The sequence below is a fragment of the Brevibacterium sp. NPDC056726 genome (assembly GCF_042790515.1).
Classification (GTDB): domain Bacteria; phylum Actinomycetota; class Actinomycetes; order Actinomycetales; family Brevibacteriaceae; genus Brevibacterium; species Brevibacterium sanguinis.
Genome location: NZ_JBHTYZ010000005.1, coordinates 1 through 113,311 on the forward strand (window position 1 = coordinate 1; position 113,311 = coordinate 113,311).

At 69.1% G+C, this 113,311-nt stretch carries 103 protein-coding genes, 1 tRNA gene and 1 pseudogene; 39 read left to right on the plus strand and 66 right to left on the minus strand.

From position 1 onward, the window contains the following. Positions 1-133 precede the first annotated feature (133 nt). From ACFQ91_RS11260 to ACFQ91_RS11280, 5 genes are all read left to right on the plus strand, one after another. Positions 134-1,468, plus strand: a complete 1,335-nt coding sequence (locus ACFQ91_RS11260) for an OFA family MFS transporter (RefSeq protein WP_376872981.1) — start codon at positions 134-136, stop codon at positions 1,466-1,468. A 25-nt stretch (positions 1,469-1,493) separates the two neighbouring features. Beyond that, on the plus strand, positions 1,494-1,664 hold the full coding sequence (locus tag ACFQ91_RS11265) for a hypothetical protein (protein ID WP_198500212.1): 171 nt from the start codon (positions 1,494-1,496) through the stop codon (positions 1,662-1,664). A gap of 163 nt (positions 1,665-1,827) precedes the next feature. Continuing rightward, positions 1,828-2,253, plus strand: coding sequence for a MarR family winged helix-turn-helix transcriptional regulator (locus ACFQ91_RS11270; protein WP_211978417.1), 426 nt, complete (start codon positions 1,828-1,830; stop codon positions 2,251-2,253). Positions 2,254-2,327: 74 nt separating this feature from the next. Beyond that, complete coding sequence (locus tag ACFQ91_RS11275) at positions 2,328-2,936, plus strand: DUF998 domain-containing protein (RefSeq protein WP_211978418.1); 609 nt, start codon at positions 2,328-2,330, stop codon at positions 2,934-2,936. Between the two features lie 42 nt (positions 2,937-2,978). Then, positions 2,979-3,719, plus strand: coding sequence for a TVP38/TMEM64 family protein (locus ACFQ91_RS11280; RefSeq protein ID WP_249120953.1), 741 nt, complete (start codon positions 2,979-2,981; stop codon positions 3,717-3,719). 4 nt (positions 3,720-3,723) lie between these two features. On the opposite strand, the gene ACFQ91_RS11285 is transcribed toward ACFQ91_RS11280, so the two are convergent. The 9 genes from ACFQ91_RS11285 to paaA all read right to left on the minus strand — a co-directional run bounded on the left by ACFQ91_RS11285 (position 3,724) and on the right by paaA (position 11,477). Next, a complete protein-coding gene (locus tag ACFQ91_RS11285) occupies positions 3,724-4,500 on the minus strand; it encodes an enoyl-CoA hydratase/isomerase family protein (protein ID WP_211978419.1) in 777 nt (258 codons plus the stop codon). A gap of 16 nt (positions 4,501-4,516) precedes the next feature. Next, entirely contained in the window at positions 4,517-5,371 is an 855-nt protein-coding gene (locus ACFQ91_RS11290; RefSeq protein ID WP_282959881.1) for a 3-hydroxyacyl-CoA dehydrogenase family protein, read from the minus strand. 50 nt (positions 5,372-5,421) lie between these two features. Then, the gene (locus tag ACFQ91_RS11295) at positions 5,422-6,153 is read right to left on the minus strand and encodes an enoyl-CoA hydratase/isomerase family protein (protein WP_249121093.1); all 732 of its coding nucleotides are present in this window, start codon (positions 6,151-6,153) and stop codon (positions 5,422-5,424) included. A gap of 125 nt (positions 6,154-6,278) precedes the next feature. After that, the gene (locus ACFQ91_RS11300) at positions 6,279-7,445 is read right to left on the minus strand and encodes a thiolase family protein (protein WP_211978422.1); all 1,167 of its coding nucleotides are present in this window, start codon (positions 7,443-7,445) and stop codon (positions 6,279-6,281) included. A gap of 86 nt (positions 7,446-7,531) precedes the next feature. After that, on the minus strand, positions 7,532-8,641 hold the full coding sequence (paaE, locus tag ACFQ91_RS11305) for a 1,2-phenylacetyl-CoA epoxidase subunit PaaE (protein ID WP_211978423.1): 1,110 nt from the start codon (positions 8,639-8,641) through the stop codon (positions 7,532-7,534). Position 8,642: 1 nt separating this feature from the next. After that, positions 8,643-9,167 carry a 1,2-phenylacetyl-CoA epoxidase subunit PaaD gene (gene paaD, locus ACFQ91_RS11310; RefSeq protein WP_198500204.1) on the minus strand — a complete coding sequence of 175 codons (525 nt, stop codon included), beginning with the start codon at positions 9,165-9,167 and terminating at the stop codon, positions 8,643-8,645. Positions 9,168-9,172: 5 nt separating this feature from the next. Further along, positions 9,173-10,150 carry a 1,2-phenylacetyl-CoA epoxidase subunit PaaC gene (gene paaC, locus ACFQ91_RS11315; RefSeq protein WP_198500203.1) on the minus strand — a complete coding sequence of 326 codons (978 nt, stop codon included), beginning with the start codon at positions 10,148-10,150 and terminating at the stop codon, positions 9,173-9,175. 11 nt (positions 10,151-10,161) lie between these two features. Next, positions 10,162-10,479, minus strand: coding sequence for a 1,2-phenylacetyl-CoA epoxidase subunit PaaB (gene paaB, locus ACFQ91_RS11320; RefSeq protein WP_211978424.1), 318 nt, complete (start codon positions 10,477-10,479; stop codon positions 10,162-10,164). Then, positions 10,476-11,477, minus strand: coding sequence for a 1,2-phenylacetyl-CoA epoxidase subunit PaaA (gene paaA / locus ACFQ91_RS11325; protein ID WP_344250127.1), 1,002 nt, complete (start codon positions 11,475-11,477; stop codon positions 10,476-10,478). Before paaA ends, paaB begins: the two co-directional genes overlap by 4 nt. Positions 11,478-11,848: 371 nt before the next feature. Here paaA and ACFQ91_RS11330 point away from each other — a divergent pair, with 371 nt between their 5' ends. The 5 genes from ACFQ91_RS11330 (at position 11,849) to ACFQ91_RS11350 (ending at position 18,000) form a co-directional block, all read left to right on the plus strand. Next, the gene (locus ACFQ91_RS11330; protein WP_211978426.1) at positions 11,849-13,537 is read left to right on the plus strand and encodes a stealth family protein; all 1,689 of its coding nucleotides are present in this window, start codon (positions 11,849-11,851) and stop codon (positions 13,535-13,537) included. Between the two features lie 180 nt (positions 13,538-13,717). Then, positions 13,718-14,254 (plus strand): hydroxyphenylacetyl-CoA thioesterase PaaI, encoded by a 537-nt coding sequence (gene paaI, locus ACFQ91_RS11335; RefSeq protein ID WP_376870108.1) that lies wholly within the window; start codon positions 13,718-13,720, stop codon positions 14,252-14,254. Between the two features lie 106 nt (positions 14,255-14,360). Then, positions 14,361-15,656 (plus strand): phenylacetate--CoA ligase PaaK, encoded by a 1,296-nt coding sequence (paaK, locus tag ACFQ91_RS11340; RefSeq protein ID WP_211978427.1) that lies wholly within the window; start codon positions 14,361-14,363, stop codon positions 15,654-15,656. A gap of 57 nt (positions 15,657-15,713) precedes the next feature. Continuing rightward, on the plus strand, positions 15,714-16,487 hold the full coding sequence (locus ACFQ91_RS11345; protein WP_211978428.1) for a TetR/AcrR family transcriptional regulator: 774 nt from the start codon (positions 15,714-15,716) through the stop codon (positions 16,485-16,487). Positions 16,488-16,641: 154 nt separating this feature from the next. After that, positions 16,642-18,000 (plus strand): MFS transporter, encoded by a 1,359-nt coding sequence (locus ACFQ91_RS11350; protein WP_249120955.1) that lies wholly within the window; start codon positions 16,642-16,644, stop codon positions 17,998-18,000. Positions 18,001-18,016: 16 nt separating this feature from the next. Here the strand turns inward: ACFQ91_RS11350 and paaZ are convergent, their stop codons facing one another. Beyond that, the gene (paaZ, locus tag ACFQ91_RS11355; RefSeq protein WP_211978430.1) at positions 18,017-20,050 is read right to left on the minus strand and encodes a phenylacetic acid degradation bifunctional protein PaaZ; all 2,034 of its coding nucleotides are present in this window, start codon (positions 20,048-20,050) and stop codon (positions 18,017-18,019) included. A gap of 337 nt (positions 20,051-20,387) precedes the next feature. Between paaZ and ACFQ91_RS11360 the strand changes: the two genes are divergently transcribed. Next, positions 20,388-21,728, plus strand: a complete 1,341-nt coding sequence (locus tag ACFQ91_RS11360) for an MFS transporter (RefSeq protein ID WP_211978431.1) — start codon at positions 20,388-20,390, stop codon at positions 21,726-21,728. Positions 21,729-21,886: 158 nt separating this feature from the next. Beyond that, entirely contained in the window at positions 21,887-22,906 is a 1,020-nt protein-coding gene (locus tag ACFQ91_RS11365) for a serine/threonine dehydratase (protein WP_211978432.1), read from the plus strand. Here the strand turns inward: ACFQ91_RS11365 and ACFQ91_RS11370 are convergent. The 9 genes from ACFQ91_RS11370 to ACFQ91_RS11410 form a co-directional block, all read right to left on the minus strand. Further along, the gene (locus ACFQ91_RS11370) at positions 22,899-23,300 is read right to left on the minus strand and encodes an NUDIX domain-containing protein (RefSeq protein WP_211978433.1); all 402 of its coding nucleotides are present in this window, start codon (positions 23,298-23,300) and stop codon (positions 22,899-22,901) included. The genes ACFQ91_RS11365 and ACFQ91_RS11370 overlap by 8 nt on opposite strands. A gap of 16 nt (positions 23,301-23,316) precedes the next feature. Then, positions 23,317-23,499, minus strand: coding sequence for a hypothetical protein (locus ACFQ91_RS11375; protein ID WP_211978434.1), 183 nt, complete (start codon positions 23,497-23,499; stop codon positions 23,317-23,319). An 88-nt stretch (positions 23,500-23,587) separates the two neighbouring features. After that, positions 23,588-23,752, minus strand: coding sequence for a hypothetical protein (locus tag ACFQ91_RS11380; RefSeq protein ID WP_171006963.1), 165 nt, complete (start codon positions 23,750-23,752; stop codon positions 23,588-23,590). A gap of 143 nt (positions 23,753-23,895) precedes the next feature. Then, positions 23,896-24,690, minus strand: coding sequence for an ABC transporter ATP-binding protein (locus tag ACFQ91_RS11385; RefSeq protein WP_249120956.1), 795 nt, complete (start codon positions 24,688-24,690; stop codon positions 23,896-23,898). 138 nt (positions 24,691-24,828) lie between these two features. Continuing rightward, on the minus strand, positions 24,829-25,461 hold the full coding sequence (locus ACFQ91_RS11390; RefSeq protein WP_198500187.1) for a response regulator transcription factor: 633 nt from the start codon (positions 25,459-25,461) through the stop codon (positions 24,829-24,831). Further along, positions 25,454-26,695, minus strand: a complete 1,242-nt coding sequence (locus ACFQ91_RS11395) for a sensor histidine kinase (protein ID WP_376870107.1) — start codon at positions 26,693-26,695, stop codon at positions 25,454-25,456. Before ACFQ91_RS11395 ends, ACFQ91_RS11390 begins: the two co-directional genes overlap by 8 nt. A 10-nt stretch (positions 26,696-26,705) precedes the next feature. Next, on the minus strand, positions 26,706-27,578 hold the full coding sequence (locus tag ACFQ91_RS11400; RefSeq protein ID WP_198500185.1) for an ABC transporter permease: 873 nt from the start codon (positions 27,576-27,578) through the stop codon (positions 26,706-26,708). Continuing rightward, a complete protein-coding gene (locus ACFQ91_RS11405; protein ID WP_344250113.1) occupies positions 27,575-28,543 on the minus strand; it encodes an ABC transporter ATP-binding protein in 969 nt (322 codons plus the stop codon). The genes ACFQ91_RS11400 and ACFQ91_RS11405 overlap by 4 nt, the downstream gene beginning before the upstream one ends. Positions 28,544-28,698: 155 nt before the next feature. Then, a complete protein-coding gene (locus ACFQ91_RS11410; protein ID WP_198500183.1) occupies positions 28,699-29,280 on the minus strand; it encodes a dihydrofolate reductase family protein in 582 nt (193 codons plus the stop codon). A gap of 179 nt (positions 29,281-29,459) precedes the next feature. Between ACFQ91_RS11410 and ACFQ91_RS11415 the strand changes: the two genes are divergently transcribed. Beyond that, positions 29,460-30,383, plus strand: a complete 924-nt coding sequence (locus ACFQ91_RS11415) for an IclR family transcriptional regulator (RefSeq protein ID WP_198500182.1) — start codon at positions 29,460-29,462, stop codon at positions 30,381-30,383. A 61-nt stretch (positions 30,384-30,444) separates the two neighbouring features. Here the strand turns inward: ACFQ91_RS11415 and ACFQ91_RS11420 are convergent, their stop codons facing one another. The 7 genes from ACFQ91_RS11420 to glyA all read right to left on the minus strand — a co-directional run bounded on the left by ACFQ91_RS11420 (position 30,445) and on the right by glyA (position 38,286). Next, a complete protein-coding gene (locus ACFQ91_RS11420; protein WP_198500181.1) occupies positions 30,445-30,699 on the minus strand; it encodes a glutaredoxin domain-containing protein in 255 nt (84 codons plus the stop codon). Between the two features lie 122 nt (positions 30,700-30,821). Continuing rightward, positions 30,822-31,667 carry a formyltetrahydrofolate deformylase gene (purU, locus tag ACFQ91_RS11425; RefSeq protein WP_198500180.1) on the minus strand — a complete coding sequence of 282 codons (846 nt, stop codon included), beginning with the start codon at positions 31,665-31,667 and terminating at the stop codon, positions 30,822-30,824. Positions 31,668-31,669: 2 nt separating this feature from the next. After that, positions 31,670-32,344 (minus strand): sarcosine oxidase subunit gamma, encoded by a 675-nt coding sequence (locus ACFQ91_RS11430; RefSeq protein ID WP_198500179.1) that lies wholly within the window; start codon positions 32,342-32,344, stop codon positions 31,670-31,672. Beyond that, positions 32,337-35,321, minus strand: a complete 2,985-nt coding sequence (locus ACFQ91_RS11435) for a 2Fe-2S iron-sulfur cluster-binding protein (RefSeq protein WP_344250109.1) — start codon at positions 35,319-35,321, stop codon at positions 32,337-32,339. The genes ACFQ91_RS11430 and ACFQ91_RS11435 overlap by 8 nt, the downstream gene beginning before the upstream one ends. Beyond that, entirely contained in the window at positions 35,318-35,614 is a 297-nt protein-coding gene (locus tag ACFQ91_RS11440; RefSeq protein ID WP_198500177.1) for a sarcosine oxidase subunit delta, read from the minus strand. The genes ACFQ91_RS11435 and ACFQ91_RS11440 overlap by 4 nt, the downstream gene beginning before the upstream one ends. Positions 35,615-35,629: 15 nt before the next feature. Continuing rightward, positions 35,630-36,847 (minus strand): sarcosine oxidase subunit beta family protein, encoded by a 1,218-nt coding sequence (locus tag ACFQ91_RS11445; protein WP_198500176.1) that lies wholly within the window; start codon positions 36,845-36,847, stop codon positions 35,630-35,632. After that, complete coding sequence (glyA, locus tag ACFQ91_RS11450; RefSeq protein ID WP_269780031.1) at positions 36,847-38,286, minus strand: serine hydroxymethyltransferase; 1,440 nt, start codon at positions 38,284-38,286, stop codon at positions 36,847-36,849. The genes ACFQ91_RS11445 and glyA overlap by 1 nt, the downstream gene beginning before the upstream one ends. A gap of 180 nt (positions 38,287-38,466) precedes the next feature. On the opposite strand from glyA, the gene ACFQ91_RS11455 reads away from it, so the two are divergent. Then, on the plus strand, positions 38,467-39,129 hold the full coding sequence (locus ACFQ91_RS11455) for a GntR family transcriptional regulator (protein ID WP_198500175.1): 663 nt from the start codon (positions 38,467-38,469) through the stop codon (positions 39,127-39,129). Between the two features lie 6 nt (positions 39,130-39,135). On the opposite strand, the gene ACFQ91_RS11460 is transcribed toward ACFQ91_RS11455, so the two are convergent. After that, positions 39,136-39,714, minus strand: a complete 579-nt coding sequence (locus ACFQ91_RS11460) for a TetR family transcriptional regulator (RefSeq protein WP_198500174.1) — start codon at positions 39,712-39,714, stop codon at positions 39,136-39,138. An 84-nt stretch (positions 39,715-39,798) separates the two neighbouring features. Here ACFQ91_RS11460 and ACFQ91_RS11465 point away from each other — a divergent pair, with 84 nt between their 5' ends. After that, complete coding sequence (locus ACFQ91_RS11465) at positions 39,799-40,764, plus strand: alpha/beta hydrolase (protein WP_198500173.1); 966 nt, start codon at positions 39,799-39,801, stop codon at positions 40,762-40,764. 196 nt (positions 40,765-40,960) lie between these two features. Here ACFQ91_RS11465 and ACFQ91_RS11470 read toward each other — a convergent pair whose 3' ends face one another. Genes ACFQ91_RS11470 through ACFQ91_RS11480 form a run of 3 tightly spaced genes read right to left on the minus strand, consistent with a single transcriptional unit; the run spans position 40,961 to position 45,520 of the window. Beyond that, a complete protein-coding gene (locus ACFQ91_RS11470) occupies positions 40,961-43,744 on the minus strand; it encodes a cytochrome b/b6 domain-containing protein (protein WP_198500172.1) in 2,784 nt (927 codons plus the stop codon). A 1-nt stretch (position 43,745) separates the two neighbouring features. Beyond that, positions 43,746-44,732, minus strand: a complete 987-nt coding sequence (locus ACFQ91_RS11475; protein WP_344259048.1) for an electron transfer flavoprotein subunit alpha/FixB family protein — start codon at positions 44,730-44,732, stop codon at positions 43,746-43,748. An 11-nt stretch (positions 44,733-44,743) separates the two neighbouring features. Continuing rightward, positions 44,744-45,520, minus strand: coding sequence for an electron transfer flavoprotein subunit beta/FixA family protein (locus ACFQ91_RS11480; protein WP_198500170.1), 777 nt, complete (start codon positions 45,518-45,520; stop codon positions 44,744-44,746). Between the two features lie 496 nt (positions 45,521-46,016). Between ACFQ91_RS11480 and ACFQ91_RS11485 the strand changes: the two genes are divergently transcribed. Beyond that, positions 46,017-46,484 (plus strand): Lrp/AsnC family transcriptional regulator, encoded by a 468-nt coding sequence (locus ACFQ91_RS11485; RefSeq protein ID WP_198500169.1) that lies wholly within the window; start codon positions 46,017-46,019, stop codon positions 46,482-46,484. Between the two features lie 41 nt (positions 46,485-46,525). On the opposite strand, the gene ACFQ91_RS11490 is transcribed toward ACFQ91_RS11485, so the two are convergent. Then, the gene (locus ACFQ91_RS11490) at positions 46,526-47,512 is read right to left on the minus strand and encodes an ABC transporter substrate-binding protein (protein ID WP_198500168.1); all 987 of its coding nucleotides are present in this window, start codon (positions 47,510-47,512) and stop codon (positions 46,526-46,528) included. Positions 47,513-48,149: 637 nt separating this feature from the next. Here ACFQ91_RS11490 and pdhA point away from each other — a divergent pair. From pdhA to ACFQ91_RS11505, 3 genes are read left to right on the plus strand one after another with little or no spacing between them, the layout of a single operon-like run. Further along, positions 48,150-49,253 carry a pyruvate dehydrogenase (acetyl-transferring) E1 component subunit alpha gene (gene pdhA, locus ACFQ91_RS11495; protein WP_198500167.1) on the plus strand — a complete coding sequence of 368 codons (1,104 nt, stop codon included), beginning with the start codon at positions 48,150-48,152 and terminating at the stop codon, positions 49,251-49,253. Beyond that, positions 49,250-50,356: an alpha-ketoacid dehydrogenase subunit beta gene (locus ACFQ91_RS11500; protein ID WP_198500166.1), complete on the plus strand. Its 1,107-nt coding sequence runs from the start codon at positions 49,250-49,252 to the stop codon at positions 50,354-50,356. Before pdhA ends, ACFQ91_RS11500 begins: the two co-directional genes overlap by 4 nt. Then, the gene (locus ACFQ91_RS11505) at positions 50,356-51,843 is read left to right on the plus strand and encodes a dihydrolipoamide acetyltransferase family protein (RefSeq protein ID WP_198500165.1); all 1,488 of its coding nucleotides are present in this window, start codon (positions 50,356-50,358) and stop codon (positions 51,841-51,843) included. Before ACFQ91_RS11500 ends, ACFQ91_RS11505 begins: the two co-directional genes overlap by 1 nt. A 112-nt stretch (positions 51,844-51,955) precedes the next feature. Here the strand turns inward: ACFQ91_RS11505 and ACFQ91_RS11510 are convergent, their stop codons facing one another. From ACFQ91_RS11510 to ACFQ91_RS11530, 5 genes are read right to left on the minus strand one after another with little or no spacing between them, the layout of a single operon-like run. Beyond that, positions 51,956-54,025 (minus strand): heavy metal translocating P-type ATPase, encoded by a 2,070-nt coding sequence (locus ACFQ91_RS11510; RefSeq protein ID WP_198500164.1) that lies wholly within the window; start codon positions 54,023-54,025, stop codon positions 51,956-51,958. Between the two features lie 51 nt (positions 54,026-54,076). Further along, positions 54,077-55,282 carry an acyl-CoA dehydrogenase family protein gene (locus tag ACFQ91_RS11515; RefSeq protein ID WP_198500163.1) on the minus strand — a complete coding sequence of 402 codons (1,206 nt, stop codon included), beginning with the start codon at positions 55,280-55,282 and terminating at the stop codon, positions 54,077-54,079. Between the two features lie 39 nt (positions 55,283-55,321). Further along, a complete protein-coding gene (locus tag ACFQ91_RS11520) occupies positions 55,322-56,593 on the minus strand; it encodes a beta-ketoacyl synthase (protein WP_198500162.1) in 1,272 nt (423 codons plus the stop codon). A gap of 10 nt (positions 56,594-56,603) precedes the next feature. After that, on the minus strand, positions 56,604-58,196 hold the full coding sequence (locus ACFQ91_RS11525; protein ID WP_198500161.1) for a class I adenylate-forming enzyme family protein: 1,593 nt from the start codon (positions 58,194-58,196) through the stop codon (positions 56,604-56,606). Positions 58,197-58,204: 8 nt separating this feature from the next. Further along, on the minus strand, positions 58,205-58,732 hold the full coding sequence (locus tag ACFQ91_RS11530; protein ID WP_198500160.1) for a hypothetical protein: 528 nt from the start codon (positions 58,730-58,732) through the stop codon (positions 58,205-58,207). A gap of 187 nt (positions 58,733-58,919) precedes the next feature. Here ACFQ91_RS11530 and ACFQ91_RS11535 point away from each other — a divergent pair, with 187 nt between their 5' ends. Next, positions 58,920-59,564, plus strand: a complete 645-nt coding sequence (locus ACFQ91_RS11535; RefSeq protein ID WP_198500159.1) for a DUF402 domain-containing protein — start codon at positions 58,920-58,922, stop codon at positions 59,562-59,564. Here the strand turns inward: ACFQ91_RS11535 and ACFQ91_RS11540 are convergent. Continuing rightward, complete coding sequence (locus ACFQ91_RS11540) at positions 59,534-60,799, minus strand: MFS transporter (protein WP_198500158.1); 1,266 nt, start codon at positions 60,797-60,799, stop codon at positions 59,534-59,536. The two genes, ACFQ91_RS11535 and ACFQ91_RS11540, sit on opposite strands and share 31 nt — an antisense overlap. Before the next feature lie 64 nt (positions 60,800-60,863). On the opposite strand from ACFQ91_RS11540, the gene ACFQ91_RS11545 reads away from it, so the two are divergent. After that, positions 60,864-61,619 (plus strand): helix-turn-helix transcriptional regulator, encoded by a 756-nt coding sequence (locus ACFQ91_RS11545; RefSeq protein WP_198500157.1) that lies wholly within the window; start codon positions 60,864-60,866, stop codon positions 61,617-61,619. Positions 61,620-61,749: 130 nt separating this feature from the next. Here ACFQ91_RS11545 and ACFQ91_RS11550 read toward each other — a convergent pair whose 3' ends face one another. Further along, entirely contained in the window at positions 61,750-63,144 is a 1,395-nt protein-coding gene (locus ACFQ91_RS11550; protein WP_198500156.1) for an NAD-dependent succinate-semialdehyde dehydrogenase, read from the minus strand. 449 nt (positions 63,145-63,593) lie between these two features. Between ACFQ91_RS11550 and ACFQ91_RS11555 the strand changes: the two genes are divergently transcribed. The 3 genes from ACFQ91_RS11555 (at position 63,594) to ACFQ91_RS11565 (ending at position 65,502) form a co-directional block, all read left to right on the plus strand. Further along, on the plus strand, positions 63,594-64,208 hold the full coding sequence (locus ACFQ91_RS11555) for a DUF6230 family protein (protein ID WP_198500155.1): 615 nt from the start codon (positions 63,594-63,596) through the stop codon (positions 64,206-64,208). Further along, a complete protein-coding gene (locus tag ACFQ91_RS11560; RefSeq protein WP_198500154.1) occupies positions 64,208-64,693 on the plus strand; it encodes a DUF6114 domain-containing protein in 486 nt (161 codons plus the stop codon). Before ACFQ91_RS11555 ends, ACFQ91_RS11560 begins: the two co-directional genes overlap by 1 nt. Before the next feature lie 422 nt (positions 64,694-65,115). Continuing rightward, the gene (locus ACFQ91_RS11565; protein WP_198500153.1) at positions 65,116-65,502 is read left to right on the plus strand and encodes a hypothetical protein; all 387 of its coding nucleotides are present in this window, start codon (positions 65,116-65,118) and stop codon (positions 65,500-65,502) included. A gap of 44 nt (positions 65,503-65,546) precedes the next feature. Here the strand turns inward: ACFQ91_RS11565 and ACFQ91_RS11570 are convergent, their stop codons facing one another. The 7 genes from ACFQ91_RS11570 to eat form a co-directional block, all read right to left on the minus strand. Further along, a complete protein-coding gene (locus ACFQ91_RS11570) occupies positions 65,547-65,936 on the minus strand; it encodes a glyoxalase (RefSeq protein WP_198500152.1) in 390 nt (129 codons plus the stop codon). Between the two features lie 2 nt (positions 65,937-65,938). Then, the gene (locus ACFQ91_RS11575) at positions 65,939-66,745 is read right to left on the minus strand and encodes a type 1 glutamine amidotransferase (RefSeq protein WP_198500151.1); all 807 of its coding nucleotides are present in this window, start codon (positions 66,743-66,745) and stop codon (positions 65,939-65,941) included. A 3-nt stretch (positions 66,746-66,748) separates the two neighbouring features. After that, positions 66,749-67,525 (minus strand): 3-oxoacyl-ACP reductase, encoded by a 777-nt coding sequence (locus ACFQ91_RS11580; protein ID WP_198500150.1) that lies wholly within the window; start codon positions 67,523-67,525, stop codon positions 66,749-66,751. Between the two features lie 75 nt (positions 67,526-67,600). Next, positions 67,601-68,968, minus strand: a complete 1,368-nt coding sequence (locus ACFQ91_RS11585; RefSeq protein WP_198500149.1) for an aldehyde dehydrogenase — start codon at positions 68,966-68,968, stop codon at positions 67,601-67,603. Positions 68,969-68,997: 29 nt separating this feature from the next. Beyond that, positions 68,998-69,795 carry a gamma-glutamyl-gamma-aminobutyrate hydrolase family protein gene (locus ACFQ91_RS11590; RefSeq protein ID WP_198500148.1) on the minus strand — a complete coding sequence of 266 codons (798 nt, stop codon included), beginning with the start codon at positions 69,793-69,795 and terminating at the stop codon, positions 68,998-69,000. After that, on the minus strand, positions 69,776-71,221 hold the full coding sequence (locus tag ACFQ91_RS11595; RefSeq protein WP_232623793.1) for a glutamine synthetase family protein: 1,446 nt from the start codon (positions 71,219-71,221) through the stop codon (positions 69,776-69,778). The genes ACFQ91_RS11590 and ACFQ91_RS11595 overlap by 20 nt, the downstream gene beginning before the upstream one ends. A 125-nt stretch (positions 71,222-71,346) precedes the next feature. Beyond that, on the minus strand, positions 71,347-72,783 hold the full coding sequence (gene eat, locus ACFQ91_RS11600) for an ethanolamine permease (protein WP_198500147.1): 1,437 nt from the start codon (positions 72,781-72,783) through the stop codon (positions 71,347-71,349). Between the two features lie 113 nt (positions 72,784-72,896). Here eat and ACFQ91_RS11605 point away from each other — a divergent pair, with 113 nt between their 5' ends. Next, positions 72,897-73,724 (plus strand): FadR/GntR family transcriptional regulator, encoded by an 828-nt coding sequence (locus tag ACFQ91_RS11605; RefSeq protein ID WP_232623792.1) that lies wholly within the window; start codon positions 72,897-72,899, stop codon positions 73,722-73,724. Positions 73,725-73,781: 57 nt separating this feature from the next. Here ACFQ91_RS11605 and ACFQ91_RS11610 read toward each other — a convergent pair whose 3' ends face one another. Further along, on the minus strand, positions 73,782-75,212 hold the full coding sequence (locus ACFQ91_RS11610; RefSeq protein ID WP_198500848.1) for an 8-oxoguanine deaminase: 1,431 nt from the start codon (positions 75,210-75,212) through the stop codon (positions 73,782-73,784). 489 nt (positions 75,213-75,701) lie between these two features. On the opposite strand from ACFQ91_RS11610, the gene ACFQ91_RS11615 reads away from it, so the two are divergent. Beyond that, positions 75,702-77,297 (plus strand): nucleobase:cation symporter-2 family protein, encoded by a 1,596-nt coding sequence (locus tag ACFQ91_RS11615; protein WP_198500146.1) that lies wholly within the window; start codon positions 75,702-75,704, stop codon positions 77,295-77,297. Positions 77,298-77,398: 101 nt separating this feature from the next. Here the strand turns inward: ACFQ91_RS11615 and ACFQ91_RS11620 are convergent, their stop codons facing one another. The 7 genes from ACFQ91_RS11620 to ACFQ91_RS11650 form a co-directional block, all read right to left on the minus strand. After that, positions 77,399-79,822, minus strand: coding sequence for an HNH endonuclease signature motif containing protein (locus tag ACFQ91_RS11620; protein WP_232623791.1), 2,424 nt, complete (start codon positions 79,820-79,822; stop codon positions 77,399-77,401). 648 nt (positions 79,823-80,470) lie between these two features. After that, positions 80,471-81,154 carry an HAD family phosphatase gene (locus ACFQ91_RS11625; RefSeq protein WP_198500145.1) on the minus strand — a complete coding sequence of 228 codons (684 nt, stop codon included), beginning with the start codon at positions 81,152-81,154 and terminating at the stop codon, positions 80,471-80,473. 215 nt (positions 81,155-81,369) lie between these two features. After that, positions 81,370-82,134: a M50 family metallopeptidase gene (locus ACFQ91_RS11630; RefSeq protein WP_198500144.1), complete on the minus strand. Its 765-nt coding sequence runs from the start codon at positions 82,132-82,134 to the stop codon at positions 81,370-81,372. Positions 82,135-82,256: 122 nt separating this feature from the next. Continuing rightward, complete coding sequence (locus tag ACFQ91_RS11635; protein WP_198500143.1) at positions 82,257-83,390, minus strand: ABC transporter ATP-binding protein; 1,134 nt, start codon at positions 83,388-83,390, stop codon at positions 82,257-82,259. A gap of 45 nt (positions 83,391-83,435) precedes the next feature. Further along, positions 83,436-84,773, minus strand: a complete 1,338-nt coding sequence (locus ACFQ91_RS11640; protein ID WP_198500142.1) for an ABC transporter substrate-binding protein — start codon at positions 84,771-84,773, stop codon at positions 83,436-83,438. 66 nt (positions 84,774-84,839) lie between these two features. After that, on the minus strand, positions 84,840-85,835 hold the full coding sequence (locus ACFQ91_RS11645; protein ID WP_198500141.1) for a carbohydrate ABC transporter permease: 996 nt from the start codon (positions 85,833-85,835) through the stop codon (positions 84,840-84,842). Beyond that, the gene (locus tag ACFQ91_RS11650; protein ID WP_198500140.1) at positions 85,832-86,746 is read right to left on the minus strand and encodes a carbohydrate ABC transporter permease; all 915 of its coding nucleotides are present in this window, start codon (positions 86,744-86,746) and stop codon (positions 85,832-85,834) included. Before ACFQ91_RS11650 ends, ACFQ91_RS11645 begins: the two co-directional genes overlap by 4 nt. A gap of 407 nt (positions 86,747-87,153) precedes the next feature. Between ACFQ91_RS11650 and ACFQ91_RS11655 the strand changes: the two genes are divergently transcribed. Both ACFQ91_RS11655 and ACFQ91_RS11660 read left to right on the plus strand, forming a co-directional pair. Further along, entirely contained in the window at positions 87,154-87,999 is an 846-nt protein-coding gene (locus ACFQ91_RS11655) for a PhzF family phenazine biosynthesis protein (protein ID WP_198500139.1), read from the plus strand. Between the two features lie 10 nt (positions 88,000-88,009). Beyond that, positions 88,010-88,942 carry a methyltransferase gene (locus ACFQ91_RS11660; RefSeq protein WP_198500138.1) on the plus strand — a complete coding sequence of 311 codons (933 nt, stop codon included), beginning with the start codon at positions 88,010-88,012 and terminating at the stop codon, positions 88,940-88,942. Between the two features lie 54 nt (positions 88,943-88,996). Here the strand turns inward: ACFQ91_RS11660 and ACFQ91_RS11665 are convergent, their stop codons facing one another. Beyond that, positions 88,997-89,368, minus strand: a complete 372-nt coding sequence (locus ACFQ91_RS11665; RefSeq protein WP_198500137.1) for a VOC family protein — start codon at positions 89,366-89,368, stop codon at positions 88,997-88,999. 107 nt (positions 89,369-89,475) lie between these two features. Between ACFQ91_RS11665 and ACFQ91_RS11670 the strand changes: the two genes are divergently transcribed. Beyond that, a complete protein-coding gene (locus tag ACFQ91_RS11670) occupies positions 89,476-89,952 on the plus strand; it encodes a MarR family winged helix-turn-helix transcriptional regulator (protein WP_198500136.1) in 477 nt (158 codons plus the stop codon). Here the strand turns inward: ACFQ91_RS11670 and ACFQ91_RS11675 are convergent. Continuing rightward, entirely contained in the window at positions 89,937-90,431 is a 495-nt protein-coding gene (locus ACFQ91_RS11675; protein ID WP_232623790.1) for a VanZ family protein, read from the minus strand. The genes ACFQ91_RS11670 and ACFQ91_RS11675 overlap by 16 nt on opposite strands. A gap of 91 nt (positions 90,432-90,522) precedes the next feature. Continuing rightward, the gene (locus ACFQ91_RS11680; protein ID WP_232623789.1) at positions 90,523-91,080 is read right to left on the minus strand and encodes a TetR/AcrR family transcriptional regulator; all 558 of its coding nucleotides are present in this window, start codon (positions 91,078-91,080) and stop codon (positions 90,523-90,525) included. A gap of 85 nt (positions 91,081-91,165) precedes the next feature. Here ACFQ91_RS11680 and ACFQ91_RS11685 point away from each other — a divergent pair, with 85 nt between their 5' ends. Then, positions 91,166-91,618, plus strand: coding sequence for an anthrone oxygenase family protein (locus tag ACFQ91_RS11685; RefSeq protein WP_198500135.1), 453 nt, complete (start codon positions 91,166-91,168; stop codon positions 91,616-91,618). A 27-nt stretch (positions 91,619-91,645) separates the two neighbouring features. Here ACFQ91_RS11685 and ACFQ91_RS11690 read toward each other — a convergent pair whose 3' ends face one another. The 5 genes and pseudogenes from ACFQ91_RS11690 to ACFQ91_RS11710 form a co-directional block, all read right to left on the minus strand. Then, the gene (locus tag ACFQ91_RS11690; protein WP_198500134.1) at positions 91,646-92,731 is read right to left on the minus strand and encodes an NAD(P)-dependent alcohol dehydrogenase; all 1,086 of its coding nucleotides are present in this window, start codon (positions 92,729-92,731) and stop codon (positions 91,646-91,648) included. 102 nt (positions 92,732-92,833) lie between these two features. Continuing rightward, positions 92,834-94,638: pseudogene (locus ACFQ91_RS11695) on the minus strand (bifunctional 3'-5' exonuclease/DNA polymerase). Positions 94,639-94,698: 60 nt separating this feature from the next. Next, complete coding sequence (locus ACFQ91_RS11700) at positions 94,699-95,928, minus strand: hypothetical protein (protein ID WP_198500133.1); 1,230 nt, start codon at positions 95,926-95,928, stop codon at positions 94,699-94,701. Between the two features lie 105 nt (positions 95,929-96,033). Then, positions 96,034-96,558: a DUF1772 domain-containing protein gene (locus ACFQ91_RS11705; protein ID WP_198500132.1), complete on the minus strand. Its 525-nt coding sequence runs from the start codon at positions 96,556-96,558 to the stop codon at positions 96,034-96,036. Further along, positions 96,555-97,451 (minus strand): NmrA family NAD(P)-binding protein, encoded by an 897-nt coding sequence (locus tag ACFQ91_RS11710; RefSeq protein ID WP_198500131.1) that lies wholly within the window; start codon positions 97,449-97,451, stop codon positions 96,555-96,557. The genes ACFQ91_RS11705 and ACFQ91_RS11710 overlap by 4 nt, the downstream gene beginning before the upstream one ends. A 200-nt stretch (positions 97,452-97,651) precedes the next feature. Between ACFQ91_RS11710 and ACFQ91_RS11715 the strand changes: the two genes are divergently transcribed. After that, on the plus strand, positions 97,652-98,734 hold the full coding sequence (locus tag ACFQ91_RS11715) for an AraC family transcriptional regulator (protein ID WP_232623788.1): 1,083 nt from the start codon (positions 97,652-97,654) through the stop codon (positions 98,732-98,734). A gap of 193 nt (positions 98,735-98,927) precedes the next feature. Here ACFQ91_RS11715 and ACFQ91_RS11720 read toward each other — a convergent pair. Continuing rightward, positions 98,928-99,014, minus strand: a tRNA-Leu gene (locus ACFQ91_RS11720). 491 nt (positions 99,015-99,505) lie between these two features. On the opposite strand from ACFQ91_RS11720, the gene ACFQ91_RS11725 reads away from it, so the two are divergent. From ACFQ91_RS11725 to pknB, 7 genes are all read left to right on the plus strand, one after another. Beyond that, on the plus strand, positions 99,506-100,360 hold the full coding sequence (locus ACFQ91_RS11725; RefSeq protein WP_344250010.1) for a DUF3662 and FHA domain-containing protein: 855 nt from the start codon (positions 99,506-99,508) through the stop codon (positions 100,358-100,360). Next, the gene (locus ACFQ91_RS11730; protein WP_344250008.1) at positions 100,357-100,902 is read left to right on the plus strand and encodes an FHA domain-containing protein; all 546 of its coding nucleotides are present in this window, start codon (positions 100,357-100,359) and stop codon (positions 100,900-100,902) included. The genes ACFQ91_RS11725 and ACFQ91_RS11730 overlap by 4 nt, the downstream gene beginning before the upstream one ends. Further along, complete coding sequence (locus ACFQ91_RS11735) at positions 100,899-102,353, plus strand: PP2C family serine/threonine-protein phosphatase (protein ID WP_344250006.1); 1,455 nt, start codon at positions 100,899-100,901, stop codon at positions 102,351-102,353. The genes ACFQ91_RS11730 and ACFQ91_RS11735 overlap by 4 nt, the downstream gene beginning before the upstream one ends. After that, a complete protein-coding gene (locus tag ACFQ91_RS11740; RefSeq protein ID WP_344250004.1) occupies positions 102,353-103,966 on the plus strand; it encodes an FtsW/RodA/SpoVE family cell cycle protein in 1,614 nt (537 codons plus the stop codon). The genes ACFQ91_RS11735 and ACFQ91_RS11740 overlap by 1 nt, the downstream gene beginning before the upstream one ends. After that, on the plus strand, positions 103,963-105,432 hold the full coding sequence (locus ACFQ91_RS11745) for a penicillin-binding transpeptidase domain-containing protein (RefSeq protein ID WP_344250002.1): 1,470 nt from the start codon (positions 103,963-103,965) through the stop codon (positions 105,430-105,432). The genes ACFQ91_RS11740 and ACFQ91_RS11745 overlap by 4 nt, the downstream gene beginning before the upstream one ends. Beyond that, positions 105,429-107,240: a protein kinase gene (locus ACFQ91_RS11750; RefSeq protein WP_344259029.1), complete on the plus strand. Its 1,812-nt coding sequence runs from the start codon at positions 105,429-105,431 to the stop codon at positions 107,238-107,240. Before ACFQ91_RS11745 ends, ACFQ91_RS11750 begins: the two co-directional genes overlap by 4 nt. Positions 107,241-107,340: 100 nt before the next feature. Beyond that, positions 107,341-109,260 (plus strand): Stk1 family PASTA domain-containing Ser/Thr kinase, encoded by a 1,920-nt coding sequence (pknB, locus tag ACFQ91_RS11755; RefSeq protein WP_344259027.1) that lies wholly within the window; start codon positions 107,341-107,343, stop codon positions 109,258-109,260. A 58-nt stretch (positions 109,261-109,318) separates the two neighbouring features. On the opposite strand, the gene ACFQ91_RS11760 is transcribed toward pknB, so the two are convergent. The 4 genes from ACFQ91_RS11760 to ACFQ91_RS11775 form a co-directional block, all read right to left on the minus strand. Further along, on the minus strand, positions 109,319-109,831 hold the full coding sequence (locus tag ACFQ91_RS11760; RefSeq protein ID WP_344249996.1) for a GyrI-like domain-containing protein: 513 nt from the start codon (positions 109,829-109,831) through the stop codon (positions 109,319-109,321). A 64-nt stretch (positions 109,832-109,895) separates the two neighbouring features. Next, entirely contained in the window at positions 109,896-110,546 is a 651-nt protein-coding gene (locus ACFQ91_RS11765) for a gamma-glutamyl-gamma-aminobutyrate hydrolase family protein (protein WP_344259025.1), read from the minus strand. Next, positions 110,543-110,713, minus strand: coding sequence for a hypothetical protein (locus ACFQ91_RS11770; RefSeq protein WP_198500121.1), 171 nt, complete (start codon positions 110,711-110,713; stop codon positions 110,543-110,545). The genes ACFQ91_RS11765 and ACFQ91_RS11770 overlap by 4 nt, the downstream gene beginning before the upstream one ends. A 1-nt stretch (position 110,714) precedes the next feature. Next, a complete protein-coding gene (locus ACFQ91_RS11775) occupies positions 110,715-112,082 on the minus strand; it encodes a class E sortase (protein WP_376870103.1) in 1,368 nt (455 codons plus the stop codon). Between the two features lie 297 nt (positions 112,083-112,379). Here ACFQ91_RS11775 and ACFQ91_RS11780 point away from each other — a divergent pair, with 297 nt between their 5' ends. Further along, on the plus strand, positions 112,380-113,126 hold the full coding sequence (locus ACFQ91_RS11780) for a cell division protein CrgA (RefSeq protein ID WP_344259021.1): 747 nt from the start codon (positions 112,380-112,382) through the stop codon (positions 113,124-113,126). Positions 113,127-113,311 lie beyond the last annotated feature (185 nt).

A 113,311-nucleotide genomic window follows, 5' to 3' on the forward strand; every position in this document is an offset into this window, starting at 1 on the left:
GAATGCTAAGCGATCAGAGCTAAGCAATCAGGTGATTGTCCTTGGTGTGGCTGGGATCCGGGACGATCACGGACACACTTTTTGGCCTATAACCCTGGCTTCCGTACTCTCCCGCTCGGCGATCATCGCGCCGATGGACTTCAACCGCTGGCTGATGCCGCCGGCAGCACTGGCGATCCACCTGTGCATCGGCCAGGTCTACGCATTCAGCGTCTTCAAGATCCCGTTCATGTCGCGCTTCGACGCCGGTGAGATCTCGATCGGCTGGATCTTCTCGATCGCGATCCTCATGCTCGGCATCTCCTCGGCGATCTTCGGCACCTGGGTCGAGAAGGCCGGGCCCCGCGCCTCGATGGTCGCGGCCGGCTCCTGCTGGGTCGGCGGCTTCCTCATCGCCACCCTCGGCATCATGACCGGCCAGCTGTGGCTCGTCTACTTCGGCTACGGCTTCGTCGGCGGCATCGGACTGGGCATCGGCTACATCTCGCCGGTCTCGACGCTGATGAAGTGGTTCCCGGACCGCCCGGGCCTCGCCACGGGCCTGGCGATCATGGGCTTCGGCGGCGGTGCGCTCATCGCCAGCCCGATGTCGAACGCGCTCATGGCCTTCTACGGCGGCGGCTCCGAGCCGCAGAACCTCGTCGCCGGCCTCGCACCGACGTTCCTCACCCTCGCCGTCGTCTACGCCGTCGTCATCGCCGCCGGCGCCTACGTCATCCGCGTGCCGCACCCGGACTGGAAGCCCGAGGGATTCGACCCCTCGACGATCAAGGCGAAGCCCCTGCAGACGACGGGCAACGTCTCGGCGAAGAACGCGATCCGCACCCCGCAGTTCTGGCTGCTGTGGATCGTCCTCTTCCTCAACGTCACCGCCGGCATCGGCATCCTCGAGAACGCCGCCCCGATGATCCAGGCCTACTTCGGCATCACCGCGGCTGCGGCCGCCGGCTTCGTCGGCCTGCTCTCGATCGGCAACATGGCCGGTCGCTTCGTGTGGTCGACGACCTCGGACTACCTGGGCCGGAAGAACAACTACATGATCTACCTCGGCGGCGGTGCGCTCCTCTACCTCGTCGTCGCACTCTTCGGCGGCGGGTCGATCGTCCTCTTCGTCGTCGCCACCCTGCTCATCATCTCCTTCTACGGCGGCGGCTTCGCGACGATCCCCGCCTACCTCCGCGACCTCTTCGGCGTCTACCAGGTCGGTGCGATCCACGGTCGCCTGCTCACCGCCTGGTCGGCCGCCGGTGTGGCCGGACCGCTCATCGTCAACTCGGTCGTCGAGGCCGGTGACAAGGCCGGCAGGACCGGACCCGAGCTCTACACGCCGGGCATGTTCATCATGGTCGGGGCCCTGGCGATCGGCTTCGTCGCGAACCTCCTCGTCCGCCCGGTCAACGACAAGTACCTCGAACCGGAGTCGAGCGGCGCGAACCCGTCGACGGCAACCGCCCCGAAGAACGACTGACCGACTCAAGGAAGGAGACAGACTCATGAGCGCATCAGAATCGTGGTCATCGGTTCCCGCTGAGGGCTCCCCGCAGTCGCCCACCGGCGGCGCGTACAAGGTCATCGGCACCGGCCTCACCGTCGTCGTCGTCGGCGGCCTCGCCTGGGGGCTGACCCTCACCGTCATCAGGGCGGTCGCGATCTTCACCGGCTGACGCCGGGCCCGCACCGAACCGCACAGCACCGAACCACACAGCCCCACCTCACAGGCGGCCCCGCCCCGGATCCGGCATCCGCGGCGGGGCCGCTGTCGCATTCCGTGAGCCCATCGAGTGGACCCCCTTGCGAGCCATTAACTTAAGTGCTTAACTTAGTGCCATGGACCTCGCCTTCGAACTCCACGATCTCGTCCGCACCCTCGACCGGTCGGCCGAGCGGATCCTCGCGCCCGAGGGCCTCACCTACAACCAGTACGTCGCCCTCGTCATCCTCGGTCAGCATCCCGGCATCACCGGACGGACCCTGGCGACGGCGCTCGGCGTCACCGAGGCGGCCGGATCGGGCATCGTCAAGGCCCTCCTTCGCGCCGGCTTCGTCGACAACCAGGCAGCCAAGGGCTCGGGCAATCGACGCGAACTCCACCTCACCGAGGCGGGAGCGGCCAAGGCCGACCATTGCGGTCGCCTGCTCGGGACCTCCCTCGACGACAACGCCCGCGCGATCGGCCTCGATCCGCAGGACCTCGCGCGCACGATCCGCGACCTCCATGACGAGGTCCGCACCATCCGCCACCCCGACGGCTGACCGGCCGCGCCTCCCGCCGGCTGACCAGCTGCGCCTCCCGCACCCCGCCCCCACACCGATCCTCAGGAGCACCCATGGCACTGACCCTTGCCCTTCTCGCGCTCGTCTTCGGCCTCGCCCGCCTCGGCGTCTTCATCGCCCTGCACCTCGTGCCGAGCGACTACACGATCGTCGGCCATGCCGTCAGCGACTACGCGGTCGGTCCGACCAGGCGGCTGAGCAGCGTGATGACGTGGCTGACCGCGATCTTCTGGGCACTGCTCGCCGCCGCGGTGGCCACCGGCGTCCCCGACTGGCCGGACGCCACGGGCATCGTCGTCGCCCTCATCGTCCTCGCCGTGATCTTCGCCGTCCTCCCGTTCGCCCCGACGACCCTCGAGGGTGAGGCGCCGACGCTCATCGGCCGCCTCCACTACGTACTGGCGATCGCATGGTTCGCCATCAGCTACGCGTGCATGGGCAACTTCTCGCGCTTCTTCACCGCCGCCGGACCCGCGTGGCTCGGCACCGCACTCACCGTCATCGGCTGGATCGCGGCGCTCTCCCTGGCTATCAGCGTCCTCGTCCTCATCGTCACGGTCCTGCGGCCGAAGGTCTTCGGCATCTCCGAGCGGATCTTCATCCTCTCCGTCAGCGTCTTCTACTCCCTCGTCGCCGTCGGCCTCGCACTCCTGGCCGTGTGAGCCGAGGCGGGACCGCCCGGGACCGAGGCGTACACTCGACCCGTGCCGCTGACGAATCCCGGACCCGCCAGGCGCGGTCGCCCGCGCCTTCCCTGGGGCTCGATCCTGCGCAATCTCGCTCTCGCGCTCGTCATCCTCGCCGGGCTGTGGCTCGTCCTCAACGTCCACCTTCCCGGACCCGGTGACCTCCGGGAGGACATCGCCGAGGCGGGGGTCTGGGGCGCCGGCTTCTTCGTCCTGCTCTACACCGTCGTCGCGGCGACCCCGATCCCGGTGACGATCGTCGCCGTCGCCGGCGGCCTCGCGTTCGGCCTGCCGCTGGGCACGCTGCTGTCGATGATCGGCGTCGTCCTCGGCGGGTGGGCCGGATACTGGATCGCCCGGGTGCTCGGGCGGCAGACGGCTGCCAAGATGCTCGGCTCCCACGCCGAGGCGGTCGAATCCCAGCTCCACGGCGGTGGCCTCTACGCCGTCGCCACACTCCGGCTCATGCCGGGCTTCCCGTACTGGCCGGTCAACTACGGCAGCGGGGCGTTCGGGATCGACAATCGCACGTTCGTCATCGCCACCGTCATCTCATCCCTGCCCGGCCAGCTCTCCCTCGTCGCGATCGGGGCGTTCATCGGCGACCCGACGATCCCCAACGGCATCGCCGTGGGCGTGGCGTGGCTCCTCGTCGGGGGCCTGACGATCGTGTCCTTCCGGCGCTGGCGCGGCACCCGGCACCCCGACCCCGCGCCACCGCCCGAGGGACCGGACCCGGGCAGCGCCTCGCCGCAGTGACGGCTCAGCCGAAGTTCGGGGTGCGACGCTCCTGGAAGGCGCGGAATCCCTCGACGTAGTCCGGTGTCTGCCGGGCCGCTTCCTGCAGCTTCGCCTCGGCCTCGAGCACCTCGGCGATGCGCGGGCGGTCGTCGACGAGCTTCTGCACGAAGCTCTTCTCCATCGCATACGCCTCGGCGGGTCCGGCGACGATGCGCTGAAGCTTCTCAGCGACGAAGTCACTGAGCTCGGCCGCGGGCACCGCACGGGAGACGATCCCCGTGGCGGCCGCCTCGGCGCCGGTCATGAAGTCACCGGTGACGATGAGATCCATGGTCCGGTGGTAGCCGACGCGGTCGAGGAACACGTGGTGGGCGCCGGAGTCGAGCATCGCGCCGATCGCGGCGAACGGCGAGCCGAACTTCGCATCATCGGCAGCGTAGATGATGTCGGCGGCCGCGGCGATGCCGAAGCCGAGCCCGAGCGCGGCCCCCTGGACCTGCGCCACGACGGGGATCGGCAGGCGGCGGATCGCGCGGAACACCGGGGTGAACGACTCCTCGAGGAACGCATACGCATCGTCGGTGGCGACGTCGACGGCGGAGATGTCGCGTCCGGAGGAGAAGACCTTCCCCTCCCCGCGCAGCAGCAGGGCGCGCATGCCCGGCGTCGCCTCGGCGACCTTGCCGACGGCTGCGGCCAGCTCACCGAGGTTGTCGGCGCTCAGCGCATTGCGGGAGTCGGGTCCGTCGAGGACGATCTCGGCGAGCGGTCCGCGGACATTGAGTCTGATCTCGGTCATCGGCTGTTCCTCCAGGTCACCATTCGTAGAAGCCCTTGCCGGTCTTGCGTCCGAGCTCCCCGGCCGCGACCTTGTCGCGCAGCAGCTGGGGCGGGGCGAAGCGGGGTCCGAGTTCGCGTTCGAGGTGCTCGGCGATGCCGAGGCGCACGTCGAGGCCGACGATGTCCGTCGTCTTCAGCGGGCCCGCCGGATGCCGGTAGCCCAGCGTCATCGCGGTGTCGATGTCGGCGGCGCTCGCGACACCCTCCTCGACCATGCGGATCGCCTCGAGGGCGAGTGCCACGCCGAGGCGGGAGGAGGCGAACCCGGGCGAGTCGGTCACCGTGATCGGGGTCTTCCCGAGGGCCGCGACCCAGTTCGTCGCCGCGGCGACGAGTTCGGGTGAGGTCTGGGAGCCGACGACGATCTCGACGAGGTCGGACACGGGCACGGGATTGAAGAAGTGGAGGCCGATGAGCGCCTGCGGGCGCGGCAGGGCGGAGGCGAGCTCGTCGATCGACAGAGCGCTCGTGTTCGTGCCGATGCTCGCCGCCGGGGCGTACCTCGCGATCGCGGCGAGGATCGTGCGCTTGAGCTCGGCGTCCTCGGGCACGGCCTCGACGACGAGGAGCGCCTCGTCGAGGAGGGTCGGGTCGCGGACGACGTCGACCCGGCCGGGCACGGCGATGCCCTTGGCCTCGGACTTCGCGATCGAGGCGTCGACGCGCTCACGGGCCGCGGCCGCGGTGTCCTCGGTGCTCTCGATGACGATGACGCGGGCCCCGGCGGTGGCGAAGGCGTGAGCGATGCCCGCCCCCATCCGTCCTCCGCCGTAGACGCCGACAGTGTCGGGCACCTGGGCGCGGTCATTCGCCGAGGCGGTCGCCGGCACGGTCCCAGCGACTGCGGTTCCGGGTCCGGCGGGGGTCGTCGTCTCGTCGCTCACTCGTCTGCAGCCTCTCTCTTCGCCTGCTTCTTCGCGTCGCGGCGGGCGAGGAACGCATCCATCCGCGCGTACTTCTCGTCGGTTTCGAACAGCACCGCCTGGGCGATGTTGTCGATGAGGGGGTGGGCCTCACGGGGGGCGTGGAACGCCGACTTCGTCAGCCGCACGGCCAGGGGCGCGAAGCTCGCGATCCGCTCGGCGAGCGCCTCCCCGGCGACCTCGAGCTCATCGGGGTCGACGACGTCGTTGAGGAGACCGATGGCCCTGGCCTCATCGGCGTTGAGGGTGCGTCCGGCGAGGAGGATCTCCTTGGCCCGCGGCTCCCCGACGAGCTCCCGCAGGCGCCAGGCGGCACCGGCGGCGGCGAGGATGCCGAGGCCGGGTTCGGGGTTGCCGATCTTCGTGCTCGGGGTGCCGATGCGGAAGTCGGCGGCGAACGCGAGTTCGGCCCCGCCGCCGAGGGCGTAGCCGTCGACGAGCGCGATGACGGGCATCGGCAGGTCGAGGATGCGGCTGAAGATCTTCGAGTTGATCCCGGCCAGGGCGTCGTCGCGGCGGCGTTCGCGCAGCTGTCCGATGTCGGCCCCGGCGGCGAACGTCCCGCCGGTGCCGGTGAGGATCGCGACCTGCGGGTGTGCTTCGAGCTCGGCGCACACCTCGTGGAGGGCCTCGACCATCGTCAGGTCGATGGCGTTCTTCACCTCGGGGCGGTTGAGCCGGACGATCATCCGGTTCTCCCCGCGCTCGATGAGCAGCGGAGAGTCCCCGCCCGCGGCGGACTCTGCGCCCGTGTGCGCCGCGGACCCTTCGCCAGGGTGCGCCGTGGACCCTGCGCCCGCGCCGGTCGTCTCGCTCATGCGCGTTCCAGGAGGACGGCCGAGCCCTGCCCGACGCCCACGCACATCGTCGCGAGTCCGCGCTTCTCCTCGCCCTGCTCGAGGCGGTTGAGGAGGGTGAGGGTGATGCGGGTGCCCGAGGCGCCGAGCGGGTGGCCGAGCGCGATCGCCCCGCCGAACTCGTTGACGATCTCCGGGTTGAGGTGGAGGTCGCGGATGCAGGCGAGCGACTGGGAGGCGAAGGCCTCGTTGAGCTCGACGGCGTCGAGGTCGTCGACGCTCCAGCCGACGCGCGCAAGCGCCTTCTCCGAGGCGGGCACGGGACCGATGCCCATGATCTCCGGCGGCACTCCGGCGCTGGCGCCGGCGACGACGCGGGCGCGCGGGTCGAGGCCGTGCTTCTCCGCGTAGCGGTCGGAGACGAGGATCGTCACGGCCGCACCGTCGTTGAGCGACGACGAGTTGCCGGCGGTGATGACGCTGTCGGGGCCGTGCAGGGTGCGCAGCTTCGCGAGCTTCTCCGGGGTCGTGTCGGCGCGCGGGCCCTCATCGGCGGTGACGTCGCCTACGGGCATGATCTCCGGGTCGAACTTCCCCGCAGCCTGTGCCGCGAGCGCCTTCTGGTGGGAGGCGTAGGCGAAGGCGTCGAGCTCTTCGCGGGTGAGGTTCCAGCGCTGTGCGACGCGTTCGGCCGTCTCCGGCATCGACAGCGTCGTGTCCGCGTCGAACTGCGGGTTGGGGAAGCGCCAGCCGATCGACGTGTCGAAGGTCTTGCCGGGCTTCGCCCAGGCCCGCGAGGGCTTCTCGGTCACCCACGGGGCGCGGGTCATCGATTCGACACCGCCGGCCACGACGACGTCGGCATCGCCGGCGGCGATCATCGCCCGCCCCTGGATGATCGAGGTCAGGCCCGAGGCGCAGAGGCGGTTGACGGTGAAGCCGGGCACGGAGACGGGCAGTCCGGCGAGCAGCACGGCCATGCGGGCGACGTTGCGGTTGTCCTCACCGGCCTGGTTCGCGGCCCCCATGATCACCTCGTCGATGTCCGCCGGGTCGATCCCGGTGCGGTCGACGACGGCCTTGAGCGTCGTGGCGAGGAGATCGTCGGGCCGCTGATCAGCGAGCACTCCGCCGTAGCGGCCGATGGGGGTGCGCAGTCCGTCAAGGATGAAAGCCTCAGGCATGGTGCTCCTTATTCTCGGGTCAGACGTGATGATCGTAGCGCGGTGCCCGTCCGGACGTCCGGACGGGTCACTCTGCGGAATCGGGCTCAGGAGTCGAAGTCGATGGTGACGTCGTCGCTGACGGGGAACGTCTGGCAGGTGAGCACGAAGTTCGCGGCCACCTCGGCGTCCTCGAGGGCGTAGTTGCGGACCATGTCGACCTCACCGGCGCACACCTTGGCCCGGCAGGTTCCGCACACGCCGCCCTTGCATGCGAACGGCAGGTCCGACCGCGATTCCTGTGCGGAGTCGAGGATCGTCTTGCCCTGCGACATCGCCGAGGTGGTCCGTCGTCCGTCGAGGATGACCGTGACCTCGGAGGTCGCCCCCTCGAGGACCTTGTCGGCGTGGACGACCTCGGGTGGGGGCTCGTCGACGTAGAAGAGCTCGAAGTGGACCTTCTCCTTCGGCACCCCGAGTTCATCGAGGACAGCACGGGAGTCGCTGAGCATGCCGAAGGGCCCGCACAGCCACACGTGGTCGACGTCGTCGATGGGCACGAGCATGGTCAGCAGCTGCCGCAGCTTGTCGGCGTCGAGGCGGCCGGAGAAGAGGTCGACCTCGCGGGGTTCGCGGGAGAGGACGTGGACGAGGTCGAGCTGCTGGTTGCGCGCGTCCTTGAGGTCGGCGAGCTCCTCGGCGAACATCACGGTGTTCGTCGACCGGTTGCCGTAGAGCAGGGTCACCGACGCCTCGGGGTTCGCCAGCACGGTCGTGGCGATCGAGAGCATCGGGGTGATCCCGGAGCCGGCGGCGATGCACAGGTGCTTCCCGCCGAGGCTGGGATCGGCCTGGAAGCTGCCGCTGGGCGGTTGGACGTCGATCGTCTCACCGGGGCGGACGTCGCGCACGAGCCACCGGGAGAAGAGTCCGTCGGGGATCTCGCGCACGCCGATGCGCGGGGCGGTGCCCGCCGGGGCGCAGATCGAGTACGTGCGGCGGTGTTCGACGCCGTCGATGATCCGGCGCAGGGTGAGCGACTGGCCGGCGGCGAAGTCGAAGAGATCGGCGAGGTCGGCGGGCACGTCGAAGGTCACGGCCGCGGAGTCCTCGGTGAGGTGGTCGACGGAGGCGACCGTGAGCGGATGGAAGCCCGTGCGGTCACCGGACTGAGAGGCGGCGGAGGTCGGCGCGTTCGCACCGAGCGTGTCGGTCATCTCAGATCTCCTTGACGTGTTCGAAGGGTTCGAGGCAGGTGCGGCACTGGTACATCGCCTTGCACGCGGTGGGCCCGAACTCCGAGGTCAGTGCCACATCGTCGGATCCGCACAGGGTGCAGACGATGGCGCGGCGGGTCGGCATGAGGGTGAGGGCGACCGGACCCTGGCGACGGGGAGCCTGCCCGGGCGGGGAGATCCCGGCACCGGCGAGGGCGGCCCGTCCCTCCTCGGTGATCCAGTCGCTCGACCATGCAGGGGTGAGCGAGACGCGGATCTCCGCATCGGGGAAGCCGGCGTCCTGGAGTTCGCGCTGGAGGTCATCGCGCATCGTCGCCATCGCCGGGCAGCCCGAGTAGGTCGGGGTGATCGTCGCGACGACGTGATCGTCCTCGACGGTGACGTCCCGGAGCACGCCGAGGTCGACGAGCGTGAGCATCGGCATCTCCGGGTCGGTGACGCGAGCGGCGGCGGCACGGGCGCGGTCGACCGCCTCGGCGCCGTCGGTGAGCGGGGTCAGGGGCATCGCGGTCACCACTGCCCCTCCGGGTGGGCGCGAGCGACGACCTGCATCTCGGCGAGCATGCGCGAGAGCGCCTCGGTGTGGAGGCCGTCGCGGCCCTTCTTGCCGCGCACGCCGGCGAGCGCCCCGCGGTCGGGACGGTCGATGCCGGCGGCGGCGAAGACCTGGTCGAGGATGACCCCGGCCTCGTCCTCGACCGCGGCGGGGTCGACGCCGATGCCGGCCGCGGCGACGGCCGCTTCGGTCGGGTGCGTCTCGAAGAGCTCGGCCCACAGCGGCCAGAGGCCGGAGAGGGCGGCCAGCAGCCGGGTCCGGGACTCCTCGGTGCCGCGGGCCAGGGTGAGGACCCAGCGGGCGGAGAAGTCGCGGTGGTAGGACATCTCCTTGACGCCCTTGGCCGCGATCGCCGCGAGCACGGAGTCGCGGCTGTCCGTCAGGCGCTCGAAGATCGCCAGGCGCCAGGTCGAGTAGATGAGGATCTTCGCGACCGCCTCGGCGAAGTCACCGTTGGGCACCTCCGCGAGCCGGACGTTGCGGAAGGCCATGTCGTCGCGGAAGTAGGCGAGTCGGTCCTCGTCGGGCACCGGCGAGGAGGCCGGGAGCGCGGGCACGAGGCTCGGGTCGGCAGCGGCGGCGCGGGCGAGGAGGAGACGGGCCTGACCGAGGAGGTCGAGGGAGATGTTCGCGAGCGCGATGTCCTCCTCGAGGTCGGGGGCGTTCGAGCACCACTCGGAGATGCGCTGGGAGAAGACGAGGGCGTCGTCGCCGAGCATGAGGCAGTACGCGGCGAGCGCGGCCGGGTCGACGCCCTCGGGCACGGTCGTGTCGACGCCGGCCAGCGGGTCCTCGAAGTCGGTGCCGAAGGCCCAGTGGGCGTCGTTGACGAGCAGGCCGGAGTAAGCGCTCTCGTGCGAGTCGTGGTCGACGGTGGTGCCGGCCTCGTCGTGTTCGACGTGGACCTTGGGGGCGTTGGGTTCGTTCGTCATCTGCTCGTCACTCACATGTGCGGGACATCGTCGGGGATGTCGTAGAAGGTCGGGTGACGGTAGACCTTGTCGCCGCTGGGGGCGAACATCGGGTCCTTCTCGTCGGGGCTCGACGCGGTGATGTCGGCCGAGCGCACGACCCAGATGCTCACGCCTTCGTTGCGGCGGGTGTAGACGTCGCGGGCATGGCGGAGCGCGAGCTGGTCGTCGGGGGCGTGGAGGGAGCCGACGTGGACGTGGTTGAGGCCGCGCTTGCCGCGGACGAAGACCTCGTAGAGGGGCCATTCTCCGCGGGCGCTGGGGGTGTTCGCCGAGGTGGTGTCGGTCATTTCGCGGTCTCCTCGGTCATCGTGCCGGCGGCGGGGGTCTCAGTGCCGGACGGGGCTGAGGCGGCGGTCGCCTCGGCGGACTGCTCAGCGAAGGCGAGCGCGGCGTCGCGGACCCACTTGCCCTCGTCCCACGCGCGCTTGCGGTGGGCGATGCGCTGGTCGTTGCAGGGACCGTTGCCCTTGACGACGGACCAGAACTCGTCCCAGTCCGGCGTCGAGAAGTCGTAGTGGCCGCGCTCCTCGTTCCACTTGAGGTTCTCGTCGGGGAACGTCACGCCGAGGGCCTCGGCCTGCGGGATCGACATGTCGACGAACTTCTGGCGCAGCTCGTCGTTCGTGTGGGTCTTGATGCCCCACTCCATCGACTGCGCGGTGTTCGGGGAGTCGTCGTCGGGAGGTCCGAACATCATCAGCGCCGGCCACCAGAAGCGGTTGACAGATTCCTGGACCATCTCCCGCTGCTCGTCGGTGCCGCGCATCATCGTCATGAGCAGCTCGTAGCCCTGGCGCTGGTGGAAGGACTCCTCCTTGCACACGCGGATCATCGCGCGACCGTAGGGGCCGAAGGAGGTCCGGCACAGGGGCACCTGGTTGCAGATCGCGGCGCCGTCGACGAGCCAGCCGATCGTGCCGACATCGGTGTACGACAGGGTCGGGTAGTTGAAGATCGACGAGTACTTCTGCTTGCCGGCGATGAGCTTCTCGGTGAGCTCGTTGCGGCTGGCGCCGAGGGTCTCGGCGGCGGAGTAGAGGTAGAGGCCGTGGCCGGCTTCGTCCTGGACCTTGGCCAGCAGGATCGCCTTGCGGCGCAGCGAGGGGGCGCGGGTGATCCAGTTGCCCTCGGGCTGCATGCCGATGATCTCCGAGTGCGCGTGCTGCGCGACCTGCCGGATGAGCGTCTTGCGGTAGGCCTCGGGCATCCAGTCGCGCGGTTCGATGCGATCCTTGGCTTCGATCGTGTCGGCGAACTGCGCCTCGAGCTGTGCTTCAGTTGTCATGACCACTCCATCGGACCATTTACTGACCATTTGTTCTGTAAAGTTCTCCACCAGTGTGGCATACCCCACGCCCGCACGCAATAGGGCACCCTGCGCCCAGGATGCCCGCCGAGGTGGATCCCGCTCGATTCCGTGCCGAATATCGAGCGGGATCCACCTCGGGGAGCATGGGCAGCCGCCAGCAGTCGGCAAGTATTGCTGCTTTCCGGCCCTTCCTGTCGGACTACAGCTCTGACTCCGACTATTCCTGTGATCCACTACATCTGATTTGCCCGTGTCAATCCGCGGTGCAAAGATGACTTCGCATTAAATTGAAAGTGACGTGACAATGACCTGCGGAGGTACTGCCAGTGAACAGTCGTCGTAAAGCGATGAGAATCCTCGCTCGGCGGACTCGCAGGAAGGCGATCGATCTCCTCAGCAATGACCAGAAGCTGTGGTTGTCGGAGGTCCGTCACGGCGAGAAGGACTGGCAGCAGCGGATCCGCACCACGCTCCGGCCGAGTCTGGCGCATCAACCACAGGTCGTCGCCACCGAAGTCCACAACAGCGTCGCCGCTCAGCAGCGCAACCTCGATGCCGTGCGATCGGCCTTCAGAGCGGCCGGCGTCGACTTCGTCGAGCTTCCGCGGCGCGCGCGGGATCGCGCGCGGTTGGTCATTCCGCAGTCACAGACCCGGCACGCACTCGAGGCGCTCACCTCGCTGCGGGCATCGGAGGGCTGGACGCAGTACCGCCGATACTATTCGTGGGCGTCGGCGAGTCCGCGCAAACAGCGCCGCGACCCCTTCGCCGTGGCGACGATGATTCTCCACCGCCGCGTCGTCGCGCCGAACGGACGCGTGCTGAGCACCGGATTCGAAGGCGTCATCGTCGAAGCATGGACCGACCTCGGGCCCCGACGCCGACGCGTGGACGGGTCGACGCACATTCCGGGGACCCTGCACCGAGTGGCGAAGCAGCCGCGCACCCTCGTCGAATACTTCACTCCCGAGGTCTGGGCTGCGTCCCTGGCCAACGACAACCACACGATCCTGCCGGATGCCCCCGATCTCTACGGCGTTCCGGACCCCGTCGATCTCGTCTACACCTGGGTCGACGGCTCCGACCCCGAATGGCGAGCGAAGAAGCTGCGCGCCCAAGGCGACCTCAGCGAGGGACAGATCAACGAGACGGCGGTCTCGGAATCGCGCTTCGCCGATCGGCAGGAGCTTCTCTACTCACTGCGGTCGGTCGAGGCCTACGCGAGCTGGGTCAACCACATCTATCTCATCACCGACGCCCAGGTCCCTGACTGGCTCGACACCGATCACCCCAAGATCACGGTCATCGACCACAAGGACATCTTCTCCGACCAGGGCAACCTCCCGGTCTTCAATTCGCACGCGATCGAATCGCAGATGCACCACATTCCGGGGCTGAGCGAGAAGTACATCTACATGAATGACGACCTGTTCTTCATGCGCCCCACCAGCCCAGAGCTCTTCTTCACCGGCAACGGACTGTCCCGCTTCTTCCCGTCGACGGCCCCACTCGACCTCTCCGAGGCGAGCGCACGGGACATGCCGGTGCTGTCGGCGGCCAAACACGGGCGTGACTTCATGCTCAACGAGCACGGTCGGCGGGTCGGCAACAAGTTCAAGCACACACCCCACCCGCAGCTGAAGTCGGTGATGTCCGACTTCGAAGCCGAGTATCAACAGCTGTTCGACCATGTCGCCCAGTCGAAGTTCCGGCATCCCGATGACTACTCGATCTCCTCGGCGCTCTATCACTTCCACGCCTACGCACGGGGCAAGGCGATCGATTCGCCCATTCGCTACGCTTACATGGACATCTCGCGGCCCGACGCCGAGCTCTACATGCGTCGACTGCTGCGGCGGAGAAACCTCGATGTCCTCTGCCTCAATGACACGGATTCCACCCCTGAGGCCCAGGAGCACCTCGATGAGATCATGCACTGGTTCCTCTCGGAGAAGTTCCCGCTGCCGAGCTCATTCGAGAAGCAGAGTTCTCAGGCATCGGGGTCTCAGCAGCAGAGCTCCGTCGCGAACCAGTGACAGCGTCGTCCGTCAGCGATACTCGGGGTGCAGCCACCTCCTCGCTGACTTGACAGAGACGCCGATCACAACGATATTTATTGACCAGATGGTCGTTTATTCTCATGCCGCCGTGCGGCACCTCTGAGACGGCGACCCTGCCCGCGCCTCGCAGCGCAGCGACTCGAGGAGGAGCCCGACATGGCACATGCCGACATCGACGCGACGAACACCGCCCGCACCAACACGGCCGCTCCCCCGGCTCCGGCTGCCTCGGCGAGCACAGCCGGCTCACCCGAGCGCACCGCGCCCGGCATCGGCAATGAAGCGCACACGGGAGCGGCGGCGATGTACGCCAACGATCGCGCCTCCCAGCACCTCGGGATCACTCTCGACGATCACGGACCCGGATGGGCGCAGTGCTCGATGACGGTCACCGACATCATGACCAACGGGCACGAGATCACCCATGGCGGCTACATCTTCCTCTTCGCCGACACGACGTTCGCGATGGCCTGCAACTACCCCGGATCGGTCACCGTCGCCTCGGGCGGAGACATCACCTTCCTCAAGCCCACCCGCGTCGGCGACGAACTCGTCGCCCACGGCCGCGAGGTCGTCCGGCAGGGCCGCTCCGGCATCTACGACGTCGAGGTCAAGCGCGGCGACGAGACGATCGCCGTCTACCGCGGCCGCTCCCGCACCCTTCCTGCCCCGAAGCCCGACGCCGCCCCCTGACCCTCACCCCGCGGACCGCGCTCACCCGGTGCCGCCCGCGACGCGCCGCCACCTCGGCGCTCCAGGACATCCACACGCCATTCGACACACCCGCCAGGAGACCACGATGACCGCCACCGCCAGCGACGCCGGTGAGACGATGAGCCTCGATGAGCTGCGCGCTCATCAGCTGGCCACCCTCACGACCACGGTGTCCACCGTCTACGAGAAGGTCCCCTTCTACCGGAAGGCCTTCGACGAGCTCGGCATCACTCCCGCGGACATCACCAGTCTCGACGACATCGCGAAGCTGCCGTTCACGAGCAAGCAGGACCTGCGGGAGAACTACCCGTTCGGGCTCTTCGCCGTCCCCCGCGACAACGTCGCCCGCATCCACGCCTCCTCGGGCACCACCGGACTGCCGACCGTCGTCGGATACACGCAGAACGACCTCGACGTGTGGAGCGACCTCATCCGCCGCTCGATCATCGGCGCCGGCGGACGCCCCGGCCAGATGCTCCACAACGCGTACGGATACGGACTCTTCACCGGCGGACTCGGCGTCCACGGGGCCGAACGCCACGGCTTCACCGTCGTCCCCATCTCCGGCGGACAGACCGAGCGCCAGGTCCAGCTCATCCAGGACTTCCAGCCCGACATCATCACCGCCACCCCGACCTACCTGCTCACGATCCTCGACGAATTCCACCGGCAGGGCATCGACCCGACCTCGACGAGCCTCAAGGTCGCGATCTGCGGCGCCGAACCGTGGACGGACGAGATGCGCCGCGAGATCGAGAAGTCCTTCGACATCGACGCCGTCGACATCTACGGCCTCTCCGAGGTCATGGGCCCCGGCGTCGCCTGCGAATCCGCGGTGACCAAGGACGGCCCGACGATCTGGGAGGACCACTTCTACCCCGAGATCGTCGACCCCTTCACCGGCGAGGTGCTGCCCGACGGCGAGGAGGGCGAACTCGTCTTCACCTCCCTGACGAAGGAGGCGCTGCCGATCATCCGCTACCGCACGCACGATCTCGCGAGCCTGCTGCCGGGCACCGCCCACCCGAACTTCCGCCGCATCTCCCGCATCACCGGCCGCTCCGACGACCTCATCATCATCCGCGGCGTCAACGTCTACCCCGCCAACGTCGAGTCCGTGCTCTTCGAGTTCGAGCACCTCAGCCCGCACTTCCAGCTCGTCCTCACCCGCCCGGGCCGGATGGACGAGGTGACCGTCGAGGTCGAGTGCCGCGAGGGCGTCGACGCGACCCAACGTGAGGGGCTCGGCAGCCGCGTGGCGCGGCGGATCAAGGAGCGCCTCGGCGTCTCCTCGACCGTCGACGTCAAGGATCCCGGGTCACTGCCGCGCTCGGTCGGCAAGCTCAAGCGCATCATCGACCGCCGCGAGAACATCCGCTGAGGCGGATGTGACCCGTGTCGCGGCAGCGGCCTCGCCTCGCTGATTAGACTGGTGCGCATGTCCAAGAGCCCGTCACCTGCACAGACTCAGCCGACCTCGGCTGAGGAGGCCGTCGTGCCTCCGGCTGCCCGCAGGGGTCCTGTCGATGAGGCCGCCGGCGGGGCTGGTGCCGGTGGGAGTGCCGCTGGCGGGGCTGGTGCCGGTGGCATCGTCGCCGAGGCGGCCACACAGTCGCGTCCGCGCCGTGGCCGTCCCGGCTACGACCGGGAGACGCTCATCAACAAGGCCACCGAGGTGTTCGTCCTCCGCGGCTACGACGGGACGTCGATGGACACCGTGGCCCGCGAGCTCGGGATCACGAAGTCGGCGATCTACCACCATGTGAAGTCGAAGGAGGAGCTGCTGCGGCTGGCGATCAACCGCGGCATCAGCGCCCTCGACTCGGCGGTCGAGACCGAGAGCCGGCGCACCGACACCGACGCCCTCGAGCGCTTGCGGCTCGCCGTCCACGCCAGCGTCCTCATTCTCATCGAATACCACCACTCCGTCACCCTCCTCCTGCGGGTGCGCGGCAACTCCGAGGTCGAACGCGAAGCCCTCGAACAGCGGCGCGGCATCGACGACAAGATCCGGGCGCTGGTCGCCGAGGCGATCGCCGAGGGCGGCATCCGCGCGGACTTCCCGCCCGGCCTCGTCACCCGCCTGCTCTTCGGCATGGTCAACTCGATCACCGAGTGGTACCGCCCCGGCTACCCCGTGGACCCCGAGACCATCGCCGAGGCAGTGACGGCGATGGCGTTCACCGGCCTGGAGGCCCCGCCCCCGAAGTGAGGCAGCCGCGAATCCGCCGTCTTCAGGTCGCAGAGTGTCGATGGCGGGCAGAAAAATCGACACTCTGCGACCTGAAGTCCGGGGTGCGAGTCGCACCACGTCACGCGCCACGACAGAACTCAAACAGCCTTGCCTCAGGGCGTACTCTGACAGGGTGACTTCTCGCATCCTGTGGATCGCCGTGCTCGCCTCGTTCGTGGCGTTCCTCGACGGCACGATCGTCAACGTCGCCCTGCCCGCGATCGACCGTGAACTCGGCGGCGGGCTCGTCACCCAGCAGTGGGTCGTCGACGGCTACTTCATCACGCTCGGGGCCATCATGCTCGTCGCCGGCTCCATCAGCGACGCCTACGGGCGCAGCCGGGTGATGGTCATCGGCCTCATCGGGTTCGGCATCGCCTCGGTGATCATCACGCTCGCCCCCGACCCGCTCATCCTCATCATCGCACGGATGCTCCAGGGTGCCGCCGGGGCCTTCCTCGTGCCGAGCTCGCTCGCACTCATCAGCGCCCACTTCTCCGGTGCTGCCCGCGCGAAGGCCATCGGCACGTGGACCGCGCTGACCACCGGCGCGATGATCGTCGGCCCGCTCATCGGCGGTGTCCTCGTCGACTTCGCGAGCTGGCGGTTCGCGTTCCTCATCAACGTCGTCCCGATCGCCATCACGCTGTGGCTGCTGCGCAAGGTGCCCGATCCGCCCCACCGCCCGGACGCCCGCATCGACATCCTCGGGGCGATCCTCTCCATCCTCGGACTCGGCGGCCTCGTCTTCGGCCTCATCGAACAGCCCCGGCTGGGGTGGGGCAATCCGCTCATTCCGATCACCCTCCTCGGCGGGGCCGCCCTCTTCCTTTTGTTCCTGCTGCGCCAACGGCGGGTGACCGATCCGATCCTGCCGCTCGATCTCTTCCGAGCCAGGAACTTCTGGGTCGGCAACATCACGACGACGCTCATGTACGGAGCCCTGTCGCTCAACGGCTTCGTCGTCGCCATCTACCTCCAGGAGGAGGCCGGGCTGACGGCCACGGCCGCCGGTCTCGCGAGCCTGCCGACGACGATCATGATGATCCTCTTCAGCTCCACGAGCGGCCGCCTGGCCGGACGCTTCGGTCCGCGCCTGTTCATGGCGCTCGGTCCGATCCTCATGGGCGTCGGGTCGCTCATGCTGCTCCTCGTCCGCGAGGACTTCAACTACTGGTGGCAGGTGCTGCCGGCGATGATCGTCTTCGGCCTCGGACTCGCCGCCACCGTCTCCCCGCTGACCTCGACAGTCCTCGGGGCGATCCCGGAGGAGCGCAGCGGCATCGCCAGTGCCGTGAACAATGCGATCTCGCGCGTGGCCGGCCTCATCACCATCGCCATCGTCGGCGTCATCGTCGGCGGGGCCATCGATCTCACCGGCTTCCACCGCGCGGCCGTCTTCGTGGCGGTCCTCCTCATCGCCGGCGGGCTCGTGTCCCTGGCCGGCATCCGCAATCCCGAGGTCCCCGCCGAGGACGAAGCGCGGGCCTGAGCACCCGCGCCTGCCCTCACTCCTTCGCGACGAGGGTGAGGACGTCGTAGTTCGCGACGGGCTCGTTGTCCTGGTTGACGACCTCGGCGTCCCAGCGGACCTCACCGTATTCGTCGGTCTCGCGCGGGGTGATGCGCTTGGCCGTGAGCGTCACCTTGAGCTTGTCACCTGGGGAGACGGGGGTGACGAAGCGCAGGCCCTCGAGTCCGTAGTTCGCGAGCACCGGGCCGGGATCCGGCTGGACGAAGAGGCCGGCGGCGAAGGAGACGATGAGGTAGCCGTGGGCGACGCGACCCGGGAAGAACGGGTTGGCCGCTGCGGCCTCCTCGTCGGTGTGCGCGTAGAAGGTGTCCCCGGTGAACTCCGCGAAGTGCGCGATGTCCTCGAGCGTGACCTCCCGCCACTCCGATTCGAGGGCGTCGCCGATGCGCAGGTCCGCCAGCGACTTCGTGAACGGATGGTCGCCGAGGCGGCGCTCCGCTCCCGTCACCCACTCCCCGCCGATCGCGGTGAGCATGTCCGGGGAGGCCTGGACGGCGGTGCGCTGCATGAAGTGCGTGACGCCGCGCAGACCGCCCATCTCCTCGCCGCCGCCGGCGCGGCCGGGCCCGCCGTGGACGAGGGTGGGCAGCGGGGACCCGTGTCCCGTCGACTCCTCGGCGTCATCGCGGTCGAGGACGAGGATGCGACCATGCCACGGCGCGACGGCGCGCACGAACTCCGCGGCGAACGCGGGATCGTGGGTGACGACCGAACCGACGAGGGACCCGCGCCCGCGCGCGGCGAGGTCGACCGCCTCGGCGAGGGTCGAGTACGTGATGAGCGTCGTCACCGGACCGAAGGCCTCGATGTCGTGGACGGCGTCGACCCAGGAGTCGTCGGCCTGGAGGACGGTCGGGGCGATGAACGATCCGCCGAGCTCGGCGGCGAGGGCATCGGAGGCCTCGCGGCCGCCGGTGAGGAGGTGGGCGCCGCCGGCGACGATCTCATCGACGGCGTCGAGGACGTCACCGCGCTGCTTGTCGGAGATGACGGGGCCGAGCTTCGTCGACCTCTCCCGCGGATCGCCCGCGGTGACGGTGGCGAGCTTCGCCGTCAGGGCCTCCCCGACCGCCTCGGCGTGCTCGGCGGGAACGAAGGTGCGGCGGATCGCGGTGCACTTCTGCCCGGCCTTGACGGTCATCTCGGCGACGACGCCGTCGACGAAGAGATCGAACTCCGGGGTGCCGGGAGCGGCATCGGGACCGAGCAGGGAGAAGTTGAGCGAGTCCGCCTCGGCGAAGAAGCGGGTGCCGCGCTCGGTGACGCAGTTCAGCGACGCGAGGCGACGGGCGGTGCCGGCCGAGCCGGTGAACGCGATCGTGTCCTGTTCGGCGAGCTCGTCGAAGAGCGGGGAGATGTCGCCGGTGACGAGCTGAACCGCCCCTTCGGGCAGGAGTCCGGAGGCGATGATGTCGGCGACGACGGCGCGGGTGAGGTGCGCGGAATCGGTCGCGGGTTTGACGACGACGGGGACACCTGCGACGAACATCGGGGCGAACTTCTCGAGCATGCCCCACACGGGGAAGTTGAACGCGTTGATCTGCAGCGCCAGGCCCTGACGGGAGGTGAGGATGTGGCGGCCGACGAAGGTGCCGTTCTTCGACAGGCGCTCGACATCGCCGTCGAGGAGGACCGTCGTGTTCGGCATCTGACGGCGTGCGACGCCCGAGTAGGTGAAGAGCGTGCCGATGCCGCCCTCGATGTCGACGAACGCGTCGCGCTTCGTCGTGCCCGTGGTGAACGAGATCTCGTGGTAGTCCTTCGCGCGCTCCATGAGGTATGCGCCGAGCTGCTTGAGGATGACGCCGCGCTGGTGGAACGTCAGCTTCTGCAGGGCGGGGAGGCCGACGAGGCGCGCATGGTCGGCGACGGCGGTGAAGTCGATGCCGTCGGAGGACACGCGGTGGAGCAGCTGCCCGTTCGTCGCATCGCGGACATCGCGCGCCCCGGCGTCGTCGGCCGGGGTGTGCCAGGTGCCGGCGGCAAAGGAGCTCAGGGTCTCGGTCATGGGGTCTCCCGCATTCTCGACGCTCGGGGCCGCTCGTGCCCCGTCGCCGCTGTCGACTGTTCAGCGCCCGGATCCGCACCCGAACGCGGCCCGGACGTGATGGTTTCCGAACCTGGCCCGGAATGTGTGTCCGAGCTCACCGATCAGTCCATATACTAACCAATCGGTCGGTAATTGTCATCGGGGTTAACGCGGGTGGTGCGGGTCACCTCGGTGGACTATGATCATCCGTATTAACTGACCAAACAGTCACCAAAGGTCGCCTCCTCGCCGCTCACCGGAGACCGGCAGGGACCCTGCGACCTGCGGGCCCCGGATTTCAACGGAGAGATCACCCATGTCCACCACGACACCATCGGCGACGCCGATCACCCGCGAGGAGCGCAAAGTCCTCGCCGGCACCCTCGTCGGCACCACCATCGAGTGGTACGACTTCTTCATCTACGCGCAGGCCGCGGGCCTCATCCTCTCGGTGCAGTACTTCGGTCCGCTCGCCGCCGACAATCCGGCGCTCGGCCAGATCATGGCGTGGGCGTCCCTGGGGATCTCGTTCCTCTTCCGCCCGCTCGGCGCGATCATCGCCGGCCACCTCGGTGACCGGATCGGACGCAAGCGGATGCTCGTCCTCACACTCATCCTCATGGGCGCGGCGACCTCGCTCATCGGTCTGCTGCCGACGTACGCGGCGATCGGCGTCGCCGCCCCCATCCTGCTCACCCTCCTGCGGATCCTCCAGGGATTCTCCGCCGGCGGCGAATGGGGCGGGGCGGCGCTGCTCTCCGTCGAGCACGCCCCCGATGCCAAGCGCGGCATCTTCGGGGCCTACCCGCAGATCGGCGTGCCCGTGGGCATGATCCTCGCGACCGGCGTCATCTGGATCCTCACCACGGTCCTCACGCCCGAGCAGTTCGCGAGCTTCGGCTGGCGGATCCCGTTCCTCTTCTCCGTCGTCCTCGTCCTCGTCGGCTACTACATCCGCAAACAGGTCGAGGAGAGCCCCGTCTTCGCCGAACTCGCCGAGCGCCGCGCCGAATCCTCGGCCCCGCTGGGCACCCTGTTCAGGAAGAACACGAAGGAGGTCGTGCTCTCGGCGATCATCTTCATCGGCAACAACGCCGTGGGCTACATGATCATCGCGTTCTTCGCCGCCTACGCCTCACGCCCCATCGCCGAGGGCGGCACCGTCGGCCTCGACCGCGCGCCGGTGCTGCTGGCGACGACGCTCGCGAGCTTCGGCTGGCTGATCTTCACGATGTGGGGCGGGGCGCTGTCGGACCGGCTCGGGCGCGTGCGCACCTTCCAGATCGGCTACATCCTCCTCATCCTCTGGCTCATCCCGACGTTCCTCATGATCGACGCTGCGAACATCTGGATGTACGGCATCGGCATCTTCGTCCTCACCGTCGGCATGGGTCTGAGCTACGGCCCGATGTCGGCGATGTACGCGGAGATGTTCCCGCCCCAGGTGAGGTACTCGGGCGTGTCGATCGGCTACGCGCTCGGCGCGATCCTCGGCGGCGCGTTCGCCCCGACCATCGCAGAGACCCTGCTCGCGCGGACCGGCAACTCCCTGTCGATCGCGATCTACCTCACCATCGTCTGCGTCATCTCGCTCATCGGCGTCAGCCTCGTCAAGGAGACGAAGGGCACCCCGCTGCGCGTGCCCAAGCACCACTGACGCGGGATCGTCCACAGCGGGATCCTCGCCCACAGCGTGATCTGCGCCGAGGCGGCCGACCGTAGCCGTGCCACCTCAGCACCCGGCCCGATCCGCGATTCGATCCCGTGCGTCTAGGGTGGAGAGACACGTCAGTGACGATCACCGAGGAGGCGCCCATGACCGAGCCCACCCGCACCCGGCTCGACTATCCCGACATCGAAGCGGCCGCCGAGCGGATCACCGGTCGCGTGCGCGCGGTGTCCGTGGCCGCCGCGCAGCACGGCCGTCGCCCCGAGGCCGAGACCGACACCGGGGCGACGTGGGTGGCGCTGCCGACCGCCGACCCCGCGGCCGCCGGGCTCTACTTCGCGCTCGAGTTCATGCAGTACACGGGGACCTTCAAGGCCCGCGGTGCGCAGAACTTCATCCGTGCCCACCTCGACGATGGCTCGTTCCCCGCCGCCGGGGTGACGATCGCCTCCGGTGGGAACGCCGGCCTCGCGTGCGCGTGGGCCGCCCGGGAGGCCGGGGTGCGGGCGACCGTCTTCGTGCCCGAGACCGCCCCGGCCGTCAAGGTCGACCGGCTGCGGTCCTACGGCGCCGATGTCCGGCTCGTCGGATCGGAGTACGCCGAGGCGGCCGCGGCCTGCGCGGAGTTCGCTGAGTCGTCGGGAGCGCTGGCGTCCCATGCGTACGACGATCCGCTCATCGCCGCGGGCGCCGGCACGGTGTTCACGGAGATCCTCGCCCAGGTGCCCGATCTCGACACCGTCGTCGTCTCGGTCGGCGGGGGCGGACTCTTCGCCGGGGTCGCGACGGCGGCGACGTTCCACGGGGTGCGCACGGTTGCGGTCGAACCGCAGGGGTCGCGCGCCTTCAATGCCGCGCTCGAGGCCGGTGCTCCCGTCGACGTCACCGTCGATTCCGTCGCCGCCGATTCCCTCGGCGCACGGTGCGCGACGCCGCTCGCACTCGCGGCGGCGCAGACCGACCTCGTCACCTCGGTGCTCGTCAGCGATCCGGACATCATCGCGGCCCGCCGTCATCTGTGGGCCGAGCACCGACTCGTCGTCGAGCACGCGGCGGCGACCGCGCTCGCCGGGGTCCACAGCTCGGGCGGGTACACGCCGGAACCCGGCGAGAAGGTCGCGGTCGTCCTCTGCGGAGCGAACACCGGCCTCGGCGATCTCACCTAGGGTCGAAGACCCGCGCCCGACGCAGATAACCGGCGAGGTCATCGGTGAGGTCGAGGGCGTCGAGTTCGGCGTTGGTGAACCAGCGGGCGTCGGCGGCGTCGTCACCGGCCTGAAGAACGCCGCCGATGACGGTGGCCGCGAAGTCGTGGACGTCGTATTCGCGGCCGTCTGCCGCGGGGATCGTCAGCGACCAGAGCTCGCGGTCGACGCGCACGTCGAGACCGGTCTCTTCGCGCGCTTCCCGGGCGGCCGCCTCGGCGAAGGTCTCCCCGGCCTCGCACTTGCCGCCGGGCACCGACCATTTTCCGCGGCCGGGATCCCGGCCGCGCTGGACGAGCAGCACACGAGCATGCTCGTCGACGATGACGACGCTGGCCGCGCGAATGGTCTCCACGGGTGCCGGGGTGCGGCTACTGCCGGTCCTTCGCGCGGAATGCGCCCTTGAGGAAGGCGTAGACGACGGTCGCGACCGCGACGACGATGAGGGCTTTGACGAGGAACCAGGCGATCGAGAACACGGCATTGACGAGCCACCAGGCAATGATGATCGCGAGAACCGCGCCGACGACGCTCCAGACTGTGCTCATCTTCATGAGTCCAGCCTAGGTCGCCGCGGCAGCCGGCCGCAATGCGCTGCGGGGTGACCCGCCCCGAGGTGACCCACCCCGGGGCGGACGTCAGTCACTCCTCTGCCGGCAGCCCCTCCTTGCGGCGCTCATCCTGCGAACCCGAGTCGTCGACGTCGCCGTCCGTCTCGGCGAAGACCTCGTCGCGCAGATCCTGGCGGTGCTGCTCCTGCTCGAAGCGCTCTTCGCGGAGTTCGTCGTTGTTCTTGTGGTGTCCCATGGCGTCCTCACTTCCCTTGCGTGTCGGGCTGAGCATGCCCGTGCCCACAGTCTGCCCGTCCGCGGCCGGCTTGGCCAGACCCCTTGTCGGATCGCCGCGGGTCGTGCCGAGAGGTGAGCCGCGTCGTCAGGCAGGGAGCGTCGTCACACTCGCGCCCGCACCGTTCGCGCCGACCAGCGTCCGTCGGCGTGCCCGACCGCGATCGGGTGCTCGAACGCCGTCGAGACCGCCTCGGTGGTGAGCACCGCGTCGATCGGTCCAGCGGCCGTGAGCCTGCCGCGGGAGATGAGCACGGCGTGCGAGGTCGTCTCGGGGATCTCCTCAAGATGATGGGTGACGAGCAGCGTGGTGAGCTCCGGCGAGGTCACCGACAGGGCATCGATCGTCTCGAGCAGCTGCTCGCGGGCGGCGACATCGAGTCCGGTGGTCGGCTCGTCGAAGAGGAGGAGCTCGGGGTCGGCGATGAGCGCCCGGGCGACGAGAGCGCGACCCCGCTCCCCCTGGGACAGCACCTGCCACCCGGCGTCGGCACGGGAGGTCAGCCCCACCTCGGCGAGCATCGCAGCGGCGCGCGCGAGGTCGGAGGCGGTCGGCTCCCAGCGCAGAGGTCGCTCGATCGTCCCGGTCAGACCGGTGAGGACGACGTCGCGGACGGGCAGGTTCGACCGCAGCGGATGGCGCGGATTGACGTGGCCGATGTGCCGGCGCAGGGCCGCGAGCTCGACCCGGCCCATCCGCTGCCCGAGGACGTCGACGGTCCCCGAGGTCGGGAACACCTGGGCGCCGGCGAACGAGAGGATCGTCGACTTCCCTGCCCCGTTCGGCCCGAGCAGCACCCAGTGCTCGCCGCGCTCGATCCGCAGGTCGATGCCGTGGAGGATCTTCGTCGCCCCGCGCCGGAACGTCACTGCGCGCAGATCGAGGACTGCTTCGGCCACGGCGCCGCCTTTCATCGTCCGGTCACGGTCGGTTCGAGTCTAGGACCGACGATCGCCGAGGCGGTCGACCGTTTCCGCGATCGTGTTCCGCATCGTGGATGGAAGGCTCGGCGGGCGGCACCGACCCCGCCCGCGACCTTACGGTCCGGGGAGGTACCCAGCCCGCATCGCCTCGAGCACCGCGCGCGTCCGATCCTGCGTGCCGAGCTTCGCGAACGCGCGCACGAGATGGGTCTTCACCGTCGCCTCGGTGATGTGGAGGCGCCTGCCGATCTCGGCATTGCTCAATCCCTCGCCGACCCCGCCGAGGACCTCGATCTCCCGCGGTGACAGCGCCGGCCCGGACGGCGCGCGCAGATGGTTCATCAGGGTCGTCGCCATCCGCGGCGCGAGCACCGTCTCCCCGCGCGCGGCAGCCCGCACCGCACGCACGATCTGGTCGGCACCGCTGTCCTTGAGGAGATAGCCGACCGCACCGGCCTCGACCGCGCGGACGATGTCGGCGTCCTCGTCGTACGTGGTGAGGACGACGACCTTCGTCGCCGGATGCGCCGAGGTGATCGCCGCGGTCGCCGCGGCCCCGTCGAGGCGGGGCATCCGCAGATCCATGAGCACGACGTCGGGGCTCAGGCGCGCCACCGCGGCGAGGCATTCCTGCCCGTCACCCGCCTCGGCGACGACGTCGATGCCGTCCTTCGCGGCCAGCAGCGCGACGAGGCCGCTGCGCACGACCGGATGATCGTCGGCGAGGATCACTCGCACATCAGGCATGTCCGTCCTCACTTCCGGTGCGCGCGACCGTGATGTCGAGGCGGGTGCCCTGCCCGGGCCGGGAGGCGATGGCGAGGTCCGCGCCGATCTCGGCGGCGCGCTGCCGCATCGAGGGCAGTCCGAAGTGGCCGTGTCCGTCGGTCGCGCCCCGGTCGGCGGCGGGATCGAAGCCGATGCCGTCGTCGCTGACGCTCAGGCGCGCTGTGTCCTCATCAGCGGTGAAGGTCACCGTCACCGAGGCGGCCTCGGCGTGCTTGAGGACGTTCGCCAGTGCCTCCTGGAGGCCGCGGAGGACCATGATCTTCTCATTGACGTCGAGTCCGGTCGCGGACTGGTCGATGACGGCCCGCACCTCCATCCGGCCGGGGCTCACCGTCTGCGCTCGGGCACATGTGCGCTCGAGCGCCCCGAGGAACGCGGAGTCGTCCCACCGCTGCTGGCCGGACTGGACGAGCGCTCGGGCCTCGCCGAGGTTGTCGTGGGCGACCCGACGGATCGCGCGCAGGGTTGCCTCCGCCTCGGCGGGCCGGCGCACCTGGTCGAGTCCGGCTTCGGAGAGGAGGACGATCGAGGTGAAGCCCTGCGCGAGGGTGTCGTGGATGTCGCGGGCGACCCTCTCCCGCTCCGCCGCCGCCCCGGCGAGGTGATGGGCGCGGGCGAGCTCGTCCTGGGTGCGCCGCAGCGTCCGCAGCAGCTCGGCACGGTCCTCGCTCTGCCTGATGATCCGATCGATCCACAGCCCCATGGCGAAGCTCGCCGCGCACGGGACCACCACTTGGAGGAAGACATCGATGGGATCGAGACCTCCGGTGCGGATGCCGATCCCCGCGGTGAGTCCCGCGGCGAGGACGATGAAGGCGATGACCACTTCGCGCAGTCCGCCGGAGAACATCCAGATGTGGCCGAGGGCGAAGAAGTACATGAAGGCGCCGTAGGGAGTCAGCATCGTGGCGACGACGAAGCAGACGATGACGATGAGGACATAGGCGCGCCCGCGGTTCGGCGGCGGCCAGTCGGGAATGACGAGCACCGAGTAGGCGACGACGATGACGGCCAAGGGGGCGAGCGCCAGCAGCGCCTCAGGCCAGGGGATGACGACGGCGTAGAAGACCGCGGTGCCCGCGAAGCAGAGATAGAACGCCAGGTGCCACCAGCGCGCAGAGGTCTCGACGACCGAGGCACCGCCCACGGCGTGCAGGTCGGCCCGCGCCGGGAGATCCTCTGCGCTGTCCATACCACTGAGCTTATGAGCCATTCTGCTTCCATTTGAAGGTTTTCATCGCGAGGATCAGTCCGAGCACGAACCACGCGGCGATGATGCCGACGCCCAGCCACGGGTCGGCGGTCTTCATCTCCGGGGCGTCGAACGCCCACTCGGGCAGGAACGCGTATTGGAGTCCCACGGCCGTCCATCGCAGCGGGAAGACCGCGGAGATGCCGAGCAGCCAGTCCGGCAGGAGGCTCGGCAGCATGTAGACGCCGGAGATGAATGAGAGCACCATCGTCGGGACGACGGCGAGGGTGGCACCGGCCTGCTCGGTTCTTGCGACCGAGGCGAGAGCGATCCCGAGCACGGCCCCGGCCGCCGTCGACAGCAGCATGACGCCGACGATGACGGCCCAGCGCAGCGGGTCCGTCGGCAGTGACGCATCGAAGACGAGCGTGGCGACGAGCAGGAGGAGGATGCTCTGGATGATGACGAGGATGAGGGTCATGCCGATCTTGCCGAGGAAGTAGCTGACCTCCGGCAGCGGGGTGGCCGAGAGCCGGCGGATGGTGCCGTTGAAGCGGTCGACGGCGACGTAGCCCGTGAGGTTCTGGAAGCCGCTGAGCGCGGCGCCGACGGCGAGGAGTCCGGGCAGGTAGGTCTGGGCCACGGACAGAGTCTGTCCGTCGGGGCCGGGCAGCGGCGGCATATCGTCGAAGATCGCGCCGAAGAGGAGCATGAGCAGGGCGGGGAAGAAGAGGACGAGGAAGAGGGAGAGATAGTCCTGAGCGAGGACGGCGATCTCGATCTTCGTCCGCTGCCAGCCGAGCGCGAACACCGGCGGACGCCACTGGGGACTGATCGTGGTCGCGGACGGTCGGTCGACCTCGGCGGTGTGCTGTCCGTTCATCGTCGGCTCCTTGCCTCGGTGGTCTCGGGTGATCGTTTGGGAAATGCCGCCGAGGCGGTGCCGGCAGTGCCGCTCGCAGGGCTGTCGACAGCGTCAGCAGCACCGTCGTCGGCGCCGCCGATGAGCTCGACGTAGACGTCTTCGAGGCTCGGCCGCACCACCCGCAGACCGGGGATCTCCGCCGTGTTCGGCGAGGTCAGCGACGCGACGAGAGCCGTCGGGGTCGCTGTGCGCTCGACGCGGTCGACGCCGGTCTCGTCGACCCAGTGCACGCGGGGCACTCGGGCGAGCGGTCCGCCGATGTCGTCAGGGGCACCCTCATCGATGAGCACTCCGTGGTTGATGATGCCGATGCGGTCGGCGAGCGCCTCCGCCTCGTCGAGGTAGTGCGTCGTGAGCACGATCGTCGTGCCGTCGCCGTGGAGTCTGCGGATGAGGTCCCAGAACTGCCGTCTCGAGACCGGATCGAATCCGGTCGTCGGCTCGTCGAGGAAGAGGATCTCCGGGCGACCGACGAGCCCCAGAGCGACGTCGAGGCGGCGGCGCTGCCCACCGGAGAGGCGGGTGACCTTGTCGTTCGCCTTCTCGGTCAGGCCGACGGCGGCGATGAGCTCGTCGACATCGGCCGGGTGCGGGTAGATGTGCGCGAGCTGGCCCATGGTCTGGGCCACGGTGAAGTGGGAGCCGTCGGTGGCCTCCTGGAGGACGACGCCGATGCGGGATCGGAACGCGGCGGGCGCGTCGTAGGGGACGAATCCGAGGACGGAGATCTCCCCGGAGGTCGGCTTCAGGGCCCCGTCGAGCATGTCGACCGTCGTCGACTTCCCTGCCCCATTGGGTCCGAGGAGGCAGTAGCACTCGCCGACGCCGATCGTGAGGTCGATCCCGTCGACGGCGTTGAACGGGTCCTGCTTGGGTCTCCGGTAGGTCCGGACGAGGTCTCGGGCGGTGATTGCGTGAGCCATGGTTCCATCCTCGGCGCACCGGGATCCGTCCGAAACGCCCGAGCAGTGGACGACCGCTGTCCCCCGATCGGTGGACACAAGCGTTCAGGACCGCGCCGAGGCGGCTCGCCCTCCCGCTGTCAGTGCAGGTGAACCAGCCAGTGCAGGTGAGACGCTCAGTGCAGGTGGGGCCGGTAGATGAGCTCCTGGGTGCGTCCGTCGAGGGTGCGGCAGTAGAGGAGTTCGAGGTCGAAGTCCTCGGCGCCGTCGAAGATCGGTTCGGTTCCGGTGCGGCCGGTCAGGGCGGGGAAGATCGTCACCTGCAGGCGGTCGACGAGGCCGGCGTCCATGAGTGCGCGGTTCATCGCGAGACTGCCGTGGGAGCGCAGCGGCACATCGGAGCTCTCCTTGAGCCGGGTGACGACCTCGACGGCATCGCCGCGCACCAATGTCGCGTCGGGCCAGTCGAGCGGTTCGCTCAGCGTGTTCGAGATGACCGTGGTCGGGAGGTTGCGCATCTCGGTCACCCACGGGTCGAAGACCTCGGAGTCCTCGCCGGCCGCGGCGATCATCGCGGCGAACGCCCGGTACGTGTTCGCCCCGAGGACGAGCCGCTGGTCACCGGAGTACTCGCCGAGGCGCTCCTCGAGGAGTTCGGGACCCTGCTTGCCCCAGTAGCCGCCCCAGTCGGATTCCTCGGAGACGGTGGCGCGCGAGTTGAGGCTGCTGAACACGTCGAACGTGTAGGTGGCGGTCATGGCGGTCCTCCCAATGCAGCGGTGCATGTGGTTGTCGAGTGGTTCGAGACTAGCCCCCGATCCGCCTCGGCGATAGGGGTGCGGGGCAGGACGGCGAGCAGTGTCCGCTCTGCCGTCGCCGAGGTTCCACATCATGGATCTTCCGTGGTGGGGCCGCCTCGGCGCGCGATAATCGGATCATGGTCACTGGCGTGGATCCCGAGGACATCGGTCGGATGAAGATGCGGGGGAAGATCCTGCGCCGGTCCGCCTCGTTCAACGTCGCCCACGCCGTCGACGACCTCGAGCCGGGCACCGGGGCGCAGAGCATCCAGCGGGCGCTGTCGCTCCTGGGGCTCGTCGGTCTGCTGGCCAGCGACGGGAAGAACGGGGCGAGCCTGTCGGAGATCGCCTCGATCAGCGGCCGGCCGAAGGCGAGCGTCCACCGGATGCTCCAGGCGCTCATCGCGATGGGCTATGTCGAGCGCCTCGATGAGGGCGGGTACCGCCTCGGCGTGCAGTCGCAGATCCTCGGGCAGCTCGCGCAGAAGTCCGTCGACCCCCTCGTCATCGAGTCCGAATCGAGTCTGCTCCGGCTCGCCGAGATCACCCAGGACACCGCGTTCCTCACCCTGCGCACCGGCAGCTATTCGATCTGCGCGCGGCGCGAGGAGGGCTTCGGGGAGATCTTCAACAACGCCCTCGCCGTCGGCGACCGGCATCCGCTGGGCATCGGAGCCGGCAGTCTCGCGATCATGGCGGAGCTTCCCGGCGCCGAGGTGGACGCCCTGTTCGCGGCGAACGAGCAGATCCTCGCGCAGCGGTATCCGAAGGTCCGCATCGACCAGCTCCGCGACATCATCGACCAGGCCCGCATCGACGGCTTCGTCCACAACCCCGGACTGTTCGCGCAGGGGTCGTGGGCCGTGGGAGTCGCGCTCAAGGTCCGCGGGGAGCGCCCGCGCGCTGCTCTGTCGATCGCCTCGATCGCCGATCGCGTCACCGGTCAGCGGGTCGAGCACCTCGTCGCCCTGCTCCGTCGGGAGGCGAAGATCATCGCCGAGGCGCTCGCCGCCGACGCGGAGCCGGGGAGCTCGTCCTCGTCTGCCGAGACGGACAGTTAGCGCCGAGACGGACAGTCAGAAGTGTCGGTCTCGGCGCTGAGTGGCGGTCTCAGTGCGGACTTCAGAGCAGGGCGAGGTCCTTGAGCTTGGTCTCGACCTCGGGGTTGGTCGGCTCGACCTGGTGGGAACCGTCCGGGTAGACGACGACCGGGATGTTCGTCCGGCCCGAGATCGCCTTCGCATCGTCGGCCCGCTCCGGTTCGGCGACGAGATCGATGTAGTCGAAGTCGATGCCGAGTTCGGTCAGCTGCTTCTTCGTGCGCCGGCAGTCGCCGCACCATTCCGCTCCGTACATCGTGATGGTGTTCTCAGCCATGCTCAACCTTTCGTGTGAGGCGCTCCCGCCGGAGTCGACCGGCGCATTCATGCGAACCGCAGCCGCGGCCAGACTATTCCGCCCGCCGGGCTTGAGCGCCGCAGTCGCCTGCGACCCCGCCCCTACCGGAGGACGACGGTGCGCTTCCCGTTGAGGAACACCCGGCCCTCGCAGTGCCAGCGCACCGCGTTCGACAGTGCCTTGCATTCGGTGTCGCGGCCGGCGGCGACGAGATCCTGCGGACCGAAGGCGTGGTCGACCTCGGTGACGGCCTGGGCGATGATCGGCCCCTCATCCAGCTCGCTGTTGACGAAGTGGGCGGTCGCGCCCACGGTCTTCACTCCCCGCTCGTACGCCTGGTGGTAGGGCTTCGCCCCCTTGAACGAGGGGAGGAACGAGTGGTGGATGTTGATCGCCCGCCCCGTGAGCTCACGGGCCAGATCGTCGGAGAGGACCTGCATGTACCGGGCGAGGACGACGAGGTCGATCTCGAACCGGTCGACGAGGTCGAGCAGCTTGGCCTCGGCCTCCGGTTTCGTCTCCGCGGTCACCGGGATCCGGAAGAACGGCACGTGATGCCATTCGACGAGCTCCCGATGGTCAGGATGGTTCGACACGACCGCGGCGATCTCGACGGGCAGCTCCCCGATCCGGGCGCGGAAGAGGAGATCGTTGAGGCAGTGCTCGAACTTCGAGACCATGATGAGGACTCGGCGCTTCTCCCCCTTCGGCCAGAGGTTCCACGAGGCATCGAGGTCCCCGGCGACCGCCTCGATCTCACTGCGCAGGTCCTCGAGCGCCTCAGTCTCGAGCTCGAACTCGACGCGGAGGAAGAACCGCCTGCTCAGCGCGTCGTCGAACTGCTTGAGCTCCCTGATGTCACCGCCGTGTTCGAGCAGCGCCCCGGTGAGTGAGTGGACGATTCCCCGACGCTCATCGCATTCGAGGGAGAGGACGTATTCCGGCATGCTCAGCCCTTCCGATCGTGGTTCGCGGCCCCGGTGACCCCAGCGGCCCCAGACGCTCCGGAAGCCCCGGAGCCCCCGGTGAACTCGGCCATCCCGTCGAGCAGCCACCGCACCATGAAGTCGGCGAAGCTCGAGCGCGGCAGCACGCGGAACTCCTCCTCCCCCGACCGGTGGAGGAGGACGGGCACCGGCCCGAGCTGCGTGACGATCGCCGTCCCGACAGGAAACGCCCGCGGGTGGAGGTCGGCGCGGCAGCTCTTCTCGAGCACGGTCCGGGCCCGTGGCCCCGTGAGCTCGAGGATCGTCCGGTTCGCCGAGAGCTCGACGACCTGCCCGGGCAGTCCCTCGAGCGCGGCCTCGGCGGCGTCGGTCTCCCCCGGGCGCTGCGTGGCCGCGACGTCGACGGTGAGGAATTCGTCGGGGCTCAGCCACAGCGTGTGCCGCCCGGCCGCCTCCCCGGTCACCTCCCCGACGGCCTCAGGCAGAGTGATCCCCAGCGCGGATCCGATCGCCCGCGCCGAGGCGGTCCCCGGCACTGCGCGCACGCCGATCTGGACGGCGAAAGGACGTTCCCGCAGCCCCACCTCGGCGGTGCTCGCCTCAGCCATCGCCTCGGCGAGGTGGGCGGCCGGGGACACCCGCAGGTCATCGAGGACGGTGTCGGTGGTCTCAGCCATCGCGCCGGTCTCCTTCCGGATCGTAGAACACAGGTGAGGTGATCTCGACGTCGATGACCGTGTCACCGAGCGGTGACCGGACGATCTCGCCGAGGCGGTTGCGACCGTTCTCCACGAGCGCGAGCCCGAACGGCCTGTCCAGGGTCGGGGACAGATATGACGAGGTGACGTGCCCGATCATCGGCACCGGGCCGTCCTCAGGGGTGATCGGGGTGTCCGCGGCGACGAGCTGCGCGCCCTCGATCAGCCGGGTCTCTCCGTCGACGGGGAGCACCCCGACGAGGTGCTTGCGGTCCTCCCGCGCGGTGTCGACGCGGGTGTACGAGCGTTTGCCGATGAAGTCCTTGACCTTCGAGACGATCCACTCCATCCCCGCATCGGCCGGGGTGACGGTCCCGTCGGTGTCCTGCCCGACGATGATGAACCCCTTCTCCGCGCGCAGCACGTGCATCGTCTCCGTGCCGTACGGGGTGATGTCGAACTCGGCTCCCGCCTCGGCGACCATCTCCCACACGGCCAGCCCGTAGAAGGCTTCGACGTTGATCTCGAACGCGAGCTCACCGGAGAACGAGATCCGGCAGATCCGCGCCGGGATCCCGTTCGCCAGCGTCGTGTGCCGGAACTCCATGAAGCCGAACGCCTCATTGGACACGTCGAGGTCGGGGGCGACCTGGGCGATGACCTCCCGCGACTTCGGTCCGGCGACGGCGACGGTCGCCCATTCCTCCGTCACCGAGGTGAAGACGACGTCGAGCTCGGGCCATTCCGTCTGGTGCCATTCCTCAAGCCAGTCGAGGACCTTCGCCGCCCCGCCGGTCGTCGTCGTCATGTAGTACCGGTCCTCGGCCACGCGCAGGGTCACCCCGTCGTCGAAGATCATCCCGTCCGGGGTGCACATGAGCCCATAGCGGGCCTTGCCGACCCCGAGCTTGGCGAACCCGTTCGTGTAGATCCGCCCGAGGAACCTCCCGGCATCGGTGCCGCGGATCTCGATCTTGCCGAGCGTCGACGCGTCCTGGAACCCGACGGACTCCCGCACCGCCCGGCATTCGCGCAGCACCGCGGCGTCCATGTCCTCCCCCGGCTGCGGGTAATACCACGGCCGCTTCCACTGCCCGACGTCCTCGAACTCCGCCCCGTGGGCGACATGCCACGGATGGATCGACGTGACCCGAGCGGGATCGAAGAGCTCCCCCTTGCGCCGCCCGGCCAGCGCCGCGAACGCGACCGGGGTGAAGGGGGCGCGGAACGTCGTGTGGCCGACCTCGCCGAGGTTGTCCTCCCCGAGCACCGAGGCGATCGTTCCGATCGTGTTGACCGCCGAGGTCTTGCCCTGGTCGTTGGCCGTCGAGATCGACGTGTACCGCTTGATGTGCTCGACCGAGCGCATGCCGGCGTTCATCGCCCGGAGGATGTCGGCGACGCTCTGGTCGCGCTGGAAATCGACGAAGTGCGTGGTCAGCGCGCCGGGATCGTCCTCGGCCGAGGTGACCGCCCACAGGGGTCGATGAGGTGCGGGGGCCGTGTCGGGCGTGTCGGGGCGCGGGATGGTCAGCTCGGCGTCGAAGCCGGTGGCCGCCGCGGCGGCGTGGCCTGCCTCCGCGCCCTGCCGCAGCGCCGAGGCGAGCGCATAGTCCCCGGTCATCGCCCCGACCGTGGCCTGGTCGCGGACGGGGGCGGTGGGCACGAAGGCGGCGATGTCGGCGTCCCAGGCGATAGGGCCGCGCCGCTGACCGTGGAGGTGGATGACCGGCGAGTGGCCGCCGGAGACGGCGAGGAGGTCGACGGCGATGTCCTCGCCGCCGGGTGCGGCGACCGCGTCGTCATCGAGCGCGGAGACGGTGATCCCCGAGATCCGTCCGGCCGGGCCCTCTCCTGCCGTGCCGGTGACCGCGGCGCCGAGGATGAGGCGCACACCGGTGTCGGCGGCGACCTGGGAGGCCCGCGCCGAGGCGGTGGCGCGGGAGTCGATGACGGCGACGACCTCGACTCCGACGGCGGTGAGGTCACCGACGAGGTCGTAGGCGGAGTCGTTCGTCGTCGCGATCGCCACCCGCTGCCCGGCGACGACGCCGTAGCGACCCAGGTAGGTCCGCACGGCGGAGGCGAGCATGATGCCGGGACGGTCGTTGTCGGCGAAGACGATGGGACGTTCGTGCGCTCCGGTGGCGAGGACGACCTGACCGGCACGGATGTGCCACACGCGCTGCCGGGGCCCCGCCTCGGCGCCGGTGCGGTCCTCGAGGGCGACGAAGTAGTTCGAGTCGTAGCTGCCGAAGACGGTCGTGCGGGGAACGTAGGTGAACTCCTCGGCGGCGGTCGCCTCGGCGAGGGTCGAGGTGATCCACTCCGGGGCCGGCACCCCGTCGATGGCCTCGGCGGGAGCGACGAGGAGCGCCCCGCCGGGGACGGGTTCGTCGTCGAGGAGGAGGACGCGGGCCCCTGACTTCGCGGCCTCCCGGGCGGCGGCGAGCCCGGCGGGACCGGCACCGACGACGAGGACGTCGGTGTGGGTGTGCGTGTGCTCGTAGACGGCGTCGTCGCGGCCGGGGTCGAGGATGCCGAGCCCGGAGAGGTAGTCGGCCTCCATGCCCTCGCGGATGAGGACGCGGGTTGCCGGGAGCATCGATTCGGCCACCTCGGCGCTGTCGGGGGCGTGGACGCGGACGAGGGCGTTGGGCTCCTCGACCCCGGCGCCCAGGATTCCCCGCGGCCGGTCGAGATACGTCGAGTTCCCGCAGTCGAGGCGGCCGGCGGCGATGAGGGCACTGGCGATCGTGTCCCCGGCGAACCCGGTGAAGGTCCGGCCGTCGACGCGGAAGGTCAGCGGCCGGGTGCGGTCGATGCCGGTCGCGTGCGGGAGACGCTCGCGCTGCCCGGTCGCTGACGCGCTGGTCGCGGCGTCCGAGCCGGTGCCGGTCGCAGCGTCCGAGCCTGCGGGCGACCCAGCGTGAGAGTCGGTGTGCGTCGAGGTCATCGCTTGAGGCCTCCTTCGAATTCGGCGGGCCGCGGCTGTCCCATCGGGTAGACGGCGGCGAAGTCATAGGTCACGGTGTCGCGGATCGCGTTGAACCACTTCCGGCAGCCGAGGCTGTGGCACCAGCGTTCGGCGAAGAGCCCGCGGTCGTTGTCGCGGTAGAAGAGGTATTCGGCCCATTCGCGGTCGGTGAGCGCGTACGGATCCTCCGGGTAGGGCACGTGCGCCTGACCTCCGTAGGCGAATTCGGATTCGTCGCGGGCCCCGCAGTTCGGGCAGGTGATGAGCAGCATGGCAGTCCCTCTCCCTCAGTGGGCCACGGCGGCGGCGCCGTGTTCGTCGATGAGATGGCCGGTCTCGAACCGGTCGAGTGCGAACGGGGCGTTGAGCGCGTGCGGCTCGTCATTGGCGATGGTGTGGGCGAACGTGAAGCCCGCCCCCGGGGTGCCCTTGAACCCGCCGGTCCCCCATCCGCAGTTGACGTAGAGGCCGTCGACTTCCGTCTTCGACACGATCGGGGACGCGTCGAGGGTGACGTCGACGATTCCGCCCCACGTCCGCAGGACATGCGCGCGGGCGAAGATCGGGAAGAGCTCGACGGCGGCGGCGAGCTGCTCCTCGATGATGTGGAAGCCGCCGCGCTGCCCGTAGCCGTTGTACGAGTCGACGCCGGCGCCCATGACGAGTTCGCCCTTGTGGGCCTGGGAGACGTAGACGTGGACGTGGTTGGACATGACGACCGTCGGGTGGACGGGCTCGAAGAGCTCGGAGACGAGCGCCTGCAGCGGGTGGGATTGGATGGGCACGCGGATGCCGGCCATGGCGGCGACCACCGAGGTGTGGCCGGCGACGGCGATCGCGACCTTCTCCGTGGCGATCCGCCCGAGGTTCGTCTCGACGCCGATGACCTGGTCGCCGTCGCGGTAGACGTCGGTGACCTCGCAGTTCTGGATGATGTCGACGCCCATCGCGTCGGCCTTGCGGGCGAACGCCCAGGCGACGTGGTCGTGCTTGGCGATGCCCGCCCGCGGCTGGTACGTCGCCCCCATGACGGGGTAGCGCAGGTCGTCGCCGATGTTGATGATCGGGCAGACCTCCTTGACCTGGCTCGGGTCGAGCCATTCGGCATCGATGCCGTTGAGGACGTTGGCACCGACGCGGCGCTGCGACTCCCGGACGTCGCCGAGCGTGTGGGCGAGGTTGAGCACGCCGCGCTGGGAGAAGAGGAAGTCGTAGTCGAGCTCCTCGGGCAGCTGCTCCCAGAGACGGAGCGAGTGCTCGTAGATCGCCGCGGACTCGTCCCACAGGTAGTTCGAACGGATGATCGTCGTGTTCCGGGCCATGTTGCCCCCGGCCAGCCACCCGCGCTCGAGGATCGCGATGTTCGTCATCCCGTGGTTCTTCGCGAGGTAGTACGCGGTCGCGAGTCCGTGTCCCCCGCCGCCGACGATGACGGCGTCGTAGGAGGCCTTCGGCTCGGGATTGCGCCACAGGAAGTCGGGGTGTTCGGGCAGGTGGTCGGCCATCAGCGTGCTCCGATCGGGGTGAGGTGCGGGTAGAGCGGGTGGTCGGCGGCGAGGCGGGAGACCCGGGCGCCGAGGTCGTCGATCGTCTCCTGGCTCGGTCCGTCTTCGTCGGTGCCGGCGGTGAGGACCTCGGCGATGATGTCGGCCACCTCGGCGAAGGCGGCGGACCCGAAACCGCGGCTGGCGAGCGCAGGCGTGCCGATGCGCAGCCCCGAGGTGACCATGGGCGGACGCGGATCGTTCGGCACGGCGTTGCGGTTGACGGTGATCCCGATCCGCGCGAGGAGATCCTCGGCCTGCGCCCCGTCGAGGACGGAGTCGCGGAGGTCGACGAGGACGAGGTGGACGTCGGTGCCGCCGGTGACGATCGTGATGCCGCGCTCCGCCACGTCATCCTCGCCGAGGCGGCGGGCGAGTTCGGCGGCGCCGGCGAGGGTCCGGCGCTGTTTGTCGGCGAACTCCTCGGTCGCGGCCAGCCCGAAGGCCACGGCCTTGCCGGCGATGACATGTTCGAGCGGTCCGCCCTGCTGACCGGGGAAGACGGCCGAATTCACCTTCTTCGCCACCTCGGCGTCATTGGTCAGGATGATACCGCCGCGGGGACCGCCGAGGGTCTTGTGCGTCGTCGAGGTGACGACGTGGGCGTGCGGCACCGGGGAGGGGTGGAGGCCCGCGGCGACGAGGCCGGCGAAGTGGGCCATGTCGACCATGAGGTAGGCGCCGACCTCGTCGGCGATGCGCCGGAACTCGGCGAAGTCGAGCTGCCGCGAGTACGCCGACCACCCGGCGACGATGAGCTTCGGCTGGTGCTCGCGGGCCAGACGGGCGACCTCGGCCATGTCGACGCGGTGGGTGTCGTCGTCGACGCCGTAGGCGACGATGTCGTAGAGGCGACCGGAGAAGTTGAGCTTCATCCCGTGGGTGAGGTGGCCGCCGTGGGCGAGGTCGAGGCCGAGGACGGTGTCGCCGGGACGGATGAGGGCGTGCATCACCGAGGCGTTGGCCTGGGCACCGGAGTGCGGCTGGACGTTCGCGAAGGCCGCCCCGAAGAGGTCCTTGACCCGGGCGATCGCGAGACGCTCGACCTCGTCGACGAATTCGCAGCCGCCGTAGTAGCGCCGGCCCGGGTAACCCTCGGCGTACTTGTTCGTCAGCACCGAGCCCTGCGCCTCCATGACGGCGGTGGCAGTGTGGTTCTCCGAGGCGATCATCTCCAGGCCCTCGCGCTGACGGCCGAGTTCGGCGTCGATGAAGCCGGCGATCTCCGGGTCGAGCTGCGCGAGCGGAGTGCTCAGCTCCTCGGGGGCGCGACTGGGGAAGTCGGTGGGCAGGGCCGCTGTCGTTCCGGCACCCGGGGGCTGCGGCGTCCCGGACTCGGTCCCAGGCGTTCCAGGCGTCCCGGACTGCGCGTCCGCGGTTCCTGCGAGCTGCTCGGTCATGCGATCTCCCTCGATCGTTAATCGTCAACTAATATATCAGCTGTGTTCCTGTAGTCTAGGCGCAGAATTTCAGCCGTGGCAATGGGTGTGGGAGAACTTTTCCCCGACCTGGCCACCCGGCCTGTCCACCCGCCCGGGCCGCACCGCCCGGGCCGGCTCGACGACGCATGGAGGAGTGGGATGACAACGACGGCGGACACCTCGGCGAGCAGCTCGTCTCTGGCCGACCGCGCGTACGAGGCGCTGCGTCATCGGCTCGTCATGCTCGACATCGCTCCCGGTGACGTCATCAACGAGGCGGCGCTGAGCGCCGAACTCGAGGTCGGGCGCACCCCGATCCGCGAGGCCCTCAAACGCCTCGAGGGGGCCCACCTCGTCGTGTCCTACCCGCGACGCGGGACGTTCGCGGCCAATGTCGACATCACGGACCTCGCGGCGATCACGGAGATGCGCCAGGCGCTCGAGCCCATTGCCGCCACGCGTGCCGCCCGGAACATCACGCCGGAGCTGCGCGAGGAGTTCGCGGCGACGATCGCCGAACTCGGCGAGCTCAGGGCCGGCCTCGACGCACGCACCCTCATCGAACGCGACCTCGAGGTCCACCGCCTCATCTACCGCGCCGTCGACAACATCCACCTCCAGGAGACGCTCGTGCGCCTCGACGACCTCGCCACCCGGATCTGGTGCCTCGTCCTGCCGAAGATCCCCGACCTGCTCGGCCACATCCGCGAGCACATCTCCCTGCTCGAGGGCATCCTCGCCGGCGACGAACTCGCCGTCAGCGCGCTGGCCGGCGAACACGTCCGCGAATTCGAGGCCACCGTCCGCAAGGCCCTCGCATAGAGGCGCTCACATCCCCGGGGTGAGCACTCCCATCGCCCGATCGAGGTCGTCGGCGATGCCCTCGGCGCCGGTGGCGCGCGCCTGCCGCATCGCGACCGTCAGCGCTGCCCCGCATGCTCGGGCGAGCATCTGCGCCCTCACCTCGGCGACTCCGCGGGAGACGAGAACGGCGGAGAGCGCCTCGGCGAGGATGTCGACCTTCGCGACGAATGCCGCGCGCAGGGACGGCGTGGAATCGACGACCTCGTCGAGGGCATAGCTGTCGGTGCGCCGCGCAGGATCGGCGTAGTGGTCGACGACGCCAGTCAGCGACGCGCGCAGCGAGGTCCACGGCTCCTCGTCGGCGGGACGCTCCATGAGCGCGACGACGATCCCCTCGCCCATCGCCGTCCACTTCCCCGCGAGGACGTCCTCCTTCGACGGGAAGTAGCGGAAGAACGTGCGCCGCGACATCCCCGAGGCGGCGGCGAGGTCGTCGACGGTCGTCGCCTCGTAGCCGCGCTCGCGGAACAGTCGGAGGGCGACCGCCATGATGTCCTCCTGGATGAGGAGGCGCTTGCGATCGCGCAGGGAGGGCAGGTCCATTCCAGCATTGTACGCACGGGCCAGTATTGACACTCAGTGTCATTTCTGTCGTAAGGTGTTGTCATCGTCGACGTGAGGACACGCATGGCAAGCGCAGCGCTCTATCAGAATCAGCAGGCGTGGCAGGACCTCCAGGAGTTCCTGCCCGAGCGATTGCGACTCGACGAGACCTCCGCTCCCGACGAGGAGTTCTGGGGGTGGCGGGGGCACTGGATCCATCTTGATCGCTATCGCCGACCCGATGCGAAGGCCCGTGTCATCCTCCACCACGGCGTCGGGACGAACGGTCGCCAGATGTCGCTCATCCTCGGTGCTCCGCTGGCCCGGCAGGGCTATGACGTCGTCGCGCTCGACAATCTCGGCTACGGGATGACGCGGGTCGAGTCCGGGTACACGCCGTCGTATGCCGACTGGGTCGACATGGTCATCGACTTCCTCGCCGCCGAGCAGGCGCGGGACCCGAAGCCCACGGTGCTCTACGGCCTGTCGGCCGGCGGCATGCTCGCCTACCATGTCGCCGCGAAGGCCGCACCGGGTGCTCTGAGGGGCATCGTCGGCATGACATTCCTCGATCAGCGCCATCAGGAGGTCGTCGATTGGACGGCGCGCAGCCTCATCACCGCCCGTCTCGGCATGCCCTGGGTGCGCCTCATGGCGAGGACTCCGCTGAAGAGCATCCGCTACCCGATGCGTCTGGCGTCGAAGATGTCGGCGTTAGCCAACGACCCGGGCGCGATGAAGGTCTTCCTCGCCGATGCGACCTCGGCGGGCAATGCGATGTGGCTGCGCTTCCTCGCCGACTACGCCACGTACGTCCCGGCCGTCGAGCCGGCGGACTTCGATGCGTGCCCCGTCCTCCTCACCCAGCCCGGCGAGGACCGGTGGACCCCGCGGGATCTGTCGACGCCGGTCGTGTCCCGACTCGATCCGGAGCTGTTCTCCGAGGTCATCCTCGACCGCGCAGGTCACTTCCCTCTCGAGGAGCCCGGACTGCAGCAGCTCGAGGAGGCCGTCGTCGAGTTCGTCGAGCGCGTGCGCATCCCCGCCTGACTGCCAGCGCCCTGGAATTCTGCGCCAGGTTCATGGCGCCCCTGGGATTCCGCGCCAGGTTCATGGCGAAATTCGCGTCGAGATCGCCATGGACCTGGCGCACAATCGCAGTGGAGGCGGCGCAGACCGAATTTTCCCGCAGAAACACGAGTGCCCCGAGTGACGTGATCTCACTCGGGGCCCTCTGACATGTGTCCTACCTGCTCGACACCCTGCCGAAGAGGTTCGCGATCGGTGCGAGCACAAGCGGTCTGGCGGCGAACCATGCGCCGACGACGACGGCCACCGCCACGAGGAACCAGATGACGCCCGCCCAGCCCAGGACGTTCGTCCCGGCGAACATGTAGCCGAGGTTCTGCCGCAGTCCGGTCGTGAAGACCAGGAACACGTGGACGGCGATGAAGAACACGAAGAAGATCATCGTCGGGAAGTGGATCGCCCGCGCCAGCGGGGCCGGGTAGATCTTATTCAGCGTCGTCGCGTTCTTCGGCCACCACTCGCTCATGCGCACACCTGTGATCGCGGCCAGGGGGGCGGCGATGAAGACGACGATGAAGTACATGAGCTGCTGGAGCGAGTTGTAGTTGACCCACGCGTCCTCCATCGGCCATTCCAGGGTCATGTACTGCAGCATTGCCGAGAGGGCATTCGGGAAGACCTCCCAGCTGGTCGGCACGATGCGCGCCCAGTGGCCGGACACGAAGAGGAGGACGACGAAGACGACGCCGTTGAGCAGCCAGAGAACGTCGAGGCTCGTGTGCAGCCACAGGTTGATGCTGATCTTCTTCCCGCCGTTCTTCGGCGTGTAGAACGCCGGAGGCTTCTGCTGGTGACGCACCTGCAGACCCGTGCGGATGATGAGCACCATGAAGAAGAAGTTGAGGAAGTGCGTCCACCGCGCCCACGCCGGGAAGCCCGGTTCGACGAAGTCGGGCAGGTGGTATTCGCCCGGGTAGCGCTCGAGGAATCCCGGCACACCGGGCAGAGTCGTGACTCCGCGTGCGGCGAGGATGAGGATGCCTGCGGCGACGATGAGCCCACCGAGTCCGAGCGACCCGAGACCGATCCACTGTCCCAGCGACTTCGACCCGATCATGATCGGATCGCGCTTGGCGGGTGCGGCGGAGGCGGGCTTGTCGGAGGCGGGTTTCGCCGAGGTGGTCGACTTCGCGGCCGTGGACCCCCCGGTCGACTTCGCGGCCGTCGAGTCCGCGGTGGACTTCGCCGCTGTTCCCGCCGAGGCGGTCGCTGCGGCCGCCGTCGACCCTGCGGCTGCCGGTTTCGCACCGGTTGCCGCGGCGGGGGTCTTCGCCGCCGGCTTCTCGGCCGGTTTCGTCGCCGGTCCGCCGGTCTTCGGCAGTCCGGTCCGTCCCGCGGGCTTGTCGCCGGGCTTGCCGGTGTCGGGGCCGGTGGACTTCGGCAGGCCCGTCCTGGTCTTCGGCAGACCTGTGCGGCCCGCAGGCTTGGCGGGTTCGTCCGCCGCCGCCTCCGTGTCGGCGCTGCCCTTCTCCGCGGTGTCTCCACTCGCCGAGGCGGCAGCACCGGCGGCCACGGCGCCGGCAACCCCAGCACCGGCAGCTGCGGCAGGGACTCCCGCGGTGCTTGCTGCGTCGGTGGTGTCCGCTGCACCGGTGGCATCGGCCGCTGGTGCAGTCTTCGGCTGCGCATCGGTGGGCGCGGTGGCCGTTGCCGGGGCGAAGCCTTCGGGCGGCCAGGGGTCGCCGCCGGCGGTGCGCGGCAGACCGCGGCGCAGCGGAACATCGCTGAGCTCGGCGGCCGACGCAGTTGTCGCCCCACCGGCGGCAGGTGCCGCGGCAGCGGGAGCAGCTCCACCAGCACCTGCCGAGGCAGCGGAAGTGGTCTCTGTCGCGGTCACAGTGTCCGCAGGCACACCGTCCGCGGCGGCAGAGTCAGCAGCCTGGTCACCGGCAACGGGTGTTCCGGACTCAGCGGTCGCGGCAGGAGGCGTTGCACTCGCCGAGGGTCCCTTGACCCCCGCAGGGGCGAGGCCCTCCGGCGGCCATGCGTCCCCACCTGACCGGCGAGGCAGCCCACGGCGCAACGGCACCGATGCGGCGTCTTCTCCGGCAGAGGCAGCGGCGACGCCGGCTCCGGCAACGCCTGCCCCGGCGGCAGCGCCCGCGCCTGCCACAACAGCAGCGGCGTCGGTCTCCTCTGCGCCGGAGGTGGTCTCGGTCGGCTCTGCACCCGCAGCAACGCCCTGGCCTGACGCTTCCTCGGCGGACGTTTCATCGGTGCTGGAGGTCTGCTCGACGACGGCTTCTCCGCCACCGGTTTCCGACGCACCAGGTTCGATCGGCGCACCGGGCTCGGCCGGCGCGGCACCAGCGGCAGCAGCACCACCGGCCTGCCTCGGCGCCTTGACTCCGGCGGGGGCAAACCCTTCCGGCGGCCATGCCTCTCCACCGCTCACGCGGGGAAGTCCACGGCGCAGGGGCACCTCGGCCGCGGGGGCCGAATCCGCCGCGCCTGCTCCAACAGCTGCACCGGCACCCGCGCCGGCAGCGACATCCTGTGCGCCGGCATCGCTCGAGGCACCTGCGTCGCTCAAGGCACCAGCGTCGGTCGACGCACCGGCAGGCACCTCGACGTCGGCCCCACCGTCGGCCTCAACGGCGACGGTCTCGTCGACTCCGGAGTCAAGACCAGGTTCGACACCGGTCGCATCCGGTTCGACGGAGCCCACGGTCGAGGTCTCGGCAGCAGTCACCTCGGTGACGGCACCCGAATCGACGGCAACCCCAGATTCGACGGCGCCCGCAGAATCGACGGGAGCGCCAGCATCAACGCCACCCGCAGAATCAACCGCACCCGCAGGCTCAGCAGCGCCCGCCTCGGCGCTCACCCATTCCCGGGATTCCCACTCGACAGCCTGACCCACCGTGCCCTCCGGCGGCCACGGATCGCCGCCGGAGACCCGGGGCAGACCCGAGCGCAGCGTGTTGGAGAAGGTGGCCATATCAGCCCTGTTTCGCTTTCAGGGTCTCGACGGCCTGGGGGACGACCTTGAAGAGGTCGCCGACGACGCCGAAGTCGGCGATGTCGAAGATCGGCGCTTCGCCGTCCTTGTTGACCGCGACGATCGTCTTCGAGGTCTGCATGCCCGCCTTGTGCTGGATCGCCCCGGAGATGCCGAGCGCGACGTAGAGCTGGGGGGAGACGGACACACCGGTCTGGCCGACCTGGTGCGACTGCGCGATGTAGCCGGCATCGACCGCGGCGCGCGAGGCGCCGACAGCGGCACCGAGGACGTCGGCGAATTCGCCGACGAGCTCGAACGACTCCTCCGAACCGACACCGCGACCACCGGAGACGACCTTCTGCGCCCCGCGCAGCTCGGGTCGCGAGGAGGTCTCGACGACGGCTTCGTACGCGGTGACGTCGGCACTGCGCTTGCCGGAGTCGGTTACCTCGAGGGCCTGCGCGTTCGCGGGCTGGGCCTCAGCGCGGTTCTCGATCGCACCGAGGCGGACGGTGATGACGGGCGCGCCGAAGGTCGGGGCCGACTGCGCGGTGTAGCCGCCGCCGTAGACGGAGTGGTCGGCGACGATGCCCTCGGAATCGCGTTCGACGCCGATCGCGTCGACCGAGAGCGCCGAACCCGTGCGCACGGCGAAGCGGCCGGCGAGGTCGCGGCCGTCGATCGAGTTCGGGACGAGGATGGCATCGGGTGCGGTGAGCTCCGCGGCGCCGACGAGGGCGTCGACGGCGAAGGTGCCGAGCGCGGAGCTGCCCGCGGGCACCTCGGCGATGAGGGTCTGGACGGCACCGAGCGAGGCCGCCGTCTCCGCCGCGGCGTCACCGGTGCCGGCAGGGGCGACGATGAGTGCGACGGGGCTGCCGATCGCGGCGGCACCGCCGAGGAGTTCGGCAGCGGGCTTCTCGAGAGCGCCTTCGGGATCGACCGTGAGCGCGACGAGGATGGTGTCCTGGGGGAATTCAGCCATGTCTTCTCTCCTTAGGCCAGGCGGTTCTTGATGAGGAATTCGGCGAGCTCGGCTCCGCCGTTGCCGTCGTCGACGACCTTCTCGCCGGCTTCGCGCGGGGGCTTCTCGGCGACGGAGACCATGATCGACCGGGCGGTCGACTGGTCGGCGGCGTCGATGTCGAGGTCGGCGAGGCCGATGACCTCGAACGGCTTCTTCTTCGCCGCCATGATGCCCTTGAAGTTGGGGAAGCGCGCCTCGGGCAGCGCCTCGGTGATCGAGATGACGGCGGGCAGCTCCGCGGTCACCTGTTGCTGACCGCCGTCGACGGCGCGCGTGCCGGAGACGGCGGTGTCGGTGAGTTCGACGGTGCTCAGGCCGGTGACGTGCGGGAGGTCGAGGTGCTCGGCGAGCATCGCCGGGAGCAGGCCGGCGTTGCCGTCGGTCGAGATGTTGCCGGTGACGACGAGGTCGTAGTCGCCGCGGCGGATGGCGGCGGCGAGCACCTCGGCGGTGAGTCCGAGGTCGGCGCCGAGGAGTTCCTCATCGGAGATGTGGACGGCTTTGCCGGCGCCCATGGCCAGGCCCTTGCGGATCGTCGCGGTCGCACCCGACGGGGCCATCGAGATGACGGTGATCTCGGTGCCGTCGTGGCTGTCCGCGTAGTTGAGGGCGACTTCGAGGGCGCGTTCGCCGATCTCGTCGAGCACGGCTTCCGAGGCGGCACGGTCCGCCAGGCCGGTTTCGAGATCGAGCTTGCGATCCCCGTACGTGTCCGGGACCTCTTTGACCAACACAGCGATCTTCAACGTGGCTCCTATTCGAATGACGCAGGTCCGCCGCCGAGCAGTCAGTCCTGCTGAGTGTCGTCTCCCCCATAATCTACAGGCGGGAAACATGCCGTTCGCCCGCCGCATCCGCGTGCGCATGCGGCGGCGTGCTCCGCCCTCCATGGTACGTGGTGGAGGCCACACTTCGGACACCAGGGTGCCTGTCGCTGCGGGACGAGCCCATCGCTACTGAACGAACGATCGATTTCAAGCCTACCAGCCCGCCGAGGTGACCCGCACCTGCCGTCGACACCGCCGTGACCGGTGGGAACCGCCGGGACCCCGGCCGCCGTCGTCCCGGCCGCCGGGATCCCGGCCGTTGGGATCTGGCCCGGCCCCCACGACCGGCCGTGCCCACTTAGAATGGTGGAACCTCGACCGGGTGCTGGTTCACGACGAGCGCAACCCCGGTGAGGAGCACGACGCACCGAGGCTGCCGGGCGGCAGCCAGCAGCGACGCCGAAGGAGCACGCCCTTGTCATTCGACCTCGACGACATCGACCGCAGCATCATCGCTGCCCTCGTCGAGGACTCCCGGCTGAGCGTGCGCCAGCTCGCCGAGCGCGTGCACATCTCCCGGTCCGCCGCGCACAAGCGCTTCACCGCCCTCCTCGAGTCGGGGGCGATCAAGGGCTTCACCGCCGAGGTGGATCGCGCCGCCCTCGGCATGTCCGTGACCGCGGTGGTCGTCGTCAAGATCGGCGAGCGGCCGTGGCCGGAGGTCCGCGACGAGCTCGCCGCGCTCCCCTTCGTCGAGAAGGTTCAGGCCGTCAGCGGCGACATCGACGCCCTCGTCACCGTCAATGCCCCCGACAACACGGCGCTGTCCCAGGTCATCCTCCGTCGCATCCACGAGGTTCCCGGCGTCACCTCGTCACGGTCGCTGCTCATCCTCGATGAGGCCGAAGGTCACCGTCCCGGCGCACAGAGCCCGCTGAGCTGAGCCGCCCGCTGAGCTGAGCCGCGCGCCGGGCCGAGCCGGACTCACCGCTGGCGGTACGCCTGCAGCGCCTGTTCGACCATCTCGAGACTGTAGTTCGCGTCGGAGTATCCGGCGATCGTCGACTTGCCGTTGGGATAGACGTTGCCGGCCTGCGCGGCGGGCAGCTGAGCGAAGACCGGTGAGTCCATGAGCGCGGTGCTCAGCTCGTCGTACTCGCCGCGCAGGTTCGAGGTGACGAAGACGATGTCGGCGTCCCCGGCGGCCTTGTCGACGAGTTCGAGCGAGACCTCGGCTTCGGGCTCCGCCGCCTCGGCGTTCTCCGCGATGACCCTGTCCTCGTCGGCCGACCAGGTGAGACCGAGCGGGTCGTAGATCGTTCCGAGCATGTTCCCGCTCCCCCACAGGTACGCGGTGTTCTCGGTGAATGAGGAGAGCGTCGCGATCGTCGTCCCATCGGTGACGTCGCTGTACTCCTCGCTGATGCGCGTCTGCTCGGCGATGAAGGCGTCGTCGAGGGCCGTGAGCTCCGCGCTCCGGTTGACCGCGTCGGCGACCTCCCCGACCCGCTGCTTCCAGTTCGCGCGGTCTCCGCCGCGCAGGGTGAACTGGTAGACGGGGGCGATGTCCTCGAGCTGGTCGACGACTCCGGAGTCGAGGGTGTTCGGGGCGAGGATGAGGTCGGGGTCCGTCGTCGCGAGCCGTTCGATGTCCGGCTCGTCGGTCGCCACGACGGGCACCTCGCCGAGGCGGTCGACCCATCCCTGGGGCACCGAGGCCTCCTGATACTCCCCCTGCCCGACGGGGGTGAGCCCGAGATCCATGAGGGTCTCCGTCGCGGCATAGTGCAGGGTGGCCACGGACTGCGGCTGAGCGGGAATGACGACGTCGGCTCCAGTGGCGTCGGTGACGGTGCGCGTCTCGCCGCCGCCGGCCGCCTCGGCGTCGCCTGAACCGCCGCCCCCGCAGCCGGCGAGGAGGGCGAGCGCGGCGCAGCCGGCGGTCAGCGCGGTCATCGTCTTCAGTGTCATAGCGTCCTTTCGCGGAGCGAACGACGGAAACCCTCGACGCGGTTGTCGCGCAGTCGTGCGCGCACGATGATCGGCAGCATCTGCGCGGACGACCGAATCGCCGCTGTCGAGGGTTCCGTGTCGGATGAAACAGTGAGATCCCGCAGGTCGCGACTCCAAGCAGGTGTGTCAACTGCCGTGACGCGCGATCCGTTCGTGATCTCGTAGGTTAGCCTAACCTGAGTTCTCGTCGCTCCGCAATCCGCCGAGGCGGTCGATCGTCAATCGACCCCCCCTCCTCGACGCCGACACGCCGGCGATGTCGGCGAGAAGTCGATGCGCCGGCGACGAGTTGCCCGCCTGACGACTTCTCGCCGACATGGCGTGCGTGTCCCAGTTCGGCGGCCACCAGGCATTCAAAGGCGGCGTCGAGGGCAGGCGGGAGAAGGTCGCCGAGGCGTTCACCGCCCGCGGCTACCGCTGGGGTGAGATCTGAGCGGCCCGCGCGCTCAGCAGCCCCGTTCGACCCCGGCCATTCGTCCGCTCCACCCCGCCTCGTTCGCGCAGTTCGTCCACCGTTCGCGACACGATCGGCACCCCCGTCCGTGACCGCCTGAAGAGCCTGGATCGGTGATCGCGGTCACGTCATCATGAAGTCATGACCATCGACGTTCCCACCACAGGCCGCGCTCTTCCCCAGCTGCAGCCCATCAGCTTCATCGGCCCCGACGGCCGACCGACCGACACCCCGACCGAGGGACTGACGATCCCGAGCGATCGGACGCTGACCGGCCTCTACCGGCAGATGGTCCTCGTCCGCCGGTTCGAGGCGCAGGTGACCCACCTGACCAGGCAGGGGCGCCTCGCCACGTACCCCTCGGCGGCGGGACAGGAGGCGTGTGAGGTCGGTGCGACGACTGCGCTGTCGCCGAACGACTGGCTGTTCCCCACGTACCGGGACTCCGCGGCTCTGCTCACCCGCGGCGTGCCCGTCGGTGAGATCCTCTCGGCCTTCCGCGGTGACTGGCACTGCGGGTTCGACCCACAGGAGTACCACACCTCACCGGCGGCGACACCGCTGGCCACGCAGACCCTCCATGCCGCCGGCTTCGCGATGGCCTCCAAGCTCAAGGGCCTGGACGCGGCGACGCTGACCTTCCTCGGCGACGGTGCGAGCAGTGAGGGCGACACCCACGAGGCCTTCAACTTCGCCTCGGTGTGGCAGACCCCGACGGTCTTCGTCCTCCAGAACAACCAGTACGCGATCTCCACCCCGCTGCGCGAGCAGTCGAACGCGACGATGCTCGCCGACCGCGCCGCCGGCTACGGGATGCCCGGCATCCGCGTCGACGGCAATGACGTCGCCGCGGTGTTCGCCGCCGTCTCCGCGGCCCTCGAACGCGGCCGCGAAGGCGACGGCCCGACCCTCATCGAATGCCTCACGTACCGGATGGAGTCGCACACGAACTCCGACGATCCGACGAAGTACCGCGACGCCGAGGAGGTCGAGCACTGGAAGCAGTTCGACCCGATCGACCGTCTCGAGACGTTCCTCCGCGACCGCGGCGTGCTCGATGACGCCCGTGTCGAGGAGATCGCGGCGGAGGCCGAGACGCTGGCCGCCTCGGTGCGCGATGCGATGAACACCGAGGCCGAGGTCGACCCGACCGAGCTCTTCGCCTTCGTCTACGGGACCGAGCGCGCGAGCCTCACCGAGCAGCGCGCCCAGCTCGAGGCCGAACTCGCAGGGGCTGAGGCATGAGCGTCGACTCCCCGACCGACACGGCACCCGCCGACACTCCCGAGCCGGCGACCGCCACGACCGCGGACACAGCCACAGACACAGCCACGGACACCGCAACGAGCACGTCCGCGACCACCCCCGCCCCCGCCTCGGTGACGATGACGAAGGCACTCAACCAGGCCCTGCGCGATGCCCTGGCCGAGGACGAGAACGTCGTCGTCTACGGCGAGGACGTCGGCCGCCTCGGCGGGGTCTTCCGGGTCACGGAGGGCCTGCGGAAGGAATTCGGACCCGAACGCGTGTGGGACTCCCCGCTCGCGGAGTCGGGCATCGCCGGCACCGCGGTCGGCATGGCGATGGCGGGGATGCGCCCGGTCATCGAGATGCAGTTCGACGCGTACGCCTACCCCGCGTTCGAGCAGATCGTCTCCCACATCGCGAAGATGCGGAACCGGACGAAGGGCCGCGTCACCCTGCCGATCACGATCCGCATCCCGTACGCCGGTGACATCGGCGGCGTCGAGCACCACTCGGACTCCTCCGAGGCGTACTGGACCTCGACGCCGGGACTCACCGTCGTCACCCCGTCGAATCCGGCCGACGCGTACTCGCTCCTGCGCGAGTCGATCGCCTCCGACGATCCCGTCATCTTCATGGAGCCGAAGTCCCGGTACTGGATGAAGGACACGCTCAGCCTGCCGGTGACCACGGCTCCCATGAACCGCGCCGAGGTGGTCCGTGAGGGCACCGACGTCACCCTGCTCGCGTACGGGCCGACCGTCCGCACGGCACTGTCGGCCGCCGAGGCCGGAGCCGAGCACGGACTGTCCATCGAGGTCATCGACCTGCGCTCGCTCTCGCCGTTCGACGACGAGACCGTGTCCGCCTCGGTCCGCCGGACCGGCCGGGCCGCCGTCATCCATGAGGCCGCCCAGTTCGGCGGTTACGGCGCCGAGGTGGCCGCTCGGGTCACCGAACGCAACTTCACGTACCTCGCCGCCCCGATCCTCCGGATCACCGGCTTCGACGTGCCCTACCCGTCCCCGAAGCTCGAGGAGTACTACTTGCCGACCGCCGAACGCGTCCTCGACGCCCTCGAATCCTGGGACTGGGAGCTGTGATGAGTGCTGTGTCGACCACCGGAGCACGCGACTTCATCCTCCCCGACCTCGGCGAGGGCCTCACCGAGGCGGAGCTCATCGGCTGGAAGGTCGCCGTCGGCGACACCGTCCACGTCGACCAGATGGTCGTCGAGGTCGAGTCCGCGAAGAGCGTCGTCGAACTCCCCTGCCCGTTCGCCGGCACGATCGTCGCGCTCCACGCGAACGCCGGTGACACCGTCGAGGCCGGGCAGGCTCTGCTCTCCGTCGCCGAGGCGGGGGCCGCCGACGCTGCGCCCGCGGGTGACGCCGGTTCGGATGCAGCCGGTCCGAGCGCCTCCGACAGTGCCGCGGACGAACTGCCGACCGACGATGCCGACCCCGTCGGCATCGAAGGCGGAGGGGCGAACCTCATCGGCTACGGCACGACCGCACCGAAGGCGCGCTCGGGGAAGAAGCGCTCATTCGGCGCGAAGTCGACCGACTCACCTGCGGAGACACCGAGCGCACCGGCGCCGGCAGCTCCTCCGGCCGTCCCGTCGACCACGCCTCCCGCGCAGCCGGCAGACACTGCCACCACCTCTCCCGTGTCCTCGCCGATCGTGCGCAAGCTCGCGAAGGACCACGGCATCAGCGCGAAGCACCTGCCGGGGACCGGCCCCGGTGGGGTCGTGACCCGGGCAGACGTCCTCGCCGCCGTCGATCGTCAGGGCACGACCGGCCTCCACGGCACGCCTGAACGTCAGGGCACGACCGCCTCGGCGCCGGGACAGCCGCACACCGCGGTCACGACAGGAACCCCGATCCCGAGCACCGACCGCGACACCCGCACCCCGATCACGGGACTGCGGAAGGTCGTGTCCGAGCGGCTCTCCCAATCGCGGAGGGAGATCCCCGAGGCGACGATCTGGCTCGACGTCGACGCGACCGAACTGCTGGCGACGAAGAAGGCGCTCGAGGCCCGCACGGGAGAGAAGTACTCTCTGCTCGCGCTCGTCGCGCGCTTCGTCATCGCCGGGCTGAAGAAGTATCCGATCCTCAACTCCTCGATCGACACGGCCGCGAACGAGATCGTCACCCACGGCGACATCAACCTCGGGCTCGCCGCACAGACGCCGCGCGGGCTCATGGTCCCCGTCGTCCACGGGGCCGGGGAGATGAGTCTGCGGCAGCTGCGCGATGAGATCGGCGAGACCGTGGGCAAGGCCTCGACCGGCAAGTTCGCGTCTGCGGAACTGACCGGAGGGACGTTCACGCTCAACAACTACGGCGTCTTCGGCGTCGACGGGTCCGCCCCGATCATCAACCTGCCCGAGGTCGCGATGCTCGGGCTCGGTCGGATCAAGGACCGGCCGTGGGTCTCACACGGCGAGCTCACGGTGCGCAAGGTGATGTACCTCAGCTTCGTCTTCGACCATCGCGCGTGCGACGGTGCCGAACCGAGCGAGTTCCTCACCTTCGTCGCCGACTGCATCGAGAACCCGATCTCCCTCCTCCCGGAGGTCTGAGGCCCCGGCAGTCTCACGCGCCGCGGCGTGACCCCCGCGTGACGGAAGTTCCGGACGCGGAGTGTCGATCTCACCGACCCGAATCGACACTCCGCGTCCGGAACTTCGTCGTTCACGCCCGGGCGGGCTCGGGACGGTTCTCGTGGGCGATGCCCGAGTGCTCGGCGCCGTTGCCGAACCGCAGCAGCCGCAGGGCGTTGAGAACGACGAGGAACGTCGATCCCTCGTGGATGAACACGACCGGGCCCATCTGCAGCCCGAGCAGGCTCGCGGGGACGAGGAAGGCGACGATGACGAGGGAGGCGATGAGGTTCTGCCGGATGATCGCCGAGGAGGCCCGGCTCAGCCGGATGAGGAACGGGACCTTGCCGATGTCGTCGCTCATCAGCGCGACATCCGCGGTCTCGAGCGCGACGGCGGAGCTCGCGGCCCCCATCGCCACCCCCACTGAGGCGTTCGCCATCGCCGGGGCGTCGTTGACGCCGTCGCCGACCATCGCGGTGTCGCCCTGCGAGGCGAGTCGACGGATCGTCGACACCTTGTCCTCGGGCATGAGGTCGCCGGCGGCGGTGTCGACGCCGACCTCGGAGCCGATCGCGTCGGCGACGCGCTGATTGTCCCCGGAGATCATCACGAGCTCATCGACGCCGGAGGTGCGCAGGGAGCTGATGACGGCCTTCGCCTCGGCGCGCGGGGCGTCCATGACGCCGAGGGCACCGAGGAACCGGCCGCCCCAGCGGACGACCATGATCGTCCGGCCCGCGTTCTGCAGCTCCGCGACGAGGTCCTCGATCTCCGGGGTGAGGTCGCCGGCGAACATCCGCAGGCTGCCGAGTTCGGCGCGCTGCCCGGCGATCGTCGCGGTCACGCCCTGACCGGTGACCGATTCGACGTCGACGGCCTCGAGGCGGTCGGCGGCCGGCACCTGCGGGTCGAGGCCGGTGACGATCGCCGTGGCGAGGGGATGGTCGACGGAGGACTCGAGGGCGAGGGCGACGCGGGAGAGCTCGCCGGCCTCGACGCCCGCGGCGGGCCGGATGTCGGTGAGCCGCGGCAGCCCCCACGTCAGTGTGCCGGTCTTGTCGAAGGCGATCGAACGCACCTTCCCGAGCGTCTCGAGGGGTCCGCCGCCCTTGATGAGCAGCCCGGCCCGGGCCGCGCGGGCGACACCGGAGAGGACCGCGGCGGGGGTGGCGATGGCGAGCGCGCACGGGCTCGCGGCGACGAGGACGAGCATCGCCCGGTAGAAGCTGTCGGCGAACGTCTCGTCGAGGACGAACCAGCCGACTAAGAGGACGATGAGGACCATCGCGATGACGGCGGGAACGTACCAGCGCTGGAACCGGTCGATGAAGCGCTGGGTCGCGCTCTTCGTGTCGTCGGCTTCGCGGACCATCGTCACGACCCGGGAGAGCGTCGAGTCCGCGGAGACGGCGAGGACGACGACGTCGAGGGAGCCGGAGCCGTTGACGGTGCCGGCGAAGACCCGGGAGGACGGGTCGATGCGCCCCGGGTTGTCGCCGGCCTCGGTGCGGTCGGCCACCGGGGACTTCTCCGCGGGGATGCTCTCACCGGTGATCGCCGACTGGTCGACGGCCGAGTTGCCGACGGCGACGAAGCCGTCGGCGGGGATGCGGGCATGGGGGCGCACGACGACGACATCGCCGATCTCGAGGTCCTCGGTGGGCCGCTCCACGACGTCATCGCCGACGCGCACGAGCGCGGTGGCCGGAGCGAGCTCCGCGAGCGCTTCGATCGAGCGCTTGGCCCGACCCATCGCGTACTCCTCGAGCGCGTGACCGAGGGAGAAGAGGAAGAGGAGCACAGCGCCTTCGGCGAACCGCCCGACGCTGGCCGCGCCGATCGCGGCGACGAGCATGAGGAAGTCGACCTCGAACCGGCCGTGCCGCACGGAGTTGATCGCCGTGGCGAAGGTGAAGAACCCGCCGAAGAAGTACGTGGCGAGGAAGAGGGGGATGGCGATCTGGGTCAGAGGTGCGCCCGGGACGAAGTACTCGAAGATCGCTCCGGCGAGGTAGGTGACACCGGAGGTGATCGCGAACCCGAGCTCCCACGCAGGCCCGCCGAGGCGACCGTGACCGTGCCCATCATCGCCGGGTTTCGCACGCGACCGGTCGTTCGTCGCCGTGACAGCTGCCGACTCGTTCCGCTTCTCGTCCATACCCCAATCGTATGCACGTATATTTATATGTCAATATGTTTGCGGGAACTCTCAGTCGTCGAGAAGCGCTGCGGCGTACATCGGGCGGGCGGCGTCGGGGCTCGGCGGGTGGAAGAGCCCAGCCGTCGCGTCGCGGTAGAGCCGGGAGGCCTCGTGGCTGTTGTCGAAGCCGCTGCCGCCCGTGCTCAGCAGGGCGGCCTCCGCGGTGCGACGGGCCGCCTCGGCGGACTTGATCCGCGCACCGACGAGGCGCAGGGGCCAGCCGGCGCCGTGATCGACGAGGTCGTCGAAGTCGCGGGAGTACGCGTCGATCATCGCGGGCACCGTGAGGTAGTCGAGGTGGGCGTCGGCGAGGCGGGTGCGGGCCTCGGGGACCTCGGCGAATGTCGTCCCGGACTTCGCCGATCTCCGCGTCTTCAGCGCTGCCGTCCCGACCTCGAGGGCGCGTGCGGCGATGCCGGCGTAGACGGCGGCGATGAGGAGCTGGAAGTTGCTCGTGATCGCGAACGTGAGCAGATCGGGGTGACGACCGGCGGGGATGACGCGCGAGACCCGGTCGGGGCGCATCGGCACGCGGTCGAGGATCGTCGCCCGCGACTGGGAGCCCCGCATGCCGAGGACGTCCCAGCGATCGGAGACGCTGATGCCCGGGGCGTCGCGGTCGATGAACCCGTAGACGAGTTCGCCCTCCGCCGGTTCGTCGCCGTCGGGACCGGCGATGCCGTCGTCGACCGGGGTGATCGCGCCGTGGACGATGAGCCGGGTCCACACGGGTGAGAGCGAGGTGAAGATCTTCACCCCGGTGAGTGCGTAGCCGCCGTCGGGTGTCGGGACCGCCTCGGTGTTCGAGCCCTGGAGCACCCAGTCGTTGCCCGGTTCGGAGATCCCGAACGCGAAGATCTCACCGGCCATGGCCTCGTCGAACACCCAGTTCAGCGAATCGTCGCCGCGATCGGCCAGGGCCTTGACGACGCCGGTGGTCATGAGGTGCATGTTGACGGCGAGCGCGGTCGCCGGTGCCGCCGCGGCGAGGCGCTGCTGGAGTCGGGCGACCTCGAAGAGGCTCAGCCCCGGTCCCCCGTGCGCGGTGGGGACGAAGAGGGTGAGGTAGCCGCTGGCCCTGAGCTCCTCGAGGTCCGCGTCGAAGAAGCCGTTCTCCCGGTCGGTGACGGCTACGCGCTCCCGGAAGCGCTCGAGCATCTCCGCAGGCAGGAAGCGCTCGCCGAGTTCGGTGATGTGGGCTTCGCGATCGGTCATCGTCTCTCCTCGTTCTCTGGTCTCATGGTTGCGCTGATCTCATGGTTGCGGCCGGCGCAGGATGATCGCGCCGTTGTGGCCGCCGAAGCCGAAGGACGTCGACAGCACGGTGTCGATCGGCGCCTCGGCGCCCACTGATCGTGCCTGACCTGCGACGATGTCCCAGCCCTCGGCGTCGGGGTCGCCGAGGTTGAGCGTCGGGGGCAGCACCTGATCCCGCAGCGTGGCGATCGCGATGATCGCTTCGACGACCCCGGCGGCACCGAGGAGGTGGCCGGTGCTCGACTTCGTCGCGCTGATCGGGATCGTGCGGGCGGTCGCGCCGAGGGCGGCGTCGAAGGCGGCGAGTTCGGCCCGGTCGCCGGCCGGGGTGCCGGTGGCGTGGGCGTTGATGTGGTCGATGTCGGTCGGTGCGAGCCCGGCATCGGTAAGGGCCTCGCGCATCGCCGCTGCCGCACCGCGGCCATCGGGGTGCGGGTTCGTCGGATGGTGGGCGTCGCTCGCGGCACCGAACCCGGCGAGCTCGGCGAGCACCGCGGCGCCGCGGGCGGCCGCGCTGTCGGCGGATTCGAGGAGGATCGCCGCAGCCCCCTGGCTCATGACGAAGCCCTTCCGGGCGGCGTCGAAGGGCCGACTCGCCGCGCGCGGATCGTCCTCGCACCCGGCGGCGAGCGCCCGGAGGTTGGCGTTCGAGGCGAGGTTGACCGGTCCGAGGCAGTCCTCCATCCCGACGACGAGGACCGCGTCGGCGTACCCGTGGCGGATGCGCCGCATCGCCTCGCCGAGGCCGATCGCCCCGGACGCGCAGGTGGCCGACACGCCCTGTGCGGGTCCGCGGAGGTCGAAGCGCTGACTGAGCAGGGCGGCCGCGGAATCGGGGGCGCCGTGGATGGCGAGGGTCAGGGGGACGCCGCGCGGGCCCGCCGCGTCGAGAGCGCGGGTGGCTGACTGCATGGCATCGACGGGTCCGGATCCGGTGGCGGCGATGACGCCGACGCGCTCGCGGTCCCACGGCAGCGCGGCAGCGGGGTCGGGGATGCCGGCCTGGGCCAGCGCCTGGTCGCCGGCGGCGATCGCCCAGTGCTGGACCGGGCTGAGACGACGAGCGAGCGCTCGCGGGAGGACCGCCTCGGCGTCGAAGTCCGTGATCTGCCCGCCGATGCGCACGGCAAGGTCGGCGAACTCCTCTCCGACGAGGACGTCGATCGCGCTGCGTCCCGCGCGGACCGCATCCCAGAGGCTCTCAGGGTCGAGTCCGCTCGGGGTGATCGCGCCCATGCCGGTGATGACGGCGCGGCGGTCACCGCTCACTGTCGCCGCCTCACAGTCTGCGTCCCTGGTCGTTCACGATGAGGTCAACGGTTTCCGCGCGCCGAATCTTCCCGCCGACCGTGCGCGGCAGACGATCGAGGACGTAGAACCGCCGCGGCACGAACTGCGGAGCGAGCTGGGTCCGCCCGTGAGCGAGGAGGGCCGCCTTGTCCGGGAGGCTAGACATCGACTCCGATGTCGACTCCGGCTCCTGCATCGGATCCTGCATCGACTCCGGCGTCGACTGGTCGCCGCCGTCCTCGATGACGAGGGCGACGACGGTCCCGAGGTTCGCGTCGGGGAGGGCGATGGCGACGACCTCGCCGAGGTGGGGCACAGTGCCGTACGCCCGTTCGACCTCGGGGAGGGAGACCTTGTGACCCCCGGTGACCGCGATGTCCCCGGCCCGCCCGGCGAGCTGGAGGAGACCGCCGTCCATCCGCCCCTGATCGTCGACGGTGGCCCAGCCGTCGGGGCCGCGGAGGACCTCGGTGCTCGTGCCGGTGACGTAGCCCTCGGAGCATGCGGCGGCGAGGATCCACAGCGTCCCGAGCTCGCCGTCGGGCACGGGGGAACCGGAGTCGTCGCGGATCTGTGCGCCGATCGTCGGATAGATCGTGATCCACGTGCCGTCGCCGGCGCGGGAGTCTCCGATGAATCCGATCTCCGCGGCCCCGTAATAGCTGATGAGACGGGTGTCGGGAAGGACCTCGCCGAGGCGGTCGCGGATGACCGCGGGCAGGTTCGCTCCCCCGGAGACGACGAGGTCGAGACCGGCGAAGCGTGCGGGGTCTCGGCCCGCCGCCTCGGCGAGCGCCCGGACGATCGCGGGCACCGCGACGATCCGGGTGATCTTCTCCTCGGCGATGCGCCGGCCCATGGCTGCGGGGTCGAACTCGTCGGCGACGTGGATGGTGCCGCCGGTCGCGAGGCTCTCGATGACGGCGTAGAGGGTGAGGCTGTAGGACACGGGTCCGGGTGCGAGCGTCGCGACGCCCGGCAGCGGTTCGAGGTGGGCGGCGGAGACGGCGACGTTCGCCCGGTACTGCTCCCGGGTCTTGATGAACGCCTTCGGGTTGCTCGTCGTGCCCGAGGAGAAGAGCATGAGGAACGGCTCCGCGGGCGCGCGGACGCTCGGGGCGGGAAGGTCGGGGCCGGATCGGCGGGCGGTGACGGCGGACTCGAAGGCGGCCGCGGAGATGACGGTGCCGGTCCACGCGGAGGCGGCGAGCGCCTCGGCGAGGGCGGGTGAGTCGCTGATGACGACGCCGATGCCGGTGGCTCGGATGATCCCGACCTGGTGGCTCAGCGGGCAGCGGGGGTCGATCGTCGCGGAGACCGCGCGGAAGCCGGCGAGCCCGGCGACGATGCGGGCGGTGAGGAACGCCGAGGTGTGGCTGACTGCCGTGATCGGCACGCCCGCGGTCTCCGGGGCCGGTGTCGGCGGGGCGGGTTGGGCGCGGTGGAGGGCGTCGACGGCGGCGAAGACGGCACGGGAGTCGGCGACGAGCTCGGCATAGGTGAGCCGGTCGTCACCGCCGACGATCGCGAGCCTGTCGGGATGGGACGCAGCGGTGGCGAGGATGCTCGCGGTGATGGGCACGGGGACGCTCAGGCCGCGTGGCTGCGGGCGCTGATGTCCGGGGCCTTGGCGGGGGTCGGGTCCGTGGAGACGGTCTTCGGGGCGCCGACCATGATCTCGGCGTCGGGGGTCGGAACGATCATCCCGAGCGGATCGGTCAGTCCCGCCTCGGCGTAGAGCCGGGTGACGCGGGAGCGCAGGGCGCGCATGATGAAGATCGCGGCGATGGGGATGAGGACGATGATGATCACCGAGGTGACGCCGACGGTCAGGGAGATCGAGTCGGCGACGCCGTACATCGGAAGGCCGAAGAGCCCGAAGATCACGCCGAGGATCGCGAGTGCGCCGAGCCAGACGAAGACCATGGTCACGCGACTCCACACGGTGTCGAAGCGGCTGAGCTCCTCGTCGAGGGCGACGATCTCGGAGAGTTCGGGGCGGCGGTCGGCGGGGATCCGCCGGAACACCTGTTCGCCTGCGTCCGTGCCGTTCGACCACTGTCGGATGACCTGGCCGTTGCCGGTGATGTGCCACCGTGATGTCCACTGCTCCGTCATAGTGCGCAGTCTAAAGGGTGGAGATGAGCGGGAAACTCAGGGCGCCGGGAGCGTTCGCGGGAGGCTCGTGCCCCCATGCCCCCGTGCCCCGCGCTCCAGAGGTGGATCCCGCTTGATTTCAGCGCCGATCTCGAGCGGGATCCACCTCGGAGGCGATGCATCCGCCTCAAAGGCGATACTGGAAGGCATGGATGACCGACGATGGCACCGCGGGGATGCGATCCTGTGGACCTATATCAACCCGGATTTCCCTGATCTCGTCGATCAGCGTCCCGTCACGGTCGTCGCCGACGACGAACGACATCTGGCGGTGTGGCTGGCACCCGAGACGCGCCTGCTTCATCAGGTCCTCGCGGACGGCTCGGAGCTGCGCAGCGCCGAAGGATCCGCACGATTCACGGCACCTCGGGCGCAGGCTGTGCGGACCTGGGCGGGCAAGGGAATCCTCGCGGTGTTCCAGCCCGACACGATGCACTCGGTGTGGTTCTTCGAGAGTGCGTCGGGACGACGAGATTCCTACTACGTCAACATCGAGGTTCCGTTCGCCCGCGACAGCTCAGGCATCACGACCTCGGATCTCGTCCTCGATCTCGTGGTCGCCGCAGACGGCACGCATCGGTTCAAGGACGAGGACGAACTCGAATTCGCCGAGGCGGCGGGCCTGTTCTCGTCCTCCGACATCACGTCGATCCGCGAGGCCGCCCAGCGTGCGGTGGCCGATGTGGAGGAGTGGCGATTCCCCTTCGGCTCGGGCTACGAATCGTTCCAGCCCGATCCGAGCTGGCCCGTGCCGTCTCTGCCTCACGATGCCACCTGGGATTTCGAGACCTGACCACGCTGCCCGATGATGAAGCAGACGACCGTGGTGATGAGGAAGGCAACTCCTGCGCCGAGGATGACGAGGGCCGAACGGCCCGCGAACGCCGGAGCGCTCGCGCTTCCTGCCGCCACGGCGAAGACGGCGACGCCGATCGCTCCTCCGGCCTGACGGGCCGTGTTCGACCCGCCGGAGGCGAGACCGGGAGACGAGGGTGCCGCGTGCACTGCAGCTACGACGATGGGCGGGGTGAGCAGTCCGATCCCACTCCCCCAGAGCGCCAGCGCGGGATAGAGCAGCCACGGCAGGGCCGCCTCGGCGAGGAAGCTCAGCGCAATCGCTGCGAACCCTGCCGCGCCGATGGCGAGGCCGACGGCGCTGGCACGCCACACACCGAGGCGAGCACTCATCCGTCCGGCGACCATCCCGAGGAGCGGAAGCGGAAGGAGCGCCGGCAGCGTCGCCACGCCTGCAGCGAGTGGGCTCAGACCCCTGACCTCCTGGAGGTCCTGGGTGAGGAGGAGAAGCGTGCCGAGCACGGAGAGATTCATCAGTCCCGCGACCCCACACGCCAGCAGGAGAAGGGGAAGCGAAGCTCCCGGTTCGCCGGTTGGGGCTGCAGGGGCTCGACTGTCTGCTGGAGCGGCAGTCTCAGTCTGGTCAGGTGACGGTGATTGCGCGGTGAGACTTCGGCGGGACGAGCCGACTGATGAGCGCACGAGCGGGACGAGTGCCGCGAGGACGATCGGGATATTGAGCCAGAACACGGACCGCCAGCCGACGACGCCGACGATGAGTCCGCCGATGAGCGGGCCGGAGGACAGCGCGATCCCGCCGAGCGCCGCCCACGCACCGATGAGACGGGCCCGGTCGGCGGCGTCGCGGGCAAGGTCGGTGAGCAGGGCCAGTGTCCCGGGCAGGACGAGAGCCGCCGCGATCCCCTGCAGGGCGCGGCCCGCCACGAGGACGGCGATGGTCGGGGCGAGGGCACAGACCACCGAAGCGACACCGAACCCTGCAAAACCCGCGAGGACGATCCCGCGATGTCCGCGGCGGTCCCCGACCACTCCGGCGACGAGCATGAGTCCGGCAAGCGGCACGGCGTACCCGTCGACGATCCATGCGAGCCCGAGGTGCCCGGCGCCCAGGTCCGCGCCGATGCTCGGCAGCGCGACGTTGACGACCGTGACGTCGAGGAGGACGAGGAAGTAGCCCGCGCAGAGGGCGACGATGAGGAGAGTCCGAGACATGACTGAACCGTAGGTCGCAGACGTTTCGCTGGGCGTCGAAATGTTCGGGGCCTAGTCTGAGCTCATGAGCACACGCCCCGCGGAGCGCCCCGACGTCACAGGCTCACCGAACATCGCGAGCATGGCTGCGGTGTTCGCCGACCCCAGACGGGTCCGCGTGATCACCGCGCTTGCCGATGGGCGAGCTCTGCCGGCCGGTCGCCTCGCAGAGGAGGCCGGGGTCTCCGCATCGACGGCGAGCAGTCACCTCGGCGTGCTTCTCGATGCCGGGCTGGTCACGGTCATCCCTCAGGGCCGGTACAGGTACTACCGGCTCGCCGATGACGGCATCGAAGACGTCATCGTCTCCCTCTCGCGGTTGGCCCCGACGACGCCGATCACCTCTCTGCGCGAGCACACCCGTTCAGGGGCCCTGCGTCGTGGGCGGACCTGCTATCACCATCTGGCCGGCGGCCTCGGAGTGGCGATGTTCGCCCGCTTCATCGGCTGCGACTGGGTCAGCGGCGGCGACGGCCTGCACCACCCTGAGGCGGGCATCGACTCACTGTCGGCACCCGGGCGCGGCGCGCAGTATCGCCTGAGTCCCGCGGGGGCGGCGGCGCTGGGTGAATTCGGCGTCGACGACGGTGTGCTGTTGACAGATCGGCCGCTGCGCTACTGCGTCGATTGGACGGAGCAGGCGCATCATCTGGCCGGTCCCCTCGGCACGGCGGTCACGCGCACCCTCGTCGACCGCGGCTGGATCGCGCCGGGCCGGGTCCCCCGCAGCGTCGTCCTCACCGAGACGGGCGCGCGGGAATGGGAGCGGTTCGCCTGCTGAGCACGCGGCGACCAGCGATCTGCGCACAGCGACGCGGGCGCCGCACCGAGCCTCGGGAGGACTCCCGGACCCGGCGCGACGCCCGCGCGGTGATCGGTGCGCGACCGATCAGGCTGAGTTCACCAGGTGATCACTCGGCGACGTAGTACATGCGCTTGTTGACGAACTCGTCCATGCCGTAGGGACCGAGCTCACGGCCGAAGCCCGAGCGCTTGGTGCCGCCGAACGGGATCTCCGCACCCTCGCCGGCCGGGGTGTTGACGTTCGACATGCCGACGTCGAGGCGCTGTGCGATCTTCGCTGCGCGCTCCTCGTCCTTCGAGAACACGGCGCCGCCGAGGCCGAAGTCCGTGTCGTTGGCGAGGTTGAGGGCGTCGTCGTCGCTCGAGACCTTGTAGACGGTCGCGACGGGGCCGAAGAGCTCCTCGCGGTACGCGTCCATCTGCTCGGTGACGTTGGTGAGCACGGCGGGGGTGATGTAGGCCGAACCGTCGTCGGCGAGTTCACCGCCGACGAGCGTCGCACCCTGCTCGACGGCGCGGTCGAGCTGCTTGCGCAGGTTCTCCGCGGCGGCGCGCGAGGACAGCGGCGAGTATCCGCCTTCGATCGGATCGGAGGGGTTCGACTTCTGCGAGCTCTGCGCGCGCTCGGTGAGGCCGGCGACGAAGTCGTCGTAGATGTCGTCCATGACGATCATGCGCTTGTTCGCGTTGCAGACCTGACCGGTGTTGTAGAGGCGGGTGCCCCACGCGGTGTCGACGGCCTCGTCGAGGTTGTCGGTGTCGAGGATGATGTAGGGATCCGAACCGCCGAGCTCGAGGACGGCCTTCTTGAGGTACTTGCCGGCGAGCGCACCGACGATCGAACCGGCCCGCTCCGAACCGGTCAGGGACACACCCTGGACACGGCGGTCGGCGATGATCGTCTCGATCTGGTCGTGCGAGGCGTAGACGGTGTTGTAGACGCCCTTGGGCACACCGGCGTCGTCCATGATCTGCTGGATCGCGGCGGCCGACCGGGGGCAGATCTCAGCGTGCTTGAGGATGATCGTGTTGCCGAGCACGAGGTTCGGGGCCGCGAAGCGCGCCACCTGGTAGTACGGGAAGTTCCACGGCATGATGCCGAGGAGCACGCCGACGGGGCGGCGCTGGATGAACGCCTTGCCGCCGGAGAACGACTTGATCTCCTCGTCCTTGGCGAATTCGGGTCCGTTGTCGGCGTAGTAGTTGAAGATCGCCTCGGAGAACTCGGCCTCCTCGACGCCCTCGGGGATGGGCTTGCCCATCTCCTCGGCGATGATCTTCGCGAGCTCCTCCTTGCGCTCACCGAAGAGGTCGGCGACCTTGTTGACGATCGCGGCGCGCTCCTCGATGGTCTTCTCACGCCAGGAGAGGTAGGCCTCGGCAGCGTCGTCGATGACCTGGCCGATCTGCTCGTCCGTCGCGGTGTCGAACCGCTCGATGATCTCACCGGTCGCGGGGTTCTCGACCCGGTAGCCGGTGGCGGCACTGACTGAATTGCTCATATCGGACTCCTTTGACTCGCGGTGCCCTGGGTGGGCTCCGGTGACGCGAATGCATGCCACTGCACCGTCTGTGGCGACGGATCGCGCATGCCTGCGTCTCACGCTATCAACACGTGACCTGAGCAACAAGTGGCGAAACCTGGGCGAATCATCACTGCTCGGACGGTCACGATGCCCTCGCCGAGGTTGTGCGGATTTCGCGGTGCATCCGACGGATTCCGCACTGCCGCACTACGGATGTCACGGTATCGGCAGAGACGCCCGTCTTCAGCGACGTCCCCGACCGCCTCGGGGGACAAGGGGCCTTCCACGGCGCACGTATTCCGGACGGTCCGGGAGCAGGGTGTTGATTTGCCGCCGACGATCGTTATACCGTGCAGTAACACCCCGTAGTAACTTACGTCACATTCGAGGCGCCGACGCTGCAGTCGGCGTCGGGAAGAGGATCAATGAAGTTCCCCATGCTCCGTCATCTGCGCGCACTCGGCTCGACTCATGCAGGGCGCATCGCCCTCGTCGCGATTCCCGCGGGCATCGTCTCCGCCGGCCTCATGGGCGGGGTCGCCCAGGGTGCCGTCCCGGTCTCGTTCTCCGTCTCCGGCAGCCAGTTCCAGATCAGCGCCTCCCAGCTCGAGGGCACCGGATTCTCCCAGTACGGCGGTGTCGCGAAGGACACCGAGGGCGGCGACCACACCGTCGCGATCGCGAACATCAAGAGCGCTGAGCTGGGCGATCTCTGCCAGTCCGCGGTCACCGACACGCCGCTCGGCAAGGTCGGCGTCCTCATCACGGCCGGAGGCGACGGCGAACCGGCGACGGCCAGCGATCTGCAGATCGGCATGACCGGGCTCAAGGGCGACGCCGAGTTCGAGAACATCCGCATCGGCGTCGACGCCTCGGACGTCGAGACCAAGGCCAAGGGCTCGCCCGGCGACTTCGCCCAGGACGCCGATACGATCTCGATCTCGGGCCTCGAGCAGACGGCCTGGAGCACCCAGGCGTCCGTCTTCACCCTCAAGGGGATGAAGCTTGAGCTCACCGACGGCTCGAAGACGTGCTTCTGATGGCTGAGGCATCGACCGATACCCAGGACGCGGCAGTCTCCCCGGACGCGCAGGCACCGCCGTCGCGGCGACGCCGCCGCAGCACCGAGAACGGCCGGGGCTTTCGGCACTGGCGTCGCCAGCGGCCGTTCATCGGCGGGGTGTTCGTCGTCCTCGGCGGGATCGAGCTCTTCTTCTCCGGCCAGCTCGACACCGGGAACATCCAGATCCAGTTCGGCATCGAGGGCCTGCAGGCCACGGTCATCCCGCTCGCGCTCGTGCTCCTCGGCGTCCTCGCGATCACGATGCCGACGCACCATGTGTTCTACGGGATCCTCGCGCTCATCGTCGCGATCTATTCGCTCGTCGGGGTCAACCTCGGCGGGTTCGTCCTCGGCATGCTGCTGGCGAGCATCGGCGCCGTGCTCGTCGTCGCCTGGATGGGACCGCGCGCCACGGCATCGGGAACTGAGGCGTCAGGAACTGGCGATGAGGGGACTGGATGAGGGCGCGGGGGCCGCGGACGGCGCTGCTTCTGGCTGCTCTCGCATTCACGGTCCCGGCGTCCGTGGGGGCCACGGCCCCCGAGGCCTCCGGGGCCGCGACGGTGGATCGGATGGGTGGCCTCTGCTCTGAGCTGACGCCCTGCGAGCGTCCGGTTCTGCCCGGCCCTGCTGCGGGACCGACGCCGCAGGTGCCCCGAGCACCGGTGGCCCCCGGACCGGCTGAACCTACCCCAGGTGACCTCGGCCCCGGAGACCCTGCACCGTCCGATTCGCCTGCACCCACCGGGCCAGCGCCGATCGGTCCTGCCCCGACAGAGTCGCCCTCGCCGACCGAGTCGCCGAGTCCGTCGGCATCACCGACGGCACCCGTCGACGCGGAGGAGGACGACACGGCCCCGGTCTTCGCGAAGACACCCGCGTCGATGGGATCGGAGAAGCTGTCGTTCACGGGGCTGAGCGGGATCTCGATCGTCACCGTGCCGACGGCCGACGGCGGGAGCATCCGCGCCCTGAAGATCACCGCGGAGTCGATCACGATCGACGGGTTCTCGCTCACGGTGCGGCCGCCCGACGAACCGGGGCTCGTGACGAAGGCCGATCAGATGACGCTCAAGGGCCACGTCAGCGTCTACCTCGGATCGATCACCGCGACGACGGCGAACGGCGATTCGGTGACCATCGGCACCGACACGCCACCGCCCCTCGACGATGTCGAACCCGGGCTGCTGCGCGTGACGATGGGCCTCGTCGGCTCGATGGCCGATTCGATCAGCTACAGCAACACCGACCAGAAGATCGTCTACCCCTGAGGTGGGAGCAGCCTCGTCGCATCCACGGCGAGGCTGCTCCGAACTCACGGTGCGACGATTTCGACCTTGAATCCGTCGGTATTCTCCAACCAGCCCGCGTAATGGTCGTCTCCCCCAGCGTGCGGATAGCGCTCGTGGTACAGCGGTTGCCACCCCTGGGCGGCGGCTGCCGTCATGATGGAATCGACGTCTGCCCGGGCGTCGGCGACGAATGCGAGATGGTTGACCCCACCTCGGCGACGGTCGAACTGTTCGGGCAGGAGGTTCGGCGACGTCGTCAGGGTGAGATATCCGCGATCGTCGCCTTTCCAGGTCTGACCGCCCGACCACTCGTGCACGCATTCGAACCCGAGCGCATCGAAGAGCCACGCCCACGAGTCCCATGACGACGACCGCTCGTCGAGCCACAGCTCGACATGGTGAAGACCGGCCACCGTCACTCTCCTGCCGCGCGCACAGCAGAGGATCCGGTGCCAGCGGCCTTGCCGGACTCCCCCGCCCGCTCCCGGAGGTAGGCGACGAAGCTCTGCGCGAGCAGGCGACCGACGTGCACGAGCTCGGCATCGGCGGCGTCGAGCTCGGCGACGATCGAGTCCGTCGTCTTCCCCTCCGGCAGCGCGACCGCGTCCGAGCGCAGCCACCGCTGGATCTGCGCGGAGTCCGTCTCCGGGTGGAACTGGGTGCCCCACGCGAACTCGCCGACGCGGAAGCCCTGCACCGGGGCGTCGGACCCGGTGACGAGGAGCTCTCCGCCATCGGGCAGCGCCATCTCCTCCTGGTGGAAGAGCACCGACGGCAGGGTCATCCCCGACAGGGCGGCGAACACCGGGTCCGCCTCCCCCGCCGAGGTGGTGTGCAGATCGTAGATGCCGATCTGCGGGCGCGCTCGCCGGGTGATCGGCGCATCCGTGGCCGCGGCGAGCAGCTCCCCGCCGAGGCAGATGTTGAAGCTCGGGAACTCACCATCGGCTGAGCGGCGCAGCAGACTCCTCACCTGCGGGAACCAGGGATTGTCCGCGTCCTCGAGGGGACCGGACGCGCCGCCGAGGACGATGAGGGCACCGAACTCGCCGAGACCGCTGCCGCCCTCCTGGCTGTCGACGTCGACCGGGATCGCGTCGCCGAGGTAGGGCCGGACGACGACCACCTCGGCGCCGGCCTCCTCCAGCCACTGACCGAACCGCTCCGGCCCGGTGCCCGTCTCGTGCTCGATGACGAGGATCTTCACACCGTTCGACCCCACTGACTACTCCGCGGTGACGTACGCCGAGGTGATGCCGCCGTCGACGGTGAACGTCGAGGCGTTGACGAACGTCGAATCGTCGCTGGCGAGGAACGCGACGGCCGCCGCGATCTCCTCGGGTTCGCCGAAGCGTCCGCTCGGGACGTGGACGAGGCGCCGCTGCGCCTGCACCGGGTCGGCGGCGAAGAGCTCCGACAGCAGCGGCGTGTTGACCGGTCCCGGGCACAGGGCGTTGACGCGGATGCCCTGCTTGGCGAATTCGACGCCGAGTTCGCGGCTCATCGACAGCACCCCGCCCTTCGACGCGGAGTACGAGATCTGCGAGGTCGCCGCCCCCATGAGCGCGACGAACGACGCCGTGTTGATGATCGATCCCGACCCCTGCTTGACCATCTGCTCGAGCGCGTACTTGCAGCAGAGGAAGACGGAGGTGAGGTTGACCGTCTGCACCTTCTGCCACGCGGCGAGGTCGGTCGTGAGGATCGAACTGTCATCGGTGGGGTTGATGCCGGCGTTGTTGAACGCGACGTCGACGCGTCCGTAGTGCTCGACGGTCCGGGCGAAGAGGTTCCTCACGTCCTCCTCCTCGGCGACGTTGACGCGGACGAACAGGCCGCCGAGCTCCTCGGCGACCTCCGGCCCGCGCGTCTCGTCGAGATCGGCGATGACGACCTTCGCCCCCTCTTCGGCCAGGCGCCGCGCGCTGGCCAGCCCGATGCCCGAGGCACCGCCGGTGATGACGCAGACTTTGTCCTTGAGTCGGGTTGCCGCAGTGGTCATTGCTCTCCTTGATGCTCTGATGTGGCCTTGATGCTCTGATGTGGCTGTGGTGGTGTGGTGGTCTCGGCCGGTCGCTCAGTCCGCCGGCTGGGTCGCGAAGAAGACGTTCTTGACCTCGGTGAACGAGGCGACCGCGTCGGGTCCGAGCTCGCGGCCGAGACCGGACTGCTTGAACCCGCCGAACGGCGTCGAATAGCGCACCGAGGCGTGCGAGTTCACCGACAGGTTCCCGGCCTCGACGCCGCGGGACACGCGCATCGCACGGTCGAGGCTCGACGTCCAGATCGACCCGGACAGCCCGTACTCGGTGTCGTTGGCGATCCGCAGGGCCTCGGCCTCGGTGTCGAAGGGCACGACCGAGAGGACGGGGCCGAAGATCTCCTCGGTGAAGTCGACCGACGAGGTCGTGGGCGGGGTGAGCACGGTCGGCGGGAACCAGAAGCCGGGCCCGGTCGGCGCGGTCCCGGTGAACGCGACATCGCCCGCAGCGACATAGCCGGCGACGCTGTCCCGGTGGGCGGCGGTGACGAGCGGGCCCATCGCGGTCTCGGGCAGGGTCGGGTCGGCGGCGGCGAAGTCCCCGACGGCCTCCTCGAGCGCGGCCATGAACTCGTCGTAGATGCCGCGCTGGACGAGCAGACGCGACCGGGAGCAGCAGTCCTGCCCCGAGTTGTCGAACACCCCGCCGGGGGCCGCGGCCGCAGCGGCGGCGACATCGGCGTCATCGAAGACGATGTTCGCGTTCTTGCCGCCGAGTTCGAGGGTGAGGTTCTTCACCTGGTCGGCGCACCCGGCCATGATCCGCTTGCCGACCTCGGTCGACCCGGTGAAGACGACCTTCCGCACGGCCGGGTGGGTGACGAAGCGCTCCCCGACGACCGATCCCTTGCCGGGGATGATCGTCAGCACGCCCTCGGGAATGCCGGCCTCCCTCGCGAGCTCCCCGATCCGGATCGCGGTGAGCGGCGTGATCTCCGCAGGCTTGAGGACGACGGTGTTGCCGGCGGCGAGCGCCGGGGCGAACCCCCACGCGGCGATCGGCATCGGGAAGTTCCACGGCACGATGACCCCGACGACGCCGAGCGGTTCGTGGAACGTGATGTCGACCCCGCCGGCGACGGGGATCTGCCGCCCGAAGAGGCGTTCGGGCACCGCCGCGTAGTACTCGATGACGTCGCGGACGTTGCCAGCCTCCCACGTCGCGTTCGAGATCGTGTGCCCGGCGTTGGCGACCTCGAGCGCGGCGAGCTCATCGATCGCGGAGTCGACGGCGGCCGCGAACCGCCGCAGCAGCCGGGCCCGGTCGGCGGGGGCGACATGGCGCCACGTCTCGTACGCCTCGGCGGCCCGCGCGATCGCCCGGTCGGTGGCCGCGAGGTCCGCGAGCTCCACCTCGGCGATCGACTCCTCCGTGGCCGGGTTGACGACGGTGTACGTGCTCAATTCGGTGTCTCCTTCACGCTGGTGCGGTTTCACGCTGGTGCGGTCATGCTCATGGGGGCGCCGAGGCGGTCCTTCGCGGCGTCGACGAGGGCGGTGACGACGCGGGCGTCGTCCGGATTGTGCTCGGGGTGCCACTGCACCGCGAAGAGCCATCCGCTCCCGTCATCGGACCGGTGGGCGGGGTCGATCTCGATCGCTTCGATGAGGCCCTCGGCACTGCGGGCGGTGACGGTGAGTCCCGCGCCGAGGCGGTCGACGGCCTGGTGGTGGTAGCACGGTGCCGTCGCCGTCTCCCCGAGGACCGCGCGGGCGATGGTGCCCGGCTCGGTCGTCACCGCGACCTCGCCGTAGACCCCGGGCCGCGGTTGGTAGTCGGTGTGGCCGGTCACCTCGGGCAGGTGCTGGATGAGCGTGCTGCCGTGGGCGACGGCGATGACCTGGAGGCCGCGGCAGATGCCGAGGACGGGCAGACCCCGCTGCCGCGCGGCGGCGAGCAGGAGGAATTCGCTGTCGTCGCGGAACGGCTGCGAGCCGGTGCGCTCGTGCGCCGCCGCCCCGTAGGCCGCGGGGTCGACGTCGGCGCCGCCGGCGACGAGGAGCCCGTCGAGGCGGTCGAGCACCGCAGGTGACTGACCATGCGGGGGCAGGAGGACCGGGATGCCCCCGGCCGCCGCGACCATGCGGACATAGTCGGCGGGGACGAGGGCCGCCTCGGTGTCCCACACTCCCCACTGGGCCTGCTGCAGGTAGCAGCTGATCCCGATGACGGGCGGATCCGCAGGCGCTGCCGCGGATCCCTCGGCGATGTCAGAGTCGTTCGAAGCCACGGATCCTCTCCCAGTCGGTCACGGTCGCATTGTAGGCCTCGAGTTCGATGTCGGCGGCATGGACGTAGTGGCGCACGACGTCCTCGCCGAACGCCTCCTTCGCGATGTCGGAGTTCTCGAGGAGATCCCGCGCGCCGGTCAGCGTCGTCGGCAGGCGCTTCGCATCGGACATGTACGCGTTGCCCTCGGTGATCGGCGGCAGCGGGAGTTCGTGCTCGATCCCGTAGAGCCCGGCGGCGATGAGGGAGGCCGCGGCGAGGTACGGGTTGAGGTCGGCCCCGCCGACGCGGCATTCGACGCGCAGCGAGGGACCCGAGCCGACGACCCGGAACGCGCACGTGCGGTTGTCGAAGCCCCACGCGACCGCGGTCGGAGCGAAGGAGCCTTCGACGAAGCGCTTGTACGAGTTGATGTTCGGGGCGAAGAAGTACGTGAAGTCCTCGATGCACGCCAGCTGCCCGGCGATGAAGTGGTTCATCAGGGTGGAGAAGCCGTGCTCGCCGTCGCCGGCCATGACCATGTCACCGTCGGCGGAGCGGAAGCTCAGATGGATGTGGCACGACGACCCCTCCTTCTGGTCGTACTTCGCCATGAACGTGATCGACTTCCCGTGCTGGGCGGCGATCTCCTTCGCCCCGTTCTTGTAGACCGCGTGGTCGTCGCAGGCCTTGAGCGCCTGCTGGTAGCGGAAGGTGATCTCGTGCTGGCCGAAGTTGCACTCGCCCTTCGCGCCCTCGACGTAGAGGCCGGCACCGGCCATCGAGTTGCGGATGTCGCGCAGCAGCGGTTCGACCCGGGCGGTCCCGAGCAGGGAGTAGTCGACGTTGTACTGGTTCGCCGGGGTCATGCCGGTGTAGCGGGAGTTGAAGGCGTCCTCGTAGCTCGTGTCGAACGTGATGAACTCGAGTTCGGTGCCGACATGGGCGCTCAGTCCCGCCTCGGCGAGCCGGTCGAGCTGCCGCTGGAGGATCTGCCGCGGGGAGGCGGCCACGGGTTCGCCAGTGGTCCAGAACAGGTCGCAGTTGACCATCGCCGTGCCCGGCTGCCACGGCAGCAGCCGCAGGGTCTTGAGGTCCGGCTGCATGACGAGGTCGCCGTAGCCGGTCTCCCACGAGGACATCTCGTAGCCGTCGACGGTGTTCATGTCGACGTCGACGGCGAGCAGGTAGTTGCAGGCCTCCGAACCGTGCCCGGCGACGTCGTCGAGGAAGAACTGCGCTCCCAGCCGCTTGCCCTGGAGCCTGCCCTGGGCGTCGGTGACGGCGACGACGACGGTGTCGATCGAGCCGTCCTCGGTGCGGCGGCGCAGCTCGTCGAGCGTCAGGGGCTCGGCCTGCACCGATCCGCGCGACGTCCGTTGGGGCGAGTGCGCGGTCGTGGGCGCCGAGGTGATCGTCGGTTTCGGTGAGGTCGTGAGGTCGTTCATCAGGGTTTCCTCTTGTTCTCAGTTGTCGTGCGTCTGTGTCGTCAGTCTGTGTCGTGCGTCTGTGTCGTGCATCGGTGGGTGGGGATGGGGATGCGCCGAGGTGGGGAGGCGACGAGGGAGTTCGGTTATTTCAGTTCGCTCTCGGCGGCCTCGATCTGTGCGAACTCCTCCTCCGGGGCGCTCGCGACGAGGTGGTGTCGGGAGTAGAACCAGAAGTAGGCGAGCGCGACGAGGAAGACGGCTGCGGCGATGCCGGCGGCGAGGATGTCGACGAAGAACGTCGCGATGACCGCCACCGAGGCGAGGACGAGCGCGATGCCCGTCGTCACGACCCCGCCGGGGGTGCGGTAGCCGCGCTTGAGGTCAGGCTCCTTGAAGCGCAGCCGGATGTGCGAGAGGTTGAGCAGCACGTAGGAGACCGTGGCCCCGAAGACCGCGACGTTGAGGAGGACACCGCCGTTGCCGCCGGAGAGGACGGCGATGAGGAAGCCGATCGTGCCGGGGACGATGAGGGCGAGCACAGGGGTCTTGCGCTTGCCGGTGTGGGAGAGCCACTTGGGCAGGTAGCCGGCCCGGGAGAGGGCGAAGAGCTGCCGCGAGTAGGCGAAGATGATGGAGAAGAAGCTCGCGACGAGACCGGCGAGACCGGCCCAGTTGACGAAGGTCGCCAGCCACGAGTTGTCGCCGTAGGCCGCACGCAGCGCCTCGGGCAGCGGGTTGTCCGACTCGCCCATGGCGGCCGCACCGGCGATGCCCGGGACGAGGAGAAGCATGAGGGCGCCGAAGACGACGAGGATGGCCATCGCGGTGATGATGCCCCGCGGCATGTCGCGCTTGGGGTCGGCCGATTCCTCGGCGGCCAGCGGCACGCCCTCGATGGCGAGGAAGAACCAGATGCCGAAGACGAGCGAGCCGAGCAGGCCGCTGATGCCCATCGGAAGGAACGTGCTCGAGCCCAGCGCCGCCGTCGGTTCGATGTCGAAGAGGTTGCTCGCATCGAAGTGCGGGATCGCGGCGATGACGAAGACGATGAGGGCGATGACGGCGACCGCGGTGATGACGAACATCAGGCGCAGCGCCTCGCCGACGCCCCACAGGTGGATGCCGATGAAGATCGCGTAGGCGGCGAGGTAGATCGTCCACGCGGGCACGGACTCCGGCAGGATGCCGAGCGCCTGGACGTAGCCGGCGATGAAGGTCGAGATCGCCGCCGGGGCCATCGTGTATTCGATGAGGACGGCCATGCCGGTGGCGAAGCCGCCGAGGGGGCCGAGCGCGCGTCTGGCGAACCCGTATCCCGCACCCGCCGTCGGCAGGGTCGAGGAGAGCTCCGCGAGACCGAAGACCATGCACACGTACATGAGTCCCATGAGGAGGAAGGCGATGAGGAGACCACCCCACCCGCCTTCCGCGAGGCCGAGGTTCCAGCCGGAGAAGTCACCCGAGATGACGTAGGCGACGCCGAGGCCGGCGAGGAGGATCCACCCGGCCGCGCCCTTCCTCAGCTGTCGCTTCTCGAGGTAGTGCTCATCGACGTTGCCGTACTCGATGTTCTTGGACATATCCGCTCCCAGCGATTCAATGGATCATGTTCAGACCATTGGCTGGAGTCGAATGTAGTATGACCCAGATCACGGTGTCAAGAGTCGACCGAGGCTAATCTTGAGGAGTGGACGTGGATCGGAACGCAGACGGTTCAGGCGGCGGCGTGGGCGGCAAGCCCGGCGGCCGTCCGAATGTCGCTGAGGGCCCAGGTGCCGGTGAGGAGGCTGCGATCGCCGAGGAGGCCGCGGAGTCCCAGCGTCCGGCCCGACTGCGCGGCGGCAACGTCTTCGAGCACACGATCGCCGAGCTCCTCCGCGCGATCCGCCTCGGCAAGTACCTCGTCGGCGACAAGCTGCCGCCCGAGCGTGAGCTGGCCGCGCGGATCAACGTCTCCCGGGCGACGCTGCGCCAGGCGCTCAGCGAGCTTCAGACCGCCGGGGTCGTCAGCGTCCGCCGGGGACGCTACGGCGGCACCTTCGTCACGCGGCTGCCGGTCGCAGATCGGGATGCCGGGATCGACCTCGGCGAGCTCGACGATGCGGTGCGGTTCCGGCTCATCCTCGACACTGCGGCCGCCCGGGTCGTCGCCGACCGCGACCTCAGCGCCGAGGAGCGGGAGACGCTCATCGCCGCGGAGCAGGGCTGCTGGATGCCGCTGGGCAGCTCGGCCGAGGACATCGAGCAGTTCCGCGCCCTCGACGCGCGGTTCCACCTGACGATCGCCGAGCTCACGGGAATCCCCTCGCTCGCCGAGGCGGCCGCGACGACCCGGGACCGGCTCAATGCGCTGCTCGATCAGATCCCGTTCATCCACACGAACGTCGAGCACTCGTGTATGCAGCATGCGCGGATCGTCGAAGCGATCTTCGACCACGACGCCGAGGCGGCGGCGACGCTCGCCGCGCAGCACGCCGAGGGCACCGAGCAGCTGCTTCGCGGATTCCTCGACGGGAAGTGACCGAGGGCGACCGACCGAGCGCGATCGACCGGAGGCAGGCCCGCCTCGGCGAGGACATCACCCGGCGACGAGCCGGCGAGCCTCCTCCTGGTGGGCGGCGATGAGGGCCTCGGTGTCGAGCGTCTGGCCGTCAACACCGATCGCGCGCCCGTCGCGGACGCGCCAGGCTCCGGCGACCATGACCCTGTCGGCCTTCTCCGCCCCGCAGAGGACGAGGGCGGGAATCGGATCGTGCGCGCCGGAGAACGCGAGCCCGTCGAGGCGGAACAGTGCGAGGTCGGCCTGCTTGCCGACGGCGATCTCGCCGATGTCGTCGCGTCCCAGGGCCGCCGCGGACCCCCGGGTCGCCCAGTCGAGGACGCGGTCGCAGGTGACCGCCTCGGCGCCGTAGCGCAGACGCTGGATGTAGAGGGCCTGGCGGACTTCGCGGATGAGGTTCGAGGCGTCGTTCGAGGCGGAGCCGTCGACGCCGAGTCCGACGCTGACGCCGGCGTCCTCGAGTTCGACGGCACGGGCGATGCCCGAGGCCAGGCGCATGTTCGACGTCGGGCAGTGGGCGACGGAGACCCCGGCCGCGCCGAGGCGGACGATCTCCTCGTCGTCGAAGTGGACGCCGTGGGCGAGCCACGTGCGGTCGCCCAGCCAGCCCACGGATTCGAGGTAGTCGACGGTGCGCAGGCCGAAGCGCTCACGGCAGAAGTCCTCCTCGTCGAGCGTCTCGGCGAGGTGGGTGTGGAGGCGGACGTCGAGGTCGGCGGCGAGTGCGGCGCTGTCGCGCATGAGTTCGGTCGTCACGGAGAACGGGGAGCAGGGGGCGAGGCCGATCTGGACCTGCGCGCCGGCGCCGCGCTCGTGGTAGGTCTCGACGAGGCGACGCGAGTCGGCGAGGATCACTTCGGCGTCCTGGACGGTCTGCTGCGGCGGCAGGCCTCCGTCGTCCTCACCGAGCGACATCGAGCCGCGGGTGAGCATCGCGCGCATGCCGAGGTTCCGGACGACACCGACCTGGATGTCGATGGCATCGTCCATGCCGGTCGGGAACAGGTAGTGGTGGTCGGCGGCGGTCGTGCATCCGGACTCGAGGAGTTCGGCCATCGCGACGGTCGTCGCGAGCTCGAGGGCGCGCGGGGTCAGGCGCGCCCAGACGGGGTAGAGGTTGGTCAGCCAGCCGAAGAGCGGGAGGTCGGCGACGGGCGCCCAGGCGCGGGTGAGCGTCTGGTAGAAGTGGTGGTGGGTGTTGATGAGCCCGGGCGTGATGACGTGTTCGCTCGCGTCGACGACCTCGTCGGCAGGGGTGGCGGGGGTGCCTCCGGCGGGCACGAGTTCGACGATCGTGCCGGATTCGGTGTCGACGACGATGCCGCCGCGTGCGGCAGTCGCGTCGTGGGTGTCGTGAGCTGTGGGGCTCTCCGCCGAGGTCGCACTTTCGGTTCGGGTGGAGCGCCCGAGGTGGACGGCCAGGGGGTTGCGCAGCCAGATTCTCGTCATCGTCATCGCCTCTCGATGGGTGGGCTGTCGCGGTCGGGCGCGTGCCCGACCGCCGGTGAGGCGAGGACGCTGGGGCCATCGCCACCAGCTCAGGTTTCACGGCGTCTGCTGCTCCGCCGGTCGGTGAGGGGGTCACCCGCTCTGTGCGGATCCGCCGCTGATTTGTGCGCGGAACCGACACCGACAAGACTGAACTCTAACATGTGCTCCGCATCACGATTTCGAGTTGCCAACCCGACAGCATTCGCTTAGCATTCTGCGATAAGGAAAAATACTTTCGCATCTTGGAAGTGATAATCGCCAGAGGAACATTCCGGACGACCTCAACGGAAGCAGTACAGCGATCCGATCCCCTCAAGGCGCAGGCCGGGTTCACGATGTGAGCCTTCGTTCCAGGGCGGTGCACTGACGCACTCCCGGACGGCACCGCCTTCAGCGACCGGCCAGCAGGTTCGCGCCCGACCATTTCGGGGAGCGAACAGGAATTCGATGGAGAAGACAATGTCGGTGTCCAAACAGTCCAAGCACAAGACGCAGCGGCCAGAGGACGAGCGGCTGCCGGTCGGCACGTCGTTCGCGTACGGCCTGCAGCACGTCCTCACGATGTACGGCGGCATCATCGCCGTCCCCCTCATCATCGGCAAGGCCGCCGGTCTCGACGATGCCGGCATCAGTGTGCTCATCGCATCGTGCCTGTTCATGGGTGGTCTGGCGACGATCCTGCAGTCGTGGGGCGTGCCGTTCTTCGGCTCCCAGCTCCCCCTCGTCCAGGGCGTGTCGTTCGCCGGCGTCGCGACGATGACGGCGATCCTCGCGGGCGGCGACGGTCTGCCCGAGGTCTTCGGAGCAGTGCTCGTCGCCTCGGCGATCGGGCTCATCGTCGCGCCGGGATTCGCCCTCATCGTCAAGTTCTTCCCACCGGTGGTCACGGGCACCGTCATCACGACGATCGGCCTCTCGCTCATGCCGGTGGCGGCCGGGTGGGCGATGGGCGGAAACGCCGAGGCGCCTGACTACGGCAGCGCCCGCAACATCCTCATCGCCGTCGGCACTCTCGCCGTCGTTCTGCTGCTCAGCCGCATTCCCGTCGCGATGATCTCGCGTCTGTCGATCCTCTTGGCGATCGTCGTCGGAACCGTCGTCTGCCTGATCTTCGGCTGGGCGGACTTCTCGAACGTCCTCGATCGCGGCATCTTCGCGTTCCCCGAGCCGTTCGCATTCGGCATGCCGACGTTCTCCGCTGCGGCGATCATCTCGATGTTCATCGTCATCATCGTCACCTTCGCCGAGACGACGGCCGACATCATCGCCGTCGGCGAGATCGTCAAGACGAAGGTCGACTCGAAGCGCATCGCGAACGGCCTGCGCGCCGACATGCTCTCCTCGGCCGTCTCGCCCGTGTTCAACTCGTTCACGCAGTCGGCGTTCGCGCAGAACGTCGGCCTCGTGGCGATCACCGGCGTGAAGTCGCGATTCGTCGTCACCGCCGGCGGTGTCATCCTCGTCGTGCTCGGTCTGCTGCCGGTCATGGGCGGAGTCGTCGCAGCGATCCCGTCGCCGGTGCTCGGCGGTGCCGGCATCGTCCTCTTCGGCACGGTCGCGGCCTCGGGCATCCGGACGCTGTCGAAGGTCGAGTACGAGGGCAACCTCAACATGATCATCGTCGCGGTCTCCCTGGCCTTCGGCATCATCCCCGTCGTCGAGCCGGACTTCTACAACTCGTTCCCGTCGTGGGTCGGCATCATCCTCCACTCGGGCATCTCGTCGGCGACGATCATGGCTGTGCTGCTCAACCTCATCTTCAACCACATCGGCGCGAAGACGAAGGACCGCTCGGACCGGTCGGTGTTCGTCGCGGGCACCGGGCGCGTGGTTCGGCAGCAGGACCTCCAGCGTCTTCTCGACCACGAGGCGATCCTCGCCGAGGGCGACACGATCAAGGACGGCAAGATCGTCGACTGCAACGGCGAGGAGGTCCCCGTCGTCACCGATGACCAGCACGAGAAGATCGTCGAAGCCACGAAGAACGGTGAGGTGAAGACGAAGGACGACGTCCGCCGAGTCATCGAGGAATCGGAGAAGTAACCCGCCGAGGTTGTCGTCCGTGATCGTCGGCGTCACGTAGCGCGGGTGATCGTGAGTGTCGCACAGAGTCGGTGATCGTGAGCGTCGCGCGGTGGGGGTTGTCAGAACGGCGGGGGTTCTCCGTTGTCCCACACCCATTCCCTGCCTTTCGGGGCCTTCCACTCGATCGACCCGAACTTCGGCATCCACCCGGGGTGTCCGCTGCCTCCTTCGGGCCCGGGACATTCGGCGGACCGCCGCACCTCACCCGGGCGGCGGACTTCGCCGCCCTGCTCGCACGGTGCGTCATTCGGACCGGGCAACCTCGGTGGTTCAGGCGTGACGCTTGGAACGCGCGACGTCGATGGATCGGCCGGAACGGACTGATCCGGTGGATTGAGCTGATCCGGCGGGTCCGGTGAGTCTGGCGAGTTCGGGAGATCCGGTGAGTCCGGCGGGCTCCATGGCCCCGGCGTATCGGGCGAATCCGATAACCCTGATGAGTCGGGCGGAGCAGATGGGCCGGGCGGGTCGGCGTCACCGATGTCGCGCATGAGTCTCGCGTTCTCCGCGTTCACCGGGTGATCAGGTGGCGATACGGTCGCGGTGCTGCCATGGGCGAAGCGGTACTCGACCACCCCGGGTTCCACCATCCGCACCGAGTACTTTCCATCGGTTTTCGCCTGGTGGTGCTGTTTGCAGAGCGGATGGAGATTGCCGAAGACGGTCTTGCCGCCGGATGCCGGATCGTCGTGATCGAACGGGATGATGTGGTCGATCTCCGAGGTCTCGGCCCGTCGTCGACAGCCCGGAGCGGTGCATCCGCGCCACTGGGCGATGAGCGTCTGCCGGATCGCGGCGGGAATCTGATAGCTGAGGGCCTTCGCGTCGATCGGAGTGCCGGTCGCCGGGTCGGTGAGGATCCGGGTCCATGTTCTCGAGTGTGCGGCAATGTATCGCGCCGTCTCGGCGGGAACCGGGGATCCGTCGGAGAAGGTACCCGGCAGATCCGCCCGCTGTGCCAGGGACATGCAGGGCACGGTGGTGATCATCTTCGCTTGGGCACGCATCCAGAACTCGTCGGTCGGCATCGAGACCGTCAGAGCGAAAGCCACCCGACCGAACTCATCCCGCTCAACGCCGGGAAGTCGGTGCAATCTGTGCGGGACGGCAGGGCCTGTGGGCGAAGAGAGGTCGTGGGAACCGTCCTCGGAATCGGCGATGAACTCTGAGGCGTCGCCGCCGGAGCCTCCAGCATTGGCCGCAGCGGCGACTGCGGCATCGATGTCCTCGGCAGTCCTGACGTCGTCGAGGTCGAGGGGAATCTCCGTTGTCGTCGTCTCCCCCGTGTCGGTGTCGTGGGCGCGCACCTGAATGCAGACCTGAGGAACCGTGCGCGTGAAGATGTCGAACATGAGTGCGGCGATGCCGCGGTCGTCGTCGATGACGGCACCCGGAGGAAGCTGGTCGGCGATGGCTGCGGTGCTGCCGTTGCGGATGAGCTTCGCGAACGCCTCGATCCGCACATAGAGGGCCTGCAGGTCTGCAGACGATCCGGTCAGGGTCAGGCACGCTGTGCCGTCGGGATACGTGGTGAGATCGACGCGACGGTGTTCGCGGGCGCTCTCGGTCCGTTCCTCGTTCGGCTGCAGGACGGCGATCTTCATCGCGAGCGACTTCTTAAAGGTTTCGATGGTGATGTCCGCACGGCGCTCGTCGAGGTAGCGGTCGACGGCGTGCAGATTCGTGAACCTGAGATGGCGGCACGCCTGCGCGGCGGCGAGGATGTGCTCGATGGTGAACTCTCCGGCCGCACATCGCGCGTGGAACTTGGGCAGTCCGTGGACGAGCGTCATTGCGGCGACGATGTGTGCGTAGGTGCCGGACACCGTCGAGCCGCGGATCGCTGAGAGCTCAGCGAGGTCTTCGGTGTGGGAGAACCGGTGAACCCATCCGTCCATCGTCTGAGTCTCGCTGAACTTGGGGAATCCCGGCAGAAACACCGAATCGGCACCCTGTGTTGAATCGGCACCCCGTGTTTCTGGACCGCCCTCAGCGGGCGCCGCGACGGGTGGCTCGGTATCGTCTGCATCGGAGTTGCCGGGCTCCGCATCGATCGAGCCGGGGACCGATATGTCATCGAGGTCATCGACCTCGGTATCCGAAGAGCTCCCGGCAACTGGGGAGACCCCAACATCTGAAGAGCCCCCGGCAACTGAAGAGACAGCGCCGTCGCCGCCGGTCTCACTCTGGTCGTCGGGCTCATCACCGCTGCCGTTGCGCGCGCGAGCGAACCTCCACGCAGTCTCGCTGAAGGTCGCATGGCGGTAGGGGCTGCCGGGATCAGGATTGAAGAGGTCGAGATGACCGATGACATCGGCGAGGAAGGCGCGGGCCGTCGCTTCGAGAGCGGCGATCTGCGCCCGGTCCGAGGATGTGTAGACCGCGTAGACGTCGGCGTAGGGAGAGGTCGGGTCGACCTCGACACCGCGGGGATTCGAGCCAGGCTGATCTGCGGATGGAACCGATTCGATTGTGTCAGTCACGGGAGTCACCTGTCTTCCCACATCAGCGTGGCTAATGACATTAGTGTAGTTCACGTCACATTCGATGTCAATGCCTATTTCGAAACTCGTTCGAACGTGAAATTCATTCGCTTCGCAGTGCTCAGCGATTTTCGGGAGCGGTCGCCGGGCGGAAACGCGATATCCGAGTGCACCTCGGATAGTCAGACCGGGCATACGGCGCCCCCGCTTCTTCCGTCCAGCCTCGACGGGCACCGGGGTCCTGCGACGTGCATTGCGAGTGGAACCGGACTGGTTCCCGCTATTCGGAGCGCTGGGAGCATCAGGTAGAACGAACCCGCCGAGCGAATCCAGTCCGTCGCGAATACGGGGCGCTGGTCGAGTCCGCGTCACCACGAGAACCCAGCCCGGTCCGCCCTCGGCACGTGACTGCGAGTCGCCGCCGCGATCTGCTTTTCAAGGGAATCGGTGAGTACCCGGACGGCACTCCGCGCACCCGCTCGGCACTCCGAACGTCGAACTCACGGGCACCTCAAACCGCCGTCGACGCACGTGACCGCACGTCGAGACGCATGCTCAGCGTCTCAAAAGCCCGGACCGCTACTCAGCGTCTCAGACATCCCGTCTCGGACTCAGCGCCCGAGACTCCTCTGCTTGGTTCCGGCCGCCTCACACCTCGCGGGTCAGCAGCCCGGGCAGCTCGGTCATCGAGTCGAACGTGGCGTCGGCGCCGACGGCGAGCAGGGCTTCGGGCCGCTGATGGACGGGTGAGGGAGGGCAGAAGCCGAAGACGAACGATCCGGCAGCCCGCCCCGCGATGACGCCGGTGGGCGAGTCCTCGATGACGGCCGCCTCGGCGGGATCGACGCCCAGCGCATCCGCAGCGGCGAGATAGACGTCGGGGGCCGGTTTCGACTTGGGGAGCTCCATGCCGGAGAAGATCCGGCCCTCGAAGACGTCGTAGAGGCCGATCTTCTTCAGCTGCAGCTCGATCTTCGGGCGATCGGCGCTCGACGCGCACGCGAGCCTGCCCGGATACGCCGGCACGATCGTCCGCACAGCCTCGACGACTCCGGGAATGGCCTGCAGGGAGGCCTCGAGCTCGACATTGCGCCGCCGCCGGAAATCGGTGAGCCACGCGTCGTCGATGCGGAATCCCGTGTGCGCCTCAATGACGTCGGCCTCGTCGCGCAGCATCTTGCCGACGAACCGCGCGACCGCCTCCTCCTTCGACAGGTTCCAGCCCAGTTCGGCGAGCATGCCGCGCAGCACCCCGTTCGTGATGCTCTCGGAATCGACGAGGACGCCGTCACAGTCGAACAGCACGGCAGCGAATTTCGGGCTCAGATCCATAGGGTCGATTCTGTCATCCGCCGAGGCCGATTCCGTCATTTGTCGCGCGCTCACCCGGCCTCCCGCGCTCACCTGGCTTCGAAGTCGCGTCGATGTCCTCGCCGAGGCGGCCGACCCGAATCCCACAGCACCCACCGTCGCGGTGGTCCCGGACGCCCCGAACCGTCGCGGTGATCCCGAGCATCCGCAGCGTCACGTCGGTGGCGCGACCCCGTTCACGTCAGCCCTGCGACCCCGCCGGACTCTGCGAACGCCGAGTAGAGCAGCAGCCCGGACCCGAGCGCGCACCCGACGATGACGAGACCGAAGAGCGTCAGCCATCCCCCTGCGGGCACGGACGAGCCGCGGCTGAGGATGTAGGCGTCGGACTGCTGGACGTTGCGGCGGCGCGTGTGGACGCGGATGACCTTGACGAGGTCCTTGAGCGAGCCGAGGGCGAGCGCGACGCCGAGGCCCGCGACGAAGACCGCGATCCACTCGAGCGGGAGGAAGACGACGAGCAGCTGCGCGGCGATCGCCGTGCACACGGCGATGACGACACCCGCGACGTTGCGGATGAAGATGAGGGAGATGAGGAGGACGAGGGCTCCCAGCGACAGTGCCAGCGGTGCCCAGCCGTAGATCGCCGAGGTGATGAGGACGAGTCCGAGGACCGCGGGCGCCGGGTATCCCCAGAAGCCGGACCAGGTGGCCGAGAATCCGACCCGACCGAAGGAGTTCATCTGCCCCGAATGGTCGAAGTTGAGCGAGATCCCGCGCACCACTCGGCCGGTCATGAGCGCGGCGAACGCGTGCCCGAGCTCGTGGACGAACGTGACGAAGAGTCCGAAGAACCGCCAGATCGCCGGCGTCATCGTGATGACGAGCGGGATGCCGAGGATGATGAGCAGCTGCGTCGGACCGAGGTCGAGACCGTCACCGCGCCCGAATCCCGAGGTGATCGCCTCCCACCACGTCGACACGCCCTGCTGCAGGTCCATCGTCACCTCACTCGCCCGTTGCGCAGTCCGCGCGCCGTCGTGGCGCGCGCCTGCCCCGCACCCGCGCCGTTCCCGGCCGGGCCTGAGCGCTCAAGTCTAGGAAGTGACCCTGAGTGGCACGCTCAGACGATCGCCAGCTGGGACTCGGGATCGAAGAGGCGGGCCCGCGCGGGATCCGCTGCCACCCACATCCGCTCGCCGATCCGCGGCACCGCTCCCTTGGGAAGTCGAACGACGAAGGGCCTGTCGCCGAGGTTGCCCACCGTCCCCGACGACGTGGCCTCTTCGGCCGGTGACGATCCCGTTCCCGCGGTGCCGGTCAGTGCCCCGTAGACGTAGGTGTCCGAACCGAGCTCCTCGACGAGATCGACCTCGAGTTCGAACGCCCCCTCCCCCGCCGCGGCGGGACGGAGGTCCTCCGAGCGGATGCCGAGGACCACCTCGGCGCCCGTCGCGGGAAGGCCCCTGTCGATGGGCACAGCCGCGCCGCCGACGCTGACCGCGGACTCACCGCGGCGAGCGGGGAGGAGATTCATCGTCGGTGAGCCGATGAAGCTCGCGACGAAGAGCGAGGCGGGGTGGTCGTAGAGTTCGCGCGGGGTGCCCACCTGCTCGATGCGTCCGGCGTTCATGACGACGACGCGGTCGCCCATCGTCATCGCCTCGGTCTGATCGTGGGTGACATAGACGGTGGTCACGGCGAGTTTGCGCTGCAGGGCTGCGATCTGTGCGCGGGTCTGCACCCGCAGCTTCGCGTCGAGGTTCGACAACGGCTCGTCCATGAGGAACACCTGGGGCTGTCGCACCAGGGCTCGGCCCATCGCGACCCGCTGCCGCTGCCCGCCGGAGAGTTCGCGCGGCTTCCGGTCGAGCAGCCCGTCGAGTTCGAGCATCGCGGCCGCCGTCTCGATCTGCCGGCGTCGCTGCGCCTTCGGCATCCCCGAGTTCTTCAGCGAGAACTCGAGGTTGCCCGCCACGCTCATATGCGGATAGAGCGCATACGACTGGAACACCATGGCAACGTCGCGGTCCTTCGCCCCGATGTGGGTGACGTCGGCGCCGCCGAAGGAGATCCGGCCCTCGGTGGGGTGCTCGAGTCCCGCGAGCATCCGCAGCGTCGTCGACTTCCCGCAGCCGGACGGTCCGACGAGGACGAGGAACTCCCCGTCGGCGATGTCCAGGTCGAACCCGGAGACCGCCGGCGCGTCGGCTCCGGGATAGCGGAGACTGACAGCGGTGAGCGCGACATTGACCATGGTGTTCTCATTCCTGAAAAGAGGTGTGCCTGACGAGGGGTGCGGTCACTTCAGCTTCTCCGGGACGTCATTGTCGTAGAGGCTCTGCATCTCGTCCTGCGCGGACTGCAGCTGCTCGGTGACGTCGACGTTCGAGGTGAGGATCGTCTGCAGCGACTTCGCGATGGTCAGGTCCCCACCGGGCAGGAGCACGCGACCGGGATCCTGGGTGCGGGTCTTCGCGAGCTGTTCGACGGCGACCTGGAACTGCGGAGTCGTCTCGTACACCGCGCCCATGTCCGCGTCGGTGCGCACCGGCAGGTACCCGGTGCCCTCGGAGAACAGCGCCGTGTTCGCGCTGTTCGTCAGGTAGTCGAGGAACATCGCCGAGGCGAGCTGCTCCTCCGGCGACGACTTCGCCGAGATCGCGACTCCGGCTCCGCCGGTGGGCACCACGGCCTCCGTCTCCGCAGGTCCGCCCGGAAGGAAGCCGACGCCGACTTCGAAGTCCGCGGTGTCGAGGATGCCCTTGAGCGACCCGGTCGATGCGAGGATCTGGCTCGTGGCACCGGCGGCGAAGTCGTCCTCCGGCGTTCCGCTCGAGACGGTCGCCCAGCCGTCCTGCGTCGAATCCTGAGCGAACTGCACGGCTTCGACCGTCTCGGGACTCGTCATCGCCGACATGTCCCACTCACTGCTCCAGCCTCCGCCGTAGCCCCACACCAGGTTGCCGAGGATCCAGGCCGGGTAGGAGTCCTCCTTGGGGTAGGCGAGCGCGGAGTTCGCGACTTCGGCCTCCTGCAGCTGCTCGGAGTTCGCCTTGACCTCGTCCCACGTCGCCGGTGCCCTGTCCTCGAGGCCGGCCTCCGCGTACTGATCCTTGTTGTAGTAGAAGATCGGAGTCGACCGGGCGTAGGGCACCGCGTAGTGGGCGTCGTCGTAGAGGTAGTCGTCGTAGAGGGTCTCCTGGTACGTCGAGGTGTCGGCACCCGCTGCCTCGAGAGCCTGATCGACCGGCAGCAGCGAGTCGTTCGCGAAGTTCGTGAACCATGTCGCGTCGGAGACGACGACCATGTCGCCGACGTCATCGGAGGTCTGCGCGGTCTGGAACCTCTGCGACACCTCTTCGTAGTTCGCGCCGGCGGTGACGAGTTGGACCTCGATGCCCGACTCCTCGGTGAAGCCGGCGATGATCTCCTCCTCGATCTCCATCGACCCGCCGGGATGGTTGGACCAGAACGTGATCGATTCCGCCGGTTCGACACCGGTGAAGTCGACGTCGGCACCGGCGGCGGAGTCGGATCCGACGCTCGGTCCGCAGGCGCTCATCCCGAGCGCGGCAAGTCCGAGGACGGCTGTGGACAGGGTGAGGCGGGGGCTGAAGCGGGGGCTGAAGCGGGGCATTGGCTCTCCTTGGTCTCTTCTCTGGGTGGGTGACGGGTGGGAGGTCGGATTCGGGGTTCGGACGGTCTACTTCACGGCACCCTGAGTGAGGCCGGAGACGATGTGGCGCTGCAGCGCGGCGAAGACGATGAGGACGGGAACGATGACGAGGACCGCGCCGGCCATGAGGTACCCGTAGCTGCCTGTCTGCCCCTCGACCGACTGGAGGAGGTTGAGACCGACGGGCAGCGTCATGTTCTCCGGGGTGTCAGTGATGACGAGCGGCCACATGAAGGAGTTCCATTCGGTCACGATCGTCACCAGCGCCACCGTCGCGATGGCCGGCGCGGAGACCGGAACGACGATGCGCCACAGTCGCTTCCAGTGCCCGGCACCGTCGAGCTCGGCGGCCTCGAGCATGTCGACGGGCAGGGTCTTGAACTGCTGACGCAGCAGGAACGTGCCGAAGGCCGTGCCGAGTCCCGGCAGCAGGATCCCCCACAGCGTGTCCCGTCCCCCGAGGGCGGAGATCGTCAGGTAGTTCGGCAGAAGTGCGACCTCGGGCGGGACCATGAGGGCGACGAGGATGCCGAGGAAGATGACGTTCTTGAACCGCACCCGGATGAAGACGAGAGCGTAGGCCGAGGTGATCGCCAGGACCACCTTGATCACCGACCCGACCGTGGTGACGATGACGCTGTTGAGGAGGATCCGCCCGAGCGGCACCCGGTCGGCGACGGCCTCGTAGTTGCCGAGCGTCGGTTCCTGCGGCAGCAGCGTGGGCGTCAGCGTGATGATCTCACCCGGGGGCTTGAACGAGGCGATGACCATCCATGCCAGGGGCAGCACGATGAGCGCGATGGCGATGAGCAGCGGCAGATAGCCGGTGAGGATCGTGTCGGCCAGATTCCGGGGGGCGAAGGCCTGACCCCATGTCGCGCGGTCCCGCGTCCGCGGGGGCAGATCCTGTCGGCTCGCCGAGGTGGTCGCCCCGGTTCCGGAGGAACCGCTGCCCGACGCCGCTCCACCGTCGCGGACAGGCGTCTCCGGTCCCGCCTCGGCGACGGTCTTCTGCGTCCTCATGAGTAGTGCACCTTCCGTTCGACGTAGCGCATCTGCACCGCCGTGATGACGAAGAGGGCGGCGAAGAGGACGACGGAGATCGCGGCGGAGTACCCGGCGCGCTGGTAGACGCCGAATCCCTGCAGGAAGAGCTCGAAGACGATCGTGTTCGTGCCGTTGCCGTTGGGTGTCATGATGCGCAGGATGTCGAAGGCCTGCATCGACGACAGGATCGTGGTGATGACGAGGAAGAACGTCGTCGGCCCCAGCAGGGGGAGGCTGATCGAGACGAACCTGCGGAGAGGACCGGCATGGTCGATCGCCGCCGCCTCGAGAAGGTCCTTGGGCAGCGACTGCAGCCCGGCCAGATACACGACGGCGCAGTAGCCGAGGTTCTTCCACACGTAGACGACGATGACCATGAGCAGGGCGAGGTCCGGGTCGAGGTACCACTCCGGGGAGTTCCGGCCGAAGAAGGCGAAGACGTGGGAGAGGAGACCGAGCTGCGGGTCGAAGATGAAGTTCCAGACCATGCCGACGCCGACCCCGGAGAGCACGTACGGGGAGAACACAGCCGTCCGGGCGACCGTCCGGCCGGGGATCTGCTTGTTGAGCACGAGGGCGAGCGCAAGACCGAGGGCCATCGAGATCACCACCGTCGAGACCGTGAAGATCAGGGTGACCCGCCACATGTCGAGGCCGGTCGGCGAGGTGAAGAGGGTGACGTAGTTGCCGAATCCGATGAAATCGGCGCTGTTCGATCCGAGTCGCCAGTCGAGCAGGGAGTAGTAGACGTTCGAGGCGAGCGGATAGTAGATGAACGCGAGGATGAGGAGGATGTTCGGACCGATGAATGCCGCGAAGATCGCCCATTCGCGGAGTCCGCGTGTGCGCTGTTCACGCTGCGCCGAGCTCGTCCGCGTCAGGCTCATCGGCATCCTCCGTCATGGTCGGGGGTCATCGGGCAACCGGACCAGTGTCGCGAGGTTGAATGAACCCCGGGCATGATCTGCTTGAACGCTGAGATGCTGGTCGGTGAATGGGCCGGGAGCGTCCGCAGACGGCTCGTGACCAGACCTCGCGCGGCCCGGCTGACCTGCGGTGACGCCGCCACATGGACGGAGGTCGACGCCGCGGTGAACGTGTTGCCCGTGAGTTCATCTCTGCCTTCCAGGCATCGCTGCCCGGCGCCCCAGCCCGGCAGTCCGTCCGCGACAATCCTCCCTGTCGCTTAAGATCGAAGGGAGGGGAAGTTCGCCGAGGCGGCCCCCACTGTCCGGGAACCCTGAGCTTCCGTGACTACGATGGTCACAGGCCCAGCACACGGTAAGGAGTCTCCATGCCCCGCGAGCGCGCGTTCGCCCAGGTCGATGTCTTCTCGAGCGTTCCCTATCGCGGCAATCCCGTCGCCGTCGTCCTCGACGCCGAAGGCCTGAGCGACGACGAGATGGCGCAGATCGCGAACTGGACGAACCTCTCGGAGACGACATTCGTCCTCCCGCCCACCGACGACCGCGCCGACTACCGCCTGCGCATCTTCACGAGGACCCGCGAGCTGCCCTTCGCGGGACATCCGACGCTCGGTTCCGCGGCGGCGTGGTTGCACGCGGGCGGCCGGCCCCGGCGCGCGGACCGTCTCGTCCAGGAGTGCGGGGTCGGTCTCGTCGAGCTGCGCCGCGGCACCGCCGCAGATCAGCTCGCCTTCGCCGCCCCGGATCTCCTTCGGTCCGGTCCCCTCGACGAATCGTTCGTGTCCGACATCGCCGCCGCCCTCGGCATCGATCGCAGCGAGATCCTCGACCACGCGTGGGTCGACAACGGTCCGGGCTGGGCCGCGGTCCGCCTCGCCTCCGCAGACCAGGTGCTCGCGCTCACCCCCGACTTCTCGGCGATCCCCGACACGAAGCTCGGCGTCGTCGGCGCTCACCCCCACGGGTCCGATCACGAGTACGAGGTCCGCGCATTCGTCCCCGGGGTCGGGATGGCCGAGGATCCCGTGACCGGCAGCCTCAATGCCTCCGTCGCCCAATGGCTGATGGACTCCGGCCTCGTCCCGGATGCCTACACCGCGACACAGGGCACGGCGATCGGCCGTGCCGGCGTCATCTCGATCACCCGGGACGGCGATGCCGTCTGGGTGGGCGGCCCGACGACCGTGTGCTTCACCGGCACCGCGAACGCGTGAGGGCAGGACGATGACGAACGCACTCCGCCCGACCGATCTGCCGGTCACCGCGGTCCACGGTCGCGTCTACTTCGGACTCCAGGCCCTCCTCGGCGCCGCATGGTGGGCAGGCGTCTTCACGGTGCCCGGCGTGCGCACCGCGACCCTCGGACCGCTCGACCCCATCGTCGTCGCCGTCTTCGACATCCCCCTCTTCGTCCTCGCCTCGGCGGCCGTCGCCTTCGGAGTCCGCCTGGCGGTGTGGGTCGTCGTGCCGTGGACGATCCTCGTCGCCCTCGGCATGGCCGTCTACGCGACCGTGACCACGCAGGCCGGACTCGGCGCGGTCGCCATGATCGCGGCCGCCGTCGCCGGCGTCGTCGCCGGGTCTCTCGTCGTTTACGGACGCGTGCCGAGCGAGCGCCTCCTCGTCGGGCCGTTCGCCTTCCGCAGCTCCCGGACCGACGGTGAGAACGCACTTCTCATGCGCACGTTCGCCCAGCTCGTGTGCTTCTGGGGCGTCTTCCTCGTCATCCTCCCGTGGATCATCAAGTCCCTCGAGGAGCGGTGGCAGCTCGACGTGAAGTTCCCCTTCCTCGTCGTCCTCGCCGGTTTCGCGCTCCTCGTCCTCGCGAGTGCGCTCGGCATCTGGTCGGCGGTGACGATGGCGCGCTACGGCGGGGGCACCCCGCTGCCCTCGGCGATGCCCAACCGCCTCGTCGACGACGGCCCGTACCGCTTCGTCCGCAATCCCATGGCCGTCGCCGGGGTCGTCCAGGGCGTGGCGATCGGCATGTTCATCGAATCGTGGCTCGTCATCGTCTACGCGATCGCCGGGTCCCTGCTGTGGAATTGGATGATCCGCCCCCATGAGGAGGCGGATCTGCGGCAGCGCTTCGGTGCCGACTTCGACGACTACAGCGCCGAGGTGGCCTGCTGGGTCCCCGGACGCCGTTCCCGCTGACCTCGCCCGTCCCGCTGACCTTGCTCAGGCGGCCAGATCGCCGAGGCGGCCAGGTCACACCCCCGCTTCGTGCACGGTGACCGCGTAGCCGTCCGGATCGCTGAAGGTGAACGTCAGACCGAACGGGCTCTGGGACGGCGGTCGCAGGATCTCCACCCCCGCCTCGGCGAGTGCGTCATGGAGCTCCGCGGTGCCCACACAGCTCAGCCACAGCGCCACCCCGGTCCCCGGCCGCTCGACGGCGTCGAGATCGACACCGGGCAGCGGTTCGCGGACGGCGAGGGGGATCGGCTCAGTCGCGAAGACGACGGCGCCGGGAGGACTGGCCGGCGCTCGGGTCAACCCGAGCCGCGTCTCGTAGAAGTCGGCGGCGTCCTCGACATCGCGCACCTGCAGGGCGACGAAATCCACTCCGTTGACGATCATGACTGCTTCCTTCCCTCATGCTCCGACGCTGCCCTCGTCACCGCGAACTCATCGGAACTTTCATATGTCAGGTTTCTGACATTCCCACCGTATGTCAGAATATTGACATGAGTCAAGAGAGTCCTCGCCTCGAATCGCTGATCGGGTATCAGCTCAAGCACGTGCAGTCTCTGCTGAAGTCGCGGATGGACGAAGTCCTCCGACCGCTCGGCCTCTCGACGCCGCAGTACGCGTGCCTCGAGCTGCTCGAGCGCAGCCCTGGCGCATCGAATTCGGAGCTCGCCCGCGGCGCGTTCGTCACCCGGCAGGCGATGAACACGCTGCTGCGCGGCCTGCAGGATCGCGACCTCGTCACCCGACCCGACACCGTCGAGTCGGGGCGAGCCCGGCCGACGACGCTGACTGCCGACGGGCAGACCCTGCTCGCTCAGGCGTCGAGACTGGTCGAGGGGATCGAGGAGCGCATGGTCGCCGGCCTCGACCAGGCGGGGCGGAAGCGCCTCGGCGCGGCACTCGACACCTGCATCGATGCCCTCGAGGGACCGGCAGACCCCTCACAGAAGCCGCCTCACCGCACGACGTAGTCGACGGGCTCCTTCTCGGTGCGCGGGGGCCAGATGAGCATGACCAGCAGCGCGAGAGCGGCTCCGAGGCCGGCGCCGAGCGTGTTCGTCACAAGGTCGCTGACGGTGCCGAACCGCGTGGGTGAGAGCAGGGTGAGCTGGGTGCCTTCGATGAGGCACGTGAAGACGAGACCCGCGACCCAGCCGATCCACCAGCGCCGCGGGCCGAGCTGCAGGGCGAGGAGGAAGCCGAACGGGACGAAGAGTCCGACGTTGGCGAGCTTCTCGAGCGTCACGTAGTCGATCCAAGCCGTCGACTCGTGGGAGGCGAGGAAGGCGAGGAGACGCGCGATGAACGAGTCGGGGCCCGTGTCGAGCTGCTGCGGGGTGAGCGTGACGAGCGCGATGAACGCGGTGTAGAGGATGAGCAGACCGAGCGGCACCGTGCGCAGGCGCTGCCGGTATCCGCTCATCGTCTGCCGCCCGTCAACTGTCATCATTGTCATCTGTCATCACTGTCATCCGTCATCACCGTCAACGATAGCGATCTCGCCGAGGCGGGACTCCCAGCCGTCTCGCCGACGCCCAGCCTCACGGGAACCGTGCGGTCAGCTCCCCGATGCGCCGAGTGCGGTCCTCGATCTTCATCCGCCCGGCCGCCTCGAGCAGGCTCATGCCGTGGAGCGCACTCCAGAACACCTCGGCGGCAGTGTCGTCGCCGATCACCTCGGCGAGCACGGTGAAGGCGCCGCGCAGCTCCGGTTCGTTGCCCTCCTCGGCGAAGCGCGCACCGATCGGCTGCGCGAACATGGCCTCGTAGACGGCAGGGTGGTCCCCAGCGAAGTCGAGGTAGGCCCCGGCAAGCGCGTCGACGGCCGAGGCGTCCGCTGCCTGCTCGACCGCGGCAGCGCACCGCAGTCGCAGCTCGACGAATCCCTCGAGAGCGACCGCGCGCATGATCTCCGTCTTGCCGCCGCGGAAATGGCCGTAGAGCACCGGCTGCGAATAGCCGATCGCCTCGGCGAGACGACGCGTCGTCACCGCCGCCCACCCCTCGGCCTCCGCGCGGTCACGGGCGGCGACGAGAATCGCCGCGCGGCGCGCGGACGTCCGCGTCTCCGCCTGTTCCGCCTTCGACGACTTCGCCACCACGACTCCCTTCTTGCGCTCTCGCCCGACCCGCCCTATTCTAGCAGTGCTAGATATTCTAGCGCCGCTAGATGAAGGACTCATCATGGAACCGTTCACTGCCGTCGTCGCAATCGTCGTCATCGGCCTGCTCGTCGGGATCGAGGCGGCCGTCGCCTTCGCGCTCCATCCGGTGCTCCTCCGCCTGCCGGCCGGACCTGCGATCGCCGGCCGCGCCGATGGGGCGCGCCTGCTCGGACGGACGATGCCGATTCTCTACATCGGCTCGCTCGTCGTCACGGTCGTGCTCTCCGTGCTCCTGTGGGGACGGCCCGAAGCCGCCCTGCTCGGCGTCGCGGCAGCGCTGCTCGTCGTCAGCGTCGTCATGTCCACCGCCCTCCTCGTGCCGATCAACAACCGAACGAAGGCGTGGACGGCCGAGGACCACCCGGACGACTGGCGCGTGCAGATGCGGCGGTGGGACCGCCTTCACGTCGTCCGCGTCGCCGTCATCGTCGCCGCATTCGCCCTCGTGGCGACCGCGGCGACGATGCTCTGACGCGGCCGACCTCAGGAAGGCACAGCCTCAGTTCGAAGACACAGCCTCGGCGGCGCTGAGCGAGGCGATGTCGATGACGGCGCGGAAGTAGACCTCACCGGCGACGACGCGGTCGTAGGTCGAGTCCGCCTCGGCGATGTCGATCGTCTTGATCTGCGCGGCGATGCCGTGCTCGGCGCAGAAGTCGAGCATCTCCTGGGTCTCGGCGATGCCGCCGATGTTCGACCCGGCGAGCACCTTGCCGCCGCCGATGAGCGATCCGAAGGAGAGCTCCTGCTTGGTCGGCGGCAGTCCGACGACGGCCATGACACCGCGTGGTGCGAGCAGACGCAGGTACCGATCGACGGGGATGTCGGCGCTGATCGTGTTGAGGATGAGGTCGAACTCGCCGCGGTGCTCGGAGAAGAAGTCCTCGTCGGTCGTCGCGAGCATCCGCTGCGCCCCGAGGTCGATGGCGAGCTGCTCCTTCTTGCGGCTGCGGGAGAGCACGGTGACCTCGGCGCCCATAGCCGCCGCGATCTGGACGCCCATGTGCCCGAGACCGCCGAGCCCGAGGACGGCGACCTTCTTCGGCGCCCCGGCCTTCTTCTCTCCCGCGCCCCAGCGGTTGAGCGGCGCGTAGGTCGTGATGCCGGCGCAGAGCAGCGGGGCGGCCACGTCGAAGTCGAGGCCGTCGGGGATGCGGAGGACGAAGCGCTCGTTGACGACGACCTTCTCCGCATACCCGCCCTGGGTGATGGTGCCGTCGACGTCGGTCGAGTTGTACGTGCCGACGTTGCCGCGCAGGCAGTTCTGCTCCTGGTCGGCGAGGCATTCGACGCATTCGCCGCACGAGTCGACGAGGCAGCCGACCCCCACGCGGTCGCCGACCTTCCAGTCGGTGACGTCGGCGCCGACGGCGGAGACGACTCCGGCGATCTCGTGGCCGACGACGAGTGGGAAGTCGACCTCGCCCCATTCGTTGCGGACGGTGTGGATGTCGCTGTGGCAGATGCCGGCGGCTCGGATGTCGATGACGACGTCGTCGGGACGCGGGTCGCGGCGCTCGATCTCCGCGACGCGGAAGGGCTCCGCGGGCCCGGTCTTCTGCAGTGCCTTGACGGTGATTGCCATGGGTGACCTCCGGTGTGTGCAACGGCGTGGTGCTGATCTGGGGACACCCTACATCGTGCCCCTGACGTGACGATGACCGGCGCCCGGACACCAGGCGCCTTGTCACTTCGCGGCGGCGCGCTCTCCGATCGTCAGGTCGAGCGGGAAGTCGACGGGAGCGTCGCCGAAGAGCAGTCGTCCCGCCGAGGCGGCCGCCTCCCTGATCGCCTCGGCCGCAGCGTCGGCCTGCGCTGCCGGGGCGTGGACGATGACCTCGTCGTGGAGGAAGAAGACGAGGTGGGCGCGCCCGGCGAACACCGGTCCGGAGGCGTCGGCCCGTCCCTCGTCGAGCTCCGGGAGGCGCGCGAGGCGCAGACGCAGATCGGCGAGCCACGCGAGCGCCCATTCCGCGGCGGTGCCCTGCACGACGAAGTTGCGGGTGAAGCGCCCCAGTCCCCTGCGGCTCGCCTCGCCCGGTTCTCATCGGCCGGGGTCGCATCGAACGCATTCGCCTGCGCCTGCACCTGCCGCCAGCCGTCACTCGGCGCCGGGGACGACCGTCCCAGCCAGGTGGTGACGATCCCGCCGCTCAGTCCCGCCTCGGCGGCGGTGTCGACGAGGCGCATCGCCGCAGGGAAGGAGGTGCGCAGGCGGGGGACGAGCCGGCCGGCCTCCCCCGTCGTCGATCCGTACATCGCCCCGAGGACGGCGATCTTCGCCTCCTGCCGGGTCGCGACGATCCCCTCGTCGACGAGTCCGGAGTAGAGGTCGCGGCCGCGCCCGGCCTCGGCCATCGCCCGGTCGCCGGACATCGCGGCGAGCGCCCGGGGCTCGAGCTGGGAGACGTCGGCGGAGATGAGGGTCCACCCGTCGTCGGCGCGCAGGGCCGGGCGCAGCTGCCGGGGGATCTGCAGCGCCCCACCGCCGCTGGCCGCCCAGCGACCGGTGACGACGCCGCCGGGCACGTAGACGGGTCGGTACCGGCCCTCGCTCACCCATTCGGCGAGCCAGTGCCAGCCGTTGGCCGAGAGCAGCCGGCCCATCCTCTTGTAGCGCAGCAGCGGTTCGATCGCCGGGTGGTCGGATTCGGCGAGCTCCCACTTCGACGTCGAGGACACGTTGATCCCGGCGTTGCGCAGGGAGGCGAGCAGGCGGGTCGGGGAATCGAGGTTCGCGCGGGGATCGTCGAGGGCGGCCCGGACCTCCTCGGCGACGGCGAGCATCTTCGCCGGCTTCGCGCCCGCAGCCGGCTTCTCGCCGAGGAGGTCCGTGAGGATCCGCTCATGCTCGGTGACGTCCCACGGCACTCCGGCCGCGTGCATCTCCGCGGCGACGAGGCCACCGGCCGATTCCGCGGCGAGCAGGAGGCGCAGGCGTCCCGGGTCGGTCGCCGTCGTCAGCGCCGCCTGCTGCCGGGCGAATTCGGCGAGGGCGGCGTCGATGTCATGGGGCACCTCCTTCGGGCGGCCACGGCCGCCGGCGACGTCGAAGAGGGTCTCCGCCTGCCCGACGGCGGGGGCGGTGACGGGTCCCGCATCCCACTCCTCGGCGGCCCGCAGCGCCGTGGGCTCGGTGACGAGTTCTGAGCGGACGAGGATCGCATGAGCGAGCCTGAGGTCGTGGGCGCGGTCGATGCGCACCCCGGCCGCGAGCAGCGCCGGGGACCACTTGGGGGTGTCGCTGAGCACCCACCTCGGTGCGGGGGCGGGGCGCGCGCCAGAGGCACCGGGCGATCGGGCACTGCGCTCACGGGCACGGACGAGGTCGGGAACGGCCGCCTCGGCGAGGTCGGTTCGGGCGATCTCCGCCCCGGACGCGTCGAGATCGACGACGGTGACCGTGCCGTCGTCGCCCGGACCCGCCTGTTCGTTCCGGCGCGCGGCACCGATGACGGACCACGCGATCGACGGCGCGGTCTCACTCGGCATGGGTCAACCCTACTGCGCGCCGCTGACACGGGGATCGCGCACCGCCTCGGCGAGAGCTGACTAGACCTCGCCGGGGAGGAGCACCGAGGTCCCCGATTCTCCCCGGATGACGATGAGCCCCGATTCGATCCGCAGCTCCGAGAACCCCAGCGGCCAGGACGCGACCTGTTCGCCGGCGTCGTCGATGAGGACGAGTCCGTCGGGAGTGCCGGGGAAGAGGAGCAGCGAGCCGTCGGCGCTCACACCCTGGAGAATGATGAGGCTGTCGGGCAGCTCGGCGATCTCACCGGAGCGCGTGAAGATGCGACGTTGGGCGTCCTCGGTGAGCGCGGGGGTCCCCGTCGCATCGACGCCGACGACGGTTCCGGCCTGCCGGTGGTCGGACAGGGGGAACGTCACGCCCTCACGGGGCTGCGGGACGAAGGTGTACTGCGAGACGCCCGTCGTGCGGTCGACCTCGCGACCGTCGAGGTCGACGAAGGCGTACTCGGGGTCGGTCTCCTGGATCTTCTCCACATATCCGTCGCTGGCCCACGTGATCCAGTCGGGCCGGGTGACGGCGGTCGACAGCCTCACCTCGCCGGATTCGAGGTCGAGAACGGTGATCCGCTTGCCCCGCTGGTTCGTCACCCCGAGGAGATCGTCGGCGAGGACGGTCACCTCGGAGCCGGCGGCGACGGGACTGCGCCACACCTCGCTCCCCTTCTTCTCGCCTGTGCCCATGTCGAGTCCGACGAGGTCCTCGACGCCCGTCCGGACGACGACACGGGTGCCGGCCCAGGCCACCGGCTGAGCGCTCGCGACCTCGGGTCCCAACCCCATGGCCTGCCGCTCGGTTCCCGTGGCCGGATCGACGAGGCTCCAGGCGCGCATCCCCGATTGCCACCGGCTCCCGACGACGACCGTCGCCGCGGACGCGGCAGGGACCGACGAGTCCGGGTCCCCGGGCAGCAGTGCGCCCTGCCCGCAGGTCGCATCGTCGATCTCCCAGAGGAGCTGACCGCCGCGTAGCTGTCTGCCCATCACTGTCGAGTCCCCGCCGACCCCGCGCTCGACCTCGATCGCCATGTCGTCGGTCACCGCGCACACCTCGTTCGCCGTCGCGTACTGCGCGTCAAACCCGGCCGCGTACGCATCAGTGAGCCACGCGCCCTCACCCCCCTGCGGACTCAGCTGCACCTGCGCCTCAGGCGGCAGGTCCGAATCGTCCGACGACGAGGCTGTGCAGGCGGTCAGTGTCAGACCGAGCACGGCGGCGAGCGCGATTGCGGCGGAACGGATCGAGGTCATGAAAGCGAATCTATGCCCGGTCGCGGCCCGAGGGGTGTTCATCCTGTTCCGGTTCGGCAACAGCCGGGTCGGGAGCTGGGGCCCTGCATCCGGGGCTGGGGCGCGTCATCCGAGGGCGAGCGCGGCTGCGAGCGCGAAAACCGACAGCGTCGACGTCAGCGTGCGCGCGAGGTTCGCGCGGTTCCACCGGGTCTCGAACGTCACGCGGGCCGCCTGCTGCTGTCCGAATGTGTCGATTGGCGCACGGTCGAGACCCTGGTTGAGTGGAACACTGACGGCGGCGGTGATGAGGAAGGAGACCACCGAGGCGGCCGCCCCGATCCACAGCAGCGCCGTTCCCACCGGGTCGGAGGCGATTCCGAGCCCTCCCGGTTCGACCTTGATCCTCAGCGTGCCCGTCACGGCAGCGGCCACCGCGGTGAGCGGGGCGCCGACGAAGACGACGAGGAATGTCGGGCGGAGGATCACTGAGTTGATCGCACGGAATCCGCGGACGAACTCTCCGTCGTCGAGTCTCCGATAGGCGGGTGAGACCGCGCAGACGAACGCGAAGAACAGCCCGGCGAGCAGTCCGTTCGTCAGCGTCGCCGCCACGAGGAGTCCGGTGATCATGAGGACACCGGTGATCATGACGGCGCGCCCGCGTCGGAAGCGTGCCCGACGAGTCCCGCGATCGTCTCCTCGACCGTCGTCGTCACCGTGATGCTCCGGTCGCCCCGCGGGGCGAGGAGACCCGCGGCATCGGCACGGTAGAGCTCGGCAAGACTGTCGGCGACGTGGGGAGCGAACCCGACCGCGGTGAGCGCGGGCGCCCACGCTGCCTCGGGGACGATCTCGACGGTGAGCGCGCGACCGAGGGCACGACCGAGCACCTCGGCGACGTCCCGTTCGGACCGGGAAGGCCCGATGATGTCGACGGCCTCGCTCGACGGCGGCGGGGCGAGCAGCGCGCGGGCGGCGACCGCGCCGAGGTCACGGGTCGCGACCATCGGCACGGGCGCCTCGGCGGTGGGCGCGAACACCGGGTAGGTGCCGGTCTCCCGGGCGAGGTCGATGACGTCGGAGACCTTCTCCTGGAAGTGGCCGGACCGGAGGGCCGTCAGCGTCGTCCCCGTCTCGCCCAGTGCCCGTTCGAGACGGTGGAGTCCGGTGATCGGGCCGGTGCCCGCGGCGAGGTCGGCGCCACCGGAGGAGAGCATGACGACGTGGGGAACGCCCGCCTCGGCGACGGCTCCGGCGATCGCGTCGCTGAGCAGCTCGGCATGGGCGTTGAGGTCGGCGGCGCCGAGGTCGAACGGCAGCAGAGCGAAGAACCCTGCGGCCCCGGTCAGGGCGGCGGTCAGCCCTGCGCGGTCGGTGAGGTCGACCGTCGCGGTCTCGGCTCCGGCCTGACGCCACGGTGCGGTGTCGGCCTCCCGGCGGACGAGGACGCGGACCTCGGCGCCGACGTCGGCGTCGGCGTCGAGGAGAGTGTGGGCGGTGGCGGATCCGACGTGTCCGGTGGCTCCTGCGATGACGAACATGGTGGACTCCTTCTCTACTGCTTCTCTACTACGGTGGCTGATCTGTTGGAGTGGCTGAACTGTCTGCCTCTCCGACGCTACGGACGTCGTCTCGGACACTCCATGCCCGAACGGCCGCACTTCTTGCTCGATCGTCCGAACGAGTCGGTTGATCGAATCGAGCCCTGGTCGCCGCGGGCGGGCTGTGACACGATGCCGTCATGATGAGCGCACCGGAGGGCGCCGCTCCCGCGATGCGGGCAGCGAGGGCGTCGGCTCCCGAAACACCGGCACCGCGGAGGCGACCGGCGGCCGGTCGGGCCGTTGAGGCGCCCGGCGGGGAGGATCGGCTCGCCCGGGTGCTCGGCACCCTGCGGATGCGCTCGACGTTCTGCTCCCACTCCGAGTTCGGTGACCCGTGGTCGCTCGAGATGCCCGCGATCGCCGACTCCGTGAGCTTCCACGTCCTCGTCGCCGGGTCGTGCTGGCTGCGCCTGCCCGGGGAGGACGCCGTCGAGCTCGCCGCCGGTGACCTCGCGCTCGTCCCGCACGGGCGCGGTCACGATCTCCTCAGCGATCCCGCGGCCCCGCGCGGACCGCGCGTCGATCTCCTGCCGCAGGAGTACCTCGGCGAGAGCTACTCCGTCCTCCGGTACGGGGGCGCGGGCCCGACGACGCGGCTGATCTGCGGGATCGTCGGTTTCGATGATCCGGCCGCCCGGCAGCTCGTCCGCAGCCTGCCGGCAATCCTGCGGGTCAGCGGGGATGAGGCGGGCGTCGCCTCCTCGGTGCGCGACACCCTCCGGCTCATCGCCGCCGAGCTCGCGCATCCGCAGCCGGGAGCGGAGACCGTGGCGACGCGGTTGGCCGATGTCCTCGTCGTCCAGGCGATCCGGTCGTGGATGAACTCCGACGCCGAGGCGGGCGCCGGGTGGCTGCGCTCCCTGCGGGATGAGCGCATCGGCCGGGTCATCGAGGCGATCCATGACGGTCCCGGTGAGGAGTGGACGCTCGAGCGCCTCGCACGGGTCGCGGGGATGTCGCGGTCCTCGTTCAGCGCCCGGTTCACCGACCTCGTCGGCGAGGCCCCGATCGCCTACCTCACGCGGTGGCGGATGGCCATCGCCCAGTCGCGGCTGCGGGACACCGAGGTCACGGCGGCGACGCTCGCGGGCGAGCTCGGCTACCGCTCGGAGGCCGCGTTCAACCGCGCGTTCACCCGAATCGTCGGGTCGACCCCCGGCGCGGTGCGACGACAGGGGTCGCAGGGAGCGGCGGAGCGCGACGTCGAACCGCTGTCATGAGTGCACGCCAGGTTTGCGCCGGTTGAGTGGTGGCCAATTGAAGCTGAGATGGCCAGTACCGGACCTGGCCATCTCAGCTTCGACTGGCGCACGCGCTCGCGGGACGGGTGATGCGGGGCGGACAGGAAGCCGGCAGGCATGCGAAGAGCCCCTCACCTGACCCTGATCGGGCCGGTGAGGGGCTCATGTTCGCTGGTGCGCGAGGGGGGACTTGAACCCCCACGACCTTGCGATCACTGGCACCTGAAGCCAGCGCGTCTACCAATTCCGCCACTCGCGCGAACAAGAGAAGACTTTATCATCGCCGCGCGGATTTCAAGAAACTCAGAAGGCCCGTGAACCCGCGAAGTCCGGCAAAAACGGCCGAAATCCCCGCAGAAACCTCCGAAAAGTGGCGACCTTCACACTTTCGCCACCGCGATGCCCCCGCACCCCGCCGCCGCGATGCCCCCGCACCCCGCCACCGTCATGCCCCCGCACCCCGCCACCCCACCCCGCCGCCGCGCTCCACTCCCCCGCCAGCGACGGACCGCTCAACGCGTCCTGCCAGGCTGAACGCGCACAGTGAATCCCCGCCGAGGTGCGCCCCGAGATCGCGCAGGACGTGAGATGAGAGCGCCTCCGCGTTAGGATTGGGTGTTGGTGTACCCGAAACGGCGCCTCGCGCCGGATACGGTCACGCCCACGCGAAAGAGCAGTGCAGACCATGTGCCCACGTTCTGGCCGACCGCCCGAACACGAGACAGACGATGCCGAACCGGAGGAGGTGCCATGGGAATTCTCGATCGCTTCGAGAAGGGACTGGAGAACGTCGTCAACGGCGCCTTCGCGAAGGCCTTCCGCTCCCAGGTCGAACCCGTCGAACTCGGCGGGGCCCTGCGCCGCGAAGCCGACAACAAGGCAGCCGTCGTCTCCCGCGGACGCACCCTGACGGCGAATCACTACACGATCGAGCTCTCACCCGCCGACTTCGAGCGCCTCTCCGGCATCGAGACCGAACTGCGGGCCGATCTCCGTCAGGTCATCGGCGACCACGCGATCGAGCAGGCGTACAGCTTCGTCGGGCCGGTGTCCGTCGACTTCGTCGAGGCCGACGACCTCGACACGGGCATGTACCGCGTCGTCTCGAGCACCCAGCGCCCCGACGGGTCGCCGGCGGCTCAGCCGGCCAACCGCGGCGGCTACGATCCGGTCTCCCGCTCCCACAACATCGTCGAACCGGCCCCGGCGTCGTCTTCCCGTCCCGTGCCGCAGCGCCAGGCCGCGCCGCGGCGCTCGAGCGAGCCCGCCAGGTCGGCGACCCCGATCCGCCAGGCCGCCCCGGCCCGGCAGCGCACGATCAAGGCGAGCGTCGACATCAACGGACAGACCTACCCCCTGCGTCAGGGCAGCAACGTCTTCGGACGCTCGTCGAACAGCTCGGACTTCGTCATCGACGACCCCGGTGTCTCGCGCCGCCACTTCGAGATCGTCGTCGAGGGCGACCATGCCGTCGCCAACGACCTCGGCTCGACGAACGGCACGCTGCTCCACGGACGCAAACTGACCTCCGCCAACCTCAGCAACGGTGATGTGCTCACGGCAGGCGATGCCGATGTGCGCTACACCGAACAGGACACTCTGTGAGCGAATTCACCGTCACCGTCTTCCGGTTCGCGTTCTTCGTCATCCTCTGGCTCTTCGTCTTCGGGGTGGCAGGCGTGCTCAGGCGGGACATCTTCGGCGCGCGGCGCGGACCCCGCAAGTCGAAGAAGAACAAGGCCGCGCGGGGCTCCTCGCGCCAGTCCGCCCCCGCCCAAAACCAGCAGGCGCAGAACCAGACCCAGAACCGCCCGGCCCAGCAGCCGCCGGCGCCCTCGCGTCCGGTGCCGCGGGCGAATCCCGGCTCGATCCGGGTGACGGCCGGTCCGATGGCCGGCACCTCGCTCATCCTCTCCGGGGCACCCGTGACCTTCGGGCGCGCGCCGGACAACACGATCGTCATCGACGACGACTTCGCCTCGAGCCACCACGCCCGCATCATCGCGCGGAACGGCGCCTGGGTGCTCGAGGACCTCAGCTCGACGAACGGCACGTTCGTCGACGGCTCGCGCATCACCGCCCCGTTCGACCTGGGCATCGGCACTCAGATCACCATCGGACATACGACGTTGGAGACCCAATCGTGACGACCGACGGAACGATCACCCTTCGCTCCGCAGCCCGGTCCCACACCGGGCTCGTGCGCAAGAACAACCAGGACTCCGGGTATGCGGGTCCCAACTTCCTCCTCATCGCCGACGGCATGGGCGGGCACGCCGGCGGTGACGTCGCCTCGGCGATCACCGTCGCCCGCCTCGCCGAACTCGACCGCGAGACCGGGGGCGAGGACGCCCTCGAGATCCTCCGCACCTCGATCCTCGACGCCAACGACCGCATCTGCCGCGGCGTCGCCGAACAGCCCGAACTCGCCGGCATGGGCACGACCGTCACCGCCCTCCTGCGCGCGCCGGGCAACCGCTTCGCACTCGCCCACATCGGCGACTCCCGCGGATACGTCTACCGCGACGGCGAACTCCACGCCGTCACCCACGACCACACCTTCGTCCAGATGCTCGTCGACGAGGGCCGCATCACCGCCGAGGAAGCCGACACCCACCCGCAGCGCTCCGTCGTCATGAAGGTCCTCGGCGACGTCGGCACGTCCCCTGACCTCGACCTCTCCCTGCGCGAGGCCCACGTCGGCGACCGCTGGCTGCTCTGCTCCGACGGCCTCACCGGGTTCGCCGACATCGGTGACATCACCCGGGTCCTCGCCGAGGTGGCCGACCCCGACGAGGCCTGCCGCCAGCTCATCGACCTCGCTCTGGCCGGGGGCGGCGCCGACAACGTCACCGTCGTCATCGGCGACGTCATCGAGGGCACCGTCGAGACCGCCCAGGGCAAGTCCGTGGGCTCCGTCCACCTCAACCCGCAGTACGCGACGATCGGCACCCGCCCGGAAGGCGACGGCGCGACCGCGCAGCACGACTTCGCGAACACCGATATCCCCACCGATACCGTGCCCCTGCAGACCGTGACCGATGCCGGGTCCGGTGATTCCGGGCAGGAACCCACCGCCGAGGTGCCCGCCGGGTCCGTGCGGACGCTGACCGAGGACGAGACCGAGGATGCGGCCGAGTCCGACGAGGACGACGAGCCTGAGGACGTCGAGAATCGCTCCTACCTCGGGTGGATCATCGCCGCCATCGTCATCATCGCCCTCGCCGTGGCCGGCTTCTTCGCCTACAACTACATCAACAACCACTACTACCTGACGAACGAGAACGGCCAGGTCACGCTCTACCGCGGGCTCGACACGACGCTCGGCCCCATCGAGCTCAGCCGTCTCGAGGACACCACCGACATCCAGGTCGACTCGCTCAACAGCTTCTCCCAGGACCGGCTGCGCAGCTCGATCCAGGCCGACTCCCGCGAAGAGGCGGACCGGATCATCGACAATCTCCGTCGGGAGGCCGAGAGCGCCGGCACCGTCTCCGGGAACGCCGAGGATGCGACCGCGCCGAGCGATCCCGCCCCCTCCCCGCCGAACGGGCAGAGCGCCGAACCCAGTGACGCGATCACTGAGGAGTCGCAGTGATGTCAGACTCCGTCTCCCAGGCAGCCCGGCCCAGGCCCTACCGCCTGGCCGAGCTCGGGCTCATCATCCTGGCGATCGTCGCCTCGACGAGTGCCTACGCGCTCGTCGGGCTCGGCGTCGATGATGCCATGCCGACCGACATCTACGGCTATATGGCGTGGCTGACGGCTCTCGCCCTCCTCATCCACATCGTCGTGTGGTGGAAGGCGAAGTACGCCGACCCCGTCCTCGTGCCCATCGCCGTCCTCCTCAACGGACTCGGCCTGGCGATGATCCACCGCGTCGACCTCGGTCGCGTGGAGTTCCTCGACAGCGCCACCCAGCAGCTCATCTGGATGACGCTCGGAGTGGGTCTCGCGATCGCCGTGCTCATCGTCCTCCGCGACCACCGCTGGCTGCGCCGCTACACCTACGTCTCGGGCTTCCTCGCCCTATTCTTCCTCCTGCTGCCCCTCATTCCGGGCCTCGGCAGGACGATCAACGGCGCCCGCATCTGGATCGGCATCGGACCGCTGTCGTTCCAGCCCGGTGAGGTCGCGAAGATCCTGCTCGCGATCTTCTTCGCCGGCTACCTCGTCGCCTACCGCGATCAGCTCGTGCTCGCGGGCCCGAAGATCCTCGGCATCCGCTTCCCGCGGCTGCGCGACTTCGGCCCCATCGTCATCGCGTGGATCGCCAGCGTCGGCGTCCTCGTCTTCGAACGCGACCTCGGCACCTCGCTCCTCTTCTTCGGCCTCTTCGTCGCCATGCTCTACGTCGCGACCTCGAAGGTCTCGTGGATCATCATCGGCATGTCCTTCTTCGCCGCCGGCGCCGTCCTCGCGACCCTGCTCTTCTCCCACGTCCAGCAGCGCATCGACGGTTGGCTCAATGCGCTCACTGCCGAGGAGTACAACAAGACGCCGGGCGGGTCCTACCAGCTCGTCCAGGGTCTGTTCGGGATGGCCAACGGCGGTCTCGTCGGCACCGGACTCGGCGAGGGCCGACCGAACATGGTCCCCTACGCGGAATCCGACTTCATCTACGCGAGCTTCGGCGAGGAGCTCGGTATGGCCGGTCTCTTCGTCATCCTGCTCTGCTACCTCCTCATCTTCGAACGCGGCATCAGGACCGCGCAGAAGCTGCGCGACGGCTTCGGCACGCTGCTCGCCGCAGGACTGTCGTTCACGATCGCCCTCCAGGTCTTCGTCGTCGTCGGCGGGGTCACCCGCCTCATCCCGCTCACCGGTCTGACTACGCCGTTCCTCGCCCAGGGCGGCTCGTCCCTGGTCGCGAACTGGGTGATCATCGCCCTCCTGCTGCGGATGTCGGACAATGCCCGCCGCCCGGTCGATGAATTCCACACCGGCGTCCTCAAGATCACCGAGGACCCCGACTCCACGACCGCCTCGGCGCGCCGCCGGAAGAAGTCCGACGACGACGGCGACCAGGTCGACGCTGATCACCGGAACAACCCCGGCGACCGGATCAACCCCGCCGCCGATGAGTCGCCGACGACGGTCCACGCGACGACTCCCGCCGACGAGGCGGTCACGACGAACCTCAGCACCCGCCGCCCCAGCGGCCCCGACCAGCGCCCGACCGACGAGCCCTCCCAGGGAGGAGACCGATGAAGAAGTCGCTCACGCACATCGGAGTCGTCGGCTTCGTCATGTTCGCCCTGCTCTTCGGCTCGACGAGCTGGGTGCAGTTCGTCACCGCCGACTCCCTCAACGCCAACCCGCTCAACAACCGGCAGATCCTCGATCAGCTCTCGCGCGACCGCGGACCGATCCTCGTCGACGGCACGCCGATCGCCTATTCCGAGCCCGTCGACGACCGCTACCGGTTCCAGCGTCAGTACGGTTCGGACGGCCTCGACCCCCGTGCGTACGCGTCGATGACCGGGTACTACTCGATCGTCTCCGGTGCCTCGGGCATGGAGCGCGCCGCCGGTGACTACCTCTCCGGTGACTCCGACGCCCTCTTCTACGACAAGGTCGGCAGCTTCTTCACCGGTGAGCAGCCGCGCGGTGCCGCGGTCGAGCTCACCGTCGACCCCGACGTCCAGCAGGCGGCCTGGGACGGCCTCGGCAACCAGACCGGTGCGGCGGTCGCGCTCGACCCGAAGACCGGGAAGATCCTCGCGATGGCCTCGACGCCGGGCTGGGACCCCAACCCGATCGCCAGCCACAACCCGGACGAGGCGCGGTCGGCGTTCGAGCAGCTCAACAACGACCCGGAGAACCCGGCCTACAACCGCGCGATCGGCGGCAACCTCTACCCGCCCGGCTCGACCTTCAAGGTCCTCGTCGCGGCCGCCGCCCTCGAATCGGGCGACTACACGCCGGACTCGCGGCTCAACGGCCCGGCCACCCTCGATCTGCCGCAGACGACGGCGACGATCAGCAACTCGCACGCCGGGGCCTGCCGCGGCGGCGGTCGCCCCACCCTTGCGGAGTCGCTCGCCGAATCGTGCAACACGTCGTTCGCCTCGCTCGGCATGGATCTCGGTGAGGACGCGATCGCCGAGCAGGCCGCGAAGTTCGGCTTCGGCCAGGACCTCTCGATCCCGCTCACCGTGACCCCGTCGACGTTCCCCTCGGACCTCAACCCGCCGCAGCTCGCGCAGTCCTCGCTCGGCCAGTTCGAGGTGCGCTCGACGCCGATGCAGATGGCGATGATGACCGCCGGCATCGCCAACGACGGCAGAATGATGAAGCCGGAGCTCGTCAACCGCGTGCTCAACGCGAACACTCTCGAGCCGATCACGGAGACGAGGCCGACGGAGCTCTCGCGTCCCGTCTCCGGTCAGACGGCCGAAGAGCTCAATACGATTATGCAGGGCGTCGTCACCGACGGTACCGCCTCGGTGGCGCAGATCCCCGGCGTCCAGGTCGCGGCGAAGACGGGCACCGCCCAGCACGCGCAGGGTGCGGCCCCGCATGCGTGGTTCATCTCCTTCGCCCCTGCCGACGACCCGCAGATCGCGGTCGCGGTCGTCGTCGAGAACGGCGGCAACGCCGGCAATGAAGCTTACGGTGCGACGGTCGCAGGACCGATCGCCAAGGACATGATGGAAGCGGTGGTCGACAAATGAGGCCGAGTGAAGGCACTCAGCTGGGGAACCGGTACACTCTGACCTCGCGGATCGCCGTGGGCGGCATGGGCGAGGTGTGGAAGGGCGTCGACTCCGTGCTCGGACGCGAGGTCGCCGCAAAGATCCTCAAGGACGAATACCTCTCGGACTCGACGTTCCTCGCCCGCTTCCGCGCCGAGGCACAGAACATGGGCCGCGTCTCCGATCCCGGCATCGCCGGCGTCTACGACTACGGCGACGAGGACGGCTCGCCCTACCTCGTCATGGAGTACGTGCCCGGCGAACCCCTGTCGACGATCATCGAACGCAGCGCCCCGCTGTCCGAAGAGGACACGCTGAGCATCGTCTCGCAGGCCGCACAGGCGCTCGGCGCCGCGCACAAGGTCGGTGTCGTCCACCGCGACATCAAGCCCGGCAACATCCTCATGACCCCGGACTTCCGGGTGAAGATCACCGACTTCGGCATCGCCCGGGTCACCGACCAGGCGCCGCTGACGAAGACCGGTCAGGTCATGGGCACCGCCCAGTACCTCGCCCCCGAACAGGCCACCGGCAAGGGCTCGGGTCCCGGATCCGACCTCTACGCGCTCGGCATCATCGCCTACGAGGCGCTTGCCGGCCAGCGTCCCTTCACCGGGGACTCGCAGGTCGCGATCGCGATCGCCCAGGTCAACCAGCAGCACCCGCCGCTGCCGGACACGGTCTCCGAGCCGATGCGCCGGTTCGTCGACTCCCTGCTCGAGAAGAAGCCCGAACGCCGGCCCGACGATGCGATGGCCGTGGCCAAGGCCGCCGAGGCGCTGGCCGTGGGCAACGTCGCCGCCGCCGAGGCCGCGCTGCCGCAGATGCGCCACGGCAACGCCGCATCGGAGGCGCTCACGCAGGTCTTCAACGACCCCGACCCGGTGCCCTCGACGCAGGTCCTGCCGACCACCTCGAGCAATGATGCGACCCGCGTCTACAGCGCCGACCAGCAGCCCGGCTACGGTCCGCCCACGGGAACCGGTTACAACCAGGCCGTCGCCGCGGGTGACCCGAACGATCCCAACGCCACCGATGATGAGCTGGAGAAGAAGCAGTCGAAGAAGGGCAGGATCCTCATCTGGGTCCTCGCGATCCTCGCGCTCATCGCCGTCGGGTCCCTCCTCTGGTACTTCCTCGGGCAGAACGGCGAGGAGCCGGCTCCCGCCCCGTCGACGAGTGCGACGACCTCGCAGGCGCCGCAGGAGATCGAGATCGACAGAAACGACTACATCGGGCAGTCCGAGTCCTCGGCGACGCAGAACCTCGAACGGCAGGGCCTGCGCGTCGACACGGAGACGATCGACTCGAACCGCGCCCAGGGCACCGTCGCCGATGTCGGCGAGGCCGACGGCGGCGGCTACACCTTCGAAGAGGGCGACACCGTCACCCTCTACATCTCCTCAGGGCCTGCCGAAGAGCCGGCACCCGAGCCGACGCGGACCTCGCGGCCGAGCGAACCGAGCAGCGACTCCGGCTCGAATTCGGGCTCGGGCAGCGGTTCGAACTCGGGCTCATCGTCCGACTCCGGGTCGTCGTCGAACTCGAACAGCGGATCCTCGTCGAACTCCGACTCCGGCTCGTCGTCGAATTCGGACAGCGGCTCCTCCTCGGACTCGAACTCAGGCTCGTCCTCGGAGTCGGGCTCGGAGAGCGGAGCGTCCTCGAATTCCGGCAACGGCGCGAACTCGAATCCCGGGTCGAACCCGAACGGCGGAGCGAACGCCAACGGCAACAACGGAAACGGCACGAACGCAGGCGGGGACTCCAGCGGAGACGAGGGTTAGCCGCCGAGGCGACTGGGACATGGGACGAGCGAAGAATAGTAATCTTGAGGAACTGCCCGGACTGCTCAACGCGTCCGGGTGACATACGCGGAGGAAGTACATGACTGAGCCCAAGGTGCTGTCGGAGAGGTACGAAGTCCGTGCCCTCCTCGGCCGTGGGGGCATGGCAGAGGTGCACGAGGGCGTCGACACCCGTCTGGGTCGACGCATCGCGATCAAGCTTCTGCGGTCCGATCTTGCGCGCGACCCCTCCTTCCACACGCGACTCAAGCGCGAAGCGCAGTCCGCTGCCGGACTCAACCATCCCGGCATCGTCGCCGTCTACGACTCCGGTGAGGAGGAGTTCGTCGAATCCGGCGGCTCGAGCGTCTCCGTGCCCTTCATCGTCATGGAGTACGTCGAGGGTCAGACCCTGCGCGAGGTCCTCAACGAACACGGCACGCTCACCGTCGATGAGGCGCTCAACGTCATCGCCGGGGTCCTCGCCCCGCTCGAATACTCCCACCGCAACGGCATCGTCCACCGCGACATCAAACCGGCGAACGTCATGCTCACTCCCGAGGGCGACATCAAGGTGATGGACTTCGGCATCGCCCGTGCGCTCAAGGACAACAGCGGCCTGACCCAGACGCAGTCGGTCGTCGGCACCGCCCAGTACCTCTCCCCCGAGCAGGCACGCGGCGAGGTCGTCGACGCCCGGTCCGACCTCTACTCGACCGCGTGCCTCCTCTACGAACTGCTCGCCGGTCGGCCCCCGTTCGTCGGCGACTCCCAGCTCGCCGTGGCATATCAGCATGTCGGTGAGACGCCGCAGCCGCCGAGCTTCTACAACCCCGATGTGCCCCCCGAGGTCGATCGACTCGTCCTCCACGCCCTGAAGAAGGATCGCGACGAGCGCTACCAGGACGCCTACACGTTCCGGGAGGACGTCCTCGCCGCGCGCGACGGTCGACCGCTGAGCATCGACGGCGACCTCGATCGCACGCAGGCGTTCGCCGCGGCCGGCGGGGCCGGGATGATGGGTCCGCCGCCGGCGACGCAGGCGTACCCGCTCGACGCCGAGGCGGCTCCCGAGACCGGTCCGGTCTCCCAGATCATGACCCGGCAGGAGCAGCAGCCGGTGAAGAAGCGCTCGCGGGCGTGGATCTGGATCGGCAGCATCTTCGTCCTCCTCGCCCTCGCGGCCGTCGCCCTGTGGGTGTACGAGATCAACAAGCCCGAACCGATCGTCCAGGTCCAGGTCGCCGACGTCGCAGGCATGGATGCCGATGCCGCCGAGGCGCAGCTGCGCAATCAGGGATTCGACGTCACGACGGAGGAGACGTACAACGCCGACGTCGATGAGGGCAGTGCGATCTCGACGGATCCGGCCGCCGGCCAGAGCATCCCGGAGAACAGCACCGTCAAACTCGTCGTCTCCTTGGGACCCGAGAACGTCACCGTCCCCGAGGTCGCGGGCAAGACCGAGGAGGAGGCGCGGCAGATCCTCAACGACGCGAAGCTCCAGGCGGGCACCCACATCTCCCAGAACTCACCGGATGTGAAGAAGGGCGTCGTCATCGAGACGAAGCCCGGTGAGGGCGAGAAGGTCGATGTCGACTCGAACGTCGATCTCGTCGTGTCCTCGGGACTCGTCAAGGTCCCCGACGTCCTCGGGCAGACGCAGGAGGACGCCTGCAACACCCTCTCCGGCGACGACTACAAGCTCCAGTGCAAGGTCGAAGAGGTCGAGACCGCCGATCAGGAGGAGGGCACGGTCTTCGAGCAGTCGACCCCGGGCGGCACCGATGTCGCGCAGGGTTCGGAGATCACCATCCGCGTGGCCAAGAAGCCGCCGGAGCCGTCCCCGACGATCCCGTCGATCCCCGGCGGCATCCCGACCGCACCGTCGCCGACCGACAGCCCCGACGGCAACGGTGGGGACAACGGCAACGGCGGAGGGACGTCGAACGACGGTGCCGTCGGCGGCGGCAGCTCGTGGTTCGACGACTGGGCCGACGCCCGCGGCAACGGCGACTGAGTTCTCAGCGCAGAGGGGCTCTCAGCCGCGGCGTGATGACTCAGCCGCAGGCGAGCTCTCAGCCGAGCGTGACGAAGAGATCCGTGCGCAGGTCCGCCGGATCCATGTCAGGACTCGGCTCGGTGACGTAGACCTCGAAGAACGGCATGTCCGGGTGATGGCCGGCGGCGACGAGACCCTGCATGTGCGCATTCCACGCTTCGGCAAGGCCGTCGAATCCGCCGAGGTGGGAGATCGCTCCGACCGATCCTCCGGGCAGTTCGGCGGGGATCGCGGTGAGGTCGTCACCGAGGTCGAGCGCCTGACTCAGCACCCCGGCCACCGGGATGCCCACCTGGATGTCGACGGTGTCCGTGGGCGGGCGCGTGTAGAGGGAGAACGCCGGTCCCGCGGGCTCGACCCCCGCCTCGGCGAGTGCGGGGAAGAGCCGGGAGTACACGGAGTCGAAGAGGGTCGGCAGCTCGCTCATCGGATGGTTCTGGGCTTCGACGACGACCGTGGGCACGGGCTGGGCCTCGAAGACGGTGAGTTCGCGATACGGCTCGGTCGGGAAGTAACTCGGCTCTTCCATGGGATGTCCTCTCACTGGATCGTCTGAGTCGATCCTAAGCGCTGAAGTCCGGGAGGCGGAAGAGTCAGGGAGCGGAGATCGCCGAGGCGAGCGGCGACATCGCGGCGGCCCGTGCGGCCGCGCCGGACAGTCCGCAGACCTCGAGCCAGTTGCCGAGCATGAGGTAGCCCGATTCCGTGAGGACGGACTCCGGGTGGAACTGGACGCCGTAGAGGGGCGCGCTGCGGTGCTCGATGGCCATGACGACATCATCAGGAGTGCGCGCGGTGACGACGAAGGTCTCGAGGTCGATCGTCTCGTCGACGATCGCGAGCGAGTGGTATCGGGTCACCGTCAGCGGCGAGGGGCAGCCGGCGAAGATGCCCTGCCCGTCGTGGGTGATGACCGAGGTCTTGCCGTGCATGAGGACCGGCGAATGCGTCACCGTCGCCCCGAAGACCTCGCCGAGGGCCTGATGCCCCAGGCACACCCCGAACAGCGGGCGGCCCGCCTCGGCGGCCCAGCGGATGAGGTCGGGGCACACACCGGACTCCGCGGGCACACCCGGTCCCGGGGAGAGCAGGATGCCGTCGTATCCGTCCGCCAGCTCCACGGCCGCCTCGGCGGACAGGTCGTCATTGCGGATGACGTCGGCCGTCGCACCGAGCTCACGGACATAGGCGACGAGGGTGTAGACGAAGCTGTCGTAGTTGTCGACGACGAGGATGCGGGTCACTGCCCGCCCTCGTCGGTGACAGTCGCGTTGTTGAACGGCATGTAGGGGGCGACGGCGGGGAAGACGTACTGCATGAGCAGGTAGACGACCGCCGCGATGAGGATGAGGGCGAAGACGAGCTTGACGAACCACGGCCCGGGCAGAATCCGCCAGATCAGTCCGTACATCTCACGCTCCTCCGCTCTTGCTGACTTTGTCGTACGCCTTCGAATCCTTGATCGCGTCCGGTGGGCCCTCGCCGGCCGGGCGCCATTCGGTGAGCTCGGCGTAGGCGATGTAGCGCTCGCGCGCGGAGAACATCGGGTTGCACGCGGTCAGGGTGAGGATCCGGTCCTTGCCCTTGTAATCGGGCTGGTCGGGCACCGGGGCGAGCACCTCGACGGCATCGGGGAGGATGATGTCGAAGTTGCGGAACGTGTACGTGTAGAACCCGTCCTTCGTCTGCACGACGATCTCGTCGCCGGGCTGGAGCTTCGCGATCTGGTTGAACGGCTTGCCGTAGGTGACGCGGTGGCCGGCGACGGAGAAGTTGCCGACCTCGCCGGGCATCGCGGAGTTCGGGTAGCGGCCGACGCCCATGCGGTTGAGCACGGGTTCGAGGTCGACGCCCTCGGCGAGCGTCCGGTAGTAGTCGTCGCCGAACCGCGGGATGTAGAAGATGCCGAACGCGGTGTTCTTCTCGACCGGGTCGGCCACGACGGGTTCGTCCGGGTCATCGGGCAGCTGATTGGGATCCTGGTTCGCCCAGTCCTTCGTCAGCTGGTCGGCGAGCACCTCGTTGTCGCGGTTGGCCTCGAGGTCCGTCCACCACAGCTGCCAGACGACGAAGAGGATGAGGACGAGCCCCGCGGTGATGCAGAGTTCGCCGAAGGTGCGGATCGTCCCGCGGATCGGGCCGATCGGCTGGCGCTGGACCGGCTGCTTCTTCCGTCGGCCCCCGCCCGAGCTGCCGTCCCCGGGACCGCCCGGGCCTGTCGGGCCGCCGGGTCCTCCCGGGCCGCCAGGGCCTGCTGCTGCGGGCGCGGCAGCTGCCGCGCCCGCGTAGGCGGTGCCGGTGGTGTCGGTGTAGGCGGGCTGGACCATCGTCGGCTGCGCACCCGTGGGCGGGTATGGCTGGGGCTGCTGCTGTGCGTGCTGCTGGGACCAGGCGGGCATCGCCTGCGTCGGCATCGCCTCGGTGGCCTCGGAGCGCAGCGGCGGGGCGTCGGCGCTTCCCGCACCGGCAGCGGTGCCGGCGGTCCCGGCACCGGCTCCACCGGCGGCGGCAGCGGCTTCACGACGGCGCAGCTCGCGGCGGCTCGGCAGGGGGGCGTCGTAGTTCGTGCCGGCGGTGGCATCGGCAGCGGAGTTCGAGTCGGCGTCGCCGGTGTTCGCCGAGGCGGCGTCGATCCGGAAGGGCTCGGTCGCCGGACCCGCATCGCTCTGGTTGTATGGGCCCTGGTTGTATGGGCCCTGGTTGTATGGGCCCTGGCCGTAGTCCCCCTGGCTCGTGGCCTCATCGGCGGGGTGGGTCGGCGGGGTCTGGGGAGTGGGCATCCGCCGCTGTGCGGATCGAATGGTGGGTCGCGAAGACGCTTCGTTACCCGAGGAGGAGCTATTCACCACTTCTGCACCGTGCCTATGACCTTGAATCCGGGGCTCGCCCTGTGGACAAGCGGGGACACCCTAATGCACTTTATCGCATGAACACGGTGCTGTGGCGGGTTCACAGCTCACTCGAAGTCTGGGGTCAGGTTTTTCATTCAGCCCCGCCTCACGAGTAGACTGAGGGGCGATTGTCCCCGACCAGTGAATCGGTGGCCCGCCCCTGGGGTCGCTGTCGAAGGAGTACTCGTGGCCAAGTCCAATGGACGGACCTCGCGCCCTCAGCGCACCACGCGCAATGCGGCGAAAGCCAAGAAGACGGCTGATGACGCCACCGTGGTCGACGAGACCGACATCGAAGTCACCGAGGTGGTCGATGCCGACGGCACCGAGACCGACGTCGCCATCGTCGACGAGTTCGAGGTCGTTGACGACGATGCCGCCGACGAGGACAATTCCGACGAGGAGCCGACGGCAGTCGCGAAGTCGGGGACCACCTCGGCGAAGGCGGACGCGAAGGACGACGCCGAGGCGGACTCCGACGAGGACGCAACCGAGGACGACGACTCCGCGACCAAGGGCACCGCAACCAAGGACTCGGCGACCAAGGGCGCAGCGAAGTCCGGTACCGCGAAGTCCTCCGCCTCAGCCTCCAAGGAGAAGACCGCGGCCTCCAAGGACAAGTCGTCCGCCAAGGAGAAGTCAGCAAAGAAGGCGGGCGCGAAGCGCACGACGCGTTCGGGCAATCCGGCCAAGCGCTCGCAGGGTCGCAAGACCGCGAGCTACACCTCCGAGGCCGGCCAGCAGACGATCAAGCCGAATCCGCGCTGGTTCCTTCCGGTGCTCATCGGCCTCCTGCTCATCGGCCTCATCTGGCTCGTCACGTTCTACATCACGCAGGGTGCGTTCCCCGTCGAGGCATGGGGCAACTGGAACATTCTCATCGGCTTCGCGTTCTTCGTCGCGGGCCTCATCATGTCGACGCGCTGGCGCTAGATCAGTCGCCCCTTCCGGGCCCATCACCGCCCCTTCCTGGGCCCATCACACGGGCCGAGGGAGGGGCTGAGTTATACCCAAGCGCGCACGCTGTCCTGTGCATAACTTTTTCCACACCTTTGACCAGCAGAAATACATCGATGTGAGTTATCCACCGTGTGGATAACCACTGTGGACAAATGACG

Excerpts from the sequence above, each read along its gene's own strand:
- ACFQ91_RS11400 (WP_198500185.1), bottom strand. The coding sequence starts at position 27,578 with ATGAACGGACAGCACACCGCCGAGGTCGACCGACCGTCCGCGACCACG.
- ACFQ91_RS11510 (WP_198500164.1), bottom strand. The coding sequence starts at position 54,025 with ATGGACGAGAAGCGGAACGAGTCGGCAGCTGTCACGGCGACGAACGAC.
- ACFQ91_RS11410 (WP_198500183.1), bottom strand. The coding sequence starts at position 29,280 with ATGACCGCCACCTACACGTTCGACGTGTTCAGCAGCCTCAACTCGCGC.
- ACFQ91_RS11630 (WP_198500144.1), bottom strand. The coding sequence starts at position 82,134 with ATGGACCTGCAGCAGGGCGTGTCGACGTGGTGGGAGGCGATCACCTCG.
- pknB (WP_344259027.1), top strand. The coding sequence starts at position 107,341 with ATGACTGAGCCCAAGGTGCTGTCGGAGAGGTACGAAGTCCGTGCCCTC.
- ACFQ91_RS11285 (WP_211978419.1), bottom strand. The coding sequence starts at position 4,500 with ATGACCGAGATCAGACTCAATGTCCGCGGACCGCTCGCCGAGATCGTC.
- ACFQ91_RS11490 (WP_198500168.1), bottom strand. The coding sequence starts at position 47,512 with ATGACACTGAAGACGATGACCGCGCTGACCGCCGGCTGCGCCGCGCTC.
- ACFQ91_RS11470 (WP_198500172.1), bottom strand. The coding sequence starts at position 43,744 with ATGGCCACCTTCTCCAACACGCTGCGCTCGGGTCTGCCCCGGGTCTCC.
- ACFQ91_RS11440 (WP_198500177.1), bottom strand. The coding sequence starts at position 35,614 with ATGCTGCTCATCACCTGCCCGAACTGCGGGGCCCGCGACGAATCCGAA.
- ACFQ91_RS11560 (WP_198500154.1), top strand. The coding sequence starts at position 64,208 with ATGGCTGAGGCATCGACCGATACCCAGGACGCGGCAGTCTCCCCGGAC.
- pdhA (WP_198500167.1), top strand. The coding sequence starts at position 48,150 with ATGACCATCGACGTTCCCACCACAGGCCGCGCTCTTCCCCAGCTGCAG.
- paaK (WP_211978427.1), top strand. The coding sequence starts at position 14,361 with ATGACCGCCACCGCCAGCGACGCCGGTGAGACGATGAGCCTCGATGAG.
- ACFQ91_RS11265 (WP_198500212.1), top strand. The coding sequence starts at position 1,494 with ATGAGCGCATCAGAATCGTGGTCATCGGTTCCCGCTGAGGGCTCCCCG.
- paaD (WP_198500204.1), bottom strand. The coding sequence starts at position 9,167 with ATGCCCCTGACCCCGCTCACCGACGGCGCCGAGGCGGTCGACCGCGCC.
- ACFQ91_RS11715 (WP_232623788.1), top strand. The coding sequence starts at position 97,652 with ATGATGAGCGCACCGGAGGGCGCCGCTCCCGCGATGCGGGCAGCGAGG.
- ACFQ91_RS11390 (WP_198500187.1), bottom strand. The coding sequence starts at position 25,461 with ATGCCTGATGTGCGAGTGATCCTCGCCGACGATCATCCGGTCGTGCGC.
- ACFQ91_RS11445 (WP_198500176.1), bottom strand. The coding sequence starts at position 36,847 with ATGGCCGACCACCTGCCCGAACACCCCGACTTCCTGTGGCGCAATCCC.
- ACFQ91_RS11595 (WP_232623793.1), bottom strand. The coding sequence starts at position 71,221 with ATGAACGACCTCACGACCTCACCGAAACCGACGATCACCTCGGCGCCC.
- ACFQ91_RS11420 (WP_198500181.1), bottom strand. The coding sequence starts at position 30,699 with ATGGCTGAGAACACCATCACGATGTACGGAGCGGAATGGTGCGGCGAC.
- ACFQ91_RS11395 (WP_376870107.1), bottom strand. The coding sequence starts at position 26,695 with ATGGACAGCGCAGAGGATCTCCCGGCGCGGGCCGACCTGCACGCCGTG.
- ACFQ91_RS11540 (WP_198500158.1), bottom strand. The coding sequence starts at position 60,799 with ATGTCTCGGACTCTCCTCATCGTCGCCCTCTGCGCGGGCTACTTCCTC.
- ACFQ91_RS11455 (WP_198500175.1), top strand. The coding sequence starts at position 38,467 with ATGACAACGACGGCGGACACCTCGGCGAGCAGCTCGTCTCTGGCCGAC.
- ACFQ91_RS11345 (WP_211978428.1), top strand. The coding sequence starts at position 15,714 with ATGTCCAAGAGCCCGTCACCTGCACAGACTCAGCCGACCTCGGCTGAG.
- ACFQ91_RS11505 (WP_198500165.1), top strand. The coding sequence starts at position 50,356 with ATGAGTGCTGTGTCGACCACCGGAGCACGCGACTTCATCCTCCCCGAC.
- ACFQ91_RS11660 (WP_198500138.1), top strand. The coding sequence starts at position 88,010 with ATGACGAACGCACTCCGCCCGACCGATCTGCCGGTCACCGCGGTCCAC.
- paaA (WP_344250127.1), bottom strand. The coding sequence starts at position 11,477 with ATGACAACTGAAGCACAGCTCGAGGCGCAGTTCGCCGACACGATCGAA.
- ACFQ91_RS11775 (WP_376870103.1), bottom strand. The coding sequence starts at position 112,082 with ATGCCCACTCCCCAGACCCCGCCGACCCACCCCGCCGATGAGGCCACG.
- ACFQ91_RS11555 (WP_198500155.1), top strand. The coding sequence starts at position 63,594 with ATGAAGTTCCCCATGCTCCGTCATCTGCGCGCACTCGGCTCGACTCAT.
- ACFQ91_RS11500 (WP_198500166.1), top strand. The coding sequence starts at position 49,250 with ATGAGCGTCGACTCCCCGACCGACACGGCACCCGCCGACACTCCCGAG.
- ACFQ91_RS11675 (WP_232623790.1), bottom strand. The coding sequence starts at position 90,431 with ATGATGACAGTTGACGGGCGGCAGACGATGAGCGGATACCGGCAGCGC.
- ACFQ91_RS11415 (WP_198500182.1), top strand. The coding sequence starts at position 29,460 with ATGGTCACTGGCGTGGATCCCGAGGACATCGGTCGGATGAAGATGCGG.
- paaB (WP_211978424.1), bottom strand. The coding sequence starts at position 10,479 with ATGACCGACACCACCTCGGCGAACACCCCCAGCGCCCGCGGAGAATGG.
- ACFQ91_RS11260 (WP_376872981.1), top strand. The coding sequence starts at position 134 with ATGGACTTCAACCGCTGGCTGATGCCGCCGGCAGCACTGGCGATCCAC.
- ACFQ91_RS11535 (WP_198500159.1), top strand. The coding sequence starts at position 58,920 with ATGGATGACCGACGATGGCACCGCGGGGATGCGATCCTGTGGACCTAT.
- paaZ (WP_211978430.1), bottom strand. The coding sequence starts at position 20,050 with ATGACCGAGACCCTGAGCTCCTTTGCCGCCGGCACCTGGCACACCCCG.
- ACFQ91_RS11640 (WP_198500142.1), bottom strand. The coding sequence starts at position 84,773 with ATGCCCCGCTTCAGCCCCCGCTTCAGCCCCCGCCTCACCCTGTCCACA.
- ACFQ91_RS11300 (WP_211978422.1), bottom strand. The coding sequence starts at position 7,445 with ATGCCTGAGGCTTTCATCCTTGACGGACTGCGCACCCCCATCGGCCGC.
- ACFQ91_RS11685 (WP_198500135.1), top strand. The coding sequence starts at position 91,166 with ATGGAACCGTTCACTGCCGTCGTCGCAATCGTCGTCATCGGCCTGCTC.
- ACFQ91_RS11740 (WP_344250004.1), top strand. The coding sequence starts at position 102,353 with ATGTCAGACTCCGTCTCCCAGGCAGCCCGGCCCAGGCCCTACCGCCTG.
- ACFQ91_RS11610 (WP_198500848.1), bottom strand. The coding sequence starts at position 75,212 with ATGACGAGAATCTGGCTGCGCAACCCCCTGGCCGTCCACCTCGGGCGC.
- paaI (WP_376870108.1), top strand. The coding sequence starts at position 13,718 with ATGGCACATGCCGACATCGACGCGACGAACACCGCCCGCACCAACACG.
- paaC (WP_198500203.1), bottom strand. The coding sequence starts at position 10,150 with ATGACGAACGAACCCAACGCCCCCAAGGTCCACGTCGAACACGACGAG.
- ACFQ91_RS11655 (WP_198500139.1), top strand. The coding sequence starts at position 87,154 with ATGCCCCGCGAGCGCGCGTTCGCCCAGGTCGATGTCTTCTCGAGCGTT.
- ACFQ91_RS11375 (WP_211978434.1), bottom strand. The coding sequence starts at position 23,499 with ATGAAGATGAGCACAGTCTGGAGCGTCGTCGGCGCGGTTCTCGCGATC.
- ACFQ91_RS11690 (WP_198500134.1), bottom strand. The coding sequence starts at position 92,731 with ATGGCAATCACCGTCAAGGCACTGCAGAAGACCGGGCCCGCGGAGCCC.
- ACFQ91_RS11380 (WP_171006963.1), bottom strand. The coding sequence starts at position 23,752 with ATGGGACACCACAAGAACAACGACGAACTCCGCGAAGAGCGCTTCGAG.
- ACFQ91_RS11270 (WP_211978417.1), top strand. The coding sequence starts at position 1,828 with ATGGACCTCGCCTTCGAACTCCACGATCTCGTCCGCACCCTCGACCGG.
- ACFQ91_RS11465 (WP_198500173.1), top strand. The coding sequence starts at position 39,799 with ATGGCAAGCGCAGCGCTCTATCAGAATCAGCAGGCGTGGCAGGACCTC.
- ACFQ91_RS11670 (WP_198500136.1), top strand. The coding sequence starts at position 89,476 with ATGAGTCAAGAGAGTCCTCGCCTCGAATCGCTGATCGGGTATCAGCTC.
- ACFQ91_RS11625 (WP_198500145.1), bottom strand. The coding sequence starts at position 81,154 with ATGGATCTGAGCCCGAAATTCGCTGCCGTGCTGTTCGACTGTGACGGC.
- ACFQ91_RS11770 (WP_198500121.1), bottom strand. The coding sequence starts at position 110,713 with ATGTACGGACTGATCTGGCGGATTCTGCCCGGGCCGTGGTTCGTCAAG.
- ACFQ91_RS11665 (WP_198500137.1), bottom strand. The coding sequence starts at position 89,368 with ATGATCGTCAACGGAGTGGATTTCGTCGCCCTGCAGGTGCGCGATGTC.
- ACFQ91_RS11705 (WP_198500132.1), bottom strand. The coding sequence starts at position 96,558 with ATGATCACCGGTGTCCTCATGATCACCGGACTCCTCGTGGCGGCGACG.
- ACFQ91_RS11635 (WP_198500143.1), bottom strand. The coding sequence starts at position 83,390 with ATGGTCAATGTCGCGCTCACCGCTGTCAGTCTCCGCTATCCCGGAGCC.
- ACFQ91_RS11515 (WP_198500163.1), bottom strand. The coding sequence starts at position 55,282 with ATGACCGATCGCGAAGCCCACATCACCGAACTCGGCGAGCGCTTCCTG.
- glyA (WP_269780031.1), bottom strand. The coding sequence starts at position 38,286 with ATGACCGAGCAGCTCGCAGGAACCGCGGACGCGCAGTCCGGGACGCCT.
- ACFQ91_RS11435 (WP_344250109.1), bottom strand. The coding sequence starts at position 35,321 with ATGACCTCGACGCACACCGACTCTCACGCTGGGTCGCCCGCAGGCTCG.
- ACFQ91_RS11565 (WP_198500153.1), top strand. The coding sequence starts at position 65,116 with ATGGGATCGGAGAAGCTGTCGTTCACGGGGCTGAGCGGGATCTCGATC.
- ACFQ91_RS11710 (WP_198500131.1), bottom strand. The coding sequence starts at position 97,451 with ATGTTCGTCATCGCAGGAGCCACCGGACACGTCGGATCCGCCACCGCC.
- ACFQ91_RS11750 (WP_344259029.1), top strand. The coding sequence starts at position 105,429 with ATGAGGCCGAGTGAAGGCACTCAGCTGGGGAACCGGTACACTCTGACC.
- ACFQ91_RS11405 (WP_344250113.1), bottom strand. The coding sequence starts at position 28,543 with ATGGCTCACGCAATCACCGCCCGAGACCTCGTCCGGACCTACCGGAGA.
- ACFQ91_RS11460 (WP_198500174.1), bottom strand. The coding sequence starts at position 39,714 with ATGGACCTGCCCTCCCTGCGCGATCGCAAGCGCCTCCTCATCCAGGAG.
- ACFQ91_RS11360 (WP_211978431.1), top strand. The coding sequence starts at position 20,388 with ATGTCCACCACGACACCATCGGCGACGCCGATCACCCGCGAGGAGCGC.
- ACFQ91_RS11615 (WP_198500146.1), top strand. The coding sequence starts at position 75,702 with ATGGAGAAGACAATGTCGGTGTCCAAACAGTCCAAGCACAAGACGCAG.
- ACFQ91_RS11745 (WP_344250002.1), top strand. The coding sequence starts at position 103,963 with ATGAAGAAGTCGCTCACGCACATCGGAGTCGTCGGCTTCGTCATGTTC.
- ACFQ91_RS11530 (WP_198500160.1), bottom strand. The coding sequence starts at position 58,732 with ATGACGGAGCAGTGGACATCACGGTGGCACATCACCGGCAACGGCCAG.
- ACFQ91_RS11430 (WP_198500179.1), bottom strand. The coding sequence starts at position 32,344 with ATGGCTGAGACCACCGACACCGTCCTCGATGACCTGCGGGTGTCCCCG.
- ACFQ91_RS11475 (WP_344259048.1), bottom strand. The coding sequence starts at position 44,732 with ATGGCTGAATTCCCCCAGGACACCATCCTCGTCGCGCTCACGGTCGAT.
- ACFQ91_RS11580 (WP_198500150.1), bottom strand. The coding sequence starts at position 67,525 with ATGACCACTGCGGCAACCCGACTCAAGGACAAAGTCTGCGTCATCACC.
- ACFQ91_RS11330 (WP_211978426.1), top strand. The coding sequence starts at position 11,849 with ATGAGAATCCTCGCTCGGCGGACTCGCAGGAAGGCGATCGATCTCCTC.
- ACFQ91_RS11550 (WP_198500156.1), bottom strand. The coding sequence starts at position 63,144 with ATGAGCAATTCAGTCAGTGCCGCCACCGGCTACCGGGTCGAGAACCCC.
- ACFQ91_RS11365 (WP_211978432.1), top strand. The coding sequence starts at position 21,887 with ATGACCGAGCCCACCCGCACCCGGCTCGACTATCCCGACATCGAAGCG.
- ACFQ91_RS11700 (WP_198500133.1), bottom strand. The coding sequence starts at position 95,928 with ATGACCTCGATCCGTTCCGCCGCAATCGCGCTCGCCGCCGTGCTCGGT.
- purU (WP_198500180.1), bottom strand. The coding sequence starts at position 31,667 with ATGCCGGAATACGTCCTCTCCCTCGAATGCGATGAGCGTCGGGGAATC.
- ACFQ91_RS11725 (WP_344250010.1), top strand. The coding sequence starts at position 99,506 with ATGGGAATTCTCGATCGCTTCGAGAAGGGACTGGAGAACGTCGTCAAC.
- ACFQ91_RS11645 (WP_198500141.1), bottom strand. The coding sequence starts at position 85,835 with ATGAGGACGCAGAAGACCGTCGCCGAGGCGGGACCGGAGACGCCTGTC.
- paaE (WP_211978423.1), bottom strand. The coding sequence starts at position 8,641 with ATGACCGACACGCTCGGTGCGAACGCGCCGACCTCCGCCGCCTCTCAG.
- ACFQ91_RS11545 (WP_198500157.1), top strand. The coding sequence starts at position 60,864 with ATGAGCACACGCCCCGCGGAGCGCCCCGACGTCACAGGCTCACCGAAC.
- eat (WP_198500147.1), bottom strand. The coding sequence starts at position 72,783 with ATGTCCAAGAACATCGAGTACGGCAACGTCGATGAGCACTACCTCGAG.
- ACFQ91_RS11650 (WP_198500140.1), bottom strand. The coding sequence starts at position 86,746 with ATGAGCCTGACGCGGACGAGCTCGGCGCAGCGTGAACAGCGCACACGC.
- ACFQ91_RS11760 (WP_344249996.1), bottom strand. The coding sequence starts at position 109,831 with ATGGAAGAGCCGAGTTACTTCCCGACCGAGCCGTATCGCGAACTCACC.
- ACFQ91_RS11275 (WP_211978418.1), top strand. The coding sequence starts at position 2,328 with ATGGCACTGACCCTTGCCCTTCTCGCGCTCGTCTTCGGCCTCGCCCGC.
- ACFQ91_RS11295 (WP_249121093.1), bottom strand. The coding sequence starts at position 6,153 with ATGATCGTCCGGCTCAACCGCCCCGAGGTGAAGAACGCCATCGACCTG.